Annotated in this window: 95 protein-coding genes, 2 tRNA genes and 2 pseudogenes; 66 read left to right on the top strand and 33 right to left on the bottom strand. The window is 43.3% G+C overall.

Annotated elements, in window-relative coordinates; all coding sequences use genetic code 11:
- Positions 1–126 (top strand): annotated as a pseudogene (gene tuf, locus JMX91_RS07695) (elongation factor Tu); the annotation flags it as partial.
- A 197-nt stretch (positions 127–323) separates the two neighbouring features.
- Positions 324–818: a ribosomal protein S18-alanine N-acetyltransferase gene (gene rimI / locus JMX91_RS07690; RefSeq protein WP_201548375.1), complete on the top strand. Its 495-nt coding sequence runs from the start codon at positions 324–326 to the stop codon at positions 816–818.
- 94 nt (positions 819–912) lie between these two features.
- Here the strand turns inward: rimI and JMX91_RS07685 are convergent, their stop codons facing one another.
- From JMX91_RS07685 to trxB, 3 genes are read right to left on the bottom strand one after another with little or no spacing between them, the layout of a single operon-like run.
- Complete coding sequence (locus JMX91_RS07685; protein ID WP_102078510.1) at positions 913–1,347, bottom strand: MerR family transcriptional regulator; 435 nt, start codon at positions 1,345–1,347, stop codon at positions 913–915.
- A gap of 29 nt (positions 1,348–1,376) precedes the next feature.
- Entirely contained in the window at positions 1,377–2,183 is an 807-nt protein-coding gene (gene aat, locus JMX91_RS07680; RefSeq protein WP_201548374.1) for a leucyl/phenylalanyl-tRNA--protein transferase, read from the bottom strand.
- The gene (gene trxB, locus JMX91_RS07675) at positions 2,184–3,206 is read right to left on the bottom strand and encodes a thioredoxin-disulfide reductase (RefSeq protein ID WP_057758497.1); all 1,023 of its coding nucleotides are present in this window, start codon (positions 3,204–3,206) and stop codon (positions 2,184–2,186) included.
- A gap of 547 nt (positions 3,207–3,753) precedes the next feature.
- Here trxB and JMX91_RS07670 point away from each other — a divergent pair.
- Together JMX91_RS07670 and JMX91_RS07665 are read left to right on the top strand one after the other, a co-directional pair.
- Positions 3,754–7,170: a DNA translocase FtsK gene (locus JMX91_RS07670; protein WP_201548373.1), complete on the top strand. Its 3,417-nt coding sequence runs from the start codon at positions 3,754–3,756 to the stop codon at positions 7,168–7,170.
- Positions 7,171–7,494: 324 nt separating this feature from the next.
- A complete protein-coding gene (locus tag JMX91_RS07665; RefSeq protein ID WP_201548372.1) occupies positions 7,495–8,988 on the top strand; it encodes an amidase in 1,494 nt (497 codons plus the stop codon).
- A 31-nt stretch (positions 8,989–9,019) separates the two neighbouring features.
- On the opposite strand, the gene JMX91_RS07660 is transcribed toward JMX91_RS07665, so the two are convergent.
- The 8 genes from JMX91_RS07660 to dapC form a co-directional block, all read right to left on the bottom strand.
- The gene (locus tag JMX91_RS07660) at positions 9,020–9,910 is read right to left on the bottom strand and encodes a DODA-type extradiol aromatic ring-opening family dioxygenase (RefSeq protein ID WP_201548371.1); all 891 of its coding nucleotides are present in this window, start codon (positions 9,908–9,910) and stop codon (positions 9,020–9,022) included.
- Positions 9,911–9,995: 85 nt separating this feature from the next.
- Positions 9,996–10,484 (bottom strand): 23S rRNA (pseudouridine(1915)-N(3))-methyltransferase RlmH, encoded by a 489-nt coding sequence (gene rlmH, locus JMX91_RS07655; protein ID WP_160023059.1) that lies wholly within the window; start codon positions 10,482–10,484, stop codon positions 9,996–9,998.
- An 85-nt stretch (positions 10,485–10,569) separates the two neighbouring features.
- A complete protein-coding gene (locus JMX91_RS07650) occupies positions 10,570–11,118 on the bottom strand; it encodes a DUF421 domain-containing protein (RefSeq protein WP_201548370.1) in 549 nt (182 codons plus the stop codon).
- 185 nt (positions 11,119–11,303) lie between these two features.
- Positions 11,304–11,789 carry an ABZJ_00895 family protein gene (locus tag JMX91_RS07645; protein ID WP_160023063.1) on the bottom strand — a complete coding sequence of 162 codons (486 nt, stop codon included), beginning with the start codon at positions 11,787–11,789 and terminating at the stop codon, positions 11,304–11,306.
- 80 nt (positions 11,790–11,869) lie between these two features.
- Positions 11,870–13,912, bottom strand: a complete 2,043-nt coding sequence (locus JMX91_RS07640) for a D-alanyl-D-alanine carboxypeptidase/D-alanyl-D-alanine-endopeptidase (RefSeq protein ID WP_201548369.1) — start codon at positions 13,910–13,912, stop codon at positions 11,870–11,872.
- A gap of 323 nt (positions 13,913–14,235) precedes the next feature.
- On the bottom strand, positions 14,236–14,841 hold the full coding sequence (locus JMX91_RS07635) for a 3'-5' exonuclease (protein ID WP_201548368.1): 606 nt from the start codon (positions 14,839–14,841) through the stop codon (positions 14,236–14,238).
- An 82-nt stretch (positions 14,842–14,923) separates the two neighbouring features.
- A complete protein-coding gene (locus tag JMX91_RS07630; protein ID WP_201548366.1) occupies positions 14,924–16,897 on the bottom strand; it encodes a DUF294 nucleotidyltransferase-like domain-containing protein in 1,974 nt (657 codons plus the stop codon).
- Between the two features lie 153 nt (positions 16,898–17,050).
- Positions 17,051–18,280: a succinyldiaminopimelate transaminase gene (gene dapC / locus JMX91_RS07625; RefSeq protein ID WP_201548365.1), complete on the bottom strand. Its 1,230-nt coding sequence runs from the start codon at positions 18,278–18,280 to the stop codon at positions 17,051–17,053.
- 252 nt (positions 18,281–18,532) lie between these two features.
- Here dapC and JMX91_RS07620 point away from each other — a divergent pair, with 252 nt between their 5' ends.
- Positions 18,533–19,204, top strand: a complete 672-nt coding sequence (locus JMX91_RS07620; protein WP_057758513.1) for a hypothetical protein — start codon at positions 18,533–18,535, stop codon at positions 19,202–19,204.
- Positions 19,205–19,285: 81 nt separating this feature from the next.
- Here the strand turns inward: JMX91_RS07620 and glnD are convergent, their stop codons facing one another.
- A complete protein-coding gene (gene glnD / locus JMX91_RS07615) occupies positions 19,286–22,042 on the bottom strand; it encodes a [protein-PII] uridylyltransferase (protein ID WP_201548364.1) in 2,757 nt (918 codons plus the stop codon).
- A 239-nt stretch (positions 22,043–22,281) separates the two neighbouring features.
- The gene (gene map, locus JMX91_RS07610) at positions 22,282–23,076 is read right to left on the bottom strand and encodes a type I methionyl aminopeptidase (protein WP_201548363.1); all 795 of its coding nucleotides are present in this window, start codon (positions 23,074–23,076) and stop codon (positions 22,282–22,284) included.
- A gap of 296 nt (positions 23,077–23,372) precedes the next feature.
- Between map and JMX91_RS07605 the strand changes: the two genes are divergently transcribed.
- From JMX91_RS07605 to JMX91_RS07575, 7 genes are all read left to right on the top strand, one after another.
- A complete protein-coding gene (locus JMX91_RS07605) occupies positions 23,373–24,449 on the top strand; it encodes an esterase/lipase family protein (RefSeq protein ID WP_201548362.1) in 1,077 nt (358 codons plus the stop codon).
- A 46-nt stretch (positions 24,450–24,495) separates the two neighbouring features.
- Complete coding sequence (locus JMX91_RS07600; protein WP_201548361.1) at positions 24,496–25,608, top strand: lipase secretion chaperone; 1,113 nt, start codon at positions 24,496–24,498, stop codon at positions 25,606–25,608.
- 373 nt (positions 25,609–25,981) lie between these two features.
- A complete protein-coding gene (locus tag JMX91_RS07595) occupies positions 25,982–26,467 on the top strand; it encodes an META domain-containing protein (RefSeq protein ID WP_160023083.1) in 486 nt (161 codons plus the stop codon).
- Positions 26,468–26,830: 363 nt separating this feature from the next.
- The gene (locus JMX91_RS07590; protein WP_227679325.1) at positions 26,831–27,793 is read left to right on the top strand and encodes a Xaa-Pro aminopeptidase; all 963 of its coding nucleotides are present in this window, start codon (positions 26,831–26,833) and stop codon (positions 27,791–27,793) included.
- Between the two features lie 142 nt (positions 27,794–27,935).
- Positions 27,936–28,592: a DUF1449 domain-containing protein gene (locus JMX91_RS07585; RefSeq protein WP_160023087.1), complete on the top strand. Its 657-nt coding sequence runs from the start codon at positions 27,936–27,938 to the stop codon at positions 28,590–28,592.
- Positions 28,593–28,871: 279 nt separating this feature from the next.
- Entirely contained in the window at positions 28,872–30,947 is a 2,076-nt protein-coding gene (locus tag JMX91_RS07580) for a hypothetical protein (protein ID WP_201548359.1), read from the top strand.
- Between the two features lie 308 nt (positions 30,948–31,255).
- Positions 31,256–37,420 (top strand): DNA repair ATPase, encoded by a 6,165-nt coding sequence (locus JMX91_RS07575; protein ID WP_201548357.1) that lies wholly within the window; start codon positions 31,256–31,258, stop codon positions 37,418–37,420.
- Here JMX91_RS07575 and JMX91_RS07570 read toward each other — a convergent pair.
- Complete coding sequence (locus JMX91_RS07570) at positions 37,417–37,557, bottom strand: hypothetical protein (RefSeq protein ID WP_201548356.1); 141 nt, start codon at positions 37,555–37,557, stop codon at positions 37,417–37,419. The genes JMX91_RS07575 and JMX91_RS07570 overlap by 4 nt on opposite strands.
- Between JMX91_RS07570 and JMX91_RS07565 the strand changes: the two genes are divergently transcribed.
- Positions 37,549–37,719 (top strand): DUF2256 domain-containing protein, encoded by a 171-nt coding sequence (locus tag JMX91_RS07565; RefSeq protein ID WP_102077519.1) that lies wholly within the window; start codon positions 37,549–37,551, stop codon positions 37,717–37,719. The genes JMX91_RS07570 and JMX91_RS07565 overlap by 9 nt on opposite strands.
- A 51-nt stretch (positions 37,720–37,770) precedes the next feature.
- The gene (locus JMX91_RS07560) at positions 37,771–37,926 is read left to right on the top strand and encodes a DUF2256 domain-containing protein (RefSeq protein WP_201548355.1); all 156 of its coding nucleotides are present in this window, start codon (positions 37,771–37,773) and stop codon (positions 37,924–37,926) included.
- 68 nt (positions 37,927–37,994) lie between these two features.
- Here the strand turns inward: JMX91_RS07560 and JMX91_RS07555 are convergent, their stop codons facing one another.
- Together JMX91_RS07555 and metH are read right to left on the bottom strand one after the other, a co-directional pair.
- Positions 37,995–39,491, bottom strand: coding sequence for a hypothetical protein (locus JMX91_RS07555; protein ID WP_201548354.1), 1,497 nt, complete (start codon positions 39,489–39,491; stop codon positions 37,995–37,997).
- Positions 39,492–39,923: 432 nt separating this feature from the next.
- Positions 39,924–43,727 carry a methionine synthase gene (gene metH / locus JMX91_RS07550; RefSeq protein WP_201548353.1) on the bottom strand — a complete coding sequence of 1,268 codons (3,804 nt, stop codon included), beginning with the start codon at positions 43,725–43,727 and terminating at the stop codon, positions 39,924–39,926.
- Between the two features lie 572 nt (positions 43,728–44,299).
- On the opposite strand from metH, the gene JMX91_RS07545 reads away from it, so the two are divergent.
- The gene (locus JMX91_RS07545; RefSeq protein ID WP_201548352.1) at positions 44,300–44,854 is read left to right on the top strand and encodes a fasciclin domain-containing protein; all 555 of its coding nucleotides are present in this window, start codon (positions 44,300–44,302) and stop codon (positions 44,852–44,854) included.
- 422 nt (positions 44,855–45,276) lie between these two features.
- The gene (locus JMX91_RS07540; RefSeq protein ID WP_057758535.1) at positions 45,277–45,882 is read left to right on the top strand and encodes a fasciclin domain-containing protein; all 606 of its coding nucleotides are present in this window, start codon (positions 45,277–45,279) and stop codon (positions 45,880–45,882) included.
- 405 nt (positions 45,883–46,287) lie between these two features.
- Here JMX91_RS07540 and JMX91_RS07535 read toward each other — a convergent pair whose 3' ends face one another.
- The gene (locus JMX91_RS07535) at positions 46,288–47,835 is read right to left on the bottom strand and encodes an alanine/glycine:cation symporter family protein (protein ID WP_201548351.1); all 1,548 of its coding nucleotides are present in this window, start codon (positions 47,833–47,835) and stop codon (positions 46,288–46,290) included.
- A 956-nt stretch (positions 47,836–48,791) separates the two neighbouring features.
- On the opposite strand from JMX91_RS07535, the gene JMX91_RS07530 reads away from it, so the two are divergent.
- The 4 genes from JMX91_RS07530 (at position 48,792) to JMX91_RS07515 (ending at position 52,531) form a co-directional block, all read left to right on the top strand.
- Positions 48,792–49,424, top strand: coding sequence for a LemA family protein (locus JMX91_RS07530; RefSeq protein WP_101204949.1), 633 nt, complete (start codon positions 48,792–48,794; stop codon positions 49,422–49,424).
- A 123-nt stretch (positions 49,425–49,547) separates the two neighbouring features.
- Entirely contained in the window at positions 49,548–50,732 is a 1,185-nt protein-coding gene (locus JMX91_RS07525) for a TPM domain-containing protein (RefSeq protein WP_201548349.1), read from the top strand.
- A 71-nt stretch (positions 50,733–50,803) separates the two neighbouring features.
- A complete protein-coding gene (locus JMX91_RS07520) occupies positions 50,804–51,328 on the top strand; it encodes a TPM domain-containing protein (RefSeq protein WP_102078696.1) in 525 nt (174 codons plus the stop codon).
- A 204-nt stretch (positions 51,329–51,532) separates the two neighbouring features.
- Complete coding sequence (locus JMX91_RS07515) at positions 51,533–52,531, top strand: adenosine deaminase (protein ID WP_201548347.1); 999 nt, start codon at positions 51,533–51,535, stop codon at positions 52,529–52,531.
- Between the two features lie 102 nt (positions 52,532–52,633).
- On the opposite strand, the gene JMX91_RS07510 is transcribed toward JMX91_RS07515, so the two are convergent.
- Positions 52,634–53,434: an SIR2 family NAD-dependent protein deacylase gene (locus JMX91_RS07510; RefSeq protein WP_201548345.1), complete on the bottom strand. Its 801-nt coding sequence runs from the start codon at positions 53,432–53,434 to the stop codon at positions 52,634–52,636.
- A 35-nt stretch (positions 53,435–53,469) separates the two neighbouring features.
- Between JMX91_RS07510 and JMX91_RS07505 the strand changes: the two genes are divergently transcribed.
- Positions 53,470–53,832: a hypothetical protein gene (locus JMX91_RS07505; protein WP_201548343.1), complete on the top strand. Its 363-nt coding sequence runs from the start codon at positions 53,470–53,472 to the stop codon at positions 53,830–53,832.
- Between the two features lie 134 nt (positions 53,833–53,966).
- Here the strand turns inward: JMX91_RS07505 and JMX91_RS07500 are convergent.
- Positions 53,967–54,043: transfer RNA gene (locus JMX91_RS07500), tRNA-Arg, on the bottom strand.
- A gap of 352 nt (positions 54,044–54,395) precedes the next feature.
- Between JMX91_RS07500 and JMX91_RS07495 the strand changes: the two genes are divergently transcribed.
- The 4 genes from JMX91_RS07495 (at position 54,396) to queF (ending at position 58,100) form a co-directional block, all read left to right on the top strand.
- Positions 54,396–55,052, top strand: coding sequence for a c-type cytochrome (locus tag JMX91_RS07495; RefSeq protein ID WP_201548342.1), 657 nt, complete (start codon positions 54,396–54,398; stop codon positions 55,050–55,052).
- A gap of 317 nt (positions 55,053–55,369) precedes the next feature.
- Positions 55,370–56,332, top strand: a complete 963-nt coding sequence (locus JMX91_RS07490) for an ABC transporter ATP-binding protein (protein WP_201548340.1) — start codon at positions 55,370–55,372, stop codon at positions 56,330–56,332.
- A gap of 29 nt (positions 56,333–56,361) precedes the next feature.
- Positions 56,362–57,135: an ABC transporter permease gene (locus tag JMX91_RS07485; protein ID WP_057762348.1), complete on the top strand. Its 774-nt coding sequence runs from the start codon at positions 56,362–56,364 to the stop codon at positions 57,133–57,135.
- 65 nt (positions 57,136–57,200) lie between these two features.
- Complete coding sequence (queF, locus tag JMX91_RS07480) at positions 57,201–58,100, top strand: NADPH-dependent 7-cyano-7-deazaguanine reductase QueF (RefSeq protein ID WP_201548339.1); 900 nt, start codon at positions 57,201–57,203, stop codon at positions 58,098–58,100.
- A gap of 124 nt (positions 58,101–58,224) precedes the next feature.
- Here the strand turns inward: queF and JMX91_RS07475 are convergent, their stop codons facing one another.
- On the bottom strand, positions 58,225–59,943 hold the full coding sequence (locus JMX91_RS07475; RefSeq protein WP_201548338.1) for a proline--tRNA ligase: 1,719 nt from the start codon (positions 59,941–59,943) through the stop codon (positions 58,225–58,227).
- A 593-nt stretch (positions 59,944–60,536) separates the two neighbouring features.
- On the opposite strand from JMX91_RS07475, the gene JMX91_RS07470 reads away from it, so the two are divergent.
- The gene (locus tag JMX91_RS07470) at positions 60,537–61,277 is read left to right on the top strand and encodes a DUF4230 domain-containing protein (RefSeq protein ID WP_227679324.1); all 741 of its coding nucleotides are present in this window, start codon (positions 60,537–60,539) and stop codon (positions 61,275–61,277) included.
- 21 nt (positions 61,278–61,298) lie between these two features.
- Here the strand turns inward: JMX91_RS07470 and JMX91_RS07465 are convergent, their stop codons facing one another.
- Complete coding sequence (locus tag JMX91_RS07465) at positions 61,299–62,957, bottom strand: cryptochrome/photolyase family protein (RefSeq protein WP_201548337.1); 1,659 nt, start codon at positions 62,955–62,957, stop codon at positions 61,299–61,301.
- Between the two features lie 171 nt (positions 62,958–63,128).
- Here JMX91_RS07465 and JMX91_RS07460 point away from each other — a divergent pair, with 171 nt between their 5' ends.
- From JMX91_RS07460 to JMX91_RS07430, 7 genes are all read left to right on the top strand, one after another.
- Positions 63,129–63,830, top strand: coding sequence for a phosphoribosylanthranilate isomerase (locus JMX91_RS07460; RefSeq protein WP_265089175.1), 702 nt, complete (start codon positions 63,129–63,131; stop codon positions 63,828–63,830).
- A 160-nt stretch (positions 63,831–63,990) separates the two neighbouring features.
- A complete protein-coding gene (gene trpB / locus JMX91_RS07455) occupies positions 63,991–65,265 on the top strand; it encodes a tryptophan synthase subunit beta (RefSeq protein WP_201548335.1) in 1,275 nt (424 codons plus the stop codon).
- A gap of 142 nt (positions 65,266–65,407) precedes the next feature.
- Positions 65,408–66,232, top strand: a complete 825-nt coding sequence (gene trpA / locus JMX91_RS07450; RefSeq protein ID WP_201548334.1) for a tryptophan synthase subunit alpha — start codon at positions 65,408–65,410, stop codon at positions 66,230–66,232.
- Positions 66,233–66,629: 397 nt separating this feature from the next.
- Positions 66,630–67,577, top strand: a complete 948-nt coding sequence (gene accD, locus JMX91_RS07445; protein WP_201548379.1) for an acetyl-CoA carboxylase, carboxyltransferase subunit beta — start codon at positions 66,630–66,632, stop codon at positions 67,575–67,577.
- Between the two features lie 195 nt (positions 67,578–67,772).
- The gene (locus JMX91_RS07440) at positions 67,773–69,146 is read left to right on the top strand and encodes a bifunctional folylpolyglutamate synthase/dihydrofolate synthase (RefSeq protein ID WP_201548333.1); all 1,374 of its coding nucleotides are present in this window, start codon (positions 67,773–67,775) and stop codon (positions 69,144–69,146) included.
- 258 nt (positions 69,147–69,404) lie between these two features.
- Positions 69,405–70,610, top strand: a complete 1,206-nt coding sequence (locus tag JMX91_RS07435) for an SPOR and LysM peptidoglycan-binding domain-containing protein (protein ID WP_201548332.1) — start codon at positions 69,405–69,407, stop codon at positions 70,608–70,610.
- A gap of 251 nt (positions 70,611–70,861) precedes the next feature.
- The gene (locus JMX91_RS07430) at positions 70,862–71,392 is read left to right on the top strand and encodes a DUF2726 domain-containing protein (protein ID WP_101204933.1); all 531 of its coding nucleotides are present in this window, start codon (positions 70,862–70,864) and stop codon (positions 71,390–71,392) included.
- 81 nt (positions 71,393–71,473) lie between these two features.
- Here the strand turns inward: JMX91_RS07430 and JMX91_RS07425 are convergent, their stop codons facing one another.
- The 6 genes from JMX91_RS07425 to gatC form a co-directional block, all read right to left on the bottom strand.
- Entirely contained in the window at positions 71,474–72,451 is a 978-nt protein-coding gene (locus tag JMX91_RS07425; protein ID WP_201548330.1) for a DUF1853 family protein, read from the bottom strand.
- Between the two features lie 374 nt (positions 72,452–72,825).
- Entirely contained in the window at positions 72,826–73,821 is a 996-nt protein-coding gene (locus JMX91_RS07420) for a hypothetical protein (RefSeq protein ID WP_201548329.1), read from the bottom strand.
- A 214-nt stretch (positions 73,822–74,035) separates the two neighbouring features.
- A tRNA-Pro gene (locus tag JMX91_RS07415) sits at positions 74,036–74,112 on the bottom strand.
- Between the two features lie 114 nt (positions 74,113–74,226).
- A complete protein-coding gene (gene gatB / locus JMX91_RS07410; protein WP_201548328.1) occupies positions 74,227–75,753 on the bottom strand; it encodes an Asp-tRNA(Asn)/Glu-tRNA(Gln) amidotransferase subunit GatB in 1,527 nt (508 codons plus the stop codon).
- Positions 75,753–77,249 (bottom strand): Asp-tRNA(Asn)/Glu-tRNA(Gln) amidotransferase subunit GatA, encoded by a 1,497-nt coding sequence (gatA, locus tag JMX91_RS07405; RefSeq protein ID WP_201548327.1) that lies wholly within the window; start codon positions 77,247–77,249, stop codon positions 75,753–75,755. The genes gatB and gatA overlap by 1 nt, the downstream gene beginning before the upstream one ends.
- Before the next feature lie 81 nt (positions 77,250–77,330).
- Positions 77,331–77,645: an Asp-tRNA(Asn)/Glu-tRNA(Gln) amidotransferase subunit GatC gene (gene gatC, locus JMX91_RS07400; RefSeq protein ID WP_201548326.1), complete on the bottom strand. Its 315-nt coding sequence runs from the start codon at positions 77,643–77,645 to the stop codon at positions 77,331–77,333.
- 691 nt (positions 77,646–78,336) lie between these two features.
- Here gatC and JMX91_RS07395 point away from each other — a divergent pair.
- The 33 genes from JMX91_RS07395 (at position 78,337) to rplQ (ending at position 98,177) form a co-directional block, all read left to right on the top strand.
- Positions 78,337–79,365: a rod shape-determining protein gene (locus JMX91_RS07395; RefSeq protein WP_082624553.1), complete on the top strand. Its 1,029-nt coding sequence runs from the start codon at positions 78,337–78,339 to the stop codon at positions 79,363–79,365.
- Positions 79,366–79,684: 319 nt separating this feature from the next.
- Entirely contained in the window at positions 79,685–80,545 is an 861-nt protein-coding gene (gene mreC, locus JMX91_RS07390) for a rod shape-determining protein MreC (protein WP_102077941.1), read from the top strand.
- Positions 80,546–80,663: 118 nt separating this feature from the next.
- Entirely contained in the window at positions 80,664–81,149 is a 486-nt protein-coding gene (gene mreD, locus JMX91_RS07385; protein WP_057758689.1) for a rod shape-determining protein MreD, read from the top strand.
- A 105-nt stretch (positions 81,150–81,254) separates the two neighbouring features.
- Positions 81,255–81,938, top strand: coding sequence for a Maf family protein (locus JMX91_RS07380; RefSeq protein WP_201548325.1), 684 nt, complete (start codon positions 81,255–81,257; stop codon positions 81,936–81,938).
- Positions 81,939–82,058: 120 nt separating this feature from the next.
- Entirely contained in the window at positions 82,059–83,660 is a 1,602-nt protein-coding gene (locus tag JMX91_RS07375) for an Rne/Rng family ribonuclease (RefSeq protein ID WP_201548324.1), read from the top strand.
- 410 nt (positions 83,661–84,070) lie between these two features.
- Entirely contained in the window at positions 84,071–84,382 is a 312-nt protein-coding gene (rpsJ, locus tag JMX91_RS07370; protein ID WP_010196670.1) for a 30S ribosomal protein S10, read from the top strand.
- 49 nt (positions 84,383–84,431) lie between these two features.
- Complete coding sequence (gene rplC, locus JMX91_RS07365) at positions 84,432–85,070, top strand: 50S ribosomal protein L3 (protein ID WP_057758696.1); 639 nt, start codon at positions 84,432–84,434, stop codon at positions 85,068–85,070.
- Between the two features lie 14 nt (positions 85,071–85,084).
- On the top strand, positions 85,085–85,687 hold the full coding sequence (rplD, locus tag JMX91_RS07360; protein WP_057758698.1) for a 50S ribosomal protein L4: 603 nt from the start codon (positions 85,085–85,087) through the stop codon (positions 85,685–85,687).
- Entirely contained in the window at positions 85,684–86,034 is a 351-nt protein-coding gene (gene rplW / locus JMX91_RS07355) for a 50S ribosomal protein L23 (RefSeq protein WP_057758700.1), read from the top strand. Before rplD ends, rplW begins: the two co-directional genes overlap by 4 nt.
- Before the next feature lie 11 nt (positions 86,035–86,045).
- Positions 86,046–86,873: a 50S ribosomal protein L2 gene (gene rplB / locus JMX91_RS07350; protein WP_057758702.1), complete on the top strand. Its 828-nt coding sequence runs from the start codon at positions 86,046–86,048 to the stop codon at positions 86,871–86,873.
- A gap of 12 nt (positions 86,874–86,885) precedes the next feature.
- Positions 86,886–87,161 carry a 30S ribosomal protein S19 gene (rpsS, locus tag JMX91_RS07345; protein ID WP_010196682.1) on the top strand — a complete coding sequence of 92 codons (276 nt, stop codon included), beginning with the start codon at positions 86,886–86,888 and terminating at the stop codon, positions 87,159–87,161.
- A 10-nt stretch (positions 87,162–87,171) separates the two neighbouring features.
- Positions 87,172–87,501, top strand: a complete 330-nt coding sequence (gene rplV, locus JMX91_RS07340) for a 50S ribosomal protein L22 (RefSeq protein ID WP_021813373.1) — start codon at positions 87,172–87,174, stop codon at positions 87,499–87,501.
- Between the two features lie 3 nt (positions 87,502–87,504).
- A complete protein-coding gene (gene rpsC, locus JMX91_RS07335; protein ID WP_057758704.1) occupies positions 87,505–88,227 on the top strand; it encodes a 30S ribosomal protein S3 in 723 nt (240 codons plus the stop codon).
- A 3-nt stretch (positions 88,228–88,230) separates the two neighbouring features.
- Positions 88,231–88,644 carry a 50S ribosomal protein L16 gene (gene rplP / locus JMX91_RS07330; protein ID WP_025644399.1) on the top strand — a complete coding sequence of 138 codons (414 nt, stop codon included), beginning with the start codon at positions 88,231–88,233 and terminating at the stop codon, positions 88,642–88,644.
- Positions 88,644–88,841, top strand: a complete 198-nt coding sequence (gene rpmC / locus JMX91_RS07325) for a 50S ribosomal protein L29 (protein WP_025644397.1) — start codon at positions 88,644–88,646, stop codon at positions 88,839–88,841. Before rplP ends, rpmC begins: the two co-directional genes overlap by 1 nt.
- Positions 88,838–89,113 (top strand): 30S ribosomal protein S17, encoded by a 276-nt coding sequence (rpsQ, locus tag JMX91_RS07320; RefSeq protein WP_021813375.1) that lies wholly within the window; start codon positions 88,838–88,840, stop codon positions 89,111–89,113. Before rpmC ends, rpsQ begins: the two co-directional genes overlap by 4 nt.
- Positions 89,114–89,296: 183 nt before the next feature.
- On the top strand, positions 89,297–89,665 hold the full coding sequence (rplN, locus tag JMX91_RS07315; protein ID WP_010196702.1) for a 50S ribosomal protein L14: 369 nt from the start codon (positions 89,297–89,299) through the stop codon (positions 89,663–89,665).
- Between the two features lie 8 nt (positions 89,666–89,673).
- Positions 89,674–89,991, top strand: a complete 318-nt coding sequence (rplX, locus tag JMX91_RS07310; RefSeq protein WP_011279796.1) for a 50S ribosomal protein L24 — start codon at positions 89,674–89,676, stop codon at positions 89,989–89,991.
- A gap of 21 nt (positions 89,992–90,012) precedes the next feature.
- Positions 90,013–90,549, top strand: a complete 537-nt coding sequence (gene rplE, locus JMX91_RS07305) for a 50S ribosomal protein L5 (protein ID WP_057758706.1) — start codon at positions 90,013–90,015, stop codon at positions 90,547–90,549.
- A gap of 12 nt (positions 90,550–90,561) precedes the next feature.
- Entirely contained in the window at positions 90,562–90,867 is a 306-nt protein-coding gene (rpsN, locus tag JMX91_RS07300) for a 30S ribosomal protein S14 (protein ID WP_010196705.1), read from the top strand.
- Positions 90,868–90,878: 11 nt separating this feature from the next.
- On the top strand, positions 90,879–91,277 hold the full coding sequence (gene rpsH / locus JMX91_RS07295; RefSeq protein WP_057758708.1) for a 30S ribosomal protein S8: 399 nt from the start codon (positions 90,879–90,881) through the stop codon (positions 91,275–91,277).
- Positions 91,278–91,453: 176 nt separating this feature from the next.
- On the top strand, positions 91,454–91,987 hold the full coding sequence (gene rplF, locus JMX91_RS07290) for a 50S ribosomal protein L6 (protein WP_057758710.1): 534 nt from the start codon (positions 91,454–91,456) through the stop codon (positions 91,985–91,987).
- A gap of 11 nt (positions 91,988–91,998) precedes the next feature.
- A complete protein-coding gene (gene rplR, locus JMX91_RS07285) occupies positions 91,999–92,349 on the top strand; it encodes a 50S ribosomal protein L18 (protein ID WP_057758713.1) in 351 nt (116 codons plus the stop codon).
- 2 nt (positions 92,350–92,351) lie between these two features.
- Positions 92,352–92,867: a 30S ribosomal protein S5 gene (rpsE, locus tag JMX91_RS07280; protein ID WP_057758716.1), complete on the top strand. Its 516-nt coding sequence runs from the start codon at positions 92,352–92,354 to the stop codon at positions 92,865–92,867.
- A gap of 20 nt (positions 92,868–92,887) precedes the next feature.
- Positions 92,888–93,067 carry a 50S ribosomal protein L30 gene (rpmD, locus tag JMX91_RS07275; protein ID WP_057758718.1) on the top strand — a complete coding sequence of 60 codons (180 nt, stop codon included), beginning with the start codon at positions 92,888–92,890 and terminating at the stop codon, positions 93,065–93,067.
- Positions 93,067–93,507 (top strand): 50S ribosomal protein L15, encoded by a 441-nt coding sequence (rplO, locus tag JMX91_RS07270; RefSeq protein ID WP_057758719.1) that lies wholly within the window; start codon positions 93,067–93,069, stop codon positions 93,505–93,507. The genes rpmD and rplO overlap by 1 nt, the downstream gene beginning before the upstream one ends.
- A 19-nt stretch (positions 93,508–93,526) precedes the next feature.
- Positions 93,527–94,858, top strand: coding sequence for a preprotein translocase subunit SecY (gene secY / locus JMX91_RS07265; RefSeq protein ID WP_166739245.1), 1,332 nt, complete (start codon positions 93,527–93,529; stop codon positions 94,856–94,858).
- Between the two features lie 31 nt (positions 94,859–94,889).
- Positions 94,890–95,006, top strand: coding sequence for a 50S ribosomal protein L36 (rpmJ, locus tag JMX91_RS07260; protein WP_010196721.1), 117 nt, complete (start codon positions 94,890–94,892; stop codon positions 95,004–95,006).
- Between the two features lie 247 nt (positions 95,007–95,253).
- The gene (rpsM, locus tag JMX91_RS07255) at positions 95,254–95,610 is read left to right on the top strand and encodes a 30S ribosomal protein S13 (RefSeq protein ID WP_021813384.1); all 357 of its coding nucleotides are present in this window, start codon (positions 95,254–95,256) and stop codon (positions 95,608–95,610) included.
- 20 nt (positions 95,611–95,630) lie between these two features.
- On the top strand, positions 95,631–96,020 hold the full coding sequence (gene rpsK, locus JMX91_RS07250; RefSeq protein ID WP_045454458.1) for a 30S ribosomal protein S11: 390 nt from the start codon (positions 95,631–95,633) through the stop codon (positions 96,018–96,020).
- Between the two features lie 48 nt (positions 96,021–96,068).
- Positions 96,069–96,710 (top strand): 30S ribosomal protein S4, encoded by a 642-nt coding sequence (gene rpsD, locus JMX91_RS07245; RefSeq protein ID WP_201548323.1) that lies wholly within the window; start codon positions 96,069–96,071, stop codon positions 96,708–96,710.
- A gap of 80 nt (positions 96,711–96,790) precedes the next feature.
- On the top strand, positions 96,791–97,798 hold the full coding sequence (locus tag JMX91_RS07240; RefSeq protein WP_021813386.1) for a DNA-directed RNA polymerase subunit alpha: 1,008 nt from the start codon (positions 96,791–96,793) through the stop codon (positions 97,796–97,798).
- A 19-nt stretch (positions 97,799–97,817) separates the two neighbouring features.
- Entirely contained in the window at positions 97,818–98,177 is a 360-nt protein-coding gene (gene rplQ / locus JMX91_RS07235) for a 50S ribosomal protein L17 (RefSeq protein ID WP_021813387.1), read from the top strand.
- Between the two features lie 110 nt (positions 98,178–98,287).
- Here the strand turns inward: rplQ and JMX91_RS07230 are convergent, their stop codons facing one another.
- The 6 genes and pseudogenes from JMX91_RS07230 to JMX91_RS07205 all read right to left on the bottom strand — a co-directional run bounded on the left by JMX91_RS07230 (position 98,288) and on the right by JMX91_RS07205 (position 103,906).
- Entirely contained in the window at positions 98,288–98,908 is a 621-nt protein-coding gene (locus tag JMX91_RS07230; protein ID WP_102077934.1) for an L-threonylcarbamoyladenylate synthase, read from the bottom strand.
- Between the two features lie 232 nt (positions 98,909–99,140).
- Positions 99,141–99,512, bottom strand: a pseudogene (locus tag JMX91_RS07225) (elongation factor P hydroxylase); the annotation flags it as partial.
- A gap of 394 nt (positions 99,513–99,906) precedes the next feature.
- Positions 99,907–100,404: an elongation factor P hydroxylase gene (locus JMX91_RS07220; protein ID WP_057758727.1), complete on the bottom strand. Its 498-nt coding sequence runs from the start codon at positions 100,402–100,404 to the stop codon at positions 99,907–99,909.
- 103 nt (positions 100,405–100,507) lie between these two features.
- Complete coding sequence (locus JMX91_RS07215; protein WP_201548322.1) at positions 100,508–100,927, bottom strand: hypothetical protein; 420 nt, start codon at positions 100,925–100,927, stop codon at positions 100,508–100,510.
- 1 nt (position 100,928) lies between these two features.
- Positions 100,929–102,968 (bottom strand): hypothetical protein, encoded by a 2,040-nt coding sequence (locus JMX91_RS07210; protein WP_057758731.1) that lies wholly within the window; start codon positions 102,966–102,968, stop codon positions 100,929–100,931.
- Complete coding sequence (locus JMX91_RS07205; protein WP_201548320.1) at positions 102,965–103,906, bottom strand: hypothetical protein; 942 nt, start codon at positions 103,904–103,906, stop codon at positions 102,965–102,967. Before JMX91_RS07205 ends, JMX91_RS07210 begins: the two co-directional genes overlap by 4 nt.
- Positions 103,907–104,069 lie beyond the last annotated feature (163 nt).

Here is a 104,069-nt window from a genome sequence, read left to right as displayed (position 1 = left end):
GGTGATAACGTTGAGATGGGCGTAGAGCTTATCCACCCAATCGCTATGGACAAAGGTCTTCGCTTCGCTATTCGTGAAGGCGGCCGTACTGTAGGCGCTGGTGTTGTTGCTAACGTATTGAACTAATACTTAAGTCTCAGCAATGAGCTTATGAATTAGTCATAAAAAAGGCCATCCTATCTAGGGTGGCCTTTTTTTGCGATAAATATTGATTGTATAATTACGGAGCTACATGAATGACTGTGTGGCAAGCTCTACATATATCATCTAAGCATAATATAATAATAAAAACAGCCTAATAATAATCATGTAAAAGGAACGTCATGTTTGTGATAGAAGCACTACCAACGAATGCAGTAGAACTTGAAAACGTTATTCAAACCGTCGCTAATATAGAAGCGATGGTGCAACCAGATGATGCTTGGAATCAGAAAACATTGACTGAGTTGCTTGAGCAGGACAGTATTCGTCTACTGATTGCTTACGATCAAGCAAAAGAGGACAGTACTTCTCACTGTGAGATAGTTGGCTATTGCTTATATCAAACGATTTTTGAGCAAGCAGAGGTGTTACGTATCGGAACTGATCCAAAGTACCAACGCCAAGGCATTGCTTCACAGGTATTGAATAAACTGCATGAGCTGTTACAGCTTAATCAGGTAGAGAGTCTTTTGTTGGAAGTACGTGCAGATAATACAGCGGCGATATCGTTATACGAGCAACAAGCGTTTAGCATCATTCATAGACGCAAAGGCTATTATAGAATGCCACACAAACAAGCAGTGGATGCATTAATCATGCAGCATACTTATGTTTAATAAAGAAAATAAAGCTTAATAAAAAATAAGTGATTGTAGTTAAGGTAGCTGTAATGACTACGATATAAGAGCAGAATTAACTAAGATTTAAACTTTATTGCAGAGGAATTTTCTTTTTACAGACTTCCACATCAAGCTGATAATCACTATCGGCTTTCATTCGACCTAAAATATCCAAGCGTTCGCTTAGTAGCTCAACCATTATGCTGATATTGGCTTGCTGTTTTTTAACCTGTTCTAATTTTTGCTGAGTGAGTATGAGCTGCGAATCAATATCCAAGTGACCATCATAATAATCATTTAGACTGTTTTTGATTTCAGTAAGCGTAAAGCCAATAGCTTGCGCACTTTTGATCAGCTCTATGCGTTCGATACATTCTGGATGAAATTCGGTATATAGACGGGAGCCTGCCTGACGCTTGCGAGATTTTAGCAGGCCTAATTGCTCGTAATGGCGAACCGTATCTTTGGTCGTATTGGCTTTTGCTGCTAGCTCTCCAATCAATAGAAACGATGTATCAAGTGCCATAATAACCTCTTATTTTTTCGCTATGATAATCATAACTCTAGTTGCCACGGCGATTCGATATCCAGTAGCGATACGGATAACGGTCTATGAGAGTGCTTTTGCCATGGCACAGACTGGCTGCCAATCAGGTTGTCTAACTGAGTTAGAAAGTCAGCACGCGGTAAGGTGGTCGCACCTAAGCTCAGCAAATGATCGTTCGGTAGCTGACAGTCGACGAGTGCGACATCACTTTGTTCACATAAGCGCATCAGACCCCAAAACGCTAGCTTTGACGCATTAGTTGCTCGATGAAACATTGATTCACCAAAATAGATGCCGTTTATTTTTAACCCGTATAATCCGCCAATCAGTTGACCTGCTTCGTCCCAAACTTCAATGCTATGAGCAAAGCCTTGCGCATGCAGTTTGGTATAAGCTTCGATCATTTCATCATGAATCCAAGTATGCTCGCCTTCAGGCTGATTGTCATTAAGGCCATCACTGCGCGGTAAGCTACAGGCATGTATGACATCATCAAAAGCTTGATTAAGCGTCACTTGCCAACGTTCGCGATTTGCTTGCTTACGTAGAGACTTACTCGGTTGATAGTCAGAGGGAACAATCACGCAACGCGGCTCAGGACACCACCAAGCAATAGGCTCATCTTCGTTAAACCAAGGAAACAGCCCTTGAGCGTAGGCTGATATCAGTGTCTCAGGCGCTAAGTCACCACCCATAGCGATGATGCCAATGCCATCAGGATCGATAGAAATGGGATCGGGAAAGTCATAACGCCCAAGACTTTTTAAAGTCTCAGGCGTAATGTGTTTTTCGTGCTGTTGAGTAAAGTTGCCCATTTAGGCTTCTTTATCTGCAGTTAGGGTTGAATCGTAAGTGTGATCACGAGCGACGGTTTCGCCCAGTGCATCCAAGTACTTTTCAGCATCCAGCGCAGCCATACAGCCAGTGCCAGCAGAAGTGATGGCTTGACGGTAAACGTGATCAGCTACGTCACCTGCGGCAAACACACCTTCGATACTGGTCTGAGTGGCATTACCATTCAAGCCACTATTAACGATCAGATAGCCATCTTTCATGTCTAATTGACCTTTGAACAAGTCAGTATTTGGCTTATGACCAATAGCGACAAACATACCCATTGTATCTAGTTGTTTGGTACTGCCATCAATCATAGATTCGATAACGACGCCATTGACGCCCATGTCATCACCGACTACTTCTTTTACTTGATGGTTCCATTCGATTTTAACATTGCCATTTTTGGCTTTTTCAAATAGCTTGTCTTGCAGAATTTTTTCAGAGCGTAGGCTGTCACGGCGATGCACTAAGGTCACTTCAGATGCAATATTAGATAAGTACAAAGCTTCTTCAACCGCTGTATTACCACCACCAATTACCGCAACTTTTTGGTTTTTATAAAAGAAACCATCACAAGTGGCGCAGGCTGATACACCAAGCCCTCTGAACTTGGTCTCTGATTCTAGTCCTAAGTACTGTGCAGAGGCACCAGTTGAGATAATGAGCGCGTCACAAGTATAGCTACCGTTGTTACCTGTCAATTGAAAAGGACGCTCATTTAGGTTTACTTCATTGATGTGATCGTAGACCAGTTCAGTACCGAAGCGTTCTGCATGTGCTTTCATGCGTTCCATCAATGCAGGACCTGTCAAATCATGCGCATCGCCTGGCCAGTTGTCGACTTCGGTAGTGGTGGTTAATTGTCCACCGACTTCCATACCAGTGACCATAACTGGTTTAAGGTTAGCGCGTGCTGCATAAACTGCGGCAGAGTAGCCAGCAGGACCTGAGCCTAAAATAATGAGCTTTTCGTGACGTGGAGCAGTAGTGTCAGTTGCCATGAGTTGTTCCTTGCTAAATATACGAATTAAAAATGTAAGTTATAAATATAATAAAAGAGGAATATCAAAAATGACTACGAATATGCTTCTTCTAATTGCTGTGTGATAATAACATAAGGGCACAGCGCACAAAGTGCAAGTTTGCTAAAACAAACACAGGTATCATTAGAATCAAAGAATAAATAACTTTGGAACATAAGTGTAAAAACAGAGACTATTTTATAGAATTTAGGCAATACAGTTAGCCATATTTTGCCACTCGTGTTTCGCTAACCAGCTGTTTTCTTACGGAAAGTGTCTCCTGATTTACTTTCTTATACGCTTTCTTGAGAAGACTGTCGCCACTGCACCTATGTATTTGTTATTATAAGAAGTTATGCCAAGTGTAGTAGGAGCCAAGCGATAACGGTTGTTTCAAGGCTCTACAATCGGCACATGCCAAACAAACACTTCGCTCGGTACATTTATGTCAACACTTTATGTCAGCATGATTAGGCTTAGTCATGCATTGGCGACCATTTAGTATTAATAACAAGGCAGATCTTACGTGATATCAGCACCGCTTATTGAGTATTTAAAAAAGGGAATGTTTACCCTCCTTGGGTTAATACTGGCCGTTTATCTGTTTGTCATTTTGATGACTTATACAGGCAACGATCCTAGCTGGTCGCACATCAGTAGTGATATGACCACGATTAATAACATGGGCGGCGAGGCAGGCGCATGGTTGTCCGATTTGCTTTATAGCTTTTTTGGGTTTGGTGCTTGGTGGTTTTTGGCATTTGTGGTTTATGAATCTATCTTGATTTGGTGGGAAAACAAGCCAACGTTTTGGCTCATGCGATTGGTCGCTTATGTGTTTTTATTATTAAGTGCTAGCGCATTATTTGCACAATTCGTCTCTTTAGTTCAGCAAGTCACGAACCCTGATGCAATCGGTCTCGAAGGTGTCGCTGGTGGTATTATCGGGCTAGAGTTACAGGCGCGTTTGGCACAGCTGCTAACGCAGTGGGGGAGTGTGGTTTTCTTAGCAGTATTCGTTGTGATTACCGCTACGTTTGCCTTTAATATCCATTGGATGACGATATATCAAAAGGTTCGGGCGCTGTCGTGGCTTGGATCAGGTGTAAAAAGTCAGGATGCTATCGACGCTACTGAACCGAGCATTGCATCACAAGATGATAGCCAAAACTTAGATGCGTCGGTAGATAAAAAAGTAGAGCATGAGCAACTGCCACTTGAGTTGCAGTCTGCGGAAAATAATAGCGGTGCTCAAGACGTCAGCAGTAGTGGACGTTTCGGTAGTGTCTTGTCAGACTTTCTGGCAACATCAGGGTTAGCAGACAGCGTCAAAGCCTCTATAGCGACCGCAAAAGAAGCTACTACGTCAAGCGATGAAAAAAGTGCGCCACTATACACAGCGCCAGCGACTGCCAGTGCTATGGCTGATAGCACAGCGGACCATATCGCACCATCAACAATGTCAGCTCCTACCGCGATACCTGCTCGAAAAGTTGAGCCAAGTTTTGCATGGAACGATGCTAATACGGTTGATGACTTGCTCGCGAGTGAGCATATGGTTTATGGTGCCAGCAGTATAGAAAGCTCTGCTGCGCCTGTCCCCAACTATACTCAGACAGACACGACTATAGAGGTACCTCAAGAGGAGTGGACGTCAAACTCTGAGACGATGCCAGTTGCGCAAACAGTTGCGACCGAACCTGCTGAATATAACCAAGAGTTCTCTGATCAGCCACAAGCTAATGCGCCTGAAACAACTCAAGCAAGTGATACGAGTCAAAGCGTCGATCAGTTAGCAGAAGCATGGTTGGCTGAGCATGGTGACCTATCCGAACCTGCCACAAACGTTGCAATGCAAGACTCTCAGAGTATTCAAGATACTGCTATAACGGAACAGGCTCGAGTTGAGCAAGCCGTCATTGAGCAACCTGAAGTTGAACAGGCTAAAGTTCAGGACATAATCGAAAAGCCTGCAATTGAACAACCTGTCGCTAAACAAGCATTGCAGGAACAAATAATAGAGCCCATACCACAGGTAACCGCTAGCTCTACAGATAAGTCGTCTCCTAAGCCAGCTGCTGAGCCAGCAGAACAGCCGTATGATGAGGCATCACTATCTGTATCTGAAGAGCCGATTGCAGCAGCAATGGACGTCGTACCAACCGTGTCAGATATTTCAGACATCTCAGATATGACACCAACCAATACACCACCTGCAAACCCGAAGGCAGCTCCAACAGTAGAATCGGTAAGCCCAGTTGCAGACACACAGCCAACAACCGCAGCAAAACCATCTGTTAGTTTTGCTGTACCTGAGGGTGATAGCAGCAACCATATCACGGATATGATGCCAGAAGATGACAGTGCTGAAGATGCGAGTGCCCCAGTCATGCCGCACATTAGCGATGATGCAGCATTCAGTCAAAAATCACGCTCGATGCAAACGGCGGCCTATCGCAGCAGCCTTACGCCCATTCCAGAGGTCTCTATACTGGATAAGCCCGATCCTGACCGTAAGCCTAGCTATACTGTGGCTGAGCTTGAAAAGTTGTCTGAGTTATTAGAAATTAAGCTTCAAGAATTTAATGTAAAGGCCTCTGTGGTTAATGCTATCCCAGGGCCTGTCGTTACTCGTTTTGAAGTAGAGTTGGCTGCTGGGGTGAAGGCTAGTAAAGTCACAGGTATCTCGCGTGATTTAGCGCGTTCACTATCGATGGCATCTTTGCGTGTGGTCGAAGTGATTCCGGGCAAACCGTACATCGGTATCGAAGTGCCTAACAAGAAACGTGAAATGGTACGTTTGATTGAATTACTCAACACCGAAACGTTCAAAGACCCGAAAGCGCAGATTAGCATGGCAATGGGTAAAGACATCGGTGGTAACCCAATCATTACCGACCTTGCACGTGCACCGCATATGCTGGTCGCTGGTACTACAGGCTCTGGTAAATCAGTATTGGTCAACTCGATGTTATTATCGATGCTACTCAAATATACACCCAATGAGCTGCGTCTTATTTTGATTGATCCAAAGCAGTTAGAGCTTGCTAACTATAATGATATTCCGCATTTACTAACGCCAGTGGTTACCGATATGACGGAAGCGGCCAGTAGCTTGTCATGGTGTGTGGCCGAGATGGAACGTCGCTATCAGCTGATGAGTTTGCTAAAGGTTCGTAAGCTCAATGAGTTTAATAAGAAAGTCATCGCGGCGGAGAAATCAGGCAATCCCATGCTTGATCCTTTATGGCGCCCAAATGACAGCGTAAGTATTAGCCAAGCACCTAAGCTAAAAACACTACCTATGATTGTCATTGTCGCGGATGAGTTTGCTGATATGATTATGCAGGTCGGTAAACAAGCCGAAGAGCTCATTACACGTTTGGCGCAAAAATCGCGTGCTGCCGGTATTCACTTAATGCTAGCGACTCAGCGTCCGTCAGTAGATGTCATTACAGGTCTGATTAAAGCCAACATCCCTGTACGTGCAGCACTACGAGTCAACTCAAAAGTCGATTCACGTACGATTTTGGATAGTGGCGGTGCAGAAGATATGCTAGGTAACGGCGATATGTTGTTCTTAGGGCCAGGGCAAATCGAGCCAGATCGTGTGCATGGTGCTTACGTCAGTGACGAAGAAGTTAACCGTGTCTGTGATGCGTGGCGTGAGCGCGGCGCCCCTGATTATATTGATAATATGGCAGGCAACTTTGAATTATCTAGCCCAGGCGGTGGTAGTACAGCCAATGCCTCTGGTGAAGATGATGATTTATATAATGATGCCGTGGCCTTTATCATGGAAACACGTAAAGTTTCTGCTTCAAGCATTCAGCGTAAATTTAGCATCGGCTATAACCGTGCTGCGCGTATTGTCGACTCTATGGAAGAAGCTGGATTAGTCAGCTCGATGGGCAAAAGTGGCAAGCGTGAACTATTGATGTAGGATTAATCCTTAAGTTGATAACGAAAAAGCGAGTCATGAGAATGGCTCGTTTTTTTATGGAAAAAACTTGATAATACTTTCATAAATTGTAGGTTTAGAAGTAAGCTTTCATTATTAAATACGTTCTAGGGCGCGAAGAGTAGATTCGTATACTGGCTCATTAATTACTGAAACCATCCAGATGACTAACGAGTCCGTTTATCAAATATCAGGCACGGTTTTTTATACTAAACTGACAGGAGTTTATGAAAAAATAGTCATCAGTTTTAGAAAGTATGAGTGTTAGATAATCCTAATAAAATTACTCTCCAAGGAAGGTTAGTTATGTTTAAAGAATATACTCAGTATGATGGGCTCGGCTTAGCAGCATTAGTCAATTCAGGTGAGGTCAGCGCAAAGGAATTACTAGACGCTGCTGTCCATCAAGCCAATCAAATCAACCCTAAGCTAAATGCCATCGTGCATCGTTTTGATGAGCGCGCTTACAATGCCGCGCAGGCAGGTTTGCCTTCAGGTGTATTTACTGGGGTGCCGTATTTACTAAAAGATTTGTCATTTAGCTTTGCCGACGAGCCGATTACGATGGGCAGTCGCAGTGTCAATATCATTTCAGAAAAAGACAGTGAAATCGTCAAACGGATGAAGGCGACAGGTGTTAATACCTTTGGCAAGACTAACACGCCTGAGTTTGGTCTGATTATCACCACTGAGCCAAAAGCGCATGGCGCTACTCATAATCCTTTCAAAAAAGGCTATAGCTCTGGCGGCTCGTCAGGTGGTAGTGCAGCAGCAGTTGCGAGCGGTATTGTCCCGATGGCAGGCGGCGGTGATGGCGGCGGCTCGATACGTTTTCCATCTGCTTGGTGCGGTACGTTTGGGTTAAAGCCAAGCCGTGGACGTAATCCAATAGGTCCTAATCTTGGTGAAGGCTGGGAGGGGGCCGTGGCTGACCATGTGATTACGCGTTCGGTACGCGATAGTGCGGCGATGCTAGATGCCACTAGTGGAGCAGAGATTGGCGCCCCTTATGTTATTGCTCCGCCAGACGGCACTTTTTTGCAAGCGGCAATGCGTGCACCGCGAAAGCTAAAAATCGCTTTGCATCAGCAGCCTTTGATAGCCAATACGACAGTGGACAAAGAGGTGCTGGAGGTACTTGAGCAAACGGCTAAGCAACTAGAGTCTATGGGTCATGAAGTAGTACCAGCCGAGCCAAACATCAATATCGAGCAGTTTTGGCATGACTTTATCGTTGTGGTCTGTGCGCATACGGCATTTACAATTGATAACATCGAGCGTGAGTTTGGTGCTGATCATATTAAAAACTTAGAGCCACAAACCTATAATATGGCACTGCTTGGGCGCTCATTGTCAGCGGTTGATCTAGCACATGCCAAACATGGCTGGCATCATAGCCAGTATCAGACGGGTTTATTACTAGAAGACTATGACATGATACTGTGCCCGACTGTGCCCACGCCTGCGGTAAAGCATGGTGTACTGCCGCCCAGTCGTATGGATGAGATGATGATGCGTAGCGCTGAGGTGCTTAACAAAGGCTTTAATATGGGTAGATACGCCTTTAGCTCAGGCATGATAGAAAAGCTCAGTGCCCCTGTATTAGGTAAGATGGGCTTTACGTTATTGGGTAATGTTACAGGGTTACCCGCGATGTCAGTACCAGTCGGTATGAGCAAAAAAGGCCTACCAATTGGTATGCAGTTAATCGGGCGCATGAATGATGAAGCAACATTATTCAGTGTGGCGGGCGAGATGGAGCGCGCAGGTTTATTTACCAAACACGCTTTTGAGAAGTAGGGTTAAGCTATAGTGTTCGTATTGGTCGCACTCAATCAAAGCGATAGATATCCATACCCAAACTATGATGGGCCATACTTTGATGAACGACAGAGACGCGCTGACCAGTACCTAATGCAAAAAACAGCGGTAGCAAGTGCTCATCACTTGGATGAATGTCCTTGTAGTCTGGGTACTGCTGCCAATCAAGCGCCGTGGGAATGTCTATTTTGAGCTGCTGTAGCAACCACTGCTTAAACGTTTTGGCTGCTTGATCGATGCTATCGGCTTCCCAGCGCAATGCTTGTAAGTTATGCGTAATGTTACCTGAGCCAATGACGAGAATTTGCTCATCACGTAGATGTGCTAACTGTGCACCTAACTGATAGCAGGCAATACTGTCATAATGCTGCGGCAATGATATCTGTACGATAGGTACATCGGCTTCTGGATACAGATGTCTAAGGGGAGCCCACACACCATGATCACAGGCACGTACTGGATTGACCCTACAAGTAATACCACGTGCGGTCAGTTGCTGAGCAAGTGTCTCAGCCAGTGCTGGCTGGCCTATAGCAGGATACTGAATGTCGTAAAGTTCAGGCGAAAATCCTGAAAAGTCATGCCATGTCTTTGGCTGTGGATTACTACTAATCTCTAGCTTTGCTGACTGCCAATGCGCTGACATAATGACAATGGCACGTGGCTTAGGTAGGTTTTGACCGATACGTGCCAATGCACTGGTCGTCGCAGACTGCTCAATTGCAAGCGTAGGCGCGCCATGCGAAATAAAGAGCGCTGGTAGCTTAGATGTATTCGTCGCTACATCAGACGTATTTTCCCATGCGGCAGCCGCTGTGATAGGCGTCTGCACACTATAATGGTCATCACGTTGATGAGAGGGCTTAGAGGCGTTGGGTGTCGCACGTTTTGGATATTTCATGTTGCATTTATTAGGGCGTGCGCCAGTTTTTCAATCTATTTTAGGGTTGATGTTCCAAATCAAAAAAAACAGCTCAGTATTTTATTTAATTACCACGGTGATAAGGGTGGTTATTATTGATACTCATCGCGCGATACAATTGCTCCATAAGTACGACGCGTACTAGCGGATGTGGCAATGTCAGTGCCGATAGTGATAACTTTGCATCGGCCTTTGCTAATACTTCTGGTGAGACGCCATCTGCACCGCCAATGACCAAGGCAATATCATCGCCTTGTTGCATGCCATCTGCGAGCTTATCAGCCAGTCCTTCGGTCGAAATCATCTTACCTTTGACATCTAGCACCCATAATTGCTCGCGGCTTGATGCATTATGAGCGGCTAATATAGCCTGACCTTCTTGCTCACGGTACTGTGCCAAATTAGCATCTGAAGGATTTTTTGCCCGCTTGGCTGCCGCAATCTCGACAATTTCTGTGCTTAGCATCGGTTGAATGCGTTTGTAATACTCGTCAAAACCTGTCTGTACCCAGCTAGGCATTTTATTGCCAACGGTCAAAATCCTTACTTTCATAATGCTTACCATCTCGATAATTAAATTCAAGCTTACTAGGCCGTGTTCTTAATAGTTGTATCGTTCGTTGTTTATTGTCTGCAATTTACATCAGAGGGTTAATCGTCTCTGATACGTTGCTATTCGTGTTTTGATCATCATCGCTCTTATCACTTTGGCTTGGCTTTGGAATGACAGTCAGCTTGGCATCAGACTCAAAGACAATGGCCTCGACATCATCAAAACTATTAATCCCTTCAGTACGCATGGCACATTCGATTTCTTGACGCGTCAAGCGCTCATCACGCATGGCATCTGGCAAAAACTGCCCTTGATAAAAAACGATACGCGGCTCTGATAAAATAAAGTTACTAAATTGCGGTGAAACAGACGCATATTTGGTCACTACAAATTGCAATAGGTACAATACTAAAATAGACGACACCCCTTCAACAAAGGGGATGTCTTTGAGCAAAATCGTACTGGCACCTAACGAGCCGATCATGACCGTCACGATCCAATCGAAGTTGTTAAGCTGCGACGTCGAGCGTTTGCCAGAGATTTTGGTAACTGTCACGATCAACACGTAAACCATAACAGTCGTTAAAACAATACGACCAAGCTTGTCTACGTTGTCAAAAAAGATCATGTCCATAATGTTCGCTCCTATTATAAAGGTAAAACAAGTCATCACTAAAACTTTACTTACTAGGGCGCGTCTTACTTTGTCTCATTTTTAGTACTATTCCTAAAATAATGGCACGCCCTAAACTTAGCCTAACGGATTTTACGCATTAGCAGGGGAAAACTTTGTAGCACCTTGTGGATGATGGTTTGTACTTACGTTGATTTGCGTATAGGGTCTAATAGTCTATTGATAGACCATAGACTGATTCGCGCACTGACTAGAGTGAGAACCAGCATTAGCATTAGTGATGAAAGCAAGGGCAGTGGACGCTGCATCGCCATCTCGAACAGGACCTCACGGCTTATCGTATCAAACAGCCAAAACCAGATGGCTGAAAAATAAATGACCGTCAGCATCCAGACAATCATAACCCCACCAAACATCAACTTATTAATCTCATCTCGTGCTAATGCTCGCTTCTGATGTTTGATAAATTTACTGACAGCGATATAAGCACCCACGATAATAGAAACCACCATGACCAGTTGTGGATTGAGCGCAAGTTTGGTCTGTATCATCATAAATATGGTACTGGCAAGCGTGTATCCAATCGCAAAAAAACCGACATATCGAGCCAGTTTGGGCTGCACTTGTACAAGCGTCTGAGGTTTGTTAAGACTGGTTGTCTGGCGTGACATAAGCTAACCTTTATAAAGGTAAAAAATAGAGTAAGGTAAAAAGTAGAGTATGGATGATACAACGTCTTAAAGCGTTAAAATTAACGCTGCGCCGTCCAGTCGAGCATGGCATCTAATACAGGCCTTGCTGCATAAGGATTTAATGCTTGCTCAGTATTGATTATGCCGACGACAACGTAATCCTGTCCTGACAGTCCTTTGACATAACCTGCCATTGAAGTGACGTTATTTAACGTGCCAGTTTTTATCCATGCGCGGCCAGTGGCTGCAGATTCAGGCAAGCGATCGCTATGAGCAGCAATAGTGCCACTAACCCCAGCGACCCCTAACGAGTCGACATAGGTATCAAAATTTGGTCGACTATAAGCATAAGTCAGTAGCTCGCTTAGGTTGGCGGCGGTGATTGTACACTCACGGCAAAGTCCTGAGCCATTGGTCAAATGAGGCGGCGGCGTACTGAGATTGGTTTGCCACCATTGATTGATGGTTTGTAAGGCTGCAGGGTAATCTGTTGTAGCAGGTTTACCAAACTGATATAAGCTATCAGCTTTTTTGCCACTAGATTTAACAGCCGCTACTTTATTATCCACCTCATTATTAGTGCTGGCTTCATGACTGCTTGGATTAGTGGCAGTTGTGCTAGAAGGTGTTGAATGAGTCAGCCTTTCTTTATCATAAGCGCCTATAGATAGCGCCACTTGCTCAGCCATGACATTGTTTGAGAAATGGTTAATGTCATGAATCTGCTCGGTTAAATTCAACGACGGATAGCTGACCATAGGTAGAGGAGACATCGCGATAGCCGTAAGCCCGTGCGCTCGTTTTGTCGTCTTGGTCATATCGTAAGGGGTTTCTTGCGAGACGACCTGCCCACCCAAAGTATTCCCCAACGCTTGCCATTTGGTAGCGATGACGTGTGCGGCAAACTCTTTGGCATTGGGATATGCCACGTAAAAGACATGCTCACCGCAGCTCTCTGGCAGACTGGCGTTTAACACAAGCTGCGTGTTTTGCCACTGCGGCGCTAGGCTATAGCTTGCTTGCCCACAACTGGCTGCACGGGTATTGATTGTAGCAGGCAGCTGATAGTTGGCTAACCGCGGCTTATAGGTCACGCTTGCTTGGCCGTTATCTTGAGGGTAAGTTTTGATGCCAATGGTGCTAAAGTTGACCAAAAACCCATCTGGGCTGGCGTTATAAGGGCGTAGAGGTGAGTTATCAAAGGCGGCAGGATCTTTACTAACATTATTAAAAACTGCGCTGTCAATGATGATGTCACCATCGATATGACGAATACCTGATGCTTGCACTTTATACAGTAACTGTTTTAAGCGATCGTGAGTCATTTTTGGGTCGCCACTTCCTTGAATAATCAAGTCACCATATAGACGGTCACCGATGACAAGGCCAGTATGATACACCCGCGTATGCCACACAAAATCCGCCCCTAACGTGTCTAACGCGATAAAACTGGGCACGAGCTTCATGGTGCTGGCAGGCGTGCGAGGGATATCGGACTGATGATTTAGCAAAGGCGAAAATGAGATTTTTATAGCGTTTTTATCGGTGCTAGCGTTGCTTTGGGCTTTGGCATTCTGAGTAAGCGTATGCTGAGATTCATCAGGGATAACCGTTGGAATGCTCTCTACGCTCTGATAAGTATAAGGGTCATCGGTATAAGCATGTATTTTTTGCTCGTGCTTTTCAATGGTGCGCTGCTCTATGGTCATTAACGAGCTCTGATGGCTCGGGTCGCTGCTAATTGTATCCGTAGAGGCGTTTATAACTGGGTGTTCAGATACTATAGTAGATGCAGATTGGCTGTCAGATTCATTACTATCAATGACTTGAATAGGAGTCGGCAGACGACTGGCAGTTTTGTCACCCACAGGGGTAATCACGATGCTAATATCTGCTTCTGTCAAGTCGGCACGCGCCAAGGCTTTTTGAATGGCTGCTGGCAACACGGCTTGTGCATGTATCGGCGCGACTACAACCGCTGCCAATAACGCTAACCTAGATAGACGTTTATTAGGCCAGTCTAGCGGTCGCAAATGACGACAAAGCGTGGTGATTTTGGTTGCAGCAGTAGGGTAATGACGGCGTTTAGAAGGGTATCGCATGAGCATCTTTCATCAGGTGGCAAAAACAGCCTATGGTAACATGAGTTGCTGTTTTCGCACACGATGTCAGGAGCACAATTTTAAGGCGTGTCATCAATATGAATAGTAAACTGTAAATAGGCTAAAAATGGCTAAATCTTTGCTAAACTGCGTCAAGTAGCTGGCTAATATCCCGATATTATCTGTACTACCTTCCTTATTTAGCTGCCATTTATCTCATTTTTATCACCATTTTCAAAATGAGGACACGCCCTAGCGATAACGACGCCCTTATTTAGATAACTAACGCTAACTATCGATTGAACTGAGAGCATGCTTTACTGCTAACGCACATGTAGAAAAGCCATCGCCGTCATGACCGCATCGTTATAAGCATCATGCGCGCCCAGTTCAGGAATGTTGTAATGGGCTAGGATACGATTCAGATGTTGAGCTTGTCCAGAAAGCCCTTGTGTGTGACCACTGATACGCCGACTGTACAAGTGCCGCAAATCTATGACTTCGTTTGGTAGCGAGGTTCCCATATAGCGTTTGACCAATGGATTTAAAAAAGCTATGTCTAGCTGTGTACAGAATCCAACAATTGGTCGATTGCCTATGAATGGTAGCAGCAGTGCCAACATGTCATCGTAACTCATGCCATGCTCAACATCGGCGGTACGCAAGCCATGAATGACAATAGTGTCGCGGTCTGGCATTACAGGAGGTCTGCAAACCAAATGCATGCCATTACTCGTGTCGATAGTATTACCATTAATATGTATCGCTGCTACAGACAGCAGGTGATGCTTTTTGGGGTTCAGTCCTGTCATCTCGCAATCAATCGCCACCCACTGCTCAGCCGAAGGTGTCGTAAACATTGAGGCCAGCTCTGGACGCTGTAATTGCGTCTTTTGCCAAGCGCAAGATAACTGCTGTAACCAGCTCATATCGGTTGCTCATCCATATATGCTATTTTTGTATTTATAAAATTTCTCTATTCATGAAGCCTCTGTATTAAGACTGCCACATTTATGCGATTTCTAGTTGATAGTGTTGACGCAATTGATTCTTAAAGCTTTTGACCACGGCCAGACACTCTTTTAGCAGGTCACGTTCAAGTGCGGTCAAAGTTGTAGGATCTACTTGCCGTGCATGCTTATCGTCAGTTGAGAGCGCCACAGATAAGCGCTGTGCCATAAAAAACTCTAATGCTTCTAGTAGAGTATCGGCGCGCTCTTGGGTCATAGCATCAACCTTTACCAAGCCCTTTAAACGCGCCTTGGTACTAGGCACGTCGAGCCCATTGTTTTCTAATGCTAAGGTACGGATACCATGCACTAAGGGAAAGATACCGGCTTTTTTTAGGTCAATGTCGGATGATGCTGATTTACCACCTAGTAAAGGTACAAACTTTTGCCACCATTGATTAACGTCACCAAACTGTAGCGCTGCCCGGGCAAACTGCCTGACAAACATAGGGTCTGCTTGTTGATGAGCAAGTTCTAAGTGCTGACGTACTTGTGTGAGCAGTGACTCATCGCCGCAGACGTATTCAGCATCTAGTATCGCAGACAAGTAAATACCATGCATCGGATCTGAATTTCTAAACCATAGGTTAATTTGTGCAGTGAATTGCTTAAGTGATTGTCGCCACATAGGATTGGTCATCATAATATTGCCATCACACAGTGGGTAGCCCAGCGTTGCTAAATGGCTATTAAAAGTATCAGCAAACTGTGCTAGGTCAGGATGCGTATAGCCATCACGAATGATGAGCGCGTTGTCCTGATCGGTACGCATGATTTGCTCACCGCGCCCTTCTGAACCCATAACGATAAGGCAGGTATTGGCCATCACCTCATCAGGTACGATTAGCTGCCATAGTTTGGTAAACACCTGCGCATTTAGCGTCTGTACCATACGACTGATATTGCCGATTTTGACACCATTGTGATGCTGTGCACGAATATAGCGACCGATCAGCTCAACAGCGGTATCTAGGCTCGCTAAGTCTTGTGCCTGTTCGATTTGAATACTAATCAGTTGTGAATGATGGCCAATATGAGCGAGCATATCGCTTTGCCCAAGTACTCCGACGACATCGCCACTCTTATCAATGACTGGCAGTCTATGAATACGATAGCGAGTCATGGTCAGTAGCGCATCGCCAATCTCATCACTGGCTTTGATCGTGCGTAGATTAAAATTGGCATAGCGCTGGCAAGGAGTAGTAGCTGGATCTTGTCTGTCACTCACCGCGCGACAAATATCAGTGTCGGTCAAAATCCCTAAGAGTAATCTTGTCTCATGTTGCGCTGTTTGTGAGTCATCTAAATCATCTAGTTGTAAGTCACCTAATTTACGTAGCGGTCTGACCAGTACATGTTTCAATCTAGCTTTGGTCATGATGCGGGCCGCTTCGTGCAAGCTATCATTGGCATCGACGATATGCACTGGTAACAGGTGAACATCTATCACTGGCTGCAGCATGATTTGCTGTACTTCTTGTTGGTTGGTATAGCTGGCAGGAACTAGCGTTTTATTATGACGTCGTTGGCGCAATGCTTTTAATCGTTCGGGCAGTTTGTCTGATAGCATTTGCCGTACCAGATGATTTTGTGCACTGATTTTATCGATAGCATCACCAGCGACTTGGAGCAGTAACGTCTCTTCACTGGCTCGGAATTGATAGGGTTGTATGGACGTACTTTCATACTCTGGCTGATTGTCCTTGGGAAGTGATTCAGGCAGGCGGCGACTATCAAACCAATCATTATTGTTCAGACCGTCAGCGTGATTGCTACCTACATAGGACGCGACAAAATCACCATCTAGTGATTGCTCGATTTGCCCTTTGATGACCACATATAGACATTGCAGTTCTTCTGCAGGCAAGCTCTCGTTTTTGGCAAGGTAGCGTATCTGGGTATTTTTTCTAATGCTTTGACGCTCAGCTAAGCTCAGTACATCAAAGGGCGGTTGGCTAAAATCAAGATGGGGCATGGCATCATCCTTGATGGCATATTTTCGGTAGAGACTTTACTATAGCATTAATAAAACCAAAAGCCTCCAATAACCCTATTTATATTGTGGTTATTGGAGGCTTTTTAATATAGCGACATTTATTCCAGCTACATTAGATTTTTCTAATTAGCTTTAAGCACCTAATAGTTTGCGGATACGACTGATTGCTTCTCGGCTCTCATCGACACTCGCGACCAGAGCGATACGCACATAACCTTGTCCAGGATTATGACCATCAACTTCACGTGACAAATAGCGTCCTGCCAATGCATGAATATTGGCTTGCTCATACAACGCTTTGACAAATATTTCATCATCACCGCCGAACTGCTCAGGTACTTTGACCCAGAAGTAAAATCCAGCATCAGGCATGCGTAACTCTAGCAATCCCCCAAGCTCAGACATCCATAGGGCAAACTTCTCTTGATATAGCGCTCGATTATGAGCGACGTGTTTTTCGTCTTGCCACGCAGCGATAGAGGCGAGCTGGTGTGGTATCGGCATTGCACAACCTTGGTAAGTACGATATTGCAAATAAGCCTGCAAAATTTTGGCATCACCAGCCACAAACCCAGAGCGTAAACCCGGTAAGTTTGAACGTTTGGATAGAGAGTGAAATACGATACAGTTTTTGAAATCACGGCGACCGAGGGCAGCACAAGCTTGGAGCAATCCAATCGGTGCCGTATCAAAATACAGTTCGCTATAACACTCGTCACTGGCAATAATAAAACCGTACTGATCTGACAGACGAATAAGGTATTCCCAATCATCCATTGTCATGACTGAGCCTGTTGGATTGTTTGGACTACAAACAAACAATAGCTGCGTACGCATCCAGACGTCTTTTGGTACCGCGCGATAGTCACCTTTGTAGTCATTATCTGATGTACAAGGGACAAAGTAAGGTGTTGCCTGTGCCAGTATCGCTGCGCCTTCATATATCTGATAAAACGGGTTAGGCATGACAACCGTAGGCGATGTATCAGACGCTAGAGAATTACTATCTTTGTCAGCTACATCATGATCAACGACCGCTTGTACGAAGCTAAAAATCGCTTCACGCGTACCCATCACTGGTAATACTTGAATATTGGCATCGACATGATTTAGAAAAAACCGTTTCTCTAACCAGTGGGCGATAGTTTGACGTAGCTCAAACATACCGTTTGTGGTTGGATAACGACTTATTTTGTCCAAGTTTTCGTGTAGGACGTCCAGCACAAATGCAGGGGGCTCATGTTTTGGCTCACCAATACCGAGCTTTATTTCACTGTAACCGTTGGCAGGCTTGCTATCAGCAAGCAATGTTGCCATCTTTGCGAATGGATAAGGATGGAGATGCTTTAAGTTGTGATTCATAAGTGTGATAACTATAATAGACAATTAATAATAAAGTTATAAAGAAAATTTACATTAGAGCAGTGTAGCACTTCTCTAATTTTTTGTCCTTTTCTTCTTATATCGTGAATAGGCATTTACCAAGCGTAAGCTATTCGTTGTATGACTACCAAATAGGTAGTCGCCAAAAAGTCTTTTGAACCTTTCATAACCTATAACAATATAAAAATGATTACTCACAAATGTGGTAGATCGTTTTAAGGATAGTTTGATATGTCTAGTGTGCTAAATAATGATGATCTCATCGCTAAAGATATCAATAATGAAAAACTTGATAACAGTTTGCAGCGCTCGAACCTGTATAAGCTGCTCAAAGAGCGTGAACAGAACTGGTGGCAAGCGCGCCAGCAACTGATCGAGCGTCAAGAAAAGAAAATGTTTTGGTATGGCGAAAACAGCCTAATTATGTGGCTGTTGTGGCAATTGGTCGGCTACGTGGTAGTGGCAATGGCCTTGATGCTGCTCAATAATATATTTGGTATCTCATTACCGCTATGGCAATACGTCTCTTTGTTTGTGATACAGACCCTATTTTTTGTCAGCGCCCTTGCTGCTAAAGGCCAGTTGGCAAATAAACTGCAGCGCAAGATAGATAATGACGAGCTGATGCGCGAAGAGGCACTCAACGAGATGATTATTTTGGCAGAGGATAGCCTGTATCCTGATGTACACGCCAAATCACCTATCTCTTTGGAAGCCTTAGACGATTATCTAGATGGCCAGTTTCACCTAGCAAGCTTGCAATGTCTGCTACAAAAAGAAGTCGATGCTGGACGATTAATCATGGAGCAGCAGCCACCTGAAGTCGGTGTTTTGCCGCCAGAGCTTGCTGACGATGAACTGAACGAACATGCTAGCGAGATAACTTATAGAAGTACGCTATAAAACGTACTTCTATGATGACTATCAGACTACTTTTGCTAGTTAATATTCAAAATAATGGCTAACCAAAACTATCTAGCCGTATCAAAAATATATTACGCTATTATGCTCTTTCTGAACGGTAAGACTGGCTAACAGAGCTGCCTTTAATGCTTCCAGTCTATCAGGTGAGAGTGGCTTATCGTTTTGATCACTGATATAAAACATATCCTCAGCACGCTCACCTAGCGTGGTAATACGCGCAGCATGTACTTCGATTTGCTCTTGCAAAAACACTTGCCCAACTCGTGCCAGTAGCCCTGGCTGATCAAGCGTTTCTAAGCTCAAGATGTGCTGATCTGATGCTTCATTGAATTCAAAGTTAATCACCGTTTTTACTTCAAAGTGTTTTAACTGACGCGGCATACGCTTGTTCGTCAGTTTAAGTACGGTAGGGTCTTTGAACGAGTCAATTAAGCGTTGTTTTAGCTCTTGTTGACTGTCTTCATCAACCAGCAATGTGCCACTAGGATCTAGCAATACATAAGAATCCAAAGCAAAATCACGGGTCGCTGTGATAATGCGTGCATCTAATACATCAAGATTCATCTGATCAAATACTGCCATAGTAACGGCAAATAGGTTCATTTGATCTTGGGTATAAACAAAGACCTGTACCGCATCAAGTGCCAATTCGCGATGTTCACGCAAAACGACCAATGGTGGACTATCAGCATTAGAGGCCAATCCAATCGGTGGGTGATTCAAAATAGCTTCAGTATGCCATAAGATATCTTCTGCAATTTCTCGCAAGAAATACTCATCGCCCAAGTCATCCCATAGACGCAATACTTCATCGCGATTCATATGTTGGTTGTTGACATTATCTAGCATCGTCAACGCTTGCTTGCGTGTGGCGCTAATCATATCTTGACGATTGGTAGGCGCATCGATATCAGCGCGCAAGATGCGCCGAGTTTGTGAGTATAGCTGTTTCATGAGGGTCGCCCGCCAGCTGTTCCATAGCTGTGGGTTAGTCGCATTCATATCAGCCACCGTCAGTACATACAGATGGTTTAGATGAGTCACGTTACCGATGAGATCAGAGAAAATAGTCACCACTTCAGGGTCTGAGATATCTTTTTTCTGTGCAGTAATCGACATAAGAAGGTGATAGCGCGTGAGCCAGCCTACTAAATTCGCATCAGCCAAGCTCATACCATGCGATAAGCAAAACTCAATCGATTCGGTTTGACCAAGTTCACTATGATCGCCGCCACGGCCCTTAGCAATATCATGGAACATGGCTGCCAGCACCAAAATCTCTTTACGCTCGATACGCTGAAAGATAGAGCTGACCAGTGGAAACTCTTCTTGAAAGGCTGGATCTGTAAATCGATGCAAAATTCTAATCAAAAATAAGGTATGCGCATCTACTGTATAACGATGGAACAAGTCATATTGCATGAGGCCAGTGACTTGCGCAAAAGCGGGAATATAGTTACCCAATACTCCATAGCGATTCATAGTACGTAGACGATGGAATAGGTAGTTTTGTTCTTTTAGATTCGATAAAAACAACGCTTTGTGCGTAGGATTGTCTCTATATATCTGATCGATGCCGCGTGCGGCAATTTTGAGTGCGCGCAGGGTATGGGTGCGAACTTTATCGATGCCATGCTGACCCATCAATAAAAACATCTCTAATATAGACTCAGGGTGCTGTGCAAAAACTCGATGATGCGCAATGGCAATCTGGTTGCCAATACGGTTGAATCGCGCATTTATAGGCTGTTTTTTTGGACGTTCATCGTCAGGCAGCTGCGGCTCTATGATCGTTTCATAATAATGATTGGTCAGCATCTCAGACAGTGTTGATATCTGCATCGCACAGCGATAATAGTCGCGCATAAACCGTTCGACCGCAGCATTAGGCTGGTCATCTGGCTGAGTCTCGTAGCCCATTAACTGAGCGATCTCACGCTGATAGTCGAATAACAGCTTGTTTTCATTACGGCCTGTTAGTACATGTAAGTAATGACGAATTTGCCATAAATACCCTTCAGCAAAGCTCAACTCATCAAATTCTTTTTCGGTCAAAAAGTTCTGTTGCACTAAATCATATAGCTTGCTCACGCGAAAATAACGCTTGGTGACCCAGCCGATGATATGAATGTCACGTAATCCCCCAGGCGCCGTTTTGATATTGGGTTCAAGGTTGTACTCGGTGGCGTTGTGCTGCAAGTAACGCGCTTTGGATTCTTCCATTTTTACATCAAAAAAGGCGCGCGGAGACCACTGTTTATTGACGATTTGAGCGGGCATGTCTTGCAAAGCTTCATTACCGATTAGGAGTCGAGCCTCTAGCTGAGCACTGGCAATCGTATGATCAAGCGCTGCCTCTAGCGCATCATTAACACTACGTACAGAGAGCGCAGGCTCTAGTCCTATATCCCATAGTAGAGCGACCAGTTTATCGATTTTACTACTGGCATCAGCGCCGATTTCGTCAGGAGATAACAGCAGAATATCAATGTCTGAATAAAGCGATAGCTCACCGCGCCCGTAACCACCAGTCGCAAAAAATGCCAAATCAGTCTTATCCAACTCAAACCATTTAAACAATGCAATCAATAGGCTATCGATAGCGCAAGCACGCGCTGCAACCAGTTGGCGAATATTGGTGCCGCGTTCTAGTGAGCGGCTGATATCGTCGTTGATCTGGGCCAACCATTCAGGAATGCCAAGTAGATTCTTGTCTGTCATATTTTTGGCTGACAGTGGGGATGAGTCTGTCGCCACCTCACTTGGTAGTATCGGTAAAGGCGTCAAATCAACAGAGGCGATATCACAATTAAACATGAGTGTTATCCAGTTAAGAGTTTAGAAATAGAACGTTCGAGCTGAGCGCTATTGGGCATCTAATGTACTGATGGCTAATAAAAGTCACGAATAGCAATTATCAATAAAAGTGCTGATAAATATATCAATAGAAGTTATCAGGTCATCTGAGTATAAAGACAAAGCGCCTATAAGCACAATACTCAATATGCCCTAATTAAAGACCAAAAAAAAGACCGCCTAAGCGATCTTTGATTGTACTACTGCGTCAAAAAACTCAAATCTTCTTCTGGGCGCGTGGTAAAGACTTCACAGCCATTGTCCGTCACCACCATGGTATGTTCCCACTGTGCTGACAGCTTGCGGTCTTTAGTAATCGCCGTCCATTCGTCCGGCAAAATCTTGGTCTGCCACGTGCCTTGGTTAATCATCGGCTCAATGGTAAAAGTCATGCCCGTTTTTAGCTCAAAGCCTGTGCCTTTTTTACCATAGTGCATTACCTGTGGTTCATGGTGGAACTCATTACTGATACCATGACCACAGAACTCGCGCACGATACTAAAGCGCTCAGGCTCGACAACGGCCTGAATAGCAGCACCAACATCGCCTAAACGCGCACCGTTTTTGACAACACTCATGCCAGCATATAGGGCATCTTGTGCTACTTTGCAGATACGCTGCGCCATGATAGAACCATTGCCAATGATCCACATTTTTGAGGTATCGCCATAGTAACCGTCTTTGATAACAGTCACGTCGATGTTGATAATATCACCATCTTTTAACAGCTTGTTTTCAGTTGGGATACCGTGACAGACCACATGGTTAATTGACGTACAAATGGATTTTGGAAAGCCATTATAGTTAAGCGGCGCGGGAATGGCCTGCTGTACATTAACGATATAGTCATGAGCGATTTGGTTAAGTGCTTCGGTACTGATGCCCACTTTGACATGCTCATCAAGCATCACAAGGACATCACTAGCGAGTTTGCCGGCCACACGCATTTTTTCTATGGCTTCTGGGGACTGGATAAGAGATTTTTTAATCATCATCATCTATCTTATAATTATGGATTTAATGTGAGTAGATTATACCATAAATGGGTTGATGACAGTTTTACGTTAAGTGATAGCCAACCTATCATTATGATTGATAATAATTGCTTTACAGCCAAAAAAGGGCAGTTATGACTGTTCAGTCACGATAATATATTCATATTTTGACAAATTAGTTGAATGTTACAGAATATATAAGTAATGTAATTTTGTCTGCTAAAGGGATTAGCAGTAATCTTTGCCGCTTTTGGGAGGTAAAGATAACCAAAATTATTGATGACAAGGATGTTGTTATGACTCTAAAGACCTCTTTTGCTGCAGCTGTCACGCCCAGCGCATTTTTACCTTCACTCGGTGCTATCGCTGCCGGTATCCTCCTGATGACCTTGCAAACCACATCTGCTCAAGCAGCTGGACAGTATTATAACTGTGCTAATGCCAACGGTTGCAAGCTGGTTGATAGTAAATACTTCACCTCGAGCTACACTAAAACTCAGTATCCGGTCGTCATGGCTCATGGACTTGGTGGCTTCACTACGATGTTTGGGCTCGTTGATTACTTTAATGGAATACCTGGAGAGTTGATGAAAGGTGGCTCAGAGGTATATACCACCAAAACATCAGCCGTCAATAACAGTGAGATTCGTGGAGAGCAGCTGCTACAACAGGTCAAGACCATCACTGCCATTTCAGGCAAATCTAAAGTCAATCTATTTGGGCACAGTCAAGGCGGTATAGACATCCGTTATGTCGCTGGTGTAGCGCCAAAATATGTGGCGTCAGTGACAGCAGTATCAAGTCCGGAGCAAGGCTCAAAAACCGCTGATTTTGTCAAAAATACACTTGAGCCAAATAACAATACTGGAAGCCCGTCAAACATCACCACAGAGTTAGTATCAGGGCTGTTTAATTTGATTGGTGGCTTTACAGATATCGGCTCTGGTATCAGCTTTTCAGAGATTCAAGAACAAGATGGCTGGCAAACATTGATGGCGCTATCGACCGATGGTGCTGCTCAATTTAACGCTAAATTCCCTGCTGCCATGCCAACCAGTTATTGTGGTCAGCCGACTAGCACTGCTGCCAATGGCATCAAATACTATTCATTTAGTGGTGTTGGACAAATAACGAGCGTACTTGATCCTAGTGATTATATATTGGCAGTAACGGGTGTACCATTCGCAGGGGAGTCTAATGATGGATTGGTATCTGCTTGCTCAAGTCGTCTTGGCTATGTGATTCGTGATAATTATAGAATGAACCATTTGGATTCCGCTGACCAAGTCTTGGGTCTGACGGCATGGGGAGAGTCTGAGCCAAAATCTATCTATCGTACTCAGGTAAACCGTCTGAAAAACGCTAACCTATAAGCTGAACTACAAAATAAGAATATTCATTGATTGAGAAATATCGTTTATGTCAAATAACCGCCGTCCAGCCTATGCAACAATTGCTATCATCGCCGTGGTTATCATAGCCACAGCGGCGGTTATTTTGTGGTTCAAGCCTAGTAACGATGTAAATTCAACTTCAACTTCAATCAAATCCTCCGTCTCCGATAATGAGAATATCGAGTCAGTGACAACTGAGTTGGCTGCGGGACAAGTCGTAAAAGCGACAATGACACCCAGCCAGTCTCAATTTGTCACAGGATTAGAAAATTTACCACGCTCATTAAAGGGCACCCAGATTGATGGTGAAATCATCATCGATGAAAATAAACAGTTGGTCGTCACTGAAGGTCTGCGGCGTTTGTTTGATTATTTTTTATCCGCCCTAGGTGAGGAAGAAGAAGCGGTTATATTTGCCCGTGTGGAGAGTTATATTCGCCATCACACACCAGAGCCTGCCGCTAGCCAAGCGGTCACTATTTTTAATCAATATGTTGCTTACCTTAAAGCACTTCCTGAGATAGAAAAGCGCTATGGTAATCTGCAATTACAGGCGACCAAAAGTGGTGAGCTGGACTTGAATGCAGTTGCCCAACAAAAACAAGATATCGCTAATCTACGTCAGCAGTATTTTGACAAACCAACCATCACAGCATTTTTTGGCGCAGAGGATGATTACGATAATTATAGTATAGAGATGGTCAGAATTGACCAAAATAAGCAGATGTCTGACGCACAGAAACAAGCTGCCCGTCAGGACTATATCAGTCGATTGCCAGAGAATGCTACTAAAGCCAATATCATGCAACAAGCCAATATTAGCGAGTTGATGACTCGCACTGAACAGATGAAAGCTCGCGGTGCAACGCCCGAGGAGTTATATAATATGCGCCGAGAGCTAGTCGGCGCACCAGCAGCAGAAAGGCTGGCACAAGTAGATCAAGAAGACACTAATTTTGACCAACGCTTCACCCAGTATGAAACTCAAAAGAACCACTTATTAAGCCAAGGTGTCAATGCCGCCCAAGCGCAAATTCAGATAGATCAGCTTGAACAGCAATTATTTAATGACACTGAGCGTAAGCGTCTAGATGGTTATGCAGCATTACAACGACAGCAAGCTGTCAATAATCCCTAATTACCGTCAATAGTTATCGTCACTAGCTATCGTCACTAGCTATCGTCAATAACCATCGTTGATACGGATAGATAAAGTAAGCAAGATTATAGTTAGCAGCTCATTTAGGTACTGGCAAGAGCAAGTAGTCAGATATTTGCAAAGTAGTACAAAATGCATTCCGAATAACTACCCAGTTTATGATGACACCTCCCTGTGAGTCATGCACAATATTGCCATTGTTTAGAGCATTAAATAAAACAATAAATGAATCATAATAAGTCCGAGCTTTTACTATACCTATGAGAGCTTATCACTTGTCTATCAGCGCTGATGGCTCATGCAGATAGTGTGTTTAGTAAAAGTATCGGATGCAATAAAGCTAGGAATTGATATGAAGAACATGACTAAAGTAATGATGGCCGCGACATTGGCAGTTGGTACGCTTGCTGCGGGTTGTCAGACGACGAACTTGCCTGCGCCAGTTAACCAACCAATCACTGCAGATGTTCTGCAAGCACACAACTGGCAGCTCGTTGATGCCAAACGTAGCAATGGTGATAAAGTAACGCAATTATTTTTTGACCCAGCCAAGCCTTTAACGTTGAGTTTTATGAATGATAACGGTAGAGATTACGTGGCATTTATGAATACCTGTAATAACATGGGTGCTGGATATAGCGTTGCAAATGGTGAAGTCGAGATTAAAAACGGCATCAGTACTATGATGGCATGTCCTGAACCGCAAGCCAGCTTTGATACTGCTGCCTTAGCTACTGTAAAAGGTGAATATAGCCTTAGTAAGAATGCCAACAATGTGCCTATTTTGACCATTAAAAACGATGATCAAGTCGCTTATTTTAAAGCCGTTGCGAAGTAGCTTAATGATTGAGTAAACAGTTTGACTGGTTCGTGAACTTAAGTAATTAGAGTTGCTCGTTTGAAGTTACTCATGTGAAGTTGCTCTTTTTGAAACGCAAAATGCCTCGCTATCAAGTGGGGCATTTTTTTATCCAAAATTTAGTCCAGTTTAGGTTACACTAGAGTAATGTTTCTGTAATATCTTTGATTTTTTAAATTGATGGTGATGGCTCTGAATTTATGTCGATAACGATCGCTTTCTTAGATATTTATAAGACTTTTATCATCAAGCTCTGTTGGATATGACGCTATGCTGAAAACTGCCATAAATAAAACAACCATATGTAAAGGGAGTCTATCTAAATCAAACATAGATAGACTAATGATAAAAGCACCTATTGCCATCGGCGTATTTGCTGTGCTTACCGGTTGCCAGACATTACCTAATACCTCAGTAAAAAAGCCAATCAGTACCGTTGAGACCAGTCCGCTGACTGCACGTATGCCAGTGATTGATCGCCAAGGATATATTGCCTATATAGAAGAGCAGGGCGTAGGTACGGCGAAAGTATCGACACTCTATAGCATTCGTCCTGACGGTAGCGATCGTCAGCTCATCGATCAGCTTAATGGCTATATCTATGCGCCAGCATGGTCGGCAGACGGACAACTGCTTGCCTATAGCAAACAAGCCCCGCGTGAGCATCCCAAAATTTATATTTATGATCGTAGTAGCAATACGCGCAATCTAGTGGTGAATGCTGAAGGCAGCAATATGTCAGCGTCATTTTCACCCGATGGTCAATACTTGCTTTATAGCTCTACTGTCGGTGGTAATGCTGATATTTATAAGATGCGTCTGAGTGATGGCAATACTCAGCAGTTGACTACCCTACCGAGTACAGAGGTACAGCCCAGTTATGCTGCCGATGGCAAAAGCTTTGTCTATACCAGTGATAAAGTCCGTGCTGGACGACCGCGAATTTATCGTTATGACTTCGCTACGGGCAATGCGACAGCTGTATCAACAAATGGGTATGTGGCCAGTCCTCAGCTTAGCTTAGATGGTCAGCGTATGGCTTATCTAAATGGTCGCAAGGCGGCTGTCATGACCTTGACGACTGGACAAGTGGTCAACCTGGCAGAAACAGGGCTTGATGAGCCCGCACGTCTATCTCCCTCTGGCAATTATGCCGTCTATCCAACTCGCCACTTGAATGTGGGCGGGCAAGCAGCAAGCCAAAATGGTGGTAGTCTAGTTATCCATTCGCTGTCAGGCAATACCAGCTATGCCATTAGTGGTCAAAATGGTGGAGTCGTGCGCTCACCGATATGGGGTCGTTAGAGAAGTATGTCTCATGCCGTGATATGTATATAAACTTATTTGTAAAACAACATAAGTTTATAAATATTAAGTGAAGTGCCTCAGCTTTTGTAGTAGGTTATTACAAATAGAAGATTAGGTTCACAAAGGGAGAACCCGCGTAATGCAAGAGGCTTTTTTCGTGTTTATCACCAAAATAAGTTTATATCCAACGATTGTTTTCACCGGTCTTGTGATGTTCGTTACTCTATATTGGGTAGTATCTTTACTCGGCATGGCAGATATGGACAGCGTGGATGTTGGAGAGACAGGTAGTGATGCTGCTGTCTCTGATTTATCATCGACCGGTTTTTTTACAGGTCTCATGTTGAAGTTTGGTCTCTACGGTGTGCCTTTAGTCATTATATTAAGCTTAATTAGTTTAATCGGTTGGTTGTTGAGCTATTTGTATACCAGTTTTTTACATCAAAATTTTGACTCTGGTGTTCTGTATTACGTGTTTGGCACAGGGGCACTAATATTCGTATTGGTCGTTTCTATGTGGCTGACAGGCATGATCATTTCACCCATTCGCAAAAATATTGCCAGAATCCCCAAACGTAATTCTGCTAATAATGTAGGCAAAATCGCGATTGTGCGCACACTTAGTGTGACGGACAAGCACGGTGAGGCAGAATTGAATGATGGCGGTGCAGGTTTGATACTCAAGGTTCGTTCAGACAACAGTACTAGCTTACTGAAAAAGGGCGATAGAGTGATGTTGATCGCGTATTTAGAAGAAACACATACCTATCAAGTCGCTCGTGTTGAAGATAAATAATTATAAATCGTTTAGTCGATACGACTTTCTATCATCGCTTTTAGCATAGAGTAAACTCGAAAATTAGATAAGCGCTGATAAACAATAAACAGATATTGAGCTAAAAAATCTCTATTTTTCACATCATACGAACGGTTTTAAATTTAGTTATTGTTGGTTCAACTAGTTTAGATATGAGAAAGGCAAGTGAAACTGCTACATAGAGTAGTTGAGCAAGCCGGACCGAGCATCTGATAGATATAGAACTGACTATAGAATGTTTCAATTAAAGGAATAAACATGGACATACTCATTATCGTCGGCGTGGTTGTGGTGCTGGCGTTTGTTTTTATTATGGCAGCACTGTTGATGCTCAAAGCCTTTTACTTCAAGGTTGAGCAGGGCAAAGCACTAATTATCAACGGTGTGAGCAAAATAGCCGTACGTTTTGATGGTGGCTTTGTTTGGCCAGTTATTAATAAAAAAGAGCTGATGAGAATCTCGCTCATCACGTTAGAAGTTGATAGACGCGGTAAAGAAGGACTAATTTGCGCCGATAATATGCGTGCTGATATTACAGTCGCATTTTATCTACGTGTCAATGAAACCGAAGAAGATGTATTAAAAGTTGCCAAATCGGTTGGAGTTGAGAGAGCCTCAGATAAAGTCGCTGTTAATGAGCTGTTTAATGCCAAGTTTTCAGAGGCGCTAAAAACAGTTGGTAAGCAAATAGATTTCGTTAAATTGTTTGAAAACCGCAGCGAGTTTCGTGACAGTATCGTTCAAGAAATCGGTAACGATCTAAACGGCTATGTCTTAGAAGATGTCGCAATCGATTATCTAGAGCAAACACCGAAAGTGTCGTTGGACTCAAGTAATATTCTAGATGCTGAAGGTATCAAAAAGATTACTCAACTAACGGCTTTTCAAAACGTTATTACCAATGAGCTGGAGCGTGATGAAGAGCTAGCGGTTAAGAAAAAGAACGTTGAAACCAGAGAGGCGATGCTAGAGCTTGAGCGTCAACAAGCCGATGCTGAAGCCAAGCAAAAGCGTGAAATATCGTCAGTGATTGCTCGTGAAACGGCTGAAACTCGTAAGATTGAAGAAGAAGAGCGTAAGAAGTCAGAAACGGCCGTCATAATGGTTGAGCAGGACTTAGCGATTCAGCGAGAGAATCAGCAACGTGAAATTGAAGTAGCAGGTCAAAATCGTCTGCGTGCAGTTGTCATCGAAGAAGAGAAGGTTACGCGTGCTCGTGACTTAGAAATCGTCTCTCGTGAGCGTGAAGTTGACTTGCAACGTATCGAGGCTGAACGTGCGATTGAACTTGAGAAAAAAGAAATCGCCAATGTCATCCGCGAGCGTATTGCGGTCGACAAAACAGTGGCGCAAGAAGAAGAGCGTATCAAAGAAGTTCGCGAAGTTAGTGAGGCTGAGCGTTCTAAGCAAACACGCGTGCTAGCTGCTGAAGCGGATGCTGAAGAAATCAAAGTACGTCAGGTGAAAAAAGCCGAAGCCGAAGAGCTGTCAGCCAAGCATAAAGCCGTTGAAATCACTACGCTTGCTACGGCTAACCTTGAAGCCTCTGCCAAAGAGTCAGAAGCCAAAATCAGAATGGCTGAAGGTATTAAAGCCGAAGAGTCTGCACATGGCTTTGCTGAAGCTGCTATCCAAGAAGCTAAGTCGGTCTCTATGGAAAAAGAAGGCATTGCTAGAGCCAATATTATTAAAGCGACTGGACAAGCTGAAGCGCAGTCAGAGCGTGAAAAAGGTATGGCAGATGCTGAGGTTATCGCGGCTCGCGGTGAATCTAAGGCGAAAGCTGAGCGTGATATCGGTATGGTCGATGTAGAGATTATTGCTGCTCGTGGTCAATCTACTGCCAAGGCTGAACGCGAAAAAGGCATGGCAGATGCTGAAATCATCGCAGCACGCGGTGAGTCTAATGCCAAAGCAGAACGCGAAGTTGGACTGGCAAAAGCCGAAGTCACTCGCGCGCATTTCCAAGCCGAAGCAGATGGTCTAGTCGAGAAATTCAATGCAATGGGTAGTATGAATAAAGAAGCGCGTGAGCACGAAGAGTTCCGCATGAGTCTTGAGACAGCCTTGCAAGAAGCACTTGCTTCTATTGATGCTGGTAAAGAGATTGCCAAAGAAAATGCTGAAGTATTGGCAGTGGCACTACAAAAAGCCAAAATTGATATTGTTGGCGGCGAAGCGCATTTCTTTGATAACTTTGCCAAGTCACTATCTATCGGCAAAGCCATCGATGGCCTAGCAGGTAAGTCAGATACGTTGAGCGGTATTATCAATGGCGTGATGGCTAGTCAAGCTATGAAAGCAACCAAGCAAAATGATGATAAAACCATTTAATATTAAGACATGTCTTTATAGATTGAAGACACGCGCCAAGATTAATGCATTTCTCCCTTGATAACTAGCCTGTCATTTAGGAGGCAGGCTGAATCTAACCAACTTGTTCTATACATCTTCATAGAGCGATAGCCAACTTATTATTAATAATGAGTTGGCTAATCTAAAAAATCCGCAGTGATGAATCGTTTTTTTAGATTAGCCAAGTGCTTCTTTACTTTCGATGATCTTTATCTCAAATAACTTCTTATTTTCCTTATTGCCAAAAAATTCTCTTATTATGTAAAAACAGAAACGGACGAGCAACAATGGCGGACACGCAAAACCTAACCACTCCAGATAGCAATGACAACCCTAATGCTAGTCAAGCAAGCCAAACTGATCAGGCGGTTGCCTCGGGCAATGCTTATGAGCTCATCAAAAAACGTTTGACAGAACAAGGTGCTCGTTTAGAGCAACAGACGGCCACGCTAAATACTGCACGCCTTGAAGAGTTCGGCAGTACTCAAATGCAAGTCATCGCCCGTACGCGTATCCGTACCGAACATAACTGTGTGGCGCAGGATATGGTGCAAGTAGGCGAATATCTACTTTTTGGCTACAACGTTTTTATGGGACTCAAACGTGCGAGCAATGTTAAGGATGTATTGTCGTTATATCGTCTGAACGAGCCAGCTGGTAATGAAGAAGAGTATCAGCTCGAAGAGGTTGACCTAAAAGGCACTTTTTTGGCTCAAGACGCCTTTGTCCAAGACTTCAATGAGCTGTATCGATATTACAAGCAAACGCGCCTGATTCAAATAACGGTGAAAGACAGCAAATTGCTATTGGCATTTCAGATTGGTGAGCGCATCACTGATATTCGAGTGTTCCGTTTTGCGTTAGATTTTAGCCAAGGTACGCCAGAGTCGGCACAAGTCGCTTATGTGGACAATCGAGGCGAGCGTGACATTGAACTGCCGCCTGCTTATGATTTTGACTGGATTGAGACCACACGCGATCAAATGGTGAATGGCAAGTATCCCCATATGAATATCTTAGACACGATATTTGTAGAAACGGTTGGTGGTGATTTGACCATTAAGATTGAGGACAATACGCAATCCGGTCAGGGTATTTATAGCGAACCAGTTAATGACCGTACCCAGTCGCTGACGGATGCTGAGATTGCGTATGCCAAAGTGGGCAGTTTAATACTGCTCAAAATATTGCCCTATCGTGAAGAGGATTACCGTTATTTTGTTTATAACACCTTGACCGAAGCGGTGCTGCGTTTGGATGCGATTGGACAATCGTGTGTGCAGCTACCAGAAGACCACGGCATCATATTTCCGGGTGGCTACTATCTGCAAACGGGCGAATATAAACTGTTTGATGCCAATAATGTGGACGCCAAAGACTTAAAGTTCAAACGCAAAATCATATCGCCAAATGGGGAAGACGTTCTATTTTTATTTTATGACAGAGACTTGGGCGTCACGGGGTTGTTTCCTTATAATTTGATTAAAAAGCAATTAGCAAACCCTATCTATTGCAACGGTATGGCTTTGGCTGAGAATGGCCGTTTGGTGCTGTTTAGCGATCAAAATGAGCCATCTCGTATTCACCCGATGCAGATATGGCATACCCCTTATGCCTCACACGAGTATGTGAGTGAGCTGCCAGAAAGCACGAGCTTCTATGGCAAAATCGGCAATAAAGAGCTGGTACGTGGTATCTCAGACCTGTATAGCATTACTCGCCTGATTGATAATCAAAGTGTCTCTCAAAAGCTCTATGAAGAGTTGGCTGACAATACCAGTCGTCTCTTTGACAGCTATTATTGGCTGTCTGAGCCTGAGCTGAGCGAAGTCGCCAGTAGTATCAAGGAAGTGACGGCCACGGCTGAGCTTGTCATCGATGAGTTCGCCAAAGTACAAAGTATCCAAAAGCAAACCCAAACTGCGCTAGCCGATGCTGATACGCAGCAAAGTGAGATTTTGCGGCAGATACGCGTTACTAGTTTTGAGTCTGCCAGTGATTATGTCGATCAGTTGTCAGCGTTAAGACGCCAAAAAGGCCGTTTGGTCAGCTTGGAGGATTTGCGATATCTAGATGCCGATAAGCTACAAGCGCTGCAAAAGCAGTTAGAAGAAGCCGAAAGCGAGCTTGCCGAAAAAACGGTGCTGTTTTTAAGTGGTGAAGAGGCGCTATCAAGTTACGAAGGTATATTGGTCGATGTCAGTGAGCGCTTGAATACTGCTGAAACCAATGCTGAGCTAAAACCCGTACTAGAAAAAATTGATGAGACAGCGCAAGGGTTAGATTTATTAACCGAGTTGCTAGGGACGCTAGATGTAGCTGATGCTACAGTGCGTACGCAAATTATCGATGACATATCGACCATTTATGCCAGCCTGAACCAAAGCAAAGCAAAGCTTAATCATAAACGCAAAAATTTAGGCTCAGCGGAGGCCGTGGCACAATTTGGTGCGCAGTTTAAGCTGTTTGGTCAATCTATTGCCAATGCATTATCCATTGCCAATACGCCTGAGAAATCAGACGAGCAAATGGCAAAGTTATTGGTACAGTTAGAAGAGTTAGAGAGTCAGTTCGCTGATCCAGAAACCAATAGTGGCGACCAGTTTTTAGCAGATATCATCAGCAAGCGTGAAGAGATTTACGAAACCTTTGAAAACCATAAGCAGCAACTGCTTGATGCTCGTAATCGCAAAGCGCAAAATTTAGGTGATGGCGCGCTGCGGATGCTTGAGAGTATTAAAAAACGCACGCAAAGCACAGGCGTCACAGGCTTTACAGAGGAAGAAGCGTTAAATACGTATTTTGCCGCTGATGGTCTGGTGCAAAAAGTCCGCAACATCGCAAAAGAGCTGCAAGCGATGGGCTTTAGCGTCAAAGCTGATGACATCGATGCGCGTCTAAAAGCCATCCAAATCGAGAGTTATAAAAGCCTAAAAGACAAATCGGACTTGTTTGAAGATGGTGGCCAAATCATCAAACTGGGTAAGCACCGTTTTTCGGTCAATACTCAGCCGCTTGATTTGACCTTATTAAGTCGTCAACAGTCAGACGGCAAGCGTGTGCTGAATTTGCATCTAACGGGTACAGATTATTATGAAGTGCTTAATAATGCTGAGCTAAACGCCTTGCGCCCGTATTGGGACATGAATATCGCCTCCGAGTCTGACAAGGTGTACCGCGCCGAGTACTTAGCCTATAGCATTATTGAAAGTGCTAAGAACAGCCAGGAGGGTTTGACTGAAGCGCGCCTATATCAAGCCTACGATGCAACTGTTATTACTCTAGACATTAATGGCGACATTGATAACGACAGTCCATTGTCCAAGTTGGTCAAAGCTTATGCCACACCTCGCTATCAGCTTGGTTATGACAAAGGCATTCATGACCATGATGCCACGCTATTATTGATGCAAATATTGCCAACGTTGCGTGAGGCAGGGCTACTGATTTATACCCCGCAAGTACGTGCGTTGGCGCAATTATTCTATTGGCAACTAAACATTGTACAAGCACTTGGTCTAGACAGCTTGCGTCAATTTGGTTATGACGCTTGGTTAAATGAATCAGTGCTGACACGCGCAAATAACTGGACGGATAGAGCTGCTACCGCTGAGCAACTGCGCCGTGCATTAGGCAGTGATACGGCCAAATCGCTATTGGTTGAAGACATGAGCCAAGTGATGCGTCATTTTGTTATGGCTCATAATGATGACAGTCTTAGCGCTGATAACGGTACTGGCATTAATAATGGCGCTGGCAAGCAGTCCACATCTAAATCAGGGTCAGAACTGGACTCAAATACCAGTGATGTTCATAACGCCAATATCTTCAAACCAAGCTACGTTCAGCTTGCTTGTGAATACTTGGTGAGCGTCATGGGGCAATCGGCTGAAACCAATATAGGCGCAAACAGCACAATAAACTGGCAAACTAGTCAACAAGCACAGCAGTTGTGTGAGCAGCTTAGCCAAACGTTGAATAGCGCTTCGGGCAGCACGCAAAATACGGCCAGTTTTGACCAACTACAATCTTCTATCGGTAAGCTTGGCTTCCAACCCAAATCAGCCTATGAGCTATTGGCAACATGGTTTCATGCACTACTTGATAAGACTTATGGTGGGACAGAGTCGGTTAACGTAGCGACTGATGGCACCAATGAAGCAGGTGAGGCACTCAGTGAAGCGCAGCTTTCTGAGAGTAAAGAAAAAGAAGCGCTACGCAAGCAACAGCTAGAGAGCGGCCGTCATTATGTGCCAGAAGCCATTGCCGTCTTGCTTACCCAATTAAATGATGCTCAGCGTGAAGCTTTGGTGCAACGATTGATTGATTCAGGTGCTACTTTTAATAAAGGGCTAAGTGCTAAAGGAGTAGGCAATCAAGGCGCAAGTACCACGCCATCGGCCTTGTCATTTTCTTCAATCACCTCGTCGCCAGTTTCATCGACTACATCATTGACCAGTATTAATAATCCGCTTAATCAAGTACAGAGCTTTGAGCGTAGCACGGGTAAGGTATCGCTTGAGAGTCAGGTTAATAATTTGCTGGGTGATCATATACGTATTCATCAGCAGACCTTAACCTTTGCCGTCGATGATTTCTTAAATCGTTTGCATCATCATGATACCCAAGTTATCCCTGCCTATAGACGTTATCTGGCCATGCGCTCAGAGATATTGCATGACTCAAAAGAGACGTTGCGACTGGACGAATTTATGCCGCGTCCACTGTCTTCGTTTGTGCGTAACCGTCTGATTAACGAGAGCTACCTGCCGCTCATCGGTGACAATCTTGCCAAACAGATGGGCACGGTCGGCGAGGATAAGCGTACCGATCTGATGGGTATCCTCATGATGATATCGCCACCAGGGTATGGTAAAACCACCTTAATGGAGTACGTGGCAAATCGTCTCGGCCTTATCTTTATGAAGATTAACTGTCCGTCACTCGGTCACGACGTAACGTCTTTAGATCCCGAAAAAGCACCCAATGCCACTGCGCGAGAAGAGCTGAATAAAATCAACTTGGCCTTTGAGATGGGTAACAACGTCATGCTGTATCTCGATGATATTCAGCATACCCATGCAGAATTTTTGCAGAAGTTTATCTCGTTGGGTGATGGTACACGCCGTATCGATGGCGTTTGGCAAGGTAAGACCAAGACCTATGACATGCGTGGCAAAAAGTTCTGCGTGGTCATGGCAGGTAATCCGTATACCGAAAGCGGTGAGGCCTTCAAAGTCCCTGATATGCTCGCCAACCGTGCCGACATCTATAACTTAGGCGATATCATGAGCGGCATGGAAGAGGTGTTTGCACTCAGTTATATTGAAAACTCGCTCACTTCTAACACCGTTCTCGCGCCACTGGCCAACCGAGACCTAGCGGATGTCCATCGTCTCATTAAAATAGCGAAAGCGGACAATGCAAATCTAGCACAAGCACAAAGCAGCGATTTGACGTATCCGTATAGCACCTCAGAAGTTAACGAAATTATCGCTATCTTGCGCCATATGTTTAGGGTGCAAGAAGTCATTCTGGACGTCAACCAAGCCTATATTGCCTCCGCCTCGCAAGATGATAAGTATCGTGTTGAGCCGATATTTAAGCTACAGGGCAGTTATCGTAATATGAACAAGATGACCGAAAAACTATCGGCGGTCATGAATGAGAGCGAGCTGAACCAGCTGATAGATGATCATTATCTGGGCGAGTCACAGCTATTGACCCAAGGCGCAGAGAGCAACTTGCTCAAGCTTGGCGAGATGCGCGGTGTCTTGACCGAAGCAGAAACAGAGCGTTGGGCACAAATCAAAGCTGACTTCTTACGTAACAAAGCCATGGGCGGAGAAGATGGCGATACGGGCGCGCGTATCGTTGCCCAGTTGGTCGATTTGGCCAGTGGCTTCAATGCCATCAGTAGCCAGTTTGAGACATACTTAACGAAAAATGACCCAGAGCAAATCGCCCGATTACGAGAGGTAGGACAGCAAGCGCAACTTGATAACCAGTTAGAAGCGCAGAGAATCCTCGCCGATAGCGTCATTAACAATGCCAAAGTCGTCAGCGATAGTATCGATAATGGCTTTGAAAAAAGCGTGAATCAATTGCTGCAAATATATAAGCATGACCATAAAGCGGAAGGCGAGTATCTCAAGCAAAACCAAGATGTGCAAAAAGCACTGATGGTACAGCTGGTCGATGCCGTTGAGCAACTGGCGCAAAAAATGGCGGATAGCTTGGTTAGCAATAATGATAATCAAACAGCCGATAGCGATATCCCTGATATTCATCAGCAAACGGCACTGATGGCAACTGCCCTCAAGCAAGCGTTAGAGCCACTGACAATGCGGATAGATGAGAAGCTAGCGATTGATACCAGCGCTGATCAATCAGGTAAGTTAATCGTTAATAGTCTCAACAGACTTAATAAAATCTTTGACGACTATGATTAGTAGACTATAGTGACCAGTGACCAGTGACCAGTGACCAGTGACCAGTGACCAGTGACCAGTGACCAGTGACCAGTGACCAGTGACCAGTGACCAGTGACCAATGTAGTAAACAAACCAATGAGAAAATTATGGCGCACAAAAAGAAGAACGTCCGCAAAAAACTCTGCCCGGTCTGCGAGCGCGAGTTTAGCTGGACTAAAAAGTTGGATAAAAACTGGGAGAGCATGGTCTATTGCTCCGACCAATGCCGACGGGTGAAAAAATATGAAGGGCTAGATCATCAAAAAGAAGCTAAGTAGGCAGTAAACGTTAACCATAGATATGAGATATATGGCAGAAAGGAGCAGACGATGGCACATAAAAAGGTAAACCTACCGCAAAAAACCTGCCCTGTCTGTCAGCGTCCATTTACGTGGCGTAAGAAATGGGAGAAAGATTGGGAGCAGGTGATTTATTGTTCTGAGCGCTGTCGAAGAAGTAAGACAAAAAGCGAATATTTCAAATAAAAACTCAGCCTATTCATTGATAAGCTGAGTTTGATTTTATGGCTATTTTTGCATTGTTATTTTGATAGCTACTGACGATCAAAAATCACCGTTTCACCGTCATTGTTTTGTACTTCAATTTGATCCTCGTAGCCGTTGAAGGTCAGTGTATCGCCTGAGACGCTGATGTTCATCTGATAAAAGAACGATAAATCATTACCACCAGTATTGCTGTATAGCGACTGACCGAGGGTAAACAGTCCATTATTACCTAAGGTATAAAGATTCCAGTCCATACCAGAAGGTGGCATTTCAGGCTCATCAAAAGGCGGCTTTTCATCGACTTCTATGTGAAAGAAGGTTTGGTCATCTAAGAACCCAACTAAGGTAAGTTCGTCATCAACCTGACCTGCTTTTGCCTTCCAAATACCTAGCTCATTCTCAGACTTGGCTTTAACGAATGTAAAGGACTCATTATCGTCTATGATCTTATTGTCGTTATCGTCCACACTTAACGTCAGTGTGTCATCAGAAACTTGAACCTTTATTAGTCCATCTTTGCCATCGGACAGGCCAGTAGTACCATTATTATCAAATACAATCTCATTGATGGTAAATTTACCATCGGCTGCCAAAGAGTATTTACCCCATTCGATTCCATTTTCTTCATCTCTTGATGAGGTAGGACCAGTGACTTGGGTTTGTACGTAGGTGCCATCGTCTAAAAAGGATAGAGTCACTAGCTCCTCATCACCCGAGTCCATTCGCCACAGCCCTGATAGCATCTGCTCATCGACTGGCTCTTGAACAGCAGTTCTTGAGAAGGTAAATGAATCGTCATCGACATCGAGGATGAGCTGCTCGTCATCAGTTACGCGCGCGTAACGAGTGCTTGGCTCTGATAGCCCTTTGCCAGCATTACTATCAAAGGTTTGAGTGGTTGTGAGTTGATTGGTGGATGGGTTGATCGCATAAGTACCCCATTCAAGACCGTTTTCATCGTTATCAACTGAGAGATCCGAATTTACCTGTACATGAACGTATTGACTATCATCTAAAAAAGCCACGCCAATCAGCTCATCATCTGTATCGTCTACATCATCGAAGCTCCAAGCGCCTACGATGCCATCGGGCTGGATTTCTGAGAAATTATATTGTTCATCACTATCGATGCTACCATTTTCGTTCTCATCGACTTGCAGAATCAGCTTACCGTCAGATACACGGGCTGATAGGTTTGGCGCGTCTGACAAACCCATATTGCCATTTTCGTCAAACAGCTGTGTGGTGGTTAATTCTCCAGTTTTACTGTTAATCTCATAGGTTCCCCATTCAAGACCGCCTTGTGGATCATCAACCAGCGATTCGTTGTTAACCTGAACTTGCACATAAGTACCGTCACTCATAAAAGATATGGCGCTCAAGCTGTTGTCATTACTACTATCTTCGCTCCAAAAGCCGACGATATTGGTATCGATATCTGACTGATCAGATTGTGATGTAGATGAGCCATCATTATCATCACCACATCCTTGTAAAAACAGCGCGGTAGTAATGGCCAGTAGTGTCAATTTAAAGGGTTTCATTTTTATCTCTCCTTAAATAAAAAATATAAAATCGAACTGCGCTCACACGAACGTCCTGTTCCTCCTTATATTAAAAGATGCCTTAAAGGTTAAAAGGTTACGGCATGATCTATAGTTTAAAAACGCTATTTATATCTATAATTATAAATATAACAAAAATAATCTGGATAAGCGAATTAAAATATAAACAATTTTATATATTAAGAAGATGGTTTAAGTAACTGAAGAGCAGAAAATACAAACGTTGTCGTATACCAAAAGAGAGCCTTTTGGATGATGCCTAGAAAACAAAAAGTGATAGCGCCATTGTTAGACGGTGTTAGATGAGATGCGGCGAAAGTTACGACAATAAAAACAATAAAAAAACGGCGTACTAACTTTTAATTAGTACGCTGAATGTAGTCAATAATATCTCGCTAAACCATTAATAATCTACAAATTCGGATTTAACCACTTCTCAGCCGTCTTTATATCCCAGTCTTTCCGCTTAGCATAATCCTCTAACTGATCTCGGCCGATTTTACCGACGTTAAAGTACTCACTGTCAGGATGCGAATAATAAAAGCCACTGACCGACGATGCTGGCCACATTGCATAGCTTTCGGTGAGCGTCGTACCGATAGCGCTGGTCGTACCGAGCCAATCAAACAATTTGCCTTTTTCGGTATGCTCAGGGCAAGCCGGATAGCCAGGCGCTGGGCGGATACCGACGTATTTTTCTTTAATCATCTCATCATTGGTAAGTGATTCGGTTGGTTGGTAGCCCCAGTACTCTTTACGTATTAGCTCATGTAAATGTTCGGCAAATGCTTCAGCTAAGCGGTCAGACAGCGCCTGTACCATAATGGCATTATAGTCATCGCCTGCTGCTTTGTATTGCTCAGCCAGTGCTTCTGTACCGACGATAGAAACAGTAAAGCCGCCCAAGTGATCAGTGTGGGTGTCTGATGGTGAGATAAAGTCTGCCAAGCTAAAGTTAGGCTTGCCGCTTGCCTTGTCGCTTTGCTGACGTAAGTGCTCAAACTGGTAGGTCGGTTTACCACCATTTTGTGGGTCATTGTCATATACAGTGACGGTATCTGCGCCAGTACGGCGCGCTGGCATCAGTTTAAACACACCTTTCGCTACGATTGATTTTTCATCAATCATCTTTTGTAGTAGCTCTTCTGCATTTTCAAACAAATCGCGAGCCGCTTCACCAACCACATCATCTTGCAATATTTTCGGGTATTTACCGGTCAGACCCCAAGAGATAAAGAACGGTGTCCAGTCAATATAAGGCAGCAAATTGCTGATCGGATAGTCATCCAATATCACTTGTCCTAGCTTATTTGGCACTGGTGGCACATAGTTTTTCCAATCATACTGAAAGCCAATCTTGACTGATTCGGCATAGGTGACTTTGGCAGCTTTTGGTTGACGCTTAGCCAGACGCTCACGCACTTTGACATACTCTTCGCGTGTCTCATCGATGAGCGCTTGACGGTGTTCTTTTGATAGTAATTTGGTCACCACACCGACTGAGCGCGAAGCATCCGATACATAGATGACGCCATCGTTTTGATATTGCGGCTCGACCTTGACGGCAGTATGCGCTTTCGACGTCGTTGCACCGCCGATCATCAATGGTAGTGTCATGCCGCGCTCTTGCATTTGCTTGGCGACATAGACCATCTCATCGAGACTTGGGGTAATCAGACCAGACAGACCGATGATATCGACTTTTTCTGCGATGGCAGTATCGAGGATTTTTTCACAAGGTACCATCACGCCCAAATCGACGATATCATAGCCGTTACAGCCAAGCACCACGCCGACGATGTTTTTGCCGATATCATGCACGTCGCCTTTGACGGTTGCCATTAGGATTTTACCTTTGACTTCGCCTTCGACTTTTTCCGCTTCGATATATGGGTTTAGCCATGCGACGGACTGCTTCATCACGCGAGCAGATTTCACGACTTGCGGGAGGAACATTTTACCAGCACCGAATAGATCACCGACGATATTCATACCGTCCATGAGTGGCCCTTCGATGACTTCTAGCGGTTTAGGGTACTTCTCCCATGCTTCTTTGGTATCCGCTTCGATAAAGGTCGTCACGCCTTTGACTAGTGCGTGGGCGATGCGTTCTTCTACCGTGCCTTCGCGCCAGCTCATATCGACAGTACTGTCTTTTTTCTTGCCGCCATCTTGGTAGTTTTCAGCGACGGTCATTAGACGTTCAGTGGCATCTTGACCAGTTTCACCTTGATTGCGGTTGAGCATGACGTCTTCGATAGCGTCACGGGCTTCCTTTGGAATATCATCGTACAGCTCAAGCATGGCTGGGTTGACGATACCCATGGTCAGACCGTTTTTGATCGCGTGGTATAAGAATACGGAGTTGATCGCTTCACGGATTGGGTTACCACGGAAACTAAACGACACGTTGGACACCCCACCTGAGACCATGGCATTTGGTAGATTTTCCGTAATCCAACGTGTGGCATTAATAAAGTCAGCGCCGTAGTTATTATGCTCGGTGATACCCGTGGCAACCGCGAAAATATTTGGATCAAAAATAATATCTTCTGATGGGAAGCCCACTTCGTTGACCAGTACGTCATAGCTGCGTTTAGATATTTCAATCTTACGTTCGTAAGTGTCAGCCTGTCCGTCTTCATCAAATGCCATGACGATAATCGCGGCACCATAACGCATGCATAATTTGGCACGTTCAACGAACTCAGCGTGACCTTCTTTTAATGAAATGGAGTTGACGACAGATTTGCCCTGCGTACGCTTTAGGCCTTCTTCGATAATGTCCCATTTGGACGAGTCAATCATTAGTGGTACACGGCTGATATCTGGTTCCCCTGAGACCAAATTGACGAAGTGAATCATCGCCTGCTTGGAGTCGAGCATGCCTTCGTCCATATTGATATCAACGATTTGCGCGCCACCTTCGACCTGATCGCGAGCGACATCGAGCGCTTCGGTATAGGCTTCGGTTTTAATCAAGCGCAAGAATTTTTTTGAGCCTGTAACGTTGGTACGTTCACCGACATTGACAAACAGACTATCAGAGTTGATGGTGAATGGCTCTAGACCTGATAGCCGGCAGGCAGGCGCTATCTCAGGAATGACACGCGGCGGATAATTCGCCACTACTTTAGCGATTTGACGGATATGCTCAGGCGTCGTACCACAGCAGCCGCCGACAATATTTAAGATGCCTGCTTTGGCAAAACCTTCAAGTAAGGCAGCCGTTTCTTCAGCAGTTTCGTCATACTCACCAAACTCATTGGGCAGACCAGCGTTTGGATGCGCAGAGACAAAGGTATCAGCGATATTCGATAGCGTTTGGATGTGTGGACGTAGCGCATCAGCACCAAGCGCACAGTTAAATCCAACGGATAGAGGCTTTGCATGGCGGATAGAGTTATAAAACGCCTCAGCTGTTTGACCAGATAGCGTGCGACCTGACGCATCGGTAATCGTACCCGAAATCATGATTGGCAACTCAAAGCCAATATCGTCAAATACACCAGTGATCGCAAATATCGCCGCTTTGGCATTTAGCGTATCAAAAATCGTTTCAATCAAAATAATATCGACGCCGCCTTCTATCAGGCACAAAGTCGCTTCACGGTAGTTGAGTACCAACTCATCAAAGGTAATATTACGAAATGCAGGATCATTGACATCAGGCGATAGTGAGCACGTGCGTGAAGTCGGGCCAACAACACCCGCAACGAAGCGCGGCTTCTCAGGCGTTTTTGCGGTAAATTCATCCGCCGCTGCTCTAGCAATCTTGGCTGCTGTCCTATTTAGTTCTGGCACTAGGTACTGCATGTCATAGTCAGCCATCGACAGACGCGTACCGTTAAAGGTATTGGTCTCGATGATATCAGCACCCGCTAGCAGATGATCGTGATGAATGTCTTTAATCATGTGCGGCTGAGTCAGTACCAGTAGATCGTTGTTGCCGCGTACATCTTGGTCGATATCAGCAAAACGCTCACCACGATAATCTGCTTCTTCTAACTTATAGGTCTGAATCTGCGTACCCATCGCACCGTCTAACATCAAAATGCGTGATGCCATCTGCTCAGTAATACGGGCACGAGCGGTTAGTTGCTGCTCTTTAAACGGAAATACAGCAGGTGGTGTTAATATAAAGTCATTAGCGGACGAGGAGGTAGAGGCGGTATCGGTATGAGAATCGGTTGGTGAGGTCGTCGTTGGAATCATAGGTGTGCTGCTTATATCGTAATTATTAAAAAAAGAAGGAATAACAAACCAGTAGCGTGCAGAGTCTCACGAAGAGGACCGCAAATTTGCATTATTTTAGCATGAAAAGTTTGCTACATAGGGATACTGCATATTCCTCTTTGGCAATAGATAAATAAGAGGAGAGCTAAGTAACAAAGTAAGGTATTAGAGTCTATTTCATAAAGCAGATACGCACAAATGAATATCATTTCGCTAAGGGCTTACATAAAGCTTTTCTTTTGCAAATAAAAGCCAACGGGAACGCTCAGAAGTCAGACAGAATTTACACCCATACCACAAAAAATTGCGCAAAGGCAGGTTGATAAAGATTGCTTACATGTTAATTTAATTTCAGAAATACAAGGTCTTAGTAAGTCCTACTTATAAATATAGGCTCATTTATTAGCAATAATTGGTACCAAGAGTATCAATGTTAGCAGTACAGTATGGTGAGCAAATGACATTAGCAGGCAGGATGATCTGTAAGACAGTAATATCATAGTTGAAACAATACCAACGTCAAAGAAATTCAAATCATTAAGGAAAATGTTATGAAACTTACTAAAATTGCCACCATCGGTACATTGGCTATCTCAATCGCAGGTCTAAGTGCTTGTAATAATATGATGCCAGCAAAGACGGGCGATATGAAAGCACCAATGCACAGTCAGAATATGGCTAAAATGAATGTTGTACAAGTTGCGCAAAGCAATCCTGATTTTTCAGTATTGGTAGAAGCGGTACAAGCAGCAGGCCTAGTCGATATGTTGTCTGATCCTAATGCCAACTATACGGTATTTGCACCGACCAATGCTGCCTTTATGCAAGCATTGCAAGAAACAGGTATGACCAAAGCACAGTTATTTGCTAATAAGCCACTATTGACTAAAGTATTGGGTTATCACGTAGTGGCTGGTGATATGGCTATGTATGCCAAAGATGTGAAGCCTGGTAATGTAATGACTGCTAGCAAAGACACGCTAATGGTAACCAAAGAAGGCAAGCTGATGGATGAAAATGGTCGTACAACGAACATTGTGAAGACTGATATCGCTGCCAACAATGGTGTTGTCCATGTAATCGATAGAGTATTGTTGCCTAAATAAGTATTAACTGAGGCATACCCACTGTATTTATTATAAGACTAAGCAGCCATTGTTTGTGATGATTTCATTATCAGACAATGGCTGTTTTAGACTTTAGAGCTTTATCTATATAAGTTTCTGTTTAGGTTCAAATTTTAAAACAGACATCTAAAAGTAGTTAATCACCATCATTTTGTCTCAAATATCGCAATAACTGATATACAAGCAAACAATGCTATATACGTGATTGATACAGTGTTGCTACCTAAGTAAATACCATTTGAAAATTAAACAGTTAGACTGAGAACTATCAATATAACGGATTAAATAGTATGACTAAGTAATTGATACATTTATCAATCATTGGTCGCCATTATATTTATCGAAAGTTATTAATTTAAATAAATCCCTTAATCAATTATTTATCCAAAAAGGAATTACCTATGTTAAAGAAGAATTTGTTATCTATCGCAGTTGTAACCGCAGCCATGTCATTAGCAGCGTGTAACGACACTGAAACTGTTGCAGAGCCAACTGAACCAGAAGCGACTGAAGAGATGGCAGTTGAGCCAGTTGCTGAGACAGAAGCTGTTGAAGCAGAGCCAATGGCCGAAATGGACATGGAAGCGACTCAAACTATCGCTGAAATCGCAGCAGAAAACGAAAACTTAACTATCTTAACCGCTGCGCTACAGGCTGCTGGTCTTGATACTATGCTAATGGAAGAAACTAAGCATACTGTATTTGCACCAACTGATGATGCTTTTGCGCCAGTACTAGAAAAACTAGGCGTGACTAAAGAAGAGTTATTGGCCAATACAGATTTGCTAAAAACTGTCCTTCCTTACCATGTGTTAGCAATGGAAGTTAAAGCAGCTGATATCCCATACGGCACTGAGATTGAAACAGCGAACGGTAAAACCATTACTATCAGTGAAGACAACGTAATTACTGATGCTACTGGTAACACAGCAAATATCACTGGTACAGATATTATGGCAACCAATGGTGTGGTTCATACTATCGATGCAGTATTGATGCCTGAATAAGCTATTTATTAACGCGTAGATTTATAATTTATAAGTTAAAGAAAGCCTAGCCATCGTGCTAGGCTTTTTTACGTCTATCGATTAAGAATAGGGGAACTGTGGCTTACCTATACTGGTACGACGACTTAATTAAAATAAGGTTATAAAATATCAAAGTAAGCTCTATACAAAGGTAGGCAAAATGCAAAATGACAGTTATATGTTATTTCGAATACAGATTAATTTTGAGAATAAAAGGGCAGTTTTAAGGTATTAAATCAGTTCTTATGAACGTGGGCTTTGATGTTTTTTCGGTAAGCTATTCTGTAGTGGTGTGGAAAACTATCCAAACAAAAAAGCCCGAGAGCATGGTCTCGGGCTTTTTGTTTATTCAATAAGATTAAATAGCAATCCTATTAAATCGACTTACACTTTATCTTTACGTAATGGATCAGCGTTCATGCTTTTTTGCTGTGCTAGATGACGCTCTTCCCAATACGGTGCGTTTTTGATACCGAATTTAGCAGGGTCAAAGCTATAGCGAGTGACGCCAGCTTTGCGCTGAGCTTCATAGTCTTTGAGCATAGTAAGTGTTGGACGAGCCACGATGAAGATGACAAGAATACCAACAATGTTAAGCCAAGCCATAAGACCAACACCGATATCACCGATTGCCCAGATATAACCAGCTGAGTTTAGACCACCATAAGCAACCATCGCCATGATAAGAATTTTCACTAGGAATAGACCAGTTCTGTTCGCACTACGACCAAGGAAACGTGTTAAGTAAGCGACGTTTACTTCAGCGATGTAGTAGTAAGCCAGAATTGTTGTAAAGGCAAAGAAGAATACAGCGATTGCGATAAAGGCATTACCAAACGTACCGTATACAGATTCCATTGCCATTTGCGTGAACGCAGGAGCATTGATTTCAGTAGTAGCAGCAACGTTCTGTACGATGAACTGACCATCTGGTAGCGTACCTTGAATGTTGTACATACCAGTAGACAAGATCATGAATGCAGTAGCAGAACATACTAGCAATGTATCAACATATACTGAGAATGCCTGAACTAGACCCTGCTGTGATGGATGCTCAACTTCAGCAGCAGCAGCAGCGTGAGGACCTGTACCCTGACCAGCTTCGTTAGAGTAGATACCACGTTTCACACCCCAACCGATCGCAGCACCAAAACCTGCTTGTGCAGTGAATGCATCACCAACGATCATACCAAATACATCTGGAATCAAGCTGAAGTTGCTGAACATGATGATTAGCGCTAGGGCAATATAACCTAATGCCATGAAAGGTACTGCAAACTCAGTGAAGGTTGCAATACGCTTAATACCACCAAAGATGATGATACCTAGCACGACTAAGATGATAGCCAAGCCGACCAAACGCATAGAGCCAACTTCTAGGCCTGCAACGTTCATGATCGTACCTTCGCCCATTACCTGTGCAAATGCACTGATAACGCCGTTCGCCTGTACACCAGGTAAGAACATACCACATGATAAAATAGAAGCGATTGCGAAGAGGATACCGTACCACTTTTGACCAAGGGCACGTTCAAAGTAATAAGCTGGGCCACCGCGATATTCGCCAGTTACCACATCTTTTTCTTTGTAAATCTGAGCAAGAGTAGATTCGACATAGGCTGTAGATGCGCCTAGAAAGGCTACGATCCACATCCAGAAAACGGCACCTGGGCCACCGAAGCCGATAGCAGCAGCTACCCCAGCGATGTTACCCATACCCACACGACCGGCGAGTGAGACGGCAAGTGCCTGAAATGATGAGATACCCTGTGCACTAGATTTACCAGTGAATAGGAGTTTGATCATCTCACCGAATAGACGTACTTGTACAAAGCGCGTCATAATGGAATAGAACAGACCGGCACCCAAGCAGAGATAAATCAGCGCTGGGCTCCAGATAATTCCATTTACTAAGTTAACTAAACCTTCCATATTTATGTTCCTAGTACTGTCTCAAGGTGGCACTGTTTGCTAGGAGTAAACTAACTGGTTAACTTACTTATTTAAGTTAAGCAGTTAAAGTCTCTGCATCGACTTATTTGTTGTCTAAGTCTCATGTGCTTGGCCACCAAGAATGGACTGTAGTTGTCTGTATTTACCCGCGTATCTCGTCAGTAATACGGACTATTTGCATAGCGCTTATCACTGACAATATTAATATCAGCTGCGTTTACTATTATTCTACAACCTCAACTACTGCGGTCTTCTATCATCATGTTATACATTAGATGAGTCATAAGTTGACCGGCGGATAAAACAGGCGGTTATATAATTAAATATCCATCACCATGATGGCATTCAACTTACTATGAGCTGTCTTGAATGACTACATGACTGGTATGGCGAATTGACAGTATTTAGCGATAATTTGACAGTTAATTGATGTTTTTATTAAGAAATCAACAACTCGCTAATACTAATCAAACTATAAGTCCACTACCAAATGTATTCAAACCGTACGGCTACGTAACTGCAATTTGCCATATTTTTGTACTAATTACTAGAAATTTCTTTATAGACGGTAGATATATTCGTATTTTATTTGGCTGATACATTAGCAAGATTTAGATTATATATAAATAATTGTTTGTACTTTCATAACATTTAGTCTGATTGCGCCAGACTGCTAAATTTTTGCTCTATATCTATCATGATAAAAACGCGTTATCGTTGACACTATGCGGTTGTGTTTTGGTAACGGTCAATTGTAAAAAGCCGTATATAGCGCCATCATTAGGACAACTTCTTTTGATATCATGCTGATAGAGTGATGCGCAGATATACAATATATAGAGCGTATGACTGCCGTATGAATACCAAGAAAACTTAAAAATATTAAAAACGTGGTACTGGATATTTGTTATTTATCATTATTAGGAGAATCAACAATGACGCGTAAATCTATTATGAAGCCGATGTTGCTAGCCGCTTTATTAACAACTTCTACGGTTGGTCTAAGCGGCTGTGGTTACAACAACCTGCAAGCACAAGATGAGCAGGTCACTGCTTCATGGTCAGAAGTGGTCAACCAGTATCAGCGCCGTTCTGATTTGGTGCCAAACTTAGTCAAAGTCGTACAGCAATACGCCGAGCAAGAGCAAGAAGTCTTCACCCAAGTGGCAGAAGCTCGCTCACGTGCGGGCGGTATCACGGTGACGCCAGAAGTACTCAATGATCCAGAAGCGATGGAGCGTTATGCAGCAGCGCAAGAGCAGATGACAGGCGCATTGTCACGTTTGATGGCGGTATCTGAGCGTTATCCAGATCTAAAATCAGATGCACTGTTTCAAGATTTACAAGCGCAGTTAGAAGGTACTGAGAACCGTATTGCTGTGGCTCGTAACCGCTACATCCAAGAAGTGCAAGGATACAATACAACGGTACGTCAGTTCCCAACCAACATCACTGCAAAAGTATTTGGGATGGATACTAAGCCCAACTTTAGTGTGGCCAATGAAGAAGCGATTTCAACCGCACCAAGTGTTGATTTTGGCGACTCTGCAGAAAAGTCAGCTGAATAAAATTTAAAATGAACGTGACGACAGAGCGGCATAGGCAGCTCTGTTCATTTAGCTAATGGTTTAACAATGATTAGTTAGAGTCTATCAATTGGTAAAGATGTTATCTGAGGTGGTATAGATTAGATGAATAATTCAAAAGCAATCTTATCAGCATTACTGTTTACGTTAGGTGTCGTCAGCGTGCCTGCATTGCACGCTGCACCCAATGATACAGCGGTGGCGACAGATAGCACCTCGAATCTGCAAAACCGTAGTGTCGAAGAGTTGGTGGCCGTTGCTAAAGCAGGCGAGTCTAATGAAGCAATCAATGATGCTGTATTAAATAACGATGCTATCAATGAAGCGGTGCTCGGCAACGACGCTATCAATCAAAACGCAGATAACCAAAGCACAGCAAATGGTACAACCAATGCTCAAGCAACCGCTCAGCCACCAGTACGCTCCAGTGCCGAAGGTGTTGACGCTGACAAGTTGATACTTAATGAACCAGTCGTTGATCAGGCCAATATCTTAAATCCCCAAGAAAAGCTACGTCTAGAAGCTCAGCTTCGAAGTATTTATCAGCAGGGCTTAGCACAAGCAGCAGTGGTCATCGTACCAACTACCAATGGCGTACCAATATTTGATTATGCATTGCAAGTTGCTGAGAAGTGGGAGTTGGGTGATGAAGCTATCGATGATGGTCTGCTGATTGTCGTCGCTGTTAATGACCGTGATATGCATATCCTAACGGGTTACGGGCTAGAAGGTGTCTTACCAGATGCGGCGGTTAACCGTGTCATTCGAGAAGATATCACGCCGTTATTTAAGCAAAACAACTATGGTGCGGGGATAATCGCTGGCGTTGAAGCGCTCAAAACACGCCTAACTGCTGATCCTGAAGTCTTAGCCCGTGCTGATGCACAAGCCGCAGAACGCACTGCTCAGCAAAGCTCGGACGAGCTGCCGTCACCTATTTTCTTATTTATCATGGCGATGATTTTTGGTAGCTTTATTACGAATATATTGGGCCGAGTATTTGGTTCTATTATTACCGCTGGCGGGTTTTTTGCAGGTTCGATGGCCTTAGGTGGCGGCTTCTTTATGACGCTGATTATGGCAATATTCATCTGGATGTTTTTGATCTCACGCGGCGGTGGCGGTGGAAAAGGCGGCGGCGGTAAAGGTGGGCGCAGAGGCGGCATGATTTTCTTACCCGGTATGGGCGGCGGTAGTGGAGGCGGCTTTGGCGGTGGTGGTTTCGGAGGAGGCGGCTTTGGCGGTGGCGGCGGTGGTTTCGGCGGCGGCGGCGCAGGTGGCTCGTGGTAAGTATTCCACACACGCAAAAAAAATAAACTCTACATAACCATCGAAAACGACGTACTTGAGGAAATAATATAATGGTAGAAGACAACGCTTCAAACCCCAGTTTTGCCCGCTGGTGGCGTCAAGTTTTGTTCGTCCCTTTATTACATAGTAAGTGGCTGACAACAGAATCCAAGGCACGCCTAACAGATGCTGTGACACGAGCCGAGCGTGGGCATCGTGGTGAGGTGTTTTTAATCGTAGAAAATCATCTGCCTATCCAAGAAGCCTATCGCATGAACTGCCGTGAGCGTGCGATTGATTTGTTTAGCGAATATCGCGTCTGGGATACCGAAGAAAATACGGGCGTCTTGATCTATGTCAATATATGCGAGCGTAAATTAGAGATTGTCGCAGACCGAGGTATCAGCGCTCACGTTAGTCCAACAGTATGGAATGCAATGTGTGAAAAGGCGGTATCTGGTATCGCTACTCAAAAGACAGAAGAGAGCTTGGCTGAACTGCTGGATGAAGTGGGGCAGGTATTACGTCAGTATTATCATTTAGAGCATGATCCAGAAGGTAATGAGCTGTCCGATACAGTGGTATTTTTAAAGTAGTTTGCGCCTTATACGGTTGTATTAAGAAGGCTACTTTTATAAGTAGCTTATCTATACGGTCAAAGGGTTTTGTTTTAGGCGGTATGCTTTTAGTGTTAAAATGATTTTTCTGAGACAGATAACGCCTTATATATGCATGGTCTGATTATTCTACTATGCAACATTTACCAGGGCTCGTCTCGATAACACCATTATTGGAATACTATGATTGAATTAATAAAGAAACTACCGAAAGCGGAACTTCATCTACATATTGAAGGTTCGCTAGAGCCTGAGCTGATGTTTAGATTGGCCAAGAAGAACAATGTAGAGATACCTTATAAAGATATCGAAGATGTACGCAGTGCCTATAACTTCACCAACCTACAGACCTTTTTAGATATCTACTATGCGGGTGCAAACGTCCTGCTCACCAAAGATGATTTTTATGATTTGACGTGGGAATATATTCTTAGATGTGTTGAAGACAATGTCATTCACACAGAGATATTCTTTGATCCGCAGACGCATACCGAACGCGGCGTGCCTTTTGAAGCGGTCATCACAGGTATCAAAGAAGCGCTTGCAGATGCCAAAGCAAAATACGGTATTACATCATGCATCATCATGTGTTTCTTGCGTCATTTATCGCAAGAAGAAGCGTTTGAGACATTAGAGCAAGCGCTGGACTATAAAGACGATATTATCGGTGTTGGTCTGGATTCATCAGAATTGGGCAACCCACCATCGAAGTTCAAAGAAGTCTTCCAAAAAGCCAAAGAAGAAGGCTTCAAGTTGGTCGCTCATGCAGGCGAAGAAGCAGACTTTTCGTACATCTACGAAGCATTAGATTTATTGAATATCAATAGAATCGATCATGGTGTGCAGTCTATAAAAAGCCCAGAGTTGATGCAAAGACTCAAAGATGAGCAAATGCCACTGACCGTTTGCCCGAACTCAAATATCGAGCTAAAAGTCTTTGAGACTTATAAAGAGCACAATATCAAAGAGCTTTTAGACTATGGTCTGAATATTAGCGTTAACTCAGACGACCCTGCGTATTTCAAAGGGTATGTGAATCAAAACTTTATCAATCTATATGAGAATTTACCGATTACGGAAGACGATGTTATTACATTAGTAAAGAACTCTTTTAAATCGGCATTTATCAGTGATGAGTTAAAAGAAGCTTACTTAGCGAGAGTTGATCTTGCATTGAAATAACTTTAATGAGTTTATTATTAGTAGAAAAGGCTTGACGATTTATACAAATCGTCAAGCCTTTTTTATTGTCTATCATTTAATAATATCTATAAATAGTAGCGTTTATAAAGTAGTAATCTCTGCTATAAGCAGTGGCAGTACTACTCCAGCCTTTTCTGCTAATGTGATATCGACGATAGTATTTGGCGTTGGATCGGGGTTTATTTCAATAACTTGCGCACCGTTTTGTTTGGCTAATTGTGCCAATCCAGCAGCAGGATAAACCAAGCTTGATGTACCGATACTGATAAATACTTCGCAATTAGCCGAAGCTTCTTCGGCAGTCTGCCATGCTTGTACAGGTAGAGCTTCACCAAACCAAACAATATCAGGTCTGATGTAACCGTCGCAATGCGAACAGCTAAGCAGTGTTTCGTCAAAGCTCATGGTGCCTTGATTATCGTACGATGCTCTCGATTGATCTTGATAGGGTATTTCACACTGAGCACAGCGGTTGCGCCACAGATGACCATGCAGGTGAGTCACCGCGCTACCAGCTTGCTCGTGCAAATCATCGACATTTTGGGTGATGAGTGTCACCTGCTGATCGGAGGTTTGCGCATGATACTGCCACTGAGCCAATGCATGATGGGCAGGATTTGGTGCTTTGTCTGCGACCATTTGCCGACGCCACTGATACCATGACCATACTAGCTTTGGATCACGAGTGAATGCTTCAGGAGTTGCCAGGTCTTTGACTCCGTAGTTCTCCCACAGCCCTGTTTGCTTATCCCGAAACGTTGGGATGCCACTTTCTGCTGAAATGCCAGCCCCAGTCAAAATGCAAATACGCTGTTTCGATGCCAGTAGTTGTGCTGCAAGTTTTACTTCTGCTATTAACGCTGGTGATAATTCTGCTAACATGAGCCAACCCTTGCTAATAATGGATATTTTTACTTATGATAGACGGAATTTGGTGGCTTGTCATATTGTTCGCTGTCATCGCAGTTTTATGGTTCGTAGCAAAATCGCGCGGTGCAAAAGTAGGCGAAAAGCATAGCGGCATAAAATCAAAAAATGCAACACCGAATGATGCGCTGCAAAAAACATCAGCGATATTAAAGCAGCATTTTGCTGATTATCGAGTCACAAGTAAGGCAAATCATTTGCTCGTTAGCAAACAAGATAAAAAAATTGCAATGATTACGATTGATAAAAAGATTGCTGAGGGTCAGCGCCGTTTGGGTGATGTGCCAGTGATTAATTATCACCGTATACCTAGCCGTGCTCAGCTAACAGCTAACTTACAAGATGCAGAGTAAGTTATATATATGAGAGCATTGGAAGTATACAAGCACAGAAAAACCGCAAACATTTTGATATGTAGGTTTGATTAGTATAGGAAGTTTAAGATAGTACTAAGGAAAGGGTAGAGCGAAATTGTAAACAGTATGATTGGTGCGCTCGGCGGGAATCGAACCCACGACCCTCGGCTTCGGAGACCGATACTCTATCCAACTGAGCTACGAGCGCATATGATAACGATATGTCTGACTATCACGCTTAGATGCGCATGATAATTAGCATAAGGTGTCTAGAAATAAAGACCGCTTAGTCTAACAAATAAAAAGCACAAAGCCAATAAATGACAGTCGCGATTGAGGTTTTTTAAGAAAAAACAGCCAAGTCATTAAACAAGCATGGCAATTTACCTGCCTTTTCCCTTATAATGTTGGGGAGAATTCATATTTATAATCACCGATTGCAAGTGCGCTGGCACGCGGGATGGCTGTCTGCTATTGAAGACTTAGAGGTCGTCAAAGAAGGACAGACAGAATGTCCGAGCCGTGCTAGTCCTTGTATACGTAATAAGAGAACGTGACGAATGAGAAAAGTAGTTATGTTATCGGCAGCTGCCATTCTAGGAATCGCTAGTATCGCGGTGAGCCAAGCTGAAGATGTTGTAGACACTCCTGTAACTGCGTCAGACGTAGCAGAAGGCCAAGAGGTCGTAGAAGCTGCTCCTGAAACGCTAGGTGACGATACCCAAGCTGCTGCAGATACGACAGATGGTGCTGCGTCGACTGACGAAGCCGCTCCAGCAGAAGGCGAAGAAACTGCCGCTGCAGCGCCTGCCGCTGATGAAGAGCCAATTCCACAAGATACGCCGCAAGTACAGAAGCTAATTGCTTTGTATCCTAATCTGATTGCGCGTATCCAGCCTGTTGCCAATATCTGTTTTGAAGACGGTGAAGCTTGTGATGTAACGGCACGCTCATCTGGCCCAGCTGCTGGCGATGGTCCTCGTGACGGTAAAACGGTATATAACGCCGTATGCCATACTTGTCATACAGCAGGCTTGCTAGGCTCTCCTATCTTTGGTGATGCTGGCGCTTGGGGTCCACGTATCGCAAAAGGTAAAGATACGCTATATACCCATGCTATCAATGGTTTCAATGCGATGCCTGCCAAAGGTGGCGCGGATATTCCTGATGAAGAAGTTCAAAATGCTGTAGATTATATGGTTGCAGAAGCAAGCTAATCTTTGTTGATTACCTTCCAAGCTTTTACGATAGTTATCTATAAAGCGCCTATTTCAGTGATGAGATAGGCGCTTTTTCATGATGAGTATTATTAATATGGTACTTCGAATATAAGGCAGTTGAAATTCGCCATGAGTAGCCTCATTTTATGAGGTTAGTTCGTTTATTACCGTACATTGTCACCTTTAGATAGTAGAGTGTGTTGAACATTCTTATACGGCTTCTACCTATATGATAATGATAGTCGAATGTTCAACACGGCCTATTATTCTAAAATCGCATTTTATATAAATTGATAACAAATAAAGAGGTCTTCATGTCTGATGCACCAGCACTCTCCATAAAAAACCTATCCAAGACCTATGACAATGGGTTTTCGGCATTAAAGGGGGTTGATTTAACGGTACCACAAGGTGGTTTCTTTGCGTTACTCGGGCCAAATGGCGCAGGCAAATCTACCATGATTGGTATTATCAGCTCATTGTTTAAGCCAACCACTGGTAGCGTCCATATTTTCGGTACAGATCTATTAGAGAACCCTTCGATTGCCAAGCAATACCTTGGTGTTGTACCGCAAGAATTTAACTTTAATATGTTCGAAAAAGTCGAAGATATCCTCATTACACAAGCGGGTTATTTTGGTATTCCGGCAAAAGAAGCCAAACCACGCGCAAAGAGACTGTTAACAGCGCTGGGATTATGGGATAAACGCGACAGCAAATCACGTGAGCTATCTGGTGGTATGAAACGCCGTTTGATGATTGCCCGTGCATTAATTCATAAACCAAAGCTATTGATTCTAGATGAGCCAACGGCGGGTGTTGATATCGAGCTTCGTCGCTCGATGTGGGAATTTATGCAGCAGATTAATATCGAAGAGAACACCACTATTATTCTGACGACTCATTATCTCGAAGAAGCTGAGCAATTGTGTAAACGCATTGCGATCTTGGATCACGGCGAGATTCGAATCAATACAGAAATGAAAGAGCTGCTGGCGCAGTTATCCGTAGAGACGTTTGTATTTGATTTGGATACACCGCTCACTGAGCAGTTGGCTCTGACAGGAGTTACAGGGGTCTCGCAACCAGATGAGCAAACGCTAGAAGTGACCTTGACAGAAGGTGAGTCACTAAACGGTGTCTTTGATCAGTTGTCTGAAAAAGGTATCAGTGTGGCAAGTATGCGCAATAAAGCCAACCGACTAGAAGAGTTATTTATGCGCTTGGTAGACAAAAATATTGAAAGTGCAGATAGCATGAAGGAGGCGGGATTATGAGTCAGGAACTAATCGATCATAATAAAACCATGTCATTGAGTAAGAAGTGGATTGCGTTTCGTACTATTTGGTTCAAAGAAGTGCGCCGTATTTTACGTATCTGGCCGCAGACGTTGTTACCGCCAGTTATCACGATGAGTTTGTATTTTGTCATCTTTGGTAAGATGATTGGCTCGCGCGTGGGTGAGATGGGCGGCGTGCCATACATGCAGTTTATCGTGCCTGGTTTGATCATGATGTCGATCATTACCAACAGTTACTCTAACGTGGTCTCAAGCTTTTTTAGTGCTAAGTTCACGTCTAGTATCGAAGAGCTTTTGGTCTCGCCTGTATCTAAGCATGCTATTTTGATGGGTTATATCAGTGGTGGTATCTTCCGTGGACTGGCTATCGGTGTGATTGTCTCGATAGTGGCGCTGTTCTTTACCGATCTTGGTATCGAGCATTTATTTGTAACTGTATTTACGGTACTTGGCACGTCTATCTTGTTTTCATTAGGCGGTTTTATCAATGCGGTATTTGCACGCTCATTCGATGATATCTCTATTATCCCAAGCTTTGTACTGACCCCGTTGACCTATCTTGGCGGTGTGTTCTATTCGATGGAGAATTTATCGCCATTTTGGCAAAATATCTCGCTACTGAACCCTATCGTCTATATGGTCAACTCATTCCGTTACGGTATTCTTGGTTACTCTGATGTCAATGTTTGGTATTCAATGGCGGCTATTTTTGTATTCTGTGCGATATTTTATACCATCGCTTATCGCTTGCTAAGTAATGGTTCACGTGTACGTTTGTAGTGTGTATTATTCGCTAAACATATTATTTAGAGAAAATTTTAAACGGTTTAATATTAGGAAGACAGATGAGTATTCACGGTATCTTGGGTGAGCAAACCACAGACTATCCAACTGAGTATAGCCCAGAGACGCTATATCCGATTGCGCGCAGCATGGGACGTGATGCGATTGGTTGGCAAGACGATAAACTAACCGTCGGTATCGATTGGTGGCAGGCCTTTGAGATATCTTGGTTAAACCCGCAAGGTATCTCGCAAGTAGCGATTGCGCGCTTTAGTATTCCTGCTAGCTCACCGTTTATCGTAGAATCAAAGTCGCTCAAGCTATACTTGAATAGCATTAACTTTACCGAGTTTGCTAGTTGGAAAGACGTACAAGCGTTGATTGCGAAAGACTTGTCAGCTTGTTTGCAAACAGACGTACAGGTAGCGTTATTTGGTCTAAACGATGATATAAATGATGATTTAAATGGTAACGAAACAGAATTGTTGATTGCTCAGCCTGAGGGTGTTTGTATTGATGAAGCACTAGCAGGCAACACGGACAAAGTTGCGTTGACTGAACATCCTGATGCGTCATTGCTATGTGCTAGCGAAGAAGTAGAGGCGTGTAGTGAAAGCGTGGCAAGTGATGGTTCACAGCCGTATACCTTTTATTCCAATCTACTGCGTAGTAATTGCCCAGTGACCAATCAACCTGATTGGGGTACGTTGGCCGTATCAATTACTACTGATAAGCCTTTTAATAATGCAAATATGCTGCGTTATATATTGAGCTTCCGTCAGCACAATGGTTTTCATGAGCAGTGTGTTGAGCAGATATTTGCTGATTTGAGCCAATACTATCAGCCAAGTGAGCTAATGGTACGGGCGTGGTACACGCGCCGCGGTGGTATCGATATCAATCCATGCCGTGTTAGTGATATCAGTCTATTGCCTAAGCCAAGCCGTTTAATCCGCCAGTAAGTTCTTGCTAAAAATACGATGTTAATAAAAATACAATGTTAAATAGTTTTTAAGCCAATAAAAAAAGCGCCTATCTCACGTGATGAGATAGGCGCTTTTTGTTATATAGTCTTTAATTACAAGACTATTTACCGCTTACTTTTGCCATGACTTCTTCACGGCTCAGCATCTGCTTTTCGGCTTCACGGCGATTGACGTACTCGTACTTGTCTTCCGCCAAGTTGCGATCAGAGACGACGATACGATGCGGAATACCAATCAACTCAAGATCAGCAAACTTAACGCCTGGGCGCTCATTACGATCGTCCAGTAGTACGTTGATGCCATGAGCTTTCAACTCTTCATACAGTGCGGTTGCCGTCTGCATGACCGTCTCTTCTTTAGACTTCATCGGGATGATAGCGACTTCAAAAGGAGCGATTGAATCATCAACCGTTGGCGTTTTTGGCCACATGATGCCGTTTTCATCATTGTTCTGCTCAATAGCAGCGGCAATGATACGGCTAACACCAATACCATAACAGCCCATCATCAAGGTAACAGGTTTGCCATCTTCACCAGAAACCGTACAGTTCATCGCTTGTGAGTATTTATCACCCAACTGGAAGATATGACCGACTTCGATACCACGTTTGATTTTTAGGCTGCCTTTACCATCAGGAGACGGGTCGCCTTCTTGTACATTGCGCACATCAACGATGCGAGTAATGCGAGTATCACGTGCCCAGTTCATACCGATAGTATGTTTGTTCACTTCGTTGGCACCGCAAACGAAATCTGAAAGTGCAGCTGCCGAACGATCAACGAATACAGGCATATCTAAATTAACACCGATATAACCTTTGTGTAGGCCTGCCGCTTTTAGCTCTTCGTCAGATGCTAACGTCAATGGTACGTTGGCTTCTTCAATTTTCTCAGCTTTGATAGTATTGAGCTGATGATCGCCGCGCAATACGATAGCAATCAGCTGCGGCTCATCATTCTCAGTATGACCATGAACGATCAAGGTTTTAACCGTCGTTTCTAACGGGATGTCCAAGTGTTCAGCAACCATTTTACAGCTGGTCATGCCTTCAGTTAGAACGTCTTCACGCTCCATTTTTGGTGGTTGACGCTCAGCGGTGCTGACAGATTCTGCTAGCTCTACATTGGCTGCATAGTCAGATGAGTCCGAAAACGCAATATCGTCTTCGCCGCTATCTGCCAATACATGGAACTCATGTGAGGCAAAACCACCGATAGAGCCGGTATCTGCTTGTACCGCACGGAAATCTAAGCCCAAGCGGGTAAAGATGCGTGTATAAGCATCATACATGTCATGGTAAGTTTTGGCCAATGAGGCTTGATCCACATGGAAAGAGTAAGCATCTTTCATGGTGAATTCACGAGCACGCATCACACCGAAGCGTGGACGAATCTCATCACGGAATTTACCTTGAATCTGAAAGAAAGTAATCGGTAGTTGTTTATAACTACGCAGCTCACCTTGTGCTAGATTGGTGATGACTTCTTCGTGTGTTGGACCAAGTACAAAGTCGCGATCATGACGGTCTTTGAAGCGCAATAGCTCAGGACCATAATCATCAAAACGTCCGGTCGTCTGCCAAAGCTCAGCAGGCTGAGTCATCGGCATAAGCACTTCTTGTGCGCCGACGTTTTGCATCTCTTCACGAACAATGCGTTCGACCTTTTGCAAAACGCGCAGACCCATAGGCAACCAAATATACAATCCAGAAGCAATCTTGCGGATAAGACCAGCACGCACCATCAATTGGCTTGAGGCGATGTCGGCGTCACTTGGGGTTTCTTTTAGTGTGGCAAATAAAAATTGACTGGCTTTCATAAATAAAGCGTAACCTTATCAACGATAAAAAAATAAGAAATAGTAGGATGTTGAGCGTATGGCTAATCGTTTCATTGCCGCCGCAAGCTTACCTTTATCACTTAGCAATAATCTAGGGTATTTCCTAGTTACCAACCTGCTTATATACAAAGCACATCAGTAAAAACCACTCTCATAAAAGAGAGGCAAATTTGATTTGATGTATCAATATGCCAAAAATGCAATATATTCAGATCAAAACCCTGATAAATGCTTTAAGACTGACATTTTATTCATACAATCTGACTATGTTAGGTAAAGTTCGCCTAAGACGCAATGACTTTTTGTCTTTTCAGACCGAACGTGACGTAAAGGCTTCAATAAGGGGTAAATAATTGAGCTATTCGTATGATTTTATAGCGAAAGCACTGATTACTTGAGAGACAGTTTATTAACATGATTGCGTAGAGGTTTATGCATAAAGTTATGTAGAGGAATGGTAGCCATTACTTGAAGTTACTGCACAATAGTCGCATTTATAGACTAAGCATCTGTTCCGTTTTTACAACGCTCTTAGCCTTACCAAACGATGCAACATTATAAAGGTAGCTTCTATGGATAATCCTGATATGAATAACGCTAATGCCACTCAAAAGCCTGCGAAACGTCCTATTGCGACAATGTCGTGGGTGATATTACTCATCGGTCTAGCAGCGATTGTTTTTGCTATTTATAGTGCGCAAAACAAACCAGAAGAAGCGCCGATAGAAACTATTACTCGCGAAGGCGTGGTTACGCAAATTCAGCAGTTAAACCGCTTACATACCGTCGCATTCAGTGTCGATACAGTGATTACGAGCGAGCGACCCGGGAGCTGGATGAAACTATGGCAGGATGAGCAAAAAGCATTGTTTATCGCTCATGGTCGCGTAGAGGCAGGCATTGATCTGAGTGCGTTGACGCCTGAGATGGTACAGGTGGTGCAACCTGCTCAAGCTAATGCAGACGAAGAGCAAGTAGCTAATGCCAACTCACCAGCTGCCACTATGCCGCAAATCAATATTACTTTGCCGCCTACAGAGATATTTTCAGTATATCTGGATGATATTGAGATTTATGACTGGCAGACAGGGGCTTTTGGCATGATGCAAGTCGACCCTAAGATATTGGCACAAGCACAGACCATGGCAAAGAAAGAAGTGCTTGAACGTGCCTGCCGAGGTGATGTCATGAATATGGCACTGCAAAATGCGCAAACCCAGTTGCAGCAGCTATTTGCACTCACAGGAGCGGTAGTGACGGTTACCACTCAGGGTGCAGGTGCATGTCAATTGCCAGTCACTACCAATGGCTAGTCTGCCAGATGTTTTCTAAAATTAAGCCTCTTTTTTAAACTCAGCAATAGCTAGCTTGCGTGCTGATTTATGCTCGACCATTGGCGCAGGATAGTCGACATCAGAAAACTTACCACCTTTTGCCAGCTCTTTACGCATCTTATCTTCGTTGTGCAAGATACTGTTAGGAATATCTTTTAACTCTGGTAGCCAAGTTTTAATAAACAGAGCTTTAGGATCATGCGTATTGGCTTGGCTAAAGGGATTCATAATACGGAAGTAGGGCGCTGAGTCAGTACCTGTCGACGCGCTCCATTGCCAGCCGCCGTTATTGGAGGCAAAATCCCCATCTATCAGCTGCTGCATAAAGTAGCGCTCACCCAAGCGCCAATCAATCAGTAAGTCTTTGGTCAAAAACATCGCTGTGACCATTCGCAGGCGATTGTGCATAAACCCTGTCGCATTTAGGCAACGCATTGCTGCATCGACCAATGGCACGCCTGTTTTGCCAGTGCACCATGTCTCAAAATCATCGTTGTCATATGACCAATTAACCTTAGTGTCAGTATCTTCTTTATAAGCCTTATGACGGATCAGGTTTGGTTTTTCTACTAGTACATGGCGATAAAAGTCTCGCCACGCAAGCTCGCTTATCCAGCGATTGATGTCTTCATTATCACCGTCATTACCGTGTAGCTTCTCTTGTGCTGCATTTGCCTGTAGATAGCAGAGTCTAGGACTGATAGAGCCTATAGTGAGATAAGCTGATAGCTGACTGGTTGTATGCAGATGCGGTACATCCCGGCTCACATCATAATCATTGATATCATCATCGACGAATGACTCTAGACGCTGGCAAGCGGCAGACTCACCTGCAGGATAAGCGTCTCTTGCTTGGTTAAGCTGAGCTGTCATATCGATATGCTGCAAAGACTCGCTCTTTTCTAATGTCTGCTGATAGTCACTGAGCATCTTTTCATTTAGTGCTTTGATATCGTCGATTGTATTGGCAAACGTTTGCGATGATTGTAATTTGATTTTATAATCGCTATCCACTGCGGATGCGTCATGCATTTGAATGGTGCTAACGTCTAGCGTATGTCGCCATTTTTTATAGAACGGCGTGAAGACTTTATACATATTATCGCCGTCATTTGTCGTGATACTCTGCGGTGGCAAAATGCACTGGTCATGCCAGCGCACGAACTCGATGTCGTTTTTTGCAAGTTGCTTGTTCAATTGCTCATCACGATCAATCTCATTGCCTTCGTACTCGTGATTGGCCATGACGCAGCTGATTTCATTGTCGTTGCATAAGGTTGTAAGCGCCTTTATACAGTCTGAGAAGTTTGGACAAACTTGAACGATCAAGGTGATGTTTAGTTTTTCTTGTAACTCCTTTGCTAGAATAGGTAGCGTGCGAGCAATATGATCGACTTGTACAAGGGATGTATCGTGTGCTTGCCACTGCTCAGGGGTCAAAAAGAATGCGGCAGACACTGAGGCGTTGTCCTCATTGGCGCGTTCACATAACGCTGCTAAAGCGGTATTGTCATGGATACGTAGGTCACGGCGAAACCACATCAAGTAATGCGGTGGATTTTTGCTAGTAGCATTGTCGTCAGTATCAGTATCAGTATCAGTATCAGTATCAGTATCAGTATCAGTATCAGTAGCGGCTGTCTGTGCAGTCTTAGACATCAAAGTATCCCTATATTAATCAATCGCAATCATAAACAAAACTAAGGATAAAAGTATGCTAGGATAAGTTTTTGGATGCAATGGCTTTGCCGTTTGGTTAACAAAACCTCATCACATCTAACGATTTATCTTTAGCTTGAACCTATCTGATGCCGCTATAATCGGTGTCATATTCAGTACCATGAAACGCAAGGTCACAAAATGCACGTTAAGTTTTGCGGGTTTACTCAGCTTAGTGATATACAGACTGCAGCACAGTTAGGTGCAGATGCAGTGGGTTTGGTGTTTTATCCACCAAGTCCACGTGCGGTCACGATAGAGCAGGCGCAAACCCTAAGTGCTGCTGTACCTGCTTTTATCAGCGTGGTGGCGTTAATGGTTAATATGCCTGAAGATGAGCTGATTGAGCTGGCAAATAACGTCTCTTTTGATATCATTCAATTCCACGGTGATGAAACGCCTGAGCAGTGTCAGCAGCTGGCAAGTGCCGTCAATAAACGCTGGATGAAAGCGTTACGTATCAATGCTGAGCAAGACACCCTCGATAGCGTTCTCGCCCAAATTAATAAATTTGCGACCGCAGGTGCCAGTAGTATTTTATTGGATGCTTATCATCAGCATAAGTATGGCGGTACGGGCGCACGTTTTGATTGGAGTCTGATTCCACATGACAGCGCACTACCAATCGTTTTGGCTGGTGGGCTCGATGCCGACAATGTTACCGCGACATTAGATTTGCCGATTTATGGCGTCGATGTGAGCGGTGGTATTGAGGTTGATAAAGGTAAAAAAGACGCTGCCAAGATGCGTGCCTTTATGAAAGCGGTCAAGCGCGATCGATGGCAAAACGCTACGGTCACTGGCGCCATCTAAGTGGGTTTGTATTAAGCTATTTGTCATACATAATCTGCTTAGTTGCTCGTTATTCCGATTTTTCTGCTTAAATCTTATTAGATTGTTATCCTTTTTATTATTTTCTCTCTATTTATCTAAAGTTATCTAAAAAATACCACTTATTACAGTAGGAATTATCATGAGTCATGTCGAGAACAAAGATTTATCTGCTACCGCACAGTCTGTAAACACTTTTACCAATCCTGAAAACGTACAGGACTTTAACCAGTATCCTGATGCGCGCGGTCATTTCGGTGTACATGGGGGGCGTTTTGTCTCTGAGACGCTAATGGCTGCTCTAGAAGAGCTAGAAACGCTTTATACCAAGGTTAAGGCAGACCCAGCATTCTGGGAAGAGTATCACAATGATTTGGTCAATTATGTCGGTCGTCCAACGCCGTTGTATCATGCTAAGCGTTTGAGCGATGAAATCGGCGGTGCGCAAATTTACTTTAAGCGTGAAGACCTCAACCATACAGGCGCGCACAAAGTAAACAATACGATCGGTCAAGCATTGCTTGCCAAAATGTGCGGTAAAAAACGCATTATTGCTGAGACGGGCGCAGGTCAGCATGGTGTCGCAACGGCAACGATTGCAGCACGCTTAGGGCTAGAATGTATCGTCTATATGGGTGCCGACGATGTCGAGCGTCAAAAGATGAACGTCTATCGTATGCGCTTGCTTGGTGCGACAGTTGTGCCTGTGACCTCTGGTTCACGTACGCTCAAAGACGCAATGAACGAAGCCATGCGTGACTGGGTAACTAATGTCGATAGCACGTATTATATTATCGGTACGGTGGCAGGTCCGCACCCTTATCCGCTATTGGTGCGTGATTTCCAAGCGATTATTGGTAAAGAAGCCCGTATCCAGCATTTAGAAAAAACAGGTAAAATGCCTGATGCATTGGTTGCCTGTGTTGGCGGTGGCTCAAACGCTATCGGTTTGTTCTTTGACTTCCTAAACGATACTGAAGTTAAGATGTATGGCGTCGAGGCAACAGGCGATGGTATCGAATCAGGTCGTCATTCTGCGCCATTGGCTGCAGGGCGTATCGGCGTGCTACATGGTAACCGTACGTACCTAATGGCAGATGATGATGGTCAGATTCAGGAGACGCATTCTATCTCAGCAGGTCTTGATTATCCTGGCGTTGGCCCAGAACATAGCTTCCTAAAAGACATGAAGCGTGTTGAGTATGTCGGCTGTACTGATTTGGAGGCGCTAGAAGGTTTCCATGAAGCCACGCGCAAAGAAGGTATCATCCCTGCGCTTGAGACTGCTCATGCCGTCGCTTATGCATTGAAGCTGGCTAAAACCATGACCCCTGATCAGACGATCGTCGTTAATATGTCAGGTCGCGGTGACAAGGATTTGCATTCAGTAATGAAGGCAGAAGGGATCGAGATGTAGTAACGAATATCTTTATAAGTTATCAAATCTATAAGTTACTAGATTCTTCTTTATAAGAAAAATTGTTTGACCTTTTATTGTTCAATATAGATTATTAAATGAAAGGTCAAACAAGCCAGTTTATAACAATTAAGAGACCACTATGACCAGAATTGAAAGTACCTTTGAAATCTTAAAATCACAAAATAAAAAAGCCCTGATTCCTTATGTCATGGCAGGCGATCCCAATCCGAGTAACTTTGTTGGCTTGCTACATGATCTTGTCAAACACGGCGCTGATATGATCGAAGTCGGTTTACCATTCTCTGATCCAATGGCCGATGGTCCAACCGTTGCCTTGGCTGGCGAGCGTGCATTAGCAGCAGGTACGAGTACTCGTGATGCATTAAAGATGGTTGCAGAGTTCCGTCAAACAGATACGAAGACGCCAATTATTTTAATGGGCTATCTTAATCCTGTTGAAATCATCGGCTATGACAACTTTGTCGCGCTATGCGAGCAGTCAGGCGTTGATGGTTTATTGATGGTAGATTTACCGCCAGCAGAAGCAGGTAGCTTCACTCAGCATTTGACCGATCATTCGATGAATGAGATTTTCTTGCTATCGCCAACGACGTTGCCCGAGCGCCGTGAGCAAGTATTGACTCATTGTGGTGGCTATATTTATTATGTATCACTAAAAGGCGTGACTGGTTCAGCCACACTAGATACTGACGATGTCGCAACTCAAGTTCAGGCAATCAAAGCAGAAACAGACCTGCCAGTATGCGTCGGCTTTGGTATCCGTGATGGAGCTTCTGCAAAAGCGATCGGTACTCATGCGGATGGCGTTATCGTCGGTAGTGCATTGGTACAGAATTTTGCCGATATTGATGCTAACGATACCGCTGCGGTTGCAAATGCACAGCAGAACATCATGGCAAAAATGGATGAGCTACGTGAAGCGTTAGACAGCCTAAGTGCTTAATAGCTATTGCTTTCATATTGTTGTTACTTGAAGAGATAGTTATTTGAAGAATTAGTTATTTGAAACGGCAAAGTCAAATTGTAGCTATTGTTTACCTAAGACTTTACTTAAAAGCTTTACGTGAAGACAATACTAAATGACTTTGCTAAAATTAGTTTACGAGTGTAAACTAACATCACTATTATATGGTGTTTGATAGCAGTGGTTTATTCGTCATTTTGATTGGCAAATACATTATCTATCAACAAGCGCATAATCAAATTACCGACATACGAGATTTATTTATCAGTATGTCGCATGACTGCTCATGTTATGACTGTATTAGACGCTTTGTTTAGACAACCATTAAACTCTCAATGACAAGCGAATGAGCAAACTTGTCAATAAGCCTTTTATGATGGCAAATAATATGACTGATACAATAACAAAACCCGATAACAATACTGCTAAAGCCGCGCCAAACAGCAATGCGGATAGGCAATCATGGTTTAACCGTCCTATCCCAGGTATCAAGCAGCATTTGACTGCGCCACTGTCTGCGGTAGAGACTGAACCATCAACCAAGTGTAGTAATTGTCATTCGATGATTACCAACACAGCGCTGATTTTTAACTGTTATGTGTGCCCGCATTGTGATCATCATTTACCGATGAGTGCTCGTGAGCGTTTGAACTGGCTGCTTGATCAAGTAGACGGCGAGACAGGACAAGAATTTACGGCAAAAGATCCATTGAGCTTTGTGGATAGTAAGCCATATCCTGCGCGTATGAGTGAAGCACAAGAAAAAACAGGTGAGTCTGAGGCGTTGGTTGCTATGTATGGCAAACTGCGTAACCTTGATATCGTTGCCTGTGCTTTTGATTTCCGCTTTATGGGCGGGTCAATGGGTTCAGTTGTTGGCGATCGTTTCGTTCAAGCAGCTGAAAAAGCGCTAGAGCAAAAAATACCTTTGGTTTGCTTTGCCGCTTCTGGCGGTGCACGTATGCAAGAAGGCCTACTGTCATTGATGCAAATGGCACGCACGGCAGCAGCGATTGAGCGTCTAAGAATCGCTGGGATTCCTTACATTGTGGTATTGACCAATCCGGTATACGGCGGCGTAACTGCATCACTGGCGATGCTGGGTGATATTCATCTAGCAGAACCAAAAGCGATGATTGGCTTTGCTGGTAAGCGCGTGATTGAGCAGACTGTACGTGAGACGCTAGAAGAGCCATTCCAGCGCGCTGAGTTCTTATTAGAGCATGGTGTGGTGGATGAAGTAGTACATCGTCATCAGCTAATCGATACGATTTATCGTCTACTTGCAAAACTATGCCGCGTACCAAATGTAGATGCTCAGTAAAATGAGATGCTCGATAAGGTGACTTAGTATAATGAATCATTTATTGAGTGCATAATGACTTAGCTGCGTGCTAACATCTACTGCATATGCAAGACCCCTAATAGCATTTATCGTCATTGCACGGTAAGTGCTATTTTTGGTTTTAGCTAACACATATATTTTTATCTCTTATTAAATTTTATATAGGTTTTATTTATGTCTGACCTTTTAGCATCTGACCTTCGCAGCCCCAACGCCCATAGTCCTAATGAAAGTGCTAGCCTAACTGAGTGGCTCGATTATATGCAGCAGATTCATGTGTCTGCAATCGATATGGGGTTGTCACGTGTATTGCCTGTCGCAGAAGCGTTAGGAGTGGTGCAGTCAGCGAAAGATGATGCTTATGTATTTACTGTGGCAGGTACCAATGGCAAAGGTTCTACAACTGCTGTCATCGCCGAAATGTGTAAAGCCGCAGGGTACAAGACGGCGCTATATCAGTCGCCGCATCTTAGCGCTTTTAATGAGCGTGTACGTATCAATGGCGAGATGGTCAGCGACCAGACGCTGATTGAGGCTTTTAGCAAAGTAGAGGCGGCACGCTTACAGTGCGAGTTGACGTTGTCGTTCTTTGAGATGACCACACTAGCAGCGCTATTGATATTCGCTGAAGCAGACTGTGACGTGTGGGTATTAGAAGTAGGATTGGGTGGACGACTAGATGTGGTCAATATCATTGATCCTGACATGGCAGTTATTACCAATATTGGTATCGATCATGTTGACTGGTTGGGTGATAATGTCGAGGATATTGGTCGCGAAAAAGCAGGTATCTTGCGCAACGGCATTCCTCTGATTTACGGTGCTATTGAAATGCCAGATAGCGTGCAACAATCCATCGATACCCAGCAGGCAACTTGTTATCAGATTGGACAAGATTTTAGCTACCGCGATATTGACTCAATGATTTGGCAATACAGTAATGCGGCAGTTACCTTGCAATTACCACGGCCTGCGCTATCGTTGACTAACACCGCCAATGCATTATCAGCCGTATTAGCAAGTCCATTAGATGTCGGTATCAAGGCCATTGAACAAGCACTACAAACTGTCAAATTAGCTGGACGTTTCGATTATCGTGAGAGCCATAATCGCCATTGGTTATTTGACGTAGCGCATAATGAGCAAGGCGTTGAGTTCTTATTAGCGCAGCTATTACCATTTTGGCAGCAGCATGTAGCCAAGCAAAATAATCAAGATAGCTCAGCGAATATCCCTACACCAAAGATAAAGATGCTGTTCTCTATGCTTGGTGATAAAGATATTGATAAGGTTGTGCAGCGCTTAACCCAAGCAGGCTTACCGATTAGTGATTGGTTTATCGCTGAGATTGATTACCCTCGTGCCGCGACTACTGAGCAGCTGCAAGCTGTTTTGGTTAAATATGTCGATAGCACCAATATATATGAGTTCGATGGTTTGCATACAGCGACCCATGCAGTGATAGAGGCGAGCCAACCGCAAGACCTTATCGTCGTATGCGGTTCGTTTCATACGATTGGGGAAGCATTAAGTGCCCTTAGCGTATGATAATTTAAGTTAAAATAGTGCCGGTTTAATGTTAATCTTAGTCGTAGCCAGATAGCAGACAGCATGAAAAATATGCTTTATAATCAAAATGATTTGCCAGACTAGTAGAAGATGGTCGACACAAATTTTCAACCCTGATGGCATTAACTGACAGTAACTGGCGGTAAGAGATTATGATTAAAGCGATTTGATATACTGCTTTGAGATAGTCGCTGCGTCGCTCAATCAACCTTATTACCAACTAAGAGACGTAAACGGATGAACTTTTCGAGACAAGCCTTATTGGGCATTGGGATGATTATCGGCGGTAGCGTGATGCTATACGCCATGGTGCAACAGATTGGCGATAGTGACCAACCAGAGCCGATGTCAGCGATGGTCGATAAATCAAGCTCGGAGCAAGAGTCTCCGCAGCCGCTCACAACTGATATTGAAACAGAAAAGCGTATCCTTGCTCAAAAGCAAAAAGAGCGTGCAGCCCGCGTTGCAGAGCAAGAAAAACGTGCAAAAGAGTTTTTGACAGAGCAGGAGATTGCTGAAGCAGAAGCATTGGCCAAGGCACGTGCTGAGAGCCAGCAATATGTCGATAATAGTGCGCCAACTCCTGATGAAACCAGCAGTACCGAGTCTACAAAAGACGTTACTACAGATCTGACCGTTCAGCCTCGTACTGAGAGTCAGTCTGCTACTGATACTACAAAGTCTAGCGAAGCCGAAAAGCAAAAGGCGGCTCAAGAGCAACAAGAAGCCCAAAGGCAAGCGGCTATCAAAGAGCAAGCGGCCGCCAAAAAACTTGCTGAGAGCAAAAAACAAGCGGAGGCAGAGAAACTAGCCGAAGAAAAAAAGCAGGCTGAAGCTCAAGCAGCGGCTGAGAGAAAAAGAGAAGCAGCTGAAGCGGCAAAAAACGAGCCACCCAAATCGCCTTCTGAATATCAGATTAAGAAAGGTGATGGACTCATAAAACTGGCAAGACAATATAATATGCCTGTAGAAGTATTGGCTCAAGCCAACAACCTATCTCCATCAGCAGCGCTACAACTGGGTCAGAGTATCACCATCCCATCGAGCAAACAGGTACAACGTTTAGAGCGTGAAGCGGCGGCCGCTGAACAAGCACGTGAGAAGAAGCGCCAACAAGAAGAAGCGCTGGCTAAGAAATCTGCCGATGCCAAACGTGAAGCGCAGCAAAAACTGAGTGAAGCACGTAAAGAAGTTAAAGAAACAGACGCTAAGGGTAGCTTTGGGGTGCAAGTGGCTCTAGCAAATGACCAAGCCAAAGCAGATGAGTTAGCGAAAAAGTTCCGAGCAGCAGGTTATCAAGTCAAGACCAGTGCGACCAGTCGCGGTGTTCGTGTCGTGGTTGGGCCTGAACGTGGCAAAGTCGCAGCCTTAGCACTAAAAGATAAAATCAATAGTGACCCTAAAGTAAATACGACCAGCGCTTGGGTGCTTTACTGGCGTTAAGCTAGAGCGTTGCTAACGGTTTCGATTCGGCTTTTATCTACTTTATATGAAAACACGACAAATACTGTCGTGTTTTTTGTTTTATAGATTGCTGATTGGCGCCGCCTTAGTTAAGATGAGCGCCATTTTCATAATCCATTGTTGTATAACCTGTCAGCCTATATAGGTTGCCTCGTCGTGGTCGGCGCATTATTAATTGCTATCAATAATGACAATTAGCCCATCACTCTCATACTGTATAAGGTAGAACCATGTCGTTTGGTGTTATATTCTTAATATTGGCCGTTGGGTTTTTGGGGCTGATTACGTTACCGAAGCTATTAGCAAAGCGCCCCGTCGTTGAGCCTGATCCAAAACCTGTGCGCGGTGATGAGCTAGCGATCTGGCCATTTGCGCCGATGCCAATCATGACCGATACGGAAGTAATATTTTTTAATAAGTTAAAAAATGCGCTGCCGGAGTATCATATATTTGTCCAAGTACAGCTGTCACGGATCATTGAAGCTAATAGTAGCGAGACATCAGAGCGTAGCTTTTGGTTCAATCGTATCTGCCGTCAGAGCGTTGACTATGTGATTGTGGATGTCGATGCTCAGACTACCCTGGTCGCTATCGAGCTTGATGACTGGACGCATAGTAGCAAAGCCCGCCAAAAAGCGGATGATAAAAAAGATAAGGCGCTTGCCAGTGCAGGTATCGCTATGGTGCGCTTCCACGCTGAGCGGATGCCGAGTGCCGATATGCTTAGATATGAGTTAATGCAAGTGATTGAGAGTTATTAAGTATTCTGTGAAAGCTGTCCGATTGTTAAGGCTAAAACATTATCCAAGCAGTTTCATCTTAAGAGTTTAGATTAGCTAAATTTATTCATTGATTTGGTCTGACTGCCTTGGATAAATAACGATTGGTCGATTACCTTCAAAATATAAACCTGTTTTAGGTAGCTCTCTATCTGACCAAACTATTGGCTGCTGATGACCACCATAAGCATTTCGCTCATCATAAAAGTCGCGCTTGGTGAACCATTCAATATAATGCGCGGCTCGCAATACTGTAGTGTCAATCGTTGCAAGACTTGCCATGTCTCTCTTATCACACCACTTATGCATCGGAAAGCTCGGCGTTAGCCAATATGGCCAATCATAATCACTGCAACCAGTTGTGTTAATCGGTAAAAAGAATCGCCCTTTAATCACGCCATAACGCTTATCGATTTTTACCTGTCCATGATTTTCTGTATCTACCCACACCGCTCTAAACTGCTTGGTTTGCATGTGTGTCATTTTGCGCTGTAGATTGTCATTGGAATTGATTCCAACCCAGTTCACAGGTTCAAAAGGTGCTGAACACATAAAAAATTTAATGGCTAGCTCCCAATGTTCAACCAGCTGTTCTGCATGGTTATACAAAATCAAATCAAGCTCACCAGTCGTCTGCTTGCCATTATAGAGCTGCACGTTGCTAGCCAGTGTCTCATACGGATGCAGCTTGCGCGCAAATCCATCCTCTAACCAAAATGACAGTAAGCCCTCAAAATGAAAACCCAGACGATTGGGGCTAGGGCGTTTGAGTAAATAGCGAGTCAGCTTTTGATAGGCGGCAGTGGTGTCTAGCTCTGTTAATCGTTGCTCATACGCCTCAAACTGCGTCTGCCAAAATTGTGCGCTATGCACGGCAACCGTATGTGTATTCTGATGTGGCGCAAAGTCTAGCCACTGTGTCAAAACATTAGGGCATGCCAACACATAAGCCAAATCGCGCACATAAGGTCGGCGGTAACGTTCCCAAGGAGCGTCATTCATGAGGTGATTAAATGTGGGCTGATTGACAGGCTCGGACATAGCATAAACCAGTGTGAAGATGTAGCATTTACCCTAACGGCTCGCTCAATAAAAGTCTATAGATGACAAGTATCCGCTAGGGCAGTGCTAGGCTTTCTTACGTTAAAACAGGATATGAATGTGATGGATGTGAATGCTGATATCAGGAGGTGATAGCAGGTAGTATAGTAGAATGCTAACTACCGCCTTAAGTAGAGAGAGTTGCCATTTAGGCTGATATTGAGATGGTTTTTGTTTTGGCTTAGTTGGGATATGATTTCTCTGTTTCATGTGTCTAGCTCCATAATTTACCGTAACTTGATTGCTGCGGCTGGTATGGATTTATTTTATGAAATAGGGTAGTTCGATAGTTCTATATAGAAAATGGCAGAGTTCTATAGAACCTCATCAGCTTTCTTTAGCCATTTTGCAATGAAGTCTTTTTTAACAGAGAGTCCTAACGCCTCAGCCTTAGCTTGAATAAGCTTATTAAGTTCTCCATAAGGATCGGCTAAGTGTTCTTTATCATATTCAGCCATTTTAATAAGTGTGGTGACTAACGCTTGCATAGAACCTACACTTTTATGGTGTGTTGGCTCGTCATTAGCTGACTTGTCTACTATTTCAGTTTTGGCTTGTGCTAGTCGGTTTTCAAGTTCGGCTACTTTGTCCTGTGCTTTGTTATGATAAGTAGTAAGCTGCGCTACTTGCTCTTGAAGTTCATTAATAATTTGTTTGTCACTCTTAAATCCTGTTTTTTGCTGTGGAAGCTTTCCTCTTGATGCCATTGTAATAAGCTTATGAAAGTTATGAGCTTGTGAGTTCTCGCCATACTCATCTATTATAGACTGTTCTTGCTTGGCTCTTTCAGCCTCACTTACGACATTAGTGTCTATTAGTTTAAATGTTCTTATCCCGTCTTTAGGCTCTTTTGCTGTTACCATATCATCGCCAGTCACGCTATAATCTAGCGTCCTACCTTTCTCTAAAGGCAGGTTGAGCTTCTTTAAAAAGCCAATTTTCTGCAATTCTTCCAAACTATAATAAAAGTCTATTTCAATAGGCTCATAAAAATCTAAATCTGCATCATCATCTTCTAGGCAATCATCATAAAAAGAATTACAAAACATCATATAGTCGAGAAAGCCATCTTTTGCGATCTCATGAAATAGCGTACTGGTTTTATACTTACGATCAATATCGTTGCACGAATAAATGCGGTAATGTCGGTCTATGTAATATTCGTTTACTAGCTCATCAAAATTGTTATACAGCAAAAAAGATACGATCTCTTGAATTGGCTCTCCTAGCTTATACGACATGAAACATAAGAAATCTTTTGGTGATATATAGCAGTTCGCTTTCTCTCTTGCTTCATCTAGTAATCCCACAATTCACACCTCTACACCCTTAAAACAAAGTAGGTACAAGGCAGTGCCAGCCTAAAGGTGTATGAACGGCTGGATTTCGATTACTTGTCATGCCTTGCAAGATTTTTATTATTATTTGCTCAATCAAAACATCATACAATCACCCACCAAATTTAGCACAAAAAAAAGCCAACCATTGAAAACAATGATTGGCTTTTCTCTTTACTGCTATGTTTGGTCGGAACGGCAGGATTTGAACCTGCGACCACTACACCCCCAGTGTAGTGCGCTACCAGACTGCGCTACGCCCCGAGTGACTGACTATTTTACGCAAAATTATGTATATTGCAAGGGCTATTTCTAGCAGCCAAAATCTACAATATTATTCTGCCTAGCATAGTCAGTATAATCGCTTAGCAGCCAATGTTAACCCAATAATTCTTTTAGAATTTGGTTCACTTGCTGTGGGTTAGCACTACCGCGACTGGCTTTCATGACCTGACCGACCAGACCGTTAAAGGCTTTTTCTTTACCGCCGCGATATTCTTCGACCATCGCTTCATTTTTTGCGATGACTTCTTCTACCATTGCTTTGATAGCGCCAGTATCGGTTTCTTGCTTGAGGCCTTTGTCTTTGATGATTTTATCTGCTGCATCATCGCCATCGCCGCCTTCGCGCTCATATAGAGCACTAAAGACTTTTTTGGCCAATTTGCCAGATAGCGTGTCATCTTTGATACGCTTGAGCATGCCAGCCAATTGTTTGGCGCTGATAGGAGAGTCGATGATATCTGTGTCATCTTTGTTTAGCGCGCCGAGCAAGTCGCCCATGACCCAGTTACCAGCCATTTTAGCATCTTGTTGACCGATTTCAGCCACTACATCTTCGAAGTAATCAGCAATTTGACGACTACCAGTCAAGATACGAGCGTCGTATTCTGACAGACCAAGCGCTTCTTCAAAGCGTGCGCGACGAGCGAATGGTAATTCTGGCATTGCTGCTTTGATCGCATCAACCGTATGCTGCTCGATACGGACAGGTAGCAGGTCAGGATCAGGGAAGTAGCGATAGTCGTTGGCGTCTTCTTTGGTACGCATGGTACGCGTTTCATCACGCTCTGGATCATATAGCATCGTCGCTTGTACGACTTTGCCACCATCTTCTAAGATATCGATTTGACGTTCGATTTCACGATTGATAGCACGTTCGATAAAGCGGAACGAGTTTAGGTTTTTTAGCTCAGTACGTGTACCGAGATCAGCGCCTGGCTTGCGCACAGAGACGTTACAGTCACAGCGGAATGAGCCTTCGGCCATCACTGCGTCTGAGATACCTAGCCAAGTGACTAGCTGATGGATGGCTTTGATGTAGGCAAGTGCTTCGTGAGCTGAGCGCATGTCTGGCTCAGAGACGATTTCGATTAGTGGCGTACCAGCACGGTTCAAATCCACACCCGTCATACCATCGACTGCGTCATGTACAGATTTACCCGCATCTTCTTCTAGATGCGCGCGGGTGATACCCATACGTTTAGGGTATTCGTTCTTTTCGCCTTCGTTGACGACGACATCAATATAGCCAACGCCTACGATAGGATTGGCCATCTGGGTGATTTGATAGCCTTTAGGCAAGTCAGGGTAAAAGTAGTTTTTACGGTCAAACGTATTAAACAGGCCCAGCTCAGCATTGACACCGATACCGAATTTTAATGCGCGATCGACCACGCCAGCATTTAGCACTGGCAATACGCCAGGCAAACCCAAATCGACGATACTTGCTTGGCTGTTTGGCTCATGACCGAAGTCAGTCGGCGCACTTGAGAAGATCTTACTTTCCGTATTTAGCTGGCAGTGAATCTCGATACCGATGACCACTTCATAGCCATCGACAAATAGCTCTTTACGCACCGCGTGTTCACGGACGGCATTGTTATCAGTAGTAGCTGTACTCATTATACCGTCTCCTTTGCGATGGTAGAGTGTTGTAGGTGATGGTCGGTATGCTGCTGGAACAGATGCGCAGTCGTGAGCAGTTGACTCTCTTGCCAGTGCTTACCGATTAATTGTAAGCCAATAGGGAGGCCTTCTGTCGTCAAACCAACTGGCTGACTGAGTGCAGGTAGACCCGCTAGGTTGACCGCGATGGTATAAACGTCACCTAAATACATCGTTGCAGGATCTAGGTCTTCACTAAGCTTATAAGCAGCTGTCGGTGCAGTTGGGCTAGCAATCACATCACAGCTAGCAAAGGCTTCGTCGAAGTCTTTGACGATCAAACGGCGAATTTTCTGTGCTTTAGTATAGTAAGCATCGAAATAACCAGCCGATAGCGCATAAGTCCCTGTCAAAATACGGCGCTGTACTTCAGGGCCAAAGCCTTCAGAGCGTGAGCGTGTATATAGATCGATAAGGTCGGTTGGGTTCTCACAGCGATAGCCAAAACGTACGCCATCGAAGCGTGATAGGTTCGATGATGCTTCGGCAGGCGCTAGCATATAGTAAGTGGCAAGTGTGATCTCAGGATCAGTAATGTTCACTTCTACAATCGTTGCACCTAGCTCTTCGTATTTTTTGAGCGCGGCACGTGCTGCTTGCTCGACTTCGCTATCAAGCCCTGTACCAAAGTATTCTTTGGCCACACCAATACGCAAGCCAGCAAATGGCTTATCACCAGCAGCAGCTTGGGCATCATTGATGTCTTGTATGTAGTCAGGCATCTCGTACTTAATAGAAGTTGCATCGCGCGGATCATGACCAATCATTGGCTGTAGCAAGTAAGCACAATCTTTAGCGCTGCGTCCCATGCTACCAGCTTGATCCAAACTTGAAGCGTAGGCAATCATACCAAAACGTGACACACGGCCATAAGTAGGTTTGATACCTGTTAGGCCACAGAATGAGGCAGGCTGACGAATAGAGCCACCCGTATCACTACCGGTAGCAACAGGAACAAAACCTGCGGCAACGGCGGCAGCACTACCACCTGACGAGCCACCAGGGACGCGCTCTAGGTTCCAAGGGTTCTGTACCGTACCGTAGTAAGAGCTACTGTTGTCTGAGCCCATCGCAAACTCATCCATATTGAGCTTACCTAAGCTAATCATGCCAGCTTTGTCGATATTAGAGACGATGGTCGCGTCATATGGTGAGACAAAGTTATGTAGCATCTTTGAGCCACAAGTGGTCAGTACGCCTTGGGTACAAAAGATGTCTTTGTGCGCCATTGGTACGCCAAGTAGTGGACGCTGATCGCCCTGAGCACGCATCTCATCTGCCGCTTTAGCTTGTGCGCGTGCTGTCTCAGAGGTATGAGTGATAAAGCTGTTGATCTTGCTGTCTAACGCATCGATACGCTTGATGTAATGTTCGGTTAATTCTGCGCTGCTAAATTGTTTGTTTTGCAAGCCAGTAATGAGCTGCTCGGTACTTAATAAATGAAGTTCAGACATAAGGTGTCGTCCGTCAAAATGTTAATAGCATAAAATAAAATAGGATAATGGCAAATGCGTGGTTGTATTATTCAGCCACTCTTATTCAATCACCTGAGGCACTAGATATAAGCCTTCTTCTACGGTAGGCGCGACTGATTGATTACGCTCACGATTGATATCATGTTTTGCCACATCAGCACGCAACTCTTGGCAAGCTTCATGGATATTGGCCAGTGGCTTGATGTCTGTAGTATCAACGTTAGATAGCGTATTCATCAGTTTTAATACTTTACTGATATCATCAGCATAGCTATCGGCTGTACTTTCATCGACACCTAAGCGGGCAAGGTTGGCAACTTCTAGGATTTCTTCACGGCTGACGTTGCTGTCAGACGTTGCTGGCTGCTGAGACATAGTTTCTCCAGTTAAGGACAGTTTTTGTTAGAGTAGTTGGTTGCGAAAACGAAAATACGTAAGCGCTAAAATAGAAACAACTAAAATATAGATAAATAGTAAGTGGGCTTATTATAAAGCATCTGGCTCAAGTTTACAGAGCATGACGCTTGATTGATGCACAATCTCAACCAACAGGCTGAATTGATAAAGACGTAATATTGAATAAGATATGGTGCTAGCCGAGCCATAATGCCAATTCAGACACAATGATTTACAGAGAATTGCAAAACTGACCCTCTAATTCATCATTGTTCCTCAATTGCTCTCCAATTAGCTTCTAAAATACGTTACAGTATGCATCTGCTATTAAGCAAAACATTCATCTGCCTGTAGAGCCTTGTTAGTTATCAGATTAAATGATGTTTCATTGAGTTGAATGATATTCGCTACTATTTCAAACTTTGTAACAACTTTTGGCGTCTAAGACAAAAATCCTTACTTACTGATGCAAATATCTATGTTTTTTTTGAGCTAAATCGGTATAATTTAGCTCAGTTTTTTCATTTCATCATTATTGTTTGAATTTTGACTTGTTGGGATGATTAACTGTTGCCACAAGTAATGTTTAACGACGACCTGCTCAACACTGACGAGTAACACCTCAGTCAATCTCATTCGCCTCATTCGTAAGACGCTGGATATATTAGTCATGAACCTGTTTGGATTTTTATCAAATAATATCGCTATCGACCTCGGTACTGCGAACACCCTAATTTTTATTCCTAATAAAGGCGTCGTGCTTGACGAGCCTACGGTGGTCGCGTTACGAAGCAATCGTACTCAAAACCCGACCGTCGCCGCTGTTGGTATCGATGCCAAGCAGATGCTAGGTCGTACGCCTGCGAACATCACAGCAATTCGCCCGTTAAAAGACGGTGTGATTGCTGATTTTGAAGTGACGCAAAAAATGCTTAAGCACTTTATCGCTAAAGTAAAAGCCAAGCGTTTTATGGCACAGCCTAACGTCGTGGTGTGTGTACCATGCAAGTCTACTCTAGTTGAGCGCAAGGCGATTCGTGAGGCAGTGTCATCAGCAGGCGCTAGCAAAGTACTATTGCTAGAAGAGCCAATGGCTGCGGCTATCGGTGCTGGTATGCCAGTTCATGAAGCCAGTGGTTCTATGGTTGTGGATATCGGTGGTGGTACAACTGAGATTGCTGTTATCGCACTGTCTGGTTGCGTATATGCTGAGTCGATTCGTATCGGTGGCGATATGTTTGATGAAGCGATCATTACTCATGTACGCCGTACGCATGGTTGTGTCATCGGTGAGACAACCGCTGAGCGCATCAAAAAAGAAGTCGGTTCTGCATTGAATGAAGACAGCCAACTAGAAGTAGAAGTTCGTGGTCGTAGCATGGCAGAAGGTGTGCCAAAGACCTTTACTGTCAATTCAGAAGAAGTGCAAAAAGCGTTGACTGATCCATTGAGCGGTATTGTTAGCGCTGTAAAAGTAGCACTTGAGCAGACTCCGCCAGAGTTATCATCAGACATCGCTGAGCGTGGCATCGTATTGACAGGTGGCGGCGCGCTATTACGTGACTTAGACAAACTTATCTCACAAGAGACTGGTTTGCCAGTGACGGTAGCAGAAGACCCACTAACCTGCGTTAGCCGTGGTGGTGGTATCGCGCTTGATTTCATCAATAACAAAAGTTTAAACATGATTTTTGTTTAAGTCATCTTTATCCTTAATTGCCCTATAGTATTGGCAATACATGATAATGACGATTTATGTGAATGATGAAACTATAAATATAGTTGGCTCAATATAATTTGGATATAAGGAAGGCAAGCGAAAGTACTACAAGTATTAGGATGAGCGTGACTGACACCGTATCCAATTTATAGAAAATTGACTATATATAAAATTAAAGGTAGCCGATTGTGCTACCTTTAATTGCATTCATTTGTGCTAGAACCCAATATCCTCGATAAACACTCATGCTGTAAATAAGTGCTATTGTTCATTTTAGAATCCTTAAATCAGACGACTTATGACTCCAAGTATTTTTGCTCGCCAGCCGTTATCACTTCGTAAGACTGTTATTGTATTGATAGCAGCCTTAATTTTGATGTGGTTTGATAGCAAAAACTCTGATTGGTTTAAGCCAGTACGTAGCACCAGTCATGCCGCCATGCAGCCTATCTATGAGCTGTCTCTATTACCAAGCTATGCTAAGCATTGGGCAGGTGGCAGCTTGCAGTCAAAAGAAGCACTGCGTCGCGAAAACATGCAGCTAAAGTCGCAATTGATACACGCGCATGCCAAGCTACAACAGCAAGATTATATCTTGGCGCAGAACGCACGCCTGCAAGGTATCTTATCTACCACCAAGCCCGAGCAATTCGATCTTAATTTGGCGCAAGTCATCGGTACAGATACCAATTTGCTCAGACAGATTGTGGTGCTTAATAAAGGTGAGCAAGATGGCGTACAAGTTGGGCAAACGGTCATCGATGAAGACGGTGTATTAGGACAGATTATCAATGTCTATCCGAATACTAGCCGTCTGTTGTTGATTACAGATGAGCAGCAGTCAGTTGCGGTTACTGTTAAGCGTACTGGTCAGCGTGCTATCGTCACAGGCCAAGGTATTCCATCTTCATTAAGTCTCAATTACGTCTTCAAAACATCGGATGTGCGAGTAGGTGATGAGCTAGTGTCGTCAGGATTGGGCGGTCGTATTCCGGCAGGCTATCGAGTAGGGCGTATCGCGCATGTCAAAGACGAGCAAACCGATAACTTTAGAACGATCGAAGTTACTCCAGCAGCTAACTTTATTGACAATGCCTATGTATTAATACTTCAAGACAAGCTGCTAAATGAGAACAATGCTGCTGCTATTGCTCCGTAGATAACGACGTAAGCCACAGTATTAACGTTTTAAAACTGCTCACTTATGGTATTCACCTTGCCAATATCCAATCAACAATATAACAGCAACCATCAAACACTCGCTAAGGTAAGTACCCATGTCGTATCCTGATTCTGAGAATGCCACGGTACTATTGATAGTTGTGATTGTTCTAAGTTTCATCGCTGCATCATCACTTAATGTCTATCCGTTAAGCCCAAGCATGGCCACATTGCGTCCCATGGTCATGATTATGGTACTGATTTATTGGTTGCTGTTTCAGCCGCGCTATGTGGGTATTTTCACCGCATTTACAGTTGGACTGATTGCTGATTTATTGATGGATACCCATTTAGGGCAGCAAGCTTTTGCTGCTGTTGTTGTTGCACTGGTTATCAAAATTACCAGTATCTATGTCAGACAGTTGAATACCGTTAGCGCTTGGTTAATTGCTAGTCTAGGGCTGATTGTCTTTCAGTTAAATCTATGGATACTACAGATGTTTATTCAAAACGTCTTTGTCGCCCAGTCTGCTTTGTCATTGTTTATGAGCATCATTAGCTGGCCACTCGTACTGTTTGCGTTGCGCAAGTTTTCGCGTTAATGAGTCATTAGCTATAGCTGTCACTTTGGTTAACAGCTTAGCTTGCTCTGTCCATAATACTGTATGACCACACACATCATAAATTTATAAATGAAGAGAAAATCGATGGATATCGTTTTAGCGTCTGGCTCCCCGCGTCGTCGTGAGTTACTAGAAAGAGCGCAACTAGACTTTACTATCTTGAGCGTGGATATTGATGAGACGCCGTTGGATAATGAGTCGCCGACAGATTATATCGAACGTATGGTCGCAACCAAAGCCGATGCCGCGATACAACAATTAAGCGACACATCTCAAGCAAATCACGAGAGCCCTACATCGCCGTTTATTATTTTGACTTCTGATACCATTGGCGTGCTGTCAGATGGCAAGACAGTATTGGTCAAGCCCGTCGGTCGTGAGCACGCATATAGTATGTGGCAGCGTATGTCTGATAACGTCCACGAAGTATGGACTGCCGTTCAAGCGACTCAAGTACAGCCATTGCCTATAGCAGAACCAAGCCCATCAGAACCTACACAGTGCTTGCAAATTATTAACCAGCAGCGAATCACTGAACGTACGGAAGTGACTTTTATACCACTGACGACACAGATGATGAGCGACTACTGGAATAGTGGCGAACCTGCTGATAAAGCAGGTGGATATGGCATTCAAGGACTTGGTGCTACATGGGTCAGTCGTATTAATGGCAGCTATACCAATGTCGTTGGTCTGCCACTGGCACAAACACTGGCACTAATCAAAGAAATGACAGAAGGCAGTATGGACACAGTCAACCCGTTATAATGGGATATGCACATAATGACACGGTAGGGTAATGGGCAAGAGCAAGTCGCATTTGTTACACTGTCAATCTAATAGGCGATGACCGTCTAATAAGAAAGCTGAGAGATAAGAGAAAAAACTATGTCCGAAGAGCTGCTGATTAATATTAGTCCAATGGAATCCCGTGTTGCGGTTTTAGACAATGGTATTTTGGGCGAGATTTATATTGAACGACATCACAAACTGGGGTTGGTCGGCAATATCTATCTGGGGACGGTCGTACGTGTCCTTCCTGGTATGCAGGCAGCCTTCGTAGATATTGGTCAATCACGGACCGCATTTCTACATGTCAACGATATGCAGCGTGAACCACGCCCCGTTGCAGAAAAAAACAAAGCGGCTAAGGCCACTAAGCACGAGATAAATGAGGACGATGCGACTACCAATGCTGCTGCTGATAGCTTGGCTGTGACACCGCCTATTGTCAGTGCGCAAAGCACAGAAATAGTACCAGCGTCTAAAACATTGATTCAGCATCGCCTACATGAAAGTCAGCGTATTTTGGTACAGGTAACCAAAGATCAGTTAGGGAGCAAAGGTGCTCGTCTAACGACCAACATCTCACTACCATCACGTTATCTAGTATATTTGCCATCGAGTGATCATATTGGTATATCGCAGCGTATTGATGGCGAAGAAGAGCGTAGCCGATTAAAGAATGAGCTTAGTAGCCTAATGCAAACGGTCAATCTAAAAGGTGGACTGATTGCCCGTACCGCTGCTGAGCGTGTGCCTGTCGATAAGCTAGAAGAGGACATCTATTACCTATTGCAGCTGTGGCGTACTATCTGTGCTCGTCGCCAAGAGATTAATCATCATCAGAGCTCAGAGCTGATCTATCAAGAACTGTCATTACCATTACGTTCTATCCGTGACTTGGTTCACGCTGATACTGAAAAAGTCATCATTGATAATACGCAGATTTATGAGCAAGTCAGATACTTTGCCAAAGAGTTTGTTCCATTCGTCTATGATCGAATTGTGCATTACACTGCAGAGCAGTCGCTATTTGATGTACACCGTGTCGAGGACGACTTGCGTGATGCATTAAAACGCCGTGTCGATCTAAAATCTGGCGGTTATCTGATTATTGATCAGACGGAAGCAATGACCACGATTGATGTTAACACAGGCTCTTTTGTGGGCGGTCGCTCATTAGAGGATACGGTCTATAAGACTAATCTAGAAGCCACACATGCTATCGCCCGTCAGCTACGACTACGTAATCTAGGCGGCATTATTATTCTAGATTTTATCGATATGCTTGAGCAGCAGCATAAAGATGACGTGCTTGAGAGCTTACAGGCGCAGCTTACTCAAGATTATGCAAAAACAAAGATTACGCAGGTTAGTGAGCTTGGACTGGTAGAGATGACACGTAAGCGCACGCGTGAATCATTAGGCCAACAGCTTTGTGAGCCGTGCTCGACTTGCCAAGGACGAGGGTTTGTTAAAACCGCAGAAACCGTTTGCTTTGAGATTTTCCGTGAGATTATGCGCTGCGCACGCACTTATAATTCTCCCAAAAAGTTCACAGTGGTGGCTCATGCGGCAGTCATTGACTTACTGCTTACGACAGAGTCAGACACAGTGGCCGATTTAGAGTATTTACTGGGTAGGGTGATTACTTTTGATGTAGAGAATCTATATACCCAAGAGCAGTATGATATTGTTTTAGATTAATATTATTCAAAAAAAATAATAATTTCAGATGAAAATATTTGTGTGATTAGTCGCTAGTCTAAGAATGGCAATCTCTAATCATACTAGAGATTGCTCTTGCAATACCTAAAATACTATGTATAATATACACCACTGAATTATATATGCGCAGCTGAATAAAAAAAGCTGGCGCTATGACAGCTAGAGCATCGTTTCTAGCACTATTTCATTATGCCTTTGCTACTTTCCAATTAATAGGAGGGTTGGCGGGGCTTTAAACTATTTTGCTTTTGGCACGCTATAAGTTCGGATAAAGAACTCATTCTGGTTAAGAACAGAAGGCCGCTTTAAGTGAATATTTAACCAAACTGCTTTTGATCATGGTCTTGCGACGCAAGAATGACAAAGGCACATATTAGGAGCTTGCTGGCATGGCTAACCAGAGAATCCGTATCCGTCTTAAGTCTTTTGATCATCGTCTGATTGATCAATCTGCACAAGAGATTGTTGATACTGCAAAGCGCACCGGTGCGCAAGTTTGTGGTCCTGTACCGTTGCCGACTCGCATTGAGCGCTTCAACGTTCTAACCTCACCACACGTTAACAAAGACGCTCGTGACCAGTACGAAATCCGTACTCATAAGCGTATGGTTGATATCGTTCAGCCAACTGACAAAACTGTGGATGCGCTAATGAAATTAGATTTAGCGGCGGGTGTTGACGTTCAAATTGCTTTGGGTTAATGCACATTAAACACCCAACCCATTAATATAAGATATAAAGAGGTCTAAAATGGCGATCGGTTTAGTCGGTAAAAAGTGCGGCATGACCCGTGTCTTCACTGAAACAGGCGCATCTATCCCTGTAACAGTTGTTGAGGTCGATGCAAACCGCATTACTCAAGTAAAAAATACTGATGTAGATGGTTATCAAGCCATCCAAATTACCACAGGTACTCGTCGTGACAGCCGCGTAACAGCTGCACAAAAGGGTCACTTCGCTAAAGCTGGTGTTAAAGCTGGCCGTGGTGTTTGGGAATTCCGTGCCAACGAAAGCGATCTTGAAGGTCGTGAGATTGGTGGCGAGATTCTAGCTGACTTGTTCGAACAAGGTCAGATGGTTGATGTGACAGGACAGAGCAAAGGTAAAGGTTTCCAAGGCCCTGTTAAGCGTCACAACTTTAGTATGCAAGATGCTACTCATGGTAACTCAGTGTCTCATCGTGCGCATGGTTCAACTGGTCAAAACCAGTCACCAGGTAAAGTATTCAAAGGCAAGAAGATGGCGGGTCAGATGGGTAACAAACGTGTTACCGTTCAAGGCCTAGAAGTGATTTCGGTTGATGCCGAAAAAGGGTTACTTGTCATCAAGGGTGCTATCCCAGGTGCCACCGGTGGCGATGTTATCGTACGTCCGTCAGTCAAAGCCTAAGCAAGGGGATTAACGTGGATTTAAAAACAGTTACAGGTGCGGCGGTTGAGCTTTCTGATACGGCATTTGGTCGTGAATTCAACGAAGCACTAGTGCATCAAGTCGTCACCGCTTATTTAGCTGGTGCTCGCCAAGGTACACGCGCACAAAAAACACGTGCCGAAGTTTCTGGCGGTGGTATTAAGCCATGGCGCCAAAAAGGTACTGGTCGCGCTCGTGCGGGTTCTATTCGTAGCCCAATCTGGCGTTCAGGTGGTCGTGCATTCGCTGCAAAACCACAAGATTGGTCACAGAAAGTAAACCGTAAAATGTATCGCGGTGCGATGCAGTGCATCCTAGCAGAATTGATTCGTCAAGAGCGTCTGATTTTGGTAGAAGAGTTGAGCGTTTCTGGGCCGAAAACCAAAGAACTGATTGCTAAGTTAAACGATTTGAATGCACCTCGTGCACTAATCGTTACTAAAGAAGTTGATGAAAACTTATACTTAGCTGCTCGCAACATTCCACACGTCAATGTACTTGGTACAAATGAAGTGGACCCAGTGAGCTTGATCGCATTTGATAAAGTGATCATGTCAGTTGAAGCTGCGAAACAATTTGAGGAAGCACTAGCATGAATAACGCAAGACTTTATCAGGTCTTAAGAGGGCCTGTATTCTCAGAAAAATCTCAAATGCTTGGCGACTCACTTGGTGTGCAGGTATTTAAAATTGATTCTAATGCTACTAAGCTTGAAGTCAAGAAAGCAGTTGAGTTGATGTTTGAAGGTGTTGAAGTCACTAAAGTAAACACTTTGAATGTTAAAGGTAAGACAAAGCGTTTTGGTAAAAGCATTGGCCGTCGTAACGACTACAAAAAAGCCTATGTTACCTTAAAAGCTGGTCAAGATGTACAAATGGCTGATGCTGGTGAAGAAGTAGCGAATACTACTGATTCTACTAGTGAAACAGCGAATAACGAATAAGGATTACACTCATGCCTATCGTAAGAGCAAAGCCAACATCACCAGGCCGTCGTTTTGTTGAAAAAGTAGTGCATCCACACCTGTACAAAGGTCGTCCGTTTGCAGCACTTCTAGAATCAAAAAGCAAGTCAGGTGGTCGTAACAATAATGGCCGCATTACTACTCGTCACATTGGCGGTGGTCATAAGCAACATTATCGCATTATCGATTTCAAACGTACTAAAGACAATATCCCAGCAACGGTAGAGCGTATCGAATACGATCCTAACCGTACTGCTCATATTGCTCTACTTAAGTATGCTGATGGCGAACGTCGTTACATTATCGCTGCTAAAAAACAAGTAGTTGGTGATACAGTAATGTCAGGCGAGACTTCTCCAATTCGTCCAGGTAACTGCTTACCGCTAAAAAACATCCCATTGGGTACTGTGATTCACAATATCGAGCTTAAAATCGGTAAAGGTGCACAGATGGCTCGTTCTGCGGGTGCTAGCGTTCAGTTACTAGGTCGTGACGGTGTTTATGCTATTCTACGTATGCGTTCTGGCGAAACTCGCCGTGTACACGTAAATTGCCGCGCTGTTATTGGTGAAGTTTCTAACACTGAAAACAACTTGAAATCACTTGGTAAAGCCGGTGCTTCACGTTGGCGTGGTGTTCGTCCTTCTGTTCGTGGTGTCGCTATGAACCCGGTTGATCACCCACACGGTGGTGGTGAAGGTCGTAACAAAGGTCGCCATCCAACCAGCCCTTGGGGTCAGAAGTCTAAAGGACTTAAAACGCGTCACAATAAGCGTACTGACAACATGATCATCCGCCGTCGCGCCAAGAAGAAATAAAGGAAGAATTTCATGCCTCGTTCATTGAAAAAAGGTCCATTCATAGACGCGCACTTGTTTGCTAAAGTTGAGAATGCATTAGACACCAACTCACGCAAGCCAATTAAGACTTGGTCGCGCCGCTCGATGATTCTGCCACAAATGGTTGGCCTAACTTTATCTGTTCACAACGGCCGTACTCATGTACCGGTTATCGTGAGCGAGCAGATGGTTGGTCATAAACTAGGTGAATTTGCCCCGACTCGTACGTATCGTGGTCACGGCATTGACAAAAAAGCTAAGAGATAAGGTGCTTACCATGGAAGTAACTGCAAAATTACGCGGTGCCGCCATATCGGCACAAAAAGTTAGACTCGTTGCTGATGAAGTTCGTGGCAAATCTATTGAGCGTGCTTTGGATATCCTAACGTATAGCAATAAAAAAGGCGCTGTGTTTGTTAAGAAATGCCTTAACTCAGCCATCGCCAATGCCGAACATAATCACGGCTTAGATATTGACGACCTAAAAGTCGCTACTATCTATGTTGATGAAGGCATTACGCTAAAACGTATCCTACCACGTGCCAAAGGCCGTGCTGATCGTATCAGCAAGCGTACTTGTCACATCACTATAAAGGTAGGAGAATAAGTTATGGGTCAAAAAGTACATCCAATCGGAATTCGTCTTGGTGTTGTAAAAAAGCATAACGCAAACTGGTATGCTAACCCTAAACAATACTCAGAATACCTAATCAACGACATTCAAGTTCGTGAATATCTACGCAAAAAGCTAGACAACGCTATGATCAGCAACATCATGATCGAGCGTCCTACTGGCGCTGCTAAGATTACCATCGCCACTGCGCGTCCTGGTATTGTTATCGGTAAGAAAGGCGAAGATATCGAAAGACTTCAAAAAGAATTGACCAAAATTATGGGCGTACCTGCTCAGGTCAACATTGAAGAAATCACGTCACCTGACCTTGATGCACGTTTGGTAGCAGACGGCATCGGTAGCCAGCTTGAGCGTCGTGTTATGTTCCGTCGTGCGATGAAACGCGCGGTACAGAACAGCATGCGCTCTGGTGCTAAAGGTATCAAGGTTGAGCTGTCTGGCCGTCTAGGCGGTGCTGAGATTGCTCGTAGTGAATGGTACCGTGAAGGTCGTGTGCCATTGCATACACTCCGTGCTGATATTGACTACTCGTCAATTCGTGCAGAGACAACTTACGGCACCATCGGTGTTAAAGTTTGGATTTTCCGTGGCGAAATCCTTGACGGTATGAACAGTGTATATAATCCCGTCAAAGAAGAGCAGACTCGTGCGCCAAAACGCCGTGGTCGTGGAAATCGTCGAAACTCAGACAGAGGTTAAACTATGTTACAGCCAAAACGTACCAAGTTTCGTAAAATGCACAAAGGTCGTAACACTGGGCTAGCTCATCGTGGAAGCACCGTTGCATTCGGACAAATTGGTCTAAAATCATTGACGCGTGGTCGTATGACAGCTCGTCAAATCGAAGCAGCACGTCGTACCATCACTCGTAAAATTAAGCGTGGCGGTAAGATTTGGATTCGTGTATTCCCTGACAAACCAATTACCAACAAACCATTAGAAGTACGTATGGGTAAAGGTAAAGGTCCAGTAGAATATTGGGTATGCGAAATCAAACCTGGTAAAGTGCTATATGAAATTGAAGGGGTATCTGAAGAGCTTGCTCGTGATGCATTAACGCTCGCTGCAGCAAAATTGCCCTTTAAAACTACCATTGTTAAGCGGACGATAATGTAATGAAGATCAGTGAATTACGTGATAAATCATTAGAAGAACTGACCCAGTTACTTGATGAAAAGCAACTTGATGCTTTCCGTATTCGTATGGCTAAAGCAACTGGTCAGTTGGGTAATACCCATGAAGTTAGAGCCAATCGTCGCACGATTGCCCAGCTTCAGACTTTGATTAACGAGAAACAACGAGGCGACTCATGAGCGATAACAATCAAACAGCTACCAATGCTAGCGTATTGACAGGACGAGTTGTCAGCGACAAGATGGACAAGTCCATCACAGTTTTGATTGAGCGTCTGGTTCGTCATCCTTTGTATGGCAAGCAGCTTCGTCGTTCTACGAAAATCAAAGCTCATGATGAGAATAACGTTTGCCAACAAGGCGACCTTGTCCGCATCAAAGAAACGCGTCCAATCTCAAAAACTAAGTCTTGGACTTTAGTTGATGTGGTTGAAAAAGTAGAAAAAATCTAAGTAAATTGCATTAAAAGCCAGAAGCTGTTAAAATAGCCGCCTTTTTAAGGATGCTGATTGCGCCGAGCGTATATCACTCACATTAAGAGTAAGTCGCGGTTATTTATATTAAAATGCCGTCCTACTCATTCTGTGCTAGCGGCAGCAACTGGTTTTTATTGCTCATACGTGTGGAGTAACGCTATGATTCAGGTTGAGTCAATGCTGGAAGTTGCAGACAATAGCGGTGCAAGGCGAGTTCAGTGCATTAAAGTACTGGGTGGTTCTCATCGTCGTTATGCATCAGTTGGCGACATTATTAAAGTAACGGTTAAAGAAGCCATTCCTCGTGGTCGTGTTAAAAAAGGCGACGTGATGAATGCAGTAGTTGTACGTACCAAAAAAGGCGTTCGTCGTCCAGATGGTTCTGTGTTACGTTTTGACGATAATGCTGCGGTATTGTTGAACCAAAACAAAGCGCCGATTGCAACTCGTATTTTTGGACCGGTAACTCGTGAACTACGTGGTGATCAGTTTATGAAAATTGTATCACTAGCACCAGAAGTATTGTGAGGTAATCCATGTCAAAATTACGTAAAGGCGATACAGTTATCGTGATTGCTGGGAAAGACAAAGGCAAACAAGGTACTGTACAAGCTGTAAAAAACGATCGTATTAAAGTTGAAGGCATTAATATTGTTACTAAACATCAGAAGCCAAATCAGGCAACTGGCGTTGAAGGTGGCATTCTTAAGCAAGAAGCTTTTCTGCATATCTCAAATGTCGCAATCTTAAATGCGCAAACCCAAAAAGCAGACCGTATTACTTATCAGTTTGGCGAAGACGGCAAGAAACAACGCGTCTATCGTTCAAACGGTGAAGTAGTGGCGACTGCGTAAGACACTAAGGGTGTAATGGTAATGGCAAGATTAAAATCTTTATATAACGATAAATTAAAGCAGCAAATCAAAGAAGATCTTGGTTTGGACAATGTGATGCAAGTGCCTAAAATCACTAAAATCACACTTAACATGGGTGTAGGCGGCGCGTCTCAAGACAAGAAATTGTTGGAAGGTGCTGTAGCTGATATGACTGCGATTGCTGGTCAAAAACCTGTTGTCACCAAAGCGCGTAAATCAGTTGCTGGCTTTAAGATTCGTGAAGAATGGCCAATTGGCTGTAAAGTAACGCTACGCGGTGAGCAAATGTACGAATTTTTAGATCGTCTCGTTGCCATTGCAATTCCTCGTATTCGTGATTTCCGCGGTTTTTCACCTAAAGCCTTTGACGGACGTGGTAACTACTCATTGGGTATCAAAGAACAAATCGTATTCCCAGAAGTAGATTTTGACAAGATTGATCGTATCCGTGGTATGGATGTGACAATCACCACGTCAGCTCAATCTGATGAAGAAGGTCGTGCGTTGCTTAAAGCATTCGGCTTCCCATTTAAATAAGGTAAAGACGTTATGGCAAAGAAGAGCATGATTAACCGCGAATTAAAGCGCGAAAAAATGGTTGCTAAATATGCTGAAAAGCGTATCAAGCTAAAAGAAACTATCAGTGATATGACTGCAAGTGACGAAACTCGTATGGAAGCGATGTTAGAGCTACAAGCTCTTCCACGCAACTCATCACCAGTACGTCTGCGTAATCGTTGTGCTATCACCGGTCGTCCTCACGGTTACTTCCGCAAGTTTGGCTTGTCACGCAATATGCTGCGTGAGCGTGTCATGCAAGGCGATGTGCCTGGTGTTCGTAAAGCAAGCTGGTAAGGAGTAACTATATGAGTATGCAAGATACCGTTGGGGATATGCTAACCCGTATCCGTAACGCACAAATGGCTAACAAAGTATCGGTAGCAATGCCGAGCTCTAAATTACGTAAATCAATTGCTGATTTGCTAGTTAGCGAAGGTTATGTGGCAAGCGCCGTTGTTACTGAGCAAGAAAACAACAAAGCAACCCTTACTATTGAATTGAAATACTTCGAAGGCCGTGCTGTCATCGAAACTATTCAACGTTATAGCCGTCCTGGTTTACGCCAGTTCCGCGGTAAAGACGAAATCCCTACTGTTAAGCAAGGTATGGGTGTTGCTATCGTATCTACTAGCCAAGGTATCATGAGCGATCGTGCTGCACGCGCTGCTGGTATCGGTGGTGAAATCGTCGCATTTGTAGCGTAAGCTATACGACGATGAAGTCTATTTGATGGTTGTTAGGCTTCTATTGATTGAGTAATATTAAATTATTTTGAATTGATAGATGTCTAACACAGTCAACTATGCTAAACTAACACGCTTTTTAGCCTGTTAGTTTTTTCGCTAATATAAAGAAGTTAAATTTTTTAAGGAATATTCCTATGTCTCGTGTGGCTAAAGCCCCAGTGACGCTGCCAAACGGCGTAAGCGTTACTTTGAACGATCGGCAGGTCGAAGTTAAAGGCAAGAACGGTTCTATGTCTTTACGCCTGCATGAATTGGTCGAGCTGAAACAGGAAGATGATGCTATCATTTTCTCACCTACAGTCGATTCAAAAGAAGCTATGATGCACACTGGCACCATGCGCGCTCTTGTTAACAACTATGTTACTGGCGTAAATGAAGGCTTTGAAAGACGTCTTCAGTTGATTGGTGTTGGTTATCGCGCGCAAGTTACTGGTAACAAGGTAACCTTGAACGTTGGTTATTCTCATCCAGTAGAGTATACGTTACCTGAAGGTGTATCAGCTGAAACACCAACGCAAACTGAAATTGTTTTGAAATCAAACAATAAACAGCAGCTTGGTCAAGCAGCCGCCAACATCCGTGGTTTCCGCCCACCTGAGCCTTATAAAGGTAAAGGTATTCGTTATAGTGACGAGCATGTGATTCGCAAAGAAGCTAAGAAAAAATAAGGTGAGTTGAAATGTTTGATAAAAAAGCAGCTCGTCTGCGTCGAGCTAAGAAAACACGCGCGCATATCCGTTTCTTAGGCGTTCATCGCTTAACGGTTAACCGCACGTCAAAACATATTTATGCCCAGATTATCTCTCCAAATGGTGGTGAAGTGATTGCTCAGGCATCTACCTTAGACAGCAGCTTGCGTTCAGGCGCGACTGGTAATGCTGATTCAGCAACGTCTGTAGGCCAAATGATCGCAGAACGCGCAAAAGCAGCTGGCATTACTAAAGTTGCCTTTGACCGTAGTGGTTTCAAATATCATGGTCGAGTTAAAGCTTTAGCAGAAGCTGCTCGCGAAAACGGATTGGAGTTTTAATCATGGCTAGAAATGATAAAAATGATAAAAATGAACAGACTGACGGTCTAGTAGAACGCTTAGTTACCGTTGATCGCGTAGCGAAAGTTGTTAAAGGTGGTCGTATTTTCTCTTTCACTGCATTGACTGTAGTGGGCGATGGCAATGGTCGTGTAGGTTTTGGTCGCGGTAAAGCACGTGAAGTGCCAGCTGCTATCCAAAAAGCACTAGAAGCTGCCAAACGTAATATGATTACTGTTGAGCTAAATGATGCAACTTTGCATCATCCAATCAAAGCACGTCATGGTGCTAGTAAAGTCTACATGCAACCTGCATCTGAAGGTACTGGCGTAATCGCTGGTGGCGCAATGCGTGCTGTATTAGAAGTTGCTGGTGTCAAAGATGTTTTGACTAAATGTTATGGTTCTACCAATACTGCTAACGTTGTTCGCGCAACGTTTAACGGTTTACGTGATATGTCAACTCCAGAGAAGATGGCAGCTAAACGTGGTAAATCTGTAGACGAAATCTTGGGTTAACTTAGACTAGGTGAGTTACGATGAAAAAAATGAAAGTCACTCAATTTAAATCGGGTGCCCATCGCCTAAAGAGCCACAAAGCGAGCTTGAAAGGATTGGGTTTACGCCGTATTAATCATACTGTAGTAGTAGAAGATACTCCTTCGACTCGTGGTATGGTCAATCGCGTTAACTACATGGTAAAAGTGGAGGAAGCGTAATGGGTCTTAGATTAAATGAATTATCACCAGGTGTTGGCGCAAAGAAAACTGCCCAACGTCGTGGTCGTGGTATCGGTTCAGGTCTTGGTAAGACTGGTGGTCGTGGTGTAAAAGGTCAGAAATCTCGTTCAGGTTCTAGCATTCGCTCAGGATTTGAAGGTGGTCAGATGCCTTTATATCGCCGTCTACCAAAATTTGGTTTTACCAGTAAACTGGCTATGAAGACTGCTGAAGTACGTCTTTCTGAACTGAATAAAATTGAAGGCGATGTAGTTAGCCTTGAAACACTTAAAGCTGCTAACCTTATCCGTCACGATATGAAACGTGCTCGTGTAATGCTATCAGGCGAAGTCACTAAAGCTTATACTTTCAAAGGTATTAAAGTGACTAAAGGTGCTAAGCAAGCTATCGAAGCTGCTGGTGGTAGCATCGAGGAGTAGTAACGTGTCAAAACAATCAATGTCATCGGCTGGTATACCGCTTAATCCATTCGCATTTATACGTAAGTATGATGAGTTATGGACGCGTTTATTATTTTTAATCGGCGCATTGATTGTTTATCGTTTAGGGTCACATATTCCAGTTCCGGGTATCAACCCAGTTAACTTGGCTGATCTGTTTTCGCGCAACGAAAACACCATTTTGAGCATGTTTAATATGTTCTCAGGTGGTGCGCTAGAGCGTATGTCTATCATGGCACTTGGCATTATGCCATATATCTCAGCATCGATTATCGTACAGATGATGTCTGCAGTATTGCCATCGCTTGAAGCCCTCAAAAAAGAAGGTGAAGCGGGACGACGCAAGCTAAACAAGTATACCCGTCAGGGAACACTTGCTTTAGCACTAGTACAGTCATTAGGAATGTGTGCCGGCTTAATCAGCCAAAACCTTACTTTATCTACTGGTCTTACCTTTTATATTCCAGCTGTTACTTCTTTAGTAGCAGGCGCAATGTTCTTAATGTGGCTTGGTGAGCAGATTACAGAGCGCGGCGTAGGTAATGGTATTTCAATGCTCATTTTTGCGAGTATTGTGGCTGGTACGCCAGGTATGATTTCGCAGTCTATTGAACAGGTCAATCAAGGTCAGATGAACTTGATTGTGCTATTTATTTTTGTACTGCTAGGTATCGCGGTTACTGCGGGTATCGTTTATATTGAACGTGCTCAACGCCGTGTTCCTGTGAACTATGCACAAAAACAGCAACAAGGCCGCAAAATTTATGCTCAGCAGCAATCACATTTGCCGCTTAAGCTAAATATGGCAGGGGTTATCCCCGCTATTTTTGCCAGTTCTTTGTTATTGTTTCCTGCAAGTTTAGGGCAGTGGGTTGGTCAATCGACTGATCCTACCTTTGTACAGAAAATACTTCAAAATATGGCATTGGTACTGTCTCCAGGACAGCCGCTATATTTAGTACTGTTTGGCGCAATGATTATCTTCTTCTGTTATTTTTATACGGCATTGGTATTTAGTCCGCGTGAAGTAGCAGAGAACCTTAAACGTAGTGGTGCGTATATCCCAGGTATTCGCCCAGGACAACAAACTCAGCGTTACCTCGATCATGTATTAAACCGACTGACCTTTATTGGCGCGATGTATATGACGGTTATTTGTTTAATGCCAATGGTCGTCCAGTCATCGTTTGGTGTGCCGTTTCAACTCGGTGGTACGTCTTTACTGATTATGGTGGTTGTGGTAATGGACTTCATCTCGCAGATTCAAGCGCATTTGATGACCCATCAATATCATGATCAGACGTTAATTCAATCGCCCACTCAACCTTAAATGAGCGGTACGATATTTCAAGGAGCATGCTATGAAAGTTCAAGCATCAGTTAAAAAGATTTGTGGTAGCTGTAAAGTTGTGCGCCGTAAAGGCCGTGTACATATTATTTGTACAGCAGAACCTCGCCACAAGCAACGTCAAGGTTAATCTTTAGTATTAGAAAACGTTTAGTTTTCACTGCTAATTAAATTAATACTTGAAAAATAACGGCGGATGCGATATCATCCGCCACTTGCCGTGTTTATACAAAATCTTTTATAATAGAATCGATGAGTAGACTTATAGTCAAAACATCGATAATGACTATAGAAGCTCTAGTATTAACAGCAACAAATCTGAAGAGTAAAGCCTTATCGCTAGATAACGCTTATTTTTCTTTAATGGAGAGAAATCAATGGCTCGTATTGCCGGCGTAAACATTCCGGATAATAAGCATGCTGTTATTTCACTAACTTACATCTTTGGTGTAGGTCGTACCACTGCTCAGAAAATCTTAGAAGCAGTTGGCATCGCCCCTACTACTAAAGTCAGTCAGTTAGATGATACACAGTTAGATGCTATCCGTGCACAAGTTGCAAACTACATGACTGAAGGTGACCTTCGTCGTGAAGTTTCAATGAATATTAAGCGTTTAGTTGATCTTGGTTGTTACCGTGGCATCCGCCATCGTCGTAACCTACCAGTTAGAGGTCAGAACACCAAGAACAACGCTCGTACTCGCAAGGGTCCGACACGTCCTCTCAAAAGATAATTAACTTAGGAAGCTAAAAGATGGCAAAAGACACTCGTAGTCGCAAAAAGGTGACTCGTCGTTCAGTATCGGAGGGCATCGCCCATATCCATGCGTCTTTTAATAACACCATTGTTACGATTACCGATCGTCAAGGTAATGCATTGGCTTGGGCCACTTCAGGTGGACAAGGCTTCCGTGGTTCACGTAAATCTACACCATTTGCAGCTCAGGTTGCAGCTGAAGTCGCTGGTAAAGCGGCTCAAGAATATGGTGTTAAGAATATCGACGTTTTGGTCAAAGGACCAGGACCGGGTCGTGAGTCTGCGGTAAGAGCACTAGGTGCATTGGGTTATAAAGTTAACAGCATCTCTGATGTAACCCCAATCCCACACAATGGTTGCCGTGCGCCGAAAAAGCGCCGCGTCTAATATTAAAGACGAAGCTTTTTATCCCAAAAGCTTATAGGAGACATAACAATGGCCCGTTATATTGGACCAAAACTTAAATTATCACGTCGTGAAGGCACTGACTTAAGTCTTAAGTCTGGCGTTAAACCGTATGACGTAAAAACGAAGAAAGCTGGTCGTCCACCAGGTCAACACGGTGTAAGCCGTAACAAGACCTCAGAATATGCTCTACAGTTGCGTGAAAAGCAAAAAGTTAAGCGTATCTACGGTGTATTAGAGCGTCAGTTTGCTAATTACTATAAAGAAGCTGCTCGTAAGCGCGGTGCTACTGGTGAAAACTTGTTAGCTATGCTTGAGAGTCGTCTAGATAACGTTGTATATCGCATGGGCTTTGGCTCAACTCGCGCAGAAGCACGTCAGCTAGTCAGTCATCGTACTGTTATGGTAAAAAAAGCTGGCCGTGATGAGTTTGTTCGTGTGAATATTCCTTCAATTCAGCTTCAAGATGGTGATGTCATCGCTATCCAAGAGAAATCTCGCGAACAGCTACGTATTAAAAACGCTATCGAATTAGCGACACAACGTGGTATTCCAGAATGGCTTGATGTTGACCACAGCAAACTACAAGGCACGTTTAAACATGCGCCTGATCGTATTGATCTACCTGCTGAAATCAACGAAAGCTTGATCGTTGAGCTATACTCTAAGTAATGACGTAATGCTCAATGTTATGAAAATGGCATTGAGCAATTAACGTTAATTAAACCAGTTTAATAAATCGAGGTGACATCATGATGCTAAATGCAACTGAGTTTCTAACGCCGAATGCCATTAATGTGGATACGGTTAACGAAACGATTGCGAAAGTCACGCTCGAACCGTTAGAACGCGGCTTTGGGCATACCCTAGGTAATGCTCTACGTCGCATCTTGTTATCTTCATTACCTGGTGCTGCAGTCATTGAAGCTGAGATTGATGGTGTTGACCATGAATACTCAACGCTTGAAGGCCTGCAAGAAGACGTACTTGATTTGCTTTTGAACCTAAAAGGCTTAGCAATTACGCTTCATGACCAAAATGAAGTATTTTTGACCTTGGATAAACAAGGTCCAGGCACTATTACTGCTGCAGACATCGCGTTGCCGCACAATGTTGACATCATCAATCCAGAATTGGTCTTGGGTACATTGAGCGATCGTGGTCATCTTAAGATGCGTTTGCGTGTAGTGATGGGTCGTGGATATGAGCCAGCAAACCAGCGCCGTGAAGATGGTGATACTAAAGCAATTGGACGCTTAAAGCTTGATGCAAGTTTTAGTCCTGTGCTTCGTGTTGCTTATCAGGTTGAGAACGCTCGTGTAGAGCAGCGTACTGATCTTGATCGTCTTATCATTGAGCTTGAAACTAATGGCACTATAGATCCAGAAGAAGCAATTCGTAAAGCAGCCACTATTTTACAACAACAGATTTCTATCTTTGTTGACCTAGAAGCTGAAGAAGCGCCTGAGCCTGTGAAAGAGAAAGAAGAGGTTGATCCGGTGCTATTACGCCCTGTGGACGATCTTGAACTAACGGTTCGCTCAGCCAACTGCTTGAAAGCTGAAAACATTTACTATATCGGTGATTTGGTACAGCGTTCAGAGACTGAACTTCTAAAAACCCCAAATCTTGGTAAGAAATCATTGACAGAAATCAAGGACGTATTAGCGTCTAAAGATTTAGAGCTCGGTATGCGCCTAGATAACTGGCCACCAGCTGATTTACGTGTTGATGATCGCTTTTCTTATCGTAGCCGTTAAACTTTAAGGATTTTTGACTATGCGCCATCGTAAGAGTGGAGTCAAGCTGGGTCGTACCGGCAGTCATCGTAAGGCAATGTTTCAGAACATGACTAACTCATTATTTGAGCATGAACTGATCAAAACAACTTTACCAAAAGCTAAAGAACTACGTCGCGTTGCCGAGCCATTGATCACTATGGCTAAAGAAGACAGCGTTGCTAACCGTCGTTTAGCATTCAGCCGTATGCGTAGCAAAGCTATGGTAGGCAAATTATTTGGCACGTTAGGTCCTCGTTACCAGACGCGTCCAGGTGGTTATTTGCGTATCGTAAAATGCGGTTACCGTGATGGTGACAATGCGCCAATGGCTTATGTAGAATTGGTTGATCGTGACTAGTTTTACACCTAAGACATATTCCATAAAAAAGCTCCAATTCAATTGGAGCTTTTTTTTGTCTTAAATTTGACTAAATATACTAGTAGCTGTTTAAAGCAATAATTAGCTGTTTAAAGTAATAACGAATCGACATTGGCCGCACCTTGCCTGATAACTTCAGGAACGCTGCTAGTCATATCCACGATAGTAGTAAGCTTGGTTGTCTTTATACCTGCATTGATGAGACCGTCGATTTGATTGCCTAGCAAATCTTCAATCTCAAATGGGTCATCCAAAATATCGTCTCGATTAGGCAAAATCAGTGAGCTGGTTAAGATAGGTTCATCCATCGCTTCTAATAATGCTTGAGCAATGGGGTTACTAGGTACACGAATACCAATGGTTTTTTTCTTTGCATGCGCCAGTTTTTTCGGTACGTCTTTGGTGGCAGTAAGAATAAAAGTAATTGGGGCAGGGGTGTGGGCTTTCAGCTGTTTAAATTGCACATTATCAACTGTTGCATAATTGGCAATTTCGCTTAGGTCGCGGCACAGCAAGGTAAATTGATGCTTATCATCGAGTTCACGGATTTGCTTAAGCTTAGCTAGGGCATCCTTTGCACCCAAACGGCAACCAAAAGCGTAACTGGTATCAGTTGGGTAAATGATTAATTGATCTCTGCGCAATAGGTCAGCGGCTTGCTCAATGAGACGTGGCTGCGGATTATCGGGATGAATATAGAAGACTTCCATATTGGTTCCTTATTTTATAATTATTGGTTTTTAATTGAGACAAATTTTTCATTAATTAGATTTAGTTCAATTACTAGATATATTAGAAAAACTATTCTAGAACTAAAGCAGATCGATATCTTCAAAATACCACTTCAGTTATCAGTATAGCTCAAAGTAGATATAAGTTTAGTGGCAAGGCGTTACCAACCGTAGAAAATCGTTAATAAGTAGGAATACTTAGTAATTTAAACTAAGCGCTGATCTCAGATGAAGAAGTGCAAGCGCTAAGTAACGCAATCAGCAAAGTCTTAGCGTCACGCGGCAGAGTATTAGGTTTGGCTATATAGCTTTGGACTTGCTGATAGACATCACTAGCAAATGTGCTACTACTGGTGTCGAAGTCGGCAAACAAATTATCTTGTGAGACTTGGAAGTTTCGTCCACACGCCAAGGTAAATAGACACTCTAATGCTTGAGGTTTGATTTCTACACGCTCAAATGCCTGCTGCTGCGCCGCTGATCGTCCATCTGGAGCATACCAGTAGCCAAAGTCAGATAGTTGTCTACGAGTGTCACCAGCTACACACCAATGACTGATTTCTAGTAAACTCTTAACTATAAATGTACATTACTAAGTTATTGATTGATAAAGAAGTAATTGTAATGATGTAAAATCAGCTTCTTGATAAAAAAATGTACAATATTCCTCATAAAAGGAGATATTGTACATTAAGTGAGTCATTGGAATTATCACTTTTCAAAGCACTAAGAAGCTTATATTAGCCGTGTATATACAATCGAGACATATCAATATTTTATTTTTGATGAATAGATCGGGACTTTTTGTTGGTTCTTCTCTTAGTAGATATTCTTTGTTTTTTCAATAAAATTGGGAAGGCTAGAATATTTACTATAGTTATCATCGGCTGAATAGTAGCCTGATGAATATACTTCACATGACTGCTTTGAAATTTTAAAATTAAGTAAGTATGAATTTGCAATATGTAGTTAATAAACTAATTATCCCTTAACGTAGAAAAATCTGTATGCATTAATGTTTCTAAAGCTATTCTAGCCGTAGGAGGAGGATTCGTAATCATCTCTTGATAATTAACTTCTAAGTTTTTTAGAAACACCTCTGATATCGGTCGACCTGAAAAATCATCAAAGCTAGGTGAAAAATGTATACCTATAGCTTCACACATAGCCTTTTCTAAGCCTTGAGGTCTTGCTTCAACCAATTGAAATAGCTCTTGCTCTTCACTTGTTCTACCACATTCAGTATACCAGTAACCATAGTCATCTAATTTGCGTCGTTTTTGCCCTGCCAAACAGTAATGAGCAATTTCATGTAATAGGCTTCTTGGGTAGTTTTCTTTAAAAAAGATCTTCGCATTTGTATCTGCTTTTGGCGCTTCATAGTAGGGTTCATCTACTCCACCAATTATGGTTAGAGTAGGAAAAAGATGTTCAAATAAAATTTTTAGTTTGTTACACAAATGATCGTCATTCATAGGAATACTTTTAAGGCATCTTAATAGCCGTAATATGAGAAATAAAGCTTTAGAGAGGCTTTATTCATAGATTGTATTTGAGCTAAACAGGAACAAGATTAAGCTATTTATTAGATCTTTTCACTAATCTTATATGTGGAGAATCTGCTAACTCTCTTTGAAGTTCAAAATTCTGTCTTAGAATGTTAAGATAATCTTGCATTATAATGTCATATTCTTCTTTTATCATGTCGTATTTCAAATTAGCTTTGATTTTGAGCTCTTTTTCATGTTTTAACTTAGTAGAAGTATTAGGTTTTTCTTGAGCACGATTTTTGCGTTCTTCTTCCACTTTTGTTATTGCTTCGCAAAGTTCTGGATATCTCTCATTACGGACATACCCTTTTCCTTTACCTGCCTCTCTACCTACAGCGTCTCTAGTAAACTTAAACCGTGATGACTTTGTATTGACAATTTTGGCTGTACCATCTTGTAGACGATTCAAAGCATCCCAATAAGCCTGTTCTGCCTGGCTAGTTTTCATGTTATTTCTCTTGATTTACTTCTAATACTGAAAGAAGACTGTCTATTTTTTTAATACTCACTTCGTATTCATGATGAACACGCTTTGGAATATCTAAAGTGAGTTGAGACTTATAAAAATCTTTAGTTTGTAGCAAAATACTTTTGGATTCTGGTGAAAACACCGCATTTTCACAGCTAATACAAGCAGATGCCAATACACCAGCACCTTTATCACAAGGTTTAATAGACATACATCCGCCAACTAAAGTAGATCGATAACGAATTTTGCCATTTTTGACTGCTTTCTTAGTACTATTTCTATTATCTAAGAACTTAGGAAGCTTATTCTCTACTTTTCTTTTTTGTAGATTTTTACCAGCTGCACCAGTTAGTGTCACCCTGCTATCTAACAATTCATGCAAATTATCTGACTCTACTCTTGCTTGGGCCTCCTGCCATTCCTTTTGCATAGCTTTGACTTCAGGGCCGTTGCCTAAAATATTTATCGCTCTAGAGTTTGAGTCCGTGTAATAGACTGTCATCATCATGCTTATATGTTTTAGCTGGGATTTAAGAGTAGGATATGAAACATAACCACTAGAAGCAGCATACACGGCTAAGGAGCGTCTAAACTGATGAAAGCCTAAAGGCCAAGGCTTACCTAATTTAATATTATTAGATATTTCATCGCCGTATAAAAATTGACTGACTTCCTTTAAGTCTTGTTCTGAAATTAATAAGTGCTCTGATGACATTATTTTTTGAATGAGGTTGCTATTTAAGGCAGTTGTTGCATAATCAAAATGCGGATGAGGCTTTCCAGATTTCCCATTTTCAATTGAAAAAAACAACGGTAACTTACTCTCATCTTCTGCCACCTGACTCTTATTAGCAGACCAGTTCAAAGCTCCTTGAGTGATAAATTTAGCTGCTTCAAAAGCTTCTTCAACAATTGAACCTGTTACCCATTTTGTAAATCTTGGTACTCCATTACTTTCCAATTTTGTTGTAGTTGACCATACTACAGGTATATTCCCAGTATCGGAATGAATATGTCTTAGCCCGTTGAAAGGGATAGATAGTAATTCATTTTTACGCATACCTGTAAACGCAGCTATAACAAAAGCGCTTTTCATCTGTATTTGACCTAAGCTGATTGTTAAACTTAACCAATTAGCATTCTTGATGATGTTTAAATCTGTTAATTCTGCTAAAATCTTAGTTAGCTTTGTATCTGTCTTCAAAGCAGTTTGCCAATAAAATCTGATTAAGCTTTTTTGTGATTTAGTAAGCTTACTCATAGGTACACTCTGATCTAATCTTAATGCTTCATCTCTTACTTTAGTACGTGCAGAAAAAACATATGAGATCTGCTCAGCGTGCTTATTAAAAACCTGCAAACTTTCAATGGTATCTTTTAGCAGGTTCTGATAAATACGTGAAGGAATGATCATGGTTTGAAGACTTTGAGAAGTCTCAGGGAAAGATTTTCTAGTCTTTCTTAGTTTGCTTGAAAATTCTTTTGAAGGTTGCATGTTACACCAAAAATTACTTTGATTTAAAACAGATGCTGTATCAATAAATCTTTGTATCTTGCCTAAATGCAAACCTATTTGTTTCTCCGTCGAACTATTAGTTACTAGGAAGTCGATTGCACTACTGTCAGTAAATATATTATTAAAGTCAATATTATTGTTTACACAGTAACTAATTAGGAAGGATATAGCGACTATATCACTATTCAATTTTGACATAGAACATCCATTCATCTCACAATTCCAATTGAGAGTAAATACCTTCAAAAACTTAACTGCTGATTTGAATTTTTTGCCGTCGGTATTAATAGATGAGGATAGGTTCCGAATTTTAGTTCTAAAATTAATAGTTCTATGTGAATTGCTAGTAGCACTATAGTCCCAAATATCATCAGAGAATAATGATAAAGCATCTCCACTCTTGGAAAGCGTTACAATCAAACCAGATGATGGGTTTTCGATTAGGTCTTTAGATATTGGTTGTATCTCTTTAACGAGGGGTTCACGCATCATTGTCTTGGTCATAAACTTAAGCTTTTTCTGTTAGATTCTGAGGCTACAGTGAGAAAATTTATATGCTCATCCCAATACTCATTATAAATTTGCATTTTTATTTTTTGTTCAGCATCATCAACGAGTTCAATTACTCTATTATCTTTTCCTTTAAGAATATTGATAATCTCGTCAATTCTAAATAGTGATGGTTCTATAGAGAGAAGATGATATTCAGGATCATCACGAATCATAGAAGACTTTAGTAGAGCCTCCTTCAAACTTAATAGTTTATGTATATCTTCAAAATCTATATGAATTGCAAAAAATTCACAGAACAAACAACTTTCAAATGTAGCACAGGAAGGGTTGGGGGCTTCATTATTAAAGCCCAATGCCTTAACAGGATCATTATCTGATAGGTTAGAACAAGATCCTGCTGGTATTTTCTCCGTATCATAGTTAGTTGAAGTCTTGATAGATATAGTTTGTTCATTAGTTCGATTAGACCTAAGAACTGCGGTAATCATTTTTTCGTGATAATGATTCATCTCTATTGCTTGAGACTCAATATCGATCGAAGTGTAAGATTTAGCTACTGTAGTTAAAGAGTTATTCAACTTCCTAGCTACTAATGACAAATTTCCTTTAGAATGTTTTATGTAGTATTCCGCACATAGGTTTCTAATGTCTCTAGCAGTAACCCTTTTAACCCCTTTAAAAAGTGGAGTATTGTCGTCAATAGAACTGACAGAGCTACGTGCAAAACGCTTTAATTGACGATGTTCTCCAATACGCATAAACAAGTATTCTTGACAGTCTCCAGGAAGATGAAGGTTATCAACCCACTCTCTAAGTTTCAAATACTGTATGAGATAACGTTTTAAGTGAGAAGGAGCGGAAAATTCAATCTGTCTACCTGCTCGATATTTATGTTTTTTAGCAAAAGTTGATAAGCCAAGGTTTTCCAAATTTAAATCAGATATTTTCAAATCAAGTGTGGGTTGTATAGTCAGTTCAAAATAAAATTGTTATGGTTAGGACAAATATCATAAAACAATTTGGATAAGTCGTTTTCCATCCAGCCTTGGCGTAGAAACTTAGCCTGTGCCCATTTCTTTTCGATGGGGTTCA

Origin of the sequence: Psychrobacter sp. Pi2-1, from assembly GCF_904846645.1 — a bacterium.
Classification (GTDB): domain Bacteria; phylum Pseudomonadota; class Gammaproteobacteria; order Pseudomonadales; family Moraxellaceae; genus Psychrobacter.
The sequence above is the reverse complement of the archived record's forward strand: the minus strand, read 5'-3'. Positions and strand labels throughout refer to the sequence as shown.

Bases quoted from the DNA above. Each gene is read 5' to 3' on its own strand.
- rimI (WP_201548375.1), top strand. From the start codon at position 324: ATGTTTGTGATAGAAGCACTACCAACGAATGCAGTAGAACTTGAAAAC.
- JMX91_RS07685 (WP_102078510.1), bottom strand. From the start codon at position 1,347: ATGGCACTTGATACATCGTTTCTATTGATTGGAGAGCTAGCAGCAAAA.
- aat (WP_201548374.1), bottom strand. From the start codon at position 2,183: ATGGGCAACTTTACTCAACAGCACGAAAAACACATTACGCCTGAGACT.
- trxB (WP_057758497.1), bottom strand. From the start codon at position 3,206: ATGGCAACTGACACTACTGCTCCACGTCACGAAAAGCTCATTATTTTA.
- JMX91_RS07665 (WP_201548372.1), top strand. From the start codon at position 7,495: ATGTTTAAAGAATATACTCAGTATGATGGGCTCGGCTTAGCAGCATTA.
- JMX91_RS07660 (WP_201548371.1), bottom strand. From the start codon at position 9,910: ATGAAATATCCAAAACGTGCGACACCCAACGCCTCTAAGCCCTCTCAT.
- rlmH (WP_160023059.1), bottom strand. From the start codon at position 10,484: ATGAAAGTAAGGATTTTGACCGTTGGCAATAAAATGCCTAGCTGGGTA.
- JMX91_RS07650 (WP_201548370.1), bottom strand. From the start codon at position 11,118: ATGGACATGATCTTTTTTGACAACGTAGACAAGCTTGGTCGTATTGTT.
- JMX91_RS07645 (WP_160023063.1), bottom strand. From the start codon at position 11,789: ATGTCACGCCAGACAACCAGTCTTAACAAACCTCAGACGCTTGTACAA.
- JMX91_RS07640 (WP_201548369.1), bottom strand. From the start codon at position 13,912: ATGCGATACCCTTCTAAACGCCGTCATTACCCTACTGCTGCAACCAAA.
- JMX91_RS07635 (WP_201548368.1), bottom strand. From the start codon at position 14,841: ATGAGCTGGTTACAGCAGTTATCTTGCGCTTGGCAAAAGACGCAATTA.
- JMX91_RS07630 (WP_201548366.1), bottom strand. From the start codon at position 16,897: ATGCCCCATCTTGATTTTAGCCAACCGCCCTTTGATGTACTGAGCTTA.
- dapC (WP_201548365.1), bottom strand. From the start codon at position 18,280: ATGAATCACAACTTAAAGCATCTCCATCCTTATCCATTCGCAAAGATG.
- JMX91_RS07620 (WP_057758513.1), top strand. From the start codon at position 18,533: ATGTCTAGTGTGCTAAATAATGATGATCTCATCGCTAAAGATATCAAT.
- glnD (WP_201548364.1), bottom strand. From the start codon at position 22,042: ATGTTTAATTGTGATATCGCCTCTGTTGATTTGACGCCTTTACCGATA.
- map (WP_201548363.1), bottom strand. From the start codon at position 23,076: ATGATGATTAAAAAATCTCTTATCCAGTCCCCAGAAGCCATAGAAAAA.
- JMX91_RS07605 (WP_201548362.1), top strand. From the start codon at position 23,373: ATGACTCTAAAGACCTCTTTTGCTGCAGCTGTCACGCCCAGCGCATTT.
- JMX91_RS07600 (WP_201548361.1), top strand. From the start codon at position 24,496: ATGTCAAATAACCGCCGTCCAGCCTATGCAACAATTGCTATCATCGCC.
- JMX91_RS07595 (WP_160023083.1), top strand. From the start codon at position 25,982: ATGAAGAACATGACTAAAGTAATGATGGCCGCGACATTGGCAGTTGGT.
- JMX91_RS07590 (WP_227679325.1), top strand. From the start codon at position 26,831: ATGATAAAAGCACCTATTGCCATCGGCGTATTTGCTGTGCTTACCGGT.
- JMX91_RS07585 (WP_160023087.1), top strand. From the start codon at position 27,936: ATGCAAGAGGCTTTTTTCGTGTTTATCACCAAAATAAGTTTATATCCA.
- JMX91_RS07580 (WP_201548359.1), top strand. From the start codon at position 28,872: ATGGACATACTCATTATCGTCGGCGTGGTTGTGGTGCTGGCGTTTGTT.
- JMX91_RS07575 (WP_201548357.1), top strand. From the start codon at position 31,256: ATGGCGGACACGCAAAACCTAACCACTCCAGATAGCAATGACAACCCT.
- JMX91_RS07565 (WP_102077519.1), top strand. From the start codon at position 37,549: ATGGCGCACAAAAAGAAGAACGTCCGCAAAAAACTCTGCCCGGTCTGC.
- JMX91_RS07560 (WP_201548355.1), top strand. From the start codon at position 37,771: ATGGCACATAAAAAGGTAAACCTACCGCAAAAAACCTGCCCTGTCTGT.
- JMX91_RS07555 (WP_201548354.1), bottom strand. From the start codon at position 39,491: ATGAAACCCTTTAAATTGACACTACTGGCCATTACTACCGCGCTGTTT.
- metH (WP_201548353.1), bottom strand. From the start codon at position 43,727: ATGATTCCAACGACGACCTCACCAACCGATTCTCATACCGATACCGCC.
- JMX91_RS07545 (WP_201548352.1), top strand. From the start codon at position 44,300: ATGAAACTTACTAAAATTGCCACCATCGGTACATTGGCTATCTCAATC.
- JMX91_RS07540 (WP_057758535.1), top strand. From the start codon at position 45,277: ATGTTAAAGAAGAATTTGTTATCTATCGCAGTTGTAACCGCAGCCATG.
- JMX91_RS07535 (WP_201548351.1), bottom strand. From the start codon at position 47,835: ATGGAAGGTTTAGTTAACTTAGTAAATGGAATTATCTGGAGCCCAGCG.
- JMX91_RS07530 (WP_101204949.1), top strand. From the start codon at position 48,792: ATGACGCGTAAATCTATTATGAAGCCGATGTTGCTAGCCGCTTTATTA.
- JMX91_RS07525 (WP_201548349.1), top strand. From the start codon at position 49,548: ATGAATAATTCAAAAGCAATCTTATCAGCATTACTGTTTACGTTAGGT.
- JMX91_RS07520 (WP_102078696.1), top strand. From the start codon at position 50,804: ATGGTAGAAGACAACGCTTCAAACCCCAGTTTTGCCCGCTGGTGGCGT.
- JMX91_RS07515 (WP_201548347.1), top strand. From the start codon at position 51,533: ATGATTGAATTAATAAAGAAACTACCGAAAGCGGAACTTCATCTACAT.
- JMX91_RS07510 (WP_201548345.1), bottom strand. From the start codon at position 53,434: ATGTTAGCAGAATTATCACCAGCGTTAATAGCAGAAGTAAAACTTGCA.
- JMX91_RS07505 (WP_201548343.1), top strand. From the start codon at position 53,470: ATGATAGACGGAATTTGGTGGCTTGTCATATTGTTCGCTGTCATCGCA.
- JMX91_RS07495 (WP_201548342.1), top strand. From the start codon at position 54,396: ATGAGAAAAGTAGTTATGTTATCGGCAGCTGCCATTCTAGGAATCGCT.
- JMX91_RS07490 (WP_201548340.1), top strand. From the start codon at position 55,370: ATGTCTGATGCACCAGCACTCTCCATAAAAAACCTATCCAAGACCTAT.
- JMX91_RS07485 (WP_057762348.1), top strand. From the start codon at position 56,362: ATGTCATTGAGTAAGAAGTGGATTGCGTTTCGTACTATTTGGTTCAAA.
- queF (WP_201548339.1), top strand. From the start codon at position 57,201: ATGAGTATTCACGGTATCTTGGGTGAGCAAACCACAGACTATCCAACT.
- JMX91_RS07475 (WP_201548338.1), bottom strand. From the start codon at position 59,943: ATGAAAGCCAGTCAATTTTTATTTGCCACACTAAAAGAAACCCCAAGT.
- JMX91_RS07470 (WP_227679324.1), top strand. From the start codon at position 60,537: ATGGATAATCCTGATATGAATAACGCTAATGCCACTCAAAAGCCTGCG.
- JMX91_RS07465 (WP_201548337.1), bottom strand. From the start codon at position 62,957: ATGTCTAAGACTGCACAGACAGCCGCTACTGATACTGATACTGATACT.
- trpB (WP_201548335.1), top strand. From the start codon at position 63,991: ATGAGTCATGTCGAGAACAAAGATTTATCTGCTACCGCACAGTCTGTA.
- trpA (WP_201548334.1), top strand. From the start codon at position 65,408: ATGACCAGAATTGAAAGTACCTTTGAAATCTTAAAATCACAAAATAAA.
- accD (WP_201548379.1), top strand. From the start codon at position 66,630: ATGGCAAATAATATGACTGATACAATAACAAAACCCGATAACAATACT.
- JMX91_RS07440 (WP_201548333.1), top strand. From the start codon at position 67,773: ATGTCTGACCTTTTAGCATCTGACCTTCGCAGCCCCAACGCCCATAGT.
- JMX91_RS07435 (WP_201548332.1), top strand. From the start codon at position 69,405: ATGAACTTTTCGAGACAAGCCTTATTGGGCATTGGGATGATTATCGGC.
- JMX91_RS07430 (WP_101204933.1), top strand. From the start codon at position 70,862: ATGTCGTTTGGTGTTATATTCTTAATATTGGCCGTTGGGTTTTTGGGG.
- JMX91_RS07425 (WP_201548330.1), bottom strand. From the start codon at position 72,451: ATGTCCGAGCCTGTCAATCAGCCCACATTTAATCACCTCATGAATGAC.
- gatB (WP_201548328.1), bottom strand. From the start codon at position 75,753: ATGAGTACAGCTACTACTGATAACAATGCCGTCCGTGAACACGCGGTG.
- gatA (WP_201548327.1), bottom strand. From the start codon at position 77,249: ATGTCTGAACTTCATTTATTAAGTACCGAGCAGCTCATTACTGGCTTG.
- gatC (WP_201548326.1), bottom strand. From the start codon at position 77,645: ATGTCTCAGCAGCCAGCAACGTCTGACAGCAACGTCAGCCGTGAAGAA.
- JMX91_RS07395 (WP_082624553.1), top strand. From the start codon at position 78,337: ATGAACCTGTTTGGATTTTTATCAAATAATATCGCTATCGACCTCGGT.
- mreC (WP_102077941.1), top strand. From the start codon at position 79,685: ATGACTCCAAGTATTTTTGCTCGCCAGCCGTTATCACTTCGTAAGACT.
- mreD (WP_057758689.1), top strand. From the start codon at position 80,664: ATGTCGTATCCTGATTCTGAGAATGCCACGGTACTATTGATAGTTGTG.
- JMX91_RS07380 (WP_201548325.1), top strand. From the start codon at position 81,255: ATGGATATCGTTTTAGCGTCTGGCTCCCCGCGTCGTCGTGAGTTACTA.
- JMX91_RS07375 (WP_201548324.1), top strand. From the start codon at position 82,059: ATGTCCGAAGAGCTGCTGATTAATATTAGTCCAATGGAATCCCGTGTT.
- rpsJ (WP_010196670.1), top strand. From the start codon at position 84,071: ATGGCTAACCAGAGAATCCGTATCCGTCTTAAGTCTTTTGATCATCGT.
- rplC (WP_057758696.1), top strand. From the start codon at position 84,432: ATGGCGATCGGTTTAGTCGGTAAAAAGTGCGGCATGACCCGTGTCTTC.
- rplW (WP_057758700.1), top strand. From the start codon at position 85,684: ATGAATAACGCAAGACTTTATCAGGTCTTAAGAGGGCCTGTATTCTCA.
- rplB (WP_057758702.1), top strand. From the start codon at position 86,046: ATGCCTATCGTAAGAGCAAAGCCAACATCACCAGGCCGTCGTTTTGTT.
- rpsS (WP_010196682.1), top strand. From the start codon at position 86,886: ATGCCTCGTTCATTGAAAAAAGGTCCATTCATAGACGCGCACTTGTTT.
- rplV (WP_021813373.1), top strand. From the start codon at position 87,172: ATGGAAGTAACTGCAAAATTACGCGGTGCCGCCATATCGGCACAAAAA.
- rpsC (WP_057758704.1), top strand. From the start codon at position 87,505: ATGGGTCAAAAAGTACATCCAATCGGAATTCGTCTTGGTGTTGTAAAA.
- rplP (WP_025644399.1), top strand. From the start codon at position 88,231: ATGTTACAGCCAAAACGTACCAAGTTTCGTAAAATGCACAAAGGTCGT.
- rpmC (WP_025644397.1), top strand. From the start codon at position 88,644: ATGAAGATCAGTGAATTACGTGATAAATCATTAGAAGAACTGACCCAG.
- rpsQ (WP_021813375.1), top strand. From the start codon at position 88,838: ATGAGCGATAACAATCAAACAGCTACCAATGCTAGCGTATTGACAGGA.
- rplN (WP_010196702.1), top strand. From the start codon at position 89,297: ATGATTCAGGTTGAGTCAATGCTGGAAGTTGCAGACAATAGCGGTGCA.
- rplX (WP_011279796.1), top strand. From the start codon at position 89,674: ATGTCAAAATTACGTAAAGGCGATACAGTTATCGTGATTGCTGGGAAA.
- rplE (WP_057758706.1), top strand. From the start codon at position 90,013: ATGGCAAGATTAAAATCTTTATATAACGATAAATTAAAGCAGCAAATC.
- rpsN (WP_010196705.1), top strand. From the start codon at position 90,562: ATGGCAAAGAAGAGCATGATTAACCGCGAATTAAAGCGCGAAAAAATG.
- rpsH (WP_057758708.1), top strand. From the start codon at position 90,879: ATGAGTATGCAAGATACCGTTGGGGATATGCTAACCCGTATCCGTAAC.
- rplF (WP_057758710.1), top strand. From the start codon at position 91,454: ATGTCTCGTGTGGCTAAAGCCCCAGTGACGCTGCCAAACGGCGTAAGC.
- rplR (WP_057758713.1), top strand. From the start codon at position 91,999: ATGTTTGATAAAAAAGCAGCTCGTCTGCGTCGAGCTAAGAAAACACGC.
- rpsE (WP_057758716.1), top strand. From the start codon at position 92,352: ATGGCTAGAAATGATAAAAATGATAAAAATGAACAGACTGACGGTCTA.
- rpmD (WP_057758718.1), top strand. From the start codon at position 92,888: ATGAAAAAAATGAAAGTCACTCAATTTAAATCGGGTGCCCATCGCCTA.
- rplO (WP_057758719.1), top strand. From the start codon at position 93,067: ATGGGTCTTAGATTAAATGAATTATCACCAGGTGTTGGCGCAAAGAAA.
- secY (WP_166739245.1), top strand. From the start codon at position 93,527: ATGTCATCGGCTGGTATACCGCTTAATCCATTCGCATTTATACGTAAG.
- rpmJ (WP_010196721.1), top strand. From the start codon at position 94,890: ATGAAAGTTCAAGCATCAGTTAAAAAGATTTGTGGTAGCTGTAAAGTT.
- rpsM (WP_021813384.1), top strand. From the start codon at position 95,254: ATGGCTCGTATTGCCGGCGTAAACATTCCGGATAATAAGCATGCTGTT.
- rpsK (WP_045454458.1), top strand. From the start codon at position 95,631: ATGGCAAAAGACACTCGTAGTCGCAAAAAGGTGACTCGTCGTTCAGTA.
- rpsD (WP_201548323.1), top strand. From the start codon at position 96,069: ATGGCCCGTTATATTGGACCAAAACTTAAATTATCACGTCGTGAAGGC.
- JMX91_RS07240 (WP_021813386.1), top strand. From the start codon at position 96,791: ATGATGCTAAATGCAACTGAGTTTCTAACGCCGAATGCCATTAATGTG.
- rplQ (WP_021813387.1), top strand. From the start codon at position 97,818: ATGCGCCATCGTAAGAGTGGAGTCAAGCTGGGTCGTACCGGCAGTCAT.
- JMX91_RS07230 (WP_102077934.1), bottom strand. From the start codon at position 98,908: ATGGAAGTCTTCTATATTCATCCCGATAATCCGCAGCCACGTCTCATT.
- JMX91_RS07220 (WP_057758727.1), bottom strand. From the start codon at position 100,404: ATGAATGACGATCATTTGTGTAACAAACTAAAAATTTTATTTGAACAT.
- JMX91_RS07215 (WP_201548322.1), bottom strand. From the start codon at position 100,927: ATGAAAACTAGCCAGGCAGAACAGGCTTATTGGGATGCTTTGAATCGT.
- JMX91_RS07210 (WP_057758731.1), bottom strand. From the start codon at position 102,968: ATGACCAAGACAATGATGCGTGAACCCCTCGTTAAAGAGATACAACCA.